This window comes from Aeromonas sp. 602200 (genome assembly GCF_049173895.1).
GTDB lineage: Bacteria > Pseudomonadota > Gammaproteobacteria > Enterobacterales > Aeromonadaceae > Aeromonas > Aeromonas veronii_A.
The window spans coordinates 1-114,853 of sequence record NZ_JAAKSL010000017.1 but is presented as its reverse complement, the minus strand read 5'-3'; the positions used below and the strand labels follow the sequence as shown (position 1 = coordinate 114,853).

Sequence of the window (114,853 nt, the reverse complement as noted above, 5' to 3'; positions counted from 1 at the left end):
GCCCGACTACAGCGACCCGCAGTTCCTCGCCAGTGCCGCCCGGCTGTTTCAGGCGCTGGGCGCCCATTACGATGGCAACCCGGCGCTGAGTCATGTCGACATCGGCATGATAGGTTCATGGGGAGAGTGGCACATGAGCAACTTCCCCGGTCCGACGCTGGAGCAGCGCTACAGCAGCGAGCAGCTCAAACCCTATGTTGACCTGCAGATGGCCGCTTTTCCGCGAACCCCCAAGCTGATGCTGATCAACAACCTGCCCATGTTCGAGTATGCCGTGGGCAAGGGAGCCGGCTGGCGGGCAGACTGCCTCGGCGACTGGCACCACTTCTCCCAAAACTGGAGCCACATGCGCAATGCCTACCCGGAACGACTGGCGAGCGCCCGCGCCGATGTGGCGAACTTCGATTCCAGCTGGCAGAGGGCTCCGGTCAGTTTCGAGGTGTGCGGCAAGCTGAGCGAGTGGCCAGGCCAGCAGCAGTACACCATGGAGGAGGTCAAGGCCACCTTTGACTGGGCGCTGGCCCAACACGCCTCCACCATCAATCTCAAGTCGGATCCGGTTCCGTCCCAATATCGACCCATCGTCGACAATGCCCTGCGCAAGATGGGCTATCGCATCGTGCTGGACCAGCTGACCCTCAAGGGAACCATGAAGCCGGGGGCTACCCTTACCCTCAACGGCGACTGGCACAACGACGGGGTAGCGCCGGCCTATCGCAACTGGCCGCTCACTTACCGGCTGGTCAACGAGGAAGGGCAGGTTGGCGCCATGCTGGTGACCCGCAACGACATGACCCGCTGGATCCCGGGCAGCAAGGCTACCACTCGCGACAGCCTGACCCTGCCGGGCCGGATGGCGCGCGGTCACTACTATCTCGAGCTGGCCTTCATCGGTCAGGACAAGCAGCCCGCTTTGCAGCTCGGCATTGCCGGTCTGGAAGAGAGTGGCTGGTATCGTCTGGCCGAGATCGACATCCAGTAACGCAAGAGGGCTCCCGCAGGAGCCCTCTTTCATCACATCAGCACGCTCTTTTTGAACAGGTCCCACACCCCGAACGAGAAGTGCTTGAAAATGTCGATGCCAAGGGCCGACTTCACCAGATAGAGCAGCAGCACCATGCCGCAGATCGCCAGCAGCAACAGCAGGGTGGTCAGCAGCACCTTGAGGTGAAAGCGAAAGCCGCTTTCCCGCCCGCGGTGACGGCGATCCCGTCCCATCAGCACCACCAGATAGCAGCGCCAGCGACCGATGCCGAAGGCGCTGTTGACATTGATGGCGTGCGACTTGCCATCACTCATCAGCCGCAGCGCCTGCTCGATACCGTCGCGCTGGGTTTCACTCAGGCTCTCGGCCACCTCGGGGGAGAGGGCACGGTAGAAGCGGTCTATCGCCCCCTGCGACTTCTGCTGTAGCGGGTTCATTGCTTCTCTCCTTGCGGCTGGCCCACGGCCTTGCGATAGACCGCCATGGTCTGGCCGGCGATCCGCTGCCAGTCATATCGCTGCAGATAGTCGCTGTAGTCGACCTTGCCGTGAGTCAACTGGGCGTTGAGTCGTTCTGCCAGCGCACTCACATCGCCGACCGGGAAATAGCACTCCTGTTGCAGCGCCACCGCCAGATTGGCGGGAATGTCACTCACCACCACCGGCAGGGAGAAGGAGAGCGCCTCCAGCAGGGCGATCGGCAACCCCTCGTGATAAGAGGGCATGGCAAACAGGGCCGCCTGTGAAAAGACGCTGATCAGCGCCTCGCCATTGAGGAAACCGGTACGGATCACCCCCGGTGTTTCATCCGCTATCCGCTGCAAGCGCTCACTGTAGGGAGTTGGGTGATCCGTATCCCCCACCAGCACCAGCGGCAGCTCGGTATCGAGCTGGCGATAGGCTGCGATGAGATCGTGCAGCCCCTTCTCTTCGACGAAGCGGCCCACCGCAACCAGATAGCTGCCAGCGGTCAGTCCGAAACGGGCCAGCGTCAGCTCCCTCTTGTCCGCTGCCGGTAGCTCGACCCGTTTCACCCCGTTGTAGATGAGGTGGGCATCCTGGCGATCGTACTGGCGGCGGATCGCCTCGTTAATCACTTCGGAGATGACGATCACCTCGCTGGCATAACGTACCGCCCAGCGCTCGCCAAGGCGTAATACCCACTTGGCCAGCGCCCCCCACTTCTGGCGATCATAGTCTGGGCCGTGATGGGTAAAAACCACCCGCTTGCCAAGCAACCTCAGCAGCGGTACCACCAGACCCGGGCCGATGGCATGGACATGCACCAGATCGCAGGCATGGCTGCGGCAGTAAAAAGCCGCGAGCAGAGAGTGGAGGATTGCCTCCAGCGACTTCTTTTTAGGGGCGGGCAACGCCTTGAGAGCCACCCCTTCAAACTCGCCGCTTCGGTAATTCACATAGGGGGCGCGAGCCAGCACGGTCGCCGCCACCTCGAACTGGCGGTGCAGCTCCGGGTAGAGGGACTGACAATGGGTTTCGACACCGCCCAGTACATGGGGGATCCCCCGGGTACCGAGCACGGTCACACTAATCTGCTTCATGATCTTCTCGAATGATTCTGGCGGGATTGCCCGCAACAACGGCGCGAGCCGGGACGGAACGAGTAACGACGGCGCCGGCACCGACACAGGCATGATCACCAATGGCGATGGCCCCGATAACGATGGCGCCGGTGCCGAACTCGACCCCGTCCCCCACGGTGGGCGAGAGGAGCTGGCCGCTCTGACGATCTGGCTTGTTACCCAGGGTGCAGTTGTGGCGCAGGGTGCAGTCACGCCCCATCTGCACACTGTCACCGATGACGATATTCTGCGGGTGATAGAGGCGCAGACCCCAACCCAGCCGGGCTCTTGGCGAGATATCGAGGCCACACAGCAGCTTGAATCCCTTGAGCAGCAACAAGCCGGGCAGCCTCATAAAGCGGCCTCCCTGTGCCAGCCGGTAGCAGAGCAGGAACAGGCGCGCCGTCTTGCTCGGATTGAGCGCCAGTTCGGCTTTCAACTCGTGCCAGAAACTCATCTCTGCTCCTCCAGCAACGACTGGTAGAGCGCCAGCAGGGCTTGCTGGTGGCTGGCGAGGGAGTAGCGGTCGATCAGCCGCTGACGGGCCGAACGCCCCATGGCCGCCGTCTGCTCCGGCTCGGCCACCAGCCTGTCCATGCAGCGGGCCAGCTCGTCGGCATTGCCCGCCTCGAACAGCAGGCCATCGAGACCGTCGCGGATCTGCTCCGGAATCCCGCCAATTCGAGCCCCGATCACCGGTTTGCCGTAGGCCATCGCCTCCAGTACCGACATGGAGCAGTTCTCATACCACTCGGACGGCACCACCACGGCCTTGGCGTGACGCAGCAGATCGAGCAACTCTTCACCCTGCTTGAACCCCAGCAGTTCAGCATTGGGATAATGCTGCCCGAGGTGCGCCTGCAGTGGGCCACCGCCCACAATTTTGAGACCCGCCGGCCGCGTCATGCGCTGATGGGCATGGGCAAGCGTCTCGACCCCTTTCTCGGCCATCAGGCGCCCGAGGAACAGAAAGTACCCCCGATCCTCTCCGCTTTCGCGGCTCGACTCGACATCGATACCATTGAGGATCACCTCGATGCGGGAAGCGGGCAGCCGGGTGCGAAGCATCCCGGCCATGAAGGCGCTCGGCGCCACCAATGCATCGACCTGCTCATAGTTGCGGCGCCACTGCTGCCAGGCCGCCTCGGCAGAGAGCAGCAGGCTCTTGCCCCATGAGCCCTCCTGCCACTGATGGCGAAACAGCTTGAGCCAGGAGCCCTCGAGCCGGGTCAGATCGAACGGCTCGCCATCGACCAGCATGCTGTAGTTGGGGCAGGCCACCTTGTAGTCGTGGGCTGTCAGCACCGTCTTGCAGCCCAGGGATTTGGCCACCCGGATGATCGCCGGGGTGAGCTGGTGATAGATGTTGTGAAAGTGAACGATATCGGGCCGCTCGGCACGAATAAGCTCCGCCAGCCGATCACAGGCCTCCTGATTGTGAATGAAGCGAGCGGCAATCTTCAGCCGATCGAAGAGCCCGTGCCGCTGGTGATAATCGACGTTGGCCGGAAAGTAGCCACTCTGGGGCGAGGGGAGGTTATCCGGATGCTGCATGGCAAAGTCGATCACCTGATGACCAGCCTGACGCACCATCTCCCGCTCCTGAAAGAGGACTGTCTCGGCACCGCCCTTCATGAAAAAGAACTTGTTGGCAAAGAGCACCTTCACGGCAATGACTCCTGGATCAGACGATGGGCGGGCGCCTCGCGCGGGGAGCGCTGGGGCAACAGCAGGCCGCGCACCAGCCCGGCTGCATAGATGGAGAGGTTCATGACACTGCGCAGGGCATCTTGCAGGGAGCGGTTCTTCAACCACTTGAGAGCGATGAAGCCACCCAGCGGTGCCAGCGCCAGCAGCGGCAACCAGAACGGCAGCCCGGCTACGAAAAGCAGCACGCAGAACAGGAGTGCCAGCAGGTAGAGTCCGAACAGCAGCTCGGAGCGGATCACCGACAGCACCTCGCGAAAATAGGGCTGCCCCCACGCCGAGCGCACCAGCTCGCCGCTGGCAAACAGATACCCCATGCGCCAGCGGTAACGGATCAGGGCAAGGGAGTCCATGGTGTGGGAGGTGTGAAAGAAGAAGGGGACATCGAGCCGTTCCAGCCGATAACCAGCCTGACGCAGCCGGATACCCAGCTCCGCCTCTTCGTAACCGTGCAGGTTGTGATTGGTGAGATAGCCGATCTGCTCGATGGCGCTGCGTCGAAACAGACCGCCACCACACAGCCAGCGCGACTCACCCAGCGGATAGATCTTGTTGATGCGCTGCTTGCGCGACTTGAACTCGTAGCTGTGGGCATCATCCATCTCGGCCCGCCCGGCCACGCCACCGCATTCGGGGTGGGAGTGCATGTGCGCAAGGGCGGCCGGCACAAACTCCGGCTCCAGCTTCATGTCGCCATCGAGCAGCAGCAGAAACTCCCCTTCGCTGAATAGGTAGCCAAGCTGTGGCCCCACGCCGCAACAGCGATCGGCCGGGTTGGTCAGACTGACCACAGTCACCCCCAGCTGGCAGGCGATCGCCTGGGTGCGGTCGATCGAGAGACTGTCCGCCACGATAATCTGGTGGGAATAGTCGGCCAGAGCGCTTCTGATGCTGGCTATGGTGTCGGCAATCCCTGCCTCCTCGTTGTAGGTCTTGATGATGACGGAGATAAGGGGGGATGGAGTCATGACACCTCACAGGAACAGGTGGCCTGCCGAACCGAAGAACGGATCACCAGGGCGGCACCCAGCACGAAATAGAAGAGAAACTGCTGCACCGGGATTAGCATCAGCAGCTGGCTGTAAGGCAAGCTCAGCAGGCAGGCGATCCCGAACGCGATGAAAGCGGGTTGATAGCTGAGCAGACGCACATCTGCCGCGCTCAGCAGCTGGCGATCCAGCAACGGACGGGGACGGCAGCACCAGAGCAGCAGAACGATCAGCACGATGAAGATCAGGGTGCCCATCAGTCCCACCTCCCACAACAACACGCTGAGGGATGTGGAGTCGAGCAGCACGTTGAACAGGGGGTTGAGAAAACCGGGCAGGGTGCTGCCATGGTTGGTGGTGTTGAGGCCATAACCAAACAGCAGATTGCTGAGACCGTGGTGATCACCGTTGCTGGCCCAGAAAAAGAGCGTCGTCACCCGCCCCAGCTCGCCGGTTTCCGGGTTGATGTGGTTGGGATCGAAGATATAGCCGAGGGAGTCGATAAACAGCGCAATGGCCCCCTGTTGTCCGGCCCCCTCGAACGCGGATGAGTAAGAGGCAGCCAGCACCAGAACGGCCACTGCCACCAGCGCAGTCATCGCCAGCGCAATCAGCAGCAGACGCTTGAGGTCATAGCTCTTCATCCCCCTGACATAGCTTGGCGAGAGCCAGACCCAGGCCAGCAGCAAGGGGGACAACAGGATGACGAACTTCACCTCGGCCAGCACACAGATGGCAAAGGCGGCAAGAATGTGAAAAGCGACCGAACGACGCGAAATGAGGCCGTGGCGAAACTCGGAGAGCTTGATCAGCATCACCAGCAGGCAGAAGAAGCCAAGTGCACCGGTATTGCCGCCCCCCATGGGATCCCCCCCGAAGGTGCCGACCACTGAGTCCCACTTCTCAAACTCGCCGCGCATTGCCACCCGTTTAGGTACCACCACCAACACCTGAAACAGCACCACCGGGATCTGCAGGTAGAAGACCCACTCCACCAGCTTCATGATGCGGTAAATCTGTGACTCGCGGCAAAAGCCGAGCAACAGGCAGGGAAGCAGTAGAGAGAGCGCCAGCTCGTTCTTGAAACCGATGATAGTCACCATGCCCCCCTGCTGAAGCAGGGTGCCCAGCAGCGCCAGCACCAGCAAGCCACAGTAGAGCAGCAGCAGCACCTTCTCCTGATAGTCGAGCCGCAGCGGGCTGTAACGCGTCTGCAGCGGCAGCAACACCAAGGTGGCAATCGCCAGCAGGAAGGGCAGCCAGAGGAAGGCAGTAATACCGGTAACGTACTGGGCCAGGCCGCAGATCACCAGCGACAGCAGCAGATTGGCCTGCATGATGAGGGCACTGTTCACGAGGCCAGCTCCATCCGCCCCTGCAACTCGGCAGCCCGGCGGTTGACCCGCAAAAAGACGAAGCCGTAGCGCACCGCAGTCAGCAGAGAGAAGGCCAGCACGCAGAGCTCGTACTCCTGATGCAACCAGGGCAACAGCACGAAGGCAATCACCACGACCAGCAGCTGCTCAAGCTGGATCCGCAAAAAGTAGCGGGGCGAGCCGAACACCAGCTCGATTACGGTCAGCGGGCAGATGGCCACCGCAGTAAACACATAGGGCAACATGTAGCGGGAGGTATCGATGGAGGCGATCCACTCCGCATTGAAGAACCACTTCATCACCAGCGGATAGCAGATGAGGATCCCGAGGGTGGCCGCACTGCCCATCGCCAGCAGCAGCCGCTTCACCTTGCGAAACTCCTCCCCGTTGAAACGGCGCAGGCGAAAATCCTCCGACCATCGCGAGAAGATGGAGTGGCGGATGGCGTTGCCGACAATCACCACGGGCGCCAGACAGAAGCGGTTGACCACGGCAAAGTAGCCCGCCACCAGAGGGGAAAACCAGAAGTTGATCAGCACGGTCGGCAGATTGGCCGTCACCATCGCCAGCACCTCGGCACTGCCAACCCCAGCCAGATGCGCTTTATGGCGGGAGAAGAAGTGCAGCAGGCGGCGCGGGGCCGCCTCTCTCAGCATGGCACTGTGCCAGGCAAAGGCAGACCACAACCAGCCCCCAATCACCAGCAGCAGCAGACAGGCCCATAACTGATAGAAGTGCGCCATGTCAGGGGCCAGCAGCAGGCAGAGCAGCACCACGGCAGAGGCCGAGATACGCTGCAGACCGAGCCGCTGGTAGTGGCCGGCCCGCAGAGCCAGATTCTCGGCGATGAGGATCAGTCCGTGGGTCACGGTCAGCAGGTAGAGCGGCCAGAGCGGCAGCGAGAAAAAGCAGACCACCACCAGCACATAGGGGATGGGGAGCAGCCAGACCTGCAACAGGGAAAAGATCAGGTTGCCGGGCAGCTCGGCCTCCTCCAGCTTGGGCAACAGCAGTTGCGAGGCAAAGGTGGCAAGCTGGGCACCGATCAGCACCAGACTGTAGCTGAGGGCATAGAGCCCGACCGCAGCCATGTCGAACTTGTGCGACAGTGACCAGACCGAGAACGCCCCGATCAGCTGGGATAGCACGGAAGCACCCCCTATGGTGGTGATGCTGCGTAGCAGTTTCATAGCGCGCCCCGGGTGGGTGCACCACAGAATCTCAGGTTCTCCGCCCCTTCCAGATCGCGCTCGGCGACCTGGGTCAGCACTGTCCCCAACACCGCCACTCTGGCATCCCGCAGCTGTGCCAGCACGCTCAGCACCCGACTGGCCGGCAGCTGGCCGGACTGGATCACATGAATGGCACCATCCAGCGGCTGTCCCAGCAGCAGGGCATCCTTGCCGACTTCCAGCGCAGGGGTGTCCACTATGATGCGGTCAAACTGCCCGGCCAGAGTTGCCAGCAGTTCGCTCCAGCGTGGCGAGCCAAGCAGTGCCAGCGGGGAGGAGACCGGCTGGCCAGCCGGCAGCAGGGTCAATCCCTCTTTTGGCACCAGACAGGCAGTCAAATCGGCTTCGCCTGCGAGCAGCTCGGCCAACCCCGGTCTGGCTGCCTGCCCCAGCAACTGGCGACCAAGGGAGCCCCGGCGCAGATCCCCATCCACCAGCAGCACTCGCTCATGGCGGGCAAAGCTGGCGGCACAGAGAGCCGCCAGCGTCGACTTGCCCTCACCAGCACGGGTCGAGGTGATCATGATGCGCTGCAGCTTACCCGGCTCCAGCCGCATGATGGCGTAGAGGTCATCGGCACTGGCACCTACTCTGGGATTGACCGCCCCCACCCGCAGCAGAGCACTCTGATCCTGCAGGGCCGCCAGCCGCGGGATTTCACCAAGCACCCGACCACCGAGCTGGGAGACCAGCTGGCTCAGACGATCCAGGGTATTGCGCAGCGCTCCGGCAGTGATGACGGCCAGCACGGCAACCATGCCCGCCATGATCACCACCATCAGCAGAAACAGCATCTTGTTTGGCTTGGCTGGCAACAAGGGCACCGATGCCGCATCGTAGAGAATGGCATTCGACTCGTGCAGCTGAGCGTTCAGGCGGGTCTCTTCCTGACGGCGGAACAGCTCGTTATAGAGCTGACGGGTCTTGTCGATATTGTTCTTCAGGTTGTTGTACTCATCCTTCTTGACTGCCAGCGAGGAGAACTCCCGCTTCTTCTCGTCAAGCTGGGCGAGGTACTCCTGCTCCTTGCGCTGGCTGCTCTGGTAGCGATCCTCGATACCGTCGGCAATCTCCCGCATCAGCTGGTTTGACTGGGTATTGAGCGCCTTGATGCGCGCTTCGGCCTGCAGAATACGGTCATGCTTGGGGCCATAACGCTTGGCCAGCTCGGAGAGCTCCTGCTGGGCCTTGATGAGGGCGATGCGCAGATCCTGCATCTGGGGGTGGTTGGAGACCTCGGGCAGGGAAGCCAGCGCCGCCGGATTGCGGCCGTACTCCTGAATGGACTGGAATTCGGCCTGCGCCGCCAGCCGCCGCTCGCGTGCATCCGCGTACTTGTTGGTGATGATACCGAGCTCTTCGGTTTGCAGACCATCTACGCCGCGAAACGTCAGCAGATCATTGCGGGCAAGAAAATCGCCGAGCTGCTTCTCCTGCTTCTCCAGACTGGCCTTTATCTCCACCAGCCGGCTCTGGTTCCAGTGCGATGCCGTGGTGTTGGCATCGACCCGCTCCTCCACATTGAGAGCGATGTAAGTCTGGGCCACCTCATTGGCGACGCTGGCGGCCAGCTCGGGAGAGCGGGATTCGAACCCTATGCTGACCAGCTGGGTATCGCGCACCGGCGAGACGGTCAGGTGTCTGGCCAGATACTCCAGCGCATGCTGGTGGCGTGAGGAGGCATCCTCCTGATGTGCGGCACTCCAGAGCCCCTTGATGCGGCTCAGCCAGCTGTCGGGATTGGGCTGTCCGTTGAATTCCGGCAACTCGGCCAAACCCAGATGAGTAACCACCTTCTCGGCTACCCGGCGTGACTTGAGCAGCTCGAACTGGGTGTTGTAGTACTCGCGGCGGCTGGTATCGACCCGGTAGACGGGCTCGATAGGGGAAGCGCTGTTGGCATCTGCCTTCAGCAGCAGGGTCGCACTGGATTGATAATAGGGCGGCATGCTGAGGATAAAGGGGGCTGCCGCCAGGGTCACCACAGCGGCAAACAATACCACCTTCCACCAGTTTGCCTTGAGCACCCGCCAGGGGCCGCTGAAATCGAGGCGGCTCTCTAGCGCACGGCCATTTTCAACCAACAATGAAGTCATGAAGAGCGTCCTGGATTAGAAGAAACTTTGTTCGATGGTGATGATGTCGCCGGGATTGAGTTGCCGTTGCAGGCTCACCTCTTCCAGCAACTGATCGCTGCCATTGAGGCGCAGGCTGATATCCCGTCTGGCGGCGCGATCGGTGAAACCACCCGCCAGCGCGACGGCCTTCTCCACCGTCAGGCCGGGCTGGTATTCGTAGCCACCCGGGTGAGCCACCTCGCCAGCAACAAACACCTGGCGGAAAGTGGTCACGTTGACCGTCACCATGGGGTCGAGCAGCACACCGTGTTTGAGCCCTCTGGTCAGCAGCTCGGCCACCTCAGCGGTGGTATGGCCCATCAGCAGCACCTGACCCAGATAGGGGTAATTGACATGACCACTGGTATCGACCTTGAACTTCATCGACAGATCCGGCTCGCCATACACCCGGATTTCGACCTCGTCCCCCGGTGCCAGCCGGTAGGCGGAATCGTTGCCTTGCGGGCTCTGGCCAGCCCAGACCGACAGGCTGAACAACCAGCCAAGCAGAAGCACCATCACGCTTTTGTTCATGTTAAATGGCTACCTTGAGTGAAAGAGAAAGCTGTTGTTTGTCGTAACCGAGGGCACGGCCATAGCAATTGCCGCCGATGTCGATGGGCTGCCCGGCAAAGCTGGAACCTGAGTCGGCCTGCTGGTAGTGGAGCCCCAGATTGACGGAGGGACGAATGTCGTAGCTGATGCCCATGCCCCAGCGATGGGTATCGTCCTGACGGTGGCGGTTGTCGTTACCACAGACCACCGACTGGTGATAATCATCCCGGATATCGTGATAAGAGAGCGTGGTCGCCACTCCGGGTGACCAGTGGTGCTGCCACTCGGCGCCATATAGCTGGCTGCTGACATAGCCGCCGTCACCACCCGGATCACGAATGGTCCGGCTGGAGAGCAGCGCGAGCTTGCTGTAATCGAGCGGCTGCCACTCCAGGCGCAGATCCCAGTTCAGCCCTTTGAAACTCTCTGCCTGCGGATCGTTGACGAAACGCTTGTAGATCCCGCCGATATTGGCATCGATCCGGGTCTTGCCGGTCAGCTGGCTCATCACCCCTGTGATGAGAAAAAACTCGTCGGAATCCTTGCGTGGATTGGCTGGGTAGCGTCGCAGATTGGTCTGCAGGGTGTAACGAAAACGGCTGACATGGCTCACCTGATCGAACAGCTCGACAATGGCGGTGTGCTCCTGCCACTCCTGCTCGGCTATATAGCGCTCAAAGTCACGCTGGTAGAGGTGCTTGTCGAGATAGCCCAGATCCTTGTGGGAGAGCGCCAGCTCCAGCTTGCCTCTGGCATCGGGTGCACCGTAACTGTAGCGGCCACCCACTTCGCTGCGTTTGAAGCGCAACGGCTCGGCAATATTGAACCAGCCGAAAGTGGCATCACCGCCAGCCTTCTCATCCCCCTGCAACATAAAGCCTTCGGTCAGCCCCTCGCCACGCGCCTCATGGCCCAGCCGATACTGGTACATCAGCTGGAAGGCGTTGCGCAGGGAGAAACGCCAGCTGCCGTCAAACTGGAACTGGTGATCGGCATAGTCATCCGCATGGCTGCTGCCATAGCGACGATAATCACCCAGATAGCTGAACTGATAACGATCCAGGCCACGTTCACCCACCATGCGAAATTCCGGGGTGATCCCGACGAAATCGGAGCCAATCGCCTGACCACTGTCACGCTGCCACAGCAGGTTGCTATCGTGACCATAACGGCTCTCCACCTCGGTCTGGATCTCCAGACCAAACGGCCCCTGATGGGATACGGGGGTGACCTCGGCGCGGACTGAAAGAGAGGGGGAGAGCAGCAGTCCGGCGCAAACGAGGCTAGTAAGCGGATGCACCGACAAACCCCTTGAATACTGTCAGGAAAATGATTTTTAAATCCAGCCAGAGTGACCAGTACTGGATGTACTTGAGATCGAACTTGACCCGCATCTCCATCTTGTCGAGGGTGTCGGTTTCGCCACGAAATCCATTTATCTGGGCCAATCCCGTAATCCCCGGTTTTACCTTGTGGCGAAGCATGTAGCGATCAACCAGAGAACGATACTGCTCATTGTGCGCCACGGCATGGGGCCGCGGTCCCACGATCGACATGGAGCCCTGAATTACATTGAAAAATTGTGGCAACTCATCCAGCGAGGTGCGACGCAAGAATGCACCGAATGGCGTCACTCTGGGATCGCCTCTGGTAGCCTGAGTCACCACGGCATCATTCTCCATGACGCGCATGGAGCGGAATTTCCATACCTGTATCCGTTTTCCCCCCAAACCGTAGCGATCCTGCTTGAAGAGCACGGGTCCAGGGGAAGAGAGACGCACCCCGAGTGCCACCAGCGCCATGACCGGAGAGATGAGCAGCAAAATAAGTGAGCCCAGAACCAGATCTTCAATGCGTTTGAGCAGGGCTGCTCCCCCTTCAAACGGGGAATCGAAAAAGCTGAAGGTATAGATATCGCCCACCCGATCGATGTGAGATACGGTCAGGCCATACTCGTAGAAATCAGGTACCAGATAGGTATCGACCGTGGTATCGGAGAGTTCGTAGAGGTAGTGATTGATACGCTCCCGGGCGGTCAGAGGCAGCGCTAGATAGATTTCGTCGACCAGCCCTTTGCGTGCCAGCTCGAGCAGCTCATCGACATCACCCAACAGAGGACTGCGAGTCGGGTAACCGAAGCGCTCTTCGCTACGGGCATCGAAAAATCCGAGCATCTGAATATCGTGACGCGGGCTCTCCCACAGGGATTTTTCCAGCGCCAGTCCGGCCGGAGTCACGCCAATGATGGCCACACGCCGACAGCAGGAGGCATCGCTGAACCAGAGGGTCACCAGTCGGTACAACACCCGATAGCCGGTGGAAATGAGGCAGGCCATGGCAAGCCAGAGCACCGCCAGCTCCAGCGGGAAGGGGTGGTAGGGTTTAAAGATGGGAACCAGATAGACCAGCAGGTAGAGCAGGGTAGCAGTTACCAACCAGGAGAAGATGAGGCGCAGCAGAGACTGCGCCAGATGTTTACGAACCCGGCTGCAATAGAGCCCGGTATTCTGGGAGACCAGAAAGAAGACCACCATGCCCAGCGTGACCAGGGACATCTCGTCCACCCCATGAAACAAGCCAAAGTGCCGTGCGAGCAGCACCATTGAGACTGAAATTCCCACCAGATCGACAAAGCGGGAAAACAGACGGTGGCTCGCGTCTGCGAGCTTGATGATTCGCTTGTTCATGGGTCGCCTTCATACTGATATCACTTATCAGTTTTCTTGACCGGACGAGCCCAGTTCTTGATGTGACGCTGGGGTACCCGGGTAATCACGAGTTCATTTTCACCCACGTCCTTGGTAATAGTAGAGCCGGCACCCAGGGTGGCCCCCTTGCCGATGCGAACAGGCGCTACCAGTTGGGTATCAGAACCGACGAACACATCGTCCTCGATGATGGTCTGGAATTTGTTGACCCCGTCGTAGTTGCAGGTGATGGTACCAGCACCGATATTCACCCCGGCTCCGATCTCGGCATCACCCAGATAGGTCAAATGACCGCACTTGGAACCGACACCAAGACGTGCCTTCTTCATCTCGACGAAGTTGCCAACGTGCGCATCCTGCTCCAGAACCGCCCCCGGACGCAAGCGGGTAAATGGACCCACTGAGCACTGTTCTGCCACCTGTGCACCCTCGATGACCGAGTAGGGTTTCACCTCGGTGTGATCGCCAATGACACAATCTTTCAGTACGCAACCGGCTCCGATACGAACGTGATTGCCGAGAGTCACCTTGCCCTCAATGATGACGTTTGCATCAATAACAACCTCTTCACCAATTTCCAAAACCCCACGCAAGTCAAAGCGTGCGGGGTCGATCATGGTTGCACCAGCAATCATCAGTTTCTCGGCCTGCATCTGCTGATAGCTGCGCTCAAGTTGGGCCAATTGCACCCGATTGTTGGCCCCTTCAACTTCAGCGGCACGCTCTGGATGCACAGCGGCAATCGGGCAATTATCGCCGTGAGCCATGGCGATCACATCCGTCAGATAGAACTCCCCCTGGGCATTCTTGTTGTCGAGACGAGACAACCATTGACGCAACTGGCCCCCATTGGCCACCAGCACGCCGGTGTTCACCTCACGAATGGCCAGCTGTTCGGCATTGGCATCCTTCTGCTCGACGATACCGACTACCTGACCATTTTCACGGACGATGCGGCCATAGCCGGTGGGGTTGTCCAGCACCACGGTCAGCAGTGCCATCCCGTTTTCAGCCTTGGCGGCGAGCAAGCGCTGCAGGGTCTCGGGCTGGATCAGCGGGGTATCGCCGTAGAGCACCAGCACATCGTCTTCATCCTTCCAGAACGGGATGGCCTGGGCGACGGCATGACCAGTTCCCAGCTGCTGAGCTTGCAGCACCCAGTTCACATCAGCCGCCACGATCCGCTCTTTCAGCAGCTCGGCACCGTGGCCATAGACCAGATGCAGCTGCTCGGCACCGACATGACGAGCGGTATCGATCACATGGGAAACCATGGGTTTGTTGGCTACCGGGTGCAGTACCTTGGGCAGGGAAGAGCGCATACGGGTACCTTTACCCGCAGCCAGGATCACGACGTTGAGGGACATAAATTGGCCTTTGGAACATGAAAAATACTCGGCGGAGTCTATCCAACGGGTAAAAAAAAAGCGACCCGAAGGTCGCTTTTTACATCACCGTTATTAGCGGTAATTCTTTTTGACGATATCGATGACTCGCAGTTGAGCCATCGCCTTGGCCAGCTCGGTGGCGGCCTGGGCGTAGTCGATATCACCATGGGAGCTGTGGATCCGCTCTTCGGCTGCGCGCTTGGCTTCCTGGGCTTTCGCCTCATCCAAGTCGTCAGCACGAATCGCGGTGTCCGCCAGCACGGTCACGGATTCAGGTTGTACTTCCAGCATACCGCCGGAGATGTACAGCACCTCTTCAGTTCCATTCTGCTTCACCAAGCGGACCAGGCCCGGCTTGATGGCAGTCAGCAACGGAGCATGACCGTGGCGGAGACCCAACTCACCTTCGGAGCCTGATACCTGAGCGGATTGCACGCGACCGGAAAACAGTTTTCCTTCGGCGCTCACCACGTCCAGGTGAAAGGAGATCATCTCTGCCATGGGCCCTCCTGTCGAGGCTTACAGTTTCTTGGATTTCTCGACGACTTCGTCGATACCGCCAACCATGTAGAACGCCTGCTCGGGCAGATCGTCATACTCGCCTTTCAGGATGCCCTGGAAACCACGGATGGTCTCTTTCAGCGGCACGTATTTACCCGGAGAACCGGTAAACACTTCTGCAACGAAGAACGGCTGGGACAGGAAACGCTCGATCTTACGGGCACGGGCTACGGTCAGTTTGTCTTCTTCTGACAGTTCATCCATACCCAGGATGGCGATGATGTCCTTCAGCTCTTTATAGCGCTGCAGTACGGTCTGAACGCCACGAGCGGTCTCGTAGTGCTCCTTGCCAACCACCAGCGGATCCAGCTGACGAGAGGTAGAGTCCAGCGGGTCAACGGCCGGGTAGATACCCAGTGCCGCGATTTGACGGGACAGTACGACGGTCGCATCCAGGTGGGCGAAGGTGGTCGCTGGAGACGGGTCAGTCAAGTCATCCGCAGGAACGTAAACTGCCTGTACGGAGGTGATGGAACCGGTCTTGGTGGAGGTGATACGTTCTTGCAGAACACCCATCTCCTCGGCCAGGGTCGGCTGGTAACCTACTGCGGAAGGCATACGGCCCAGCAGTGCGGATACTTCGGTACCGGCCAGGGTGTAACGGTAGATGTTGTCCACGAAGAACAGCACGTCACGACCTTCGTCACGGAACTTCTCGGCCATGGTCAGGCCGGTCAGCGCTACGCGCAGACGGTTTCCGGGCGGCTCGTTCATCTGACCGTAAACCAGAGATACTTTGTCCAGTACGTTGGACTCCATCATCTCGTGGTAGAAGTCGTTACCCTCACGGGTACGCTCACCTACACCGGCGAATACAGAGTAACCACTGTGTTCGATCGCGATGTTACGGATCAGCTCCATCATGTTTACGGTTTTGCCTACACCGGCACCACCGAATAGACCAACCTTACCACCCTTGGCGAACGGACATACCAGGTCGATAACCTTGATGCCGGTCTCCAGCAGCTCGGTGCTGTTGGACTGATCTTCGTAGCTGGGGGCTTCACGGTGGATTGACCAGCTCTCTTCTTCACCGATCGGGCCTTTCTCGTCGATTGGCTCGCCCAGTACGTTCATGATCCGACCCAGTGTCGCAGTACCGACCGGAACCTGGATGGATTTACCGCTATTCATTACTTCCAACCCACGACGCAGACCGTCGGAGGAACCCATGGTGATGCAACGAACGACGCCGCCACCGATCTGTTGCTGAACTTCCAGCACCAGACCCTGGCCTTGACCTTCGCTAACGACCTTCAGTGCATCGTACACCTGGGGCACGGCATTCTGCGGGAACTCGATGTCCACTACAGCGCCGATGATTTGGACGATGAAACCGTTACTCATGTCAAATCCTCTAAACCTTTGATAACCCTTGCCTTACACCGCAGCAGCACCGGATACGATCTCTGTCAGCTCCTGGGTAATACTGGCCTGACGGGCCTTGTTGTATACCAGTTGCAGATCGTTAATCAGGTTACCGGCGTTGTCAGTCGCGGCTTGCATGGCAACCATTCGGGCTGCCTGTTCACTGGCCAAGTTTTCCACTACACCCTGGTAGACCTGAGATTCGACATAGCGAACCAGCAGGGTATCCAGCAGCTTCTTGGGATCCGGCTCATAGAGGTAATCCCAGTGGTGTTTCTTGGCGAGCTTGCTGTCTTCAGTTACGGGCAAAGGCAGCAGTTGATCGACCCGTGGTTGCTGCACCATGGTGTTGACGAACTTGTTGTACACCAGATACAGCTTGTCAATCTCACCGTTGTCGTAAGCCTTCAGCATGACCTTGACTGAACCAATCAGGTCATTGACGCTCGGGTTATCGCCCAGTCCTGCGACGTGAGCTTTCACCTTGGCGCCGTGCCGTTCAAAGAAGTTGGAGGCTTTGTTGCCGATCAGAGCCAGGTCAACCTTGGCACCTTTCGCGCTCCATTGCTTCATATCATTGAGGGCAGCCTTGAACAGGTTGATGTTCAGACCACCACACAGGCCACGGTCGGTGGAGACGACGATGTAACCCACTCGCTTGACCTCACGTTCGATGAGGTAGGGGTGTTTGTATTCCAGGTTCCCCTGAGCGATATGGCCGATCACCTTGCGCATGGTTTCAGCGTACGGACGGCTGGCAGACATGCGATCCTGCGCACGGCGCATCTTGCTTGCTGCCACCATTTCCATAGCGCTGGTGATCTTTTGAGTGTTTTTAACACTCCCGATCTTGTTACGTATCTCTTTTGCGCCGGCCATCTCTTCTCTCCATCAGGTGGCAGCTTGCGCTGCCACACTCGCTTACCAGGTCTGGGTTGCCTTGAAGTCATCCAGCAACGCAGTCAGCTTGCCAACGATCGCGTCGTTGTAGTCAGCCTTGGCATTGATTTCAGCCATCAGCTCAGCATGCTGGGTATCGGCGAAAGAGAGCAGAGCGGCTTCGAAGTCGAGGATCTTGCTCAACTCGACATCAGAGAGATAGCCTTTTTCCGCGGCGAACAGCACCAGAGACTGGTGAGCCACGCTCATCGGAGAGTACTGCTTCTGTTTCATCAGCTCGGTCACTTTCTGACCGTGGTCCAGCTGCTTGCGAGTTGCATCGTCCAGGTCGGAAGAGAACTGGGCAAAGGCAGCAAGTTCGCGATACTGGGCCAGCGCGGTACGGATACCACCGGACAGCTTCTTGACGATCTTGGTCTGGGCGGCACCACCCACACGGGATACGGAGATACCCGGATCAACCGCAGGACGAATACCGGCGTTGAAAGACTGGGAAGTCAGGAAGATCTGACCATCGGTGATGGAGATCACGTTGGTCGGAACGAACGCGGATACGTCGCCCGCCTGGGTTTCGATGATCGGCAGCGCGGTCAGAGAACCGGTTTTGCCCTTCACTTCACCCTTGGTGAACTTCTCTACGTACTCGTCGTTGACGCGAGCTGCACGCTCCAGCAGACGGGAGTGCAGATAGAATACGTCGCCCGGGAATGCTTCACGTCCTGGCGGACGGCGCAGCAGCAGGGAGATCTGACGATATGCAACGGCCTGCTTGGACAGGTCATCATAAATGATCAGGGCATCTTCACCGCGGTCACGGAAGTACTCACCCATGGAGCAACCTGAATACGGAGCCAGGTATTGCAGGGCAGCCGCTTCGGAAGCAGAGGCAACAACCACGATGGTGTTGGCCAGAGCACCGTGCTCTTCCAGCTTGCGCACCACGTTGGCGATGGTGGAGGCCTTCTGGCCAATCGCAACGTAGACACACTTAATGCCGGAGTCTTTCTGGTTGATGATGGTGTCGATCGCAATGGCAGTTTTACCTACCTGGCGGTCACCGATGATCAGCTCACGCTGGCCACGACCGATAGGGATCATGGAGTCGATGGCTTTCAGACCGGTCTGGACCGGCTGGTCAACAGACTTACGCTCGATAACGCCCGGGGCAATCACTTCTACCGGAGAGAAGCCATCGTGCTCGACCGGACCTTTACCGTCGATAGGCTGACCCAGGGTGTTGACCACCCGGCCCAGCAGACCACGACCGACCGGCACTTCCAGAATGCGGCCAGTACCTTTTACTTTCATCCCTTCGGCCAGATCGGCATAGGGACCCATCACTACGGCACCAACGGAGTCACGCTCCAGGTTCAATGCCAGAGCGTAGCGGTTGCCCGGCAGCTCGATCATCTCACCCTGCATGGCATCGGCCAGGCCGTGGATACGAATGATACCGTCACTCACGGAGACGATGGTACCTTCGTTACGCGCTTCGCTCTTTACATCAAACTGCGCAATGCGCTGCTTGATCAGCTCGGCGATTTCAGTGGAATTCAGTTGCATGCTCTAATACCCCAATCAAGATTGCAGCGCGTCAGCCATGCGATCCAGCTTGCCGCGGACAGTTCCGTCGATAACCAGATCACCGGCCTTGATGAGCACCCCGGCCATCAAGGACGCGTCGATGCTGCAATTCAGCTTCACTTTGCGCGCGAGACGTTGTTCCAGAGAAGCCTGAATATTGGCTTTCTGCTGGTCGGTCAGTGCAATCGCCGAAATCACGTCAGCCTGAACTTCTTTGTCCAGTTCAGACTTGAACACCACAAATTCGGCAACGACCGCCGGCAGCACACCCAAGCGACCATTCTCTGCCATTACCCGGATCAGGTTCTGGCCATGCTCGTCGAGTTGCTCCCCGCAGATGCTGACAAACAGTTTTGCCAGCTCGTCGGCAGCCACAGAGCCGTTAACCAGGGAGTGGATGGTCTCGTTCTTCACTACTTCCGCAGCGAAGCTGAGCATCCCCAGCCACTGATCAACCGCCTTGTGCTCAACGGCAAACTCGAAAGCAGCCTTGGCGTAGGGGCGAGCGATTGTAGTCAGTTCAGACATAGCCCCGTTCCCGTTACAGTTCAGCTACCAGTTTGTCGACGATGTCGCTGTTGGCAGCCTGGTCGATTTGGCGCGCCAGGATCTTCTCTGCACCCGCAATGGCAAGAGCAGCAACCTGCTTGCGCAGTTCCTCTTTGGCACGATGACGTTCAGCTTCAATCTCGGCACGGCCTTGAGCCAGGATTTTTTCCCGCTCAGCCTGAGCACCGACAGTTGCCTCATCAATGATCTGGGCCTTGCGTTTGTTGGCCTGTTCAATGATTTCAGCAGCCTGCAGCTTGGCTTCTTTCAGCTGATCGACGGCGTTGGCCTTGGCCAAATCCAGATCTTTCTTGGCTCGTTCGGCAGAAGAGAGACCGTCAGCAATAGCTTTCTGACGGGCTTCGATGGCAGCAATCAGCGGCGGCCATACGTACTTCATGCAAAACACTACGAAGAAGAAAAAAGCAATTGCTTGGCCGAGGAGGGTGGCATTGATATTCACAGCCGATGTCCTCTTAAGTTAGTTAATGGGTTATGTCTGGAGAGTCGTAACGACTTAGCCAGCAACCGCAAACATCACGTACAGACCCAGACCAACGGCGATCATCGGGATCGCATCCACCAGACCCATTACGATGAAGAACTGGGTACGCAGAACAGGGATCAGATCCGGTTGACGAGCAGCACCTTCCAGGAACTTGCCACCCAGGATACCGATACCGATGGAAGCGCCGATAGCAGCCAGACCCATCATCATTGCAGCAGCGATGTACAGCAGGTCCATGTTCAAGTTTTCCATGAGGATCTCCAGTTATTTAGATGTAATTGATTGTATAAAAAAGGATTATTTGAGTTGCATCAACCATGGTCTTCCTGCGCCATCGACAGATAGACGATGGTCAGAACCATGAAAATGAATGCCTGCAAAGTGATGATCAGGATGTGGAAAATTGCCCAAGGCACGGACAGGATCCACTGTGACCACCAGGGTAACAAACCAGCAATCAGGATAAAGATCAGTTCGCCAGCATACATGTTGCCGAACAGTCGAAGACCCAGAGAAACAGGTTTGGAAATCAGCGTAACAGTTTCCAGGATGAGGTTAACCGGGATGGCCGCCGGGTGATTGAAAGGCTGAAGCGTCAGCTCCTTCACAAACCCGCCGATACCCTTGACCTTGATGCTGTAATACAGGATCAAGAAGAACACGCCCAAAGCCATGGACATGGTGATGTTAACGTCAGCAGAGGGAACCACACGCAGATAGGGAATACCCATCAATTGTGCAGCGTGAGGGATAAAGTCAACGGGGATCAGATCCATGAAGTTCATCAGGAAGATCCACACAAACACCGTCAGCCCCAAAGGTGCGATGACCTTGTTGCGACCGTGAAAGATGTCTTTGACGTTACCATTCACAAACTCGACCAGCATCTCCACAAAGCACTGCAGCTTACCCGGCACCCCGCTGGTAGCGTTAACGGCTACTTTGCGGAACAGCAGGATAAACAGGGCGCCTAGCACGACGGAAAATACCATTGAGTCGATATTGACCGTCCAGAACCCGGACCCGACTTGAAGGTGGGTCAGGTGGTGGGAGATATATCCCTGAGGAGTCAGGACTTCTCCGGTTGCAGACATGAGTTTTCCTAATAGTGGTTGTTAAGCGTGAATGAAACCATCCACTGTACAACGAGGGCGAGGATATAAGTGGCGAAAAACGAGACGGTAACGACCTCGACTCCCGCACCAAACATCAGGGCGAATAGACCTGTTGTAGAAATGAGCTTAATCCCTGCCCCACCATAAAAGTCCCGCAAAACCAGGCCCACACTCTCGGTTGTCACCTTGCGGCGCAGCACCCAGACAGTAAACAAGGCTTGAGGAACCCAGTACATCCCCCCTCCGTAGAGGGCGGAATAACCGGCGCTGGCACCAGTCAGGTAAAACCAGACGGCACTCATCGCCAGGATCAGGATGAGCTGACAAACGAGCATAACCAAGGCCAGTGTCAAACCTTCCAAGGCTATTTTCTGCTTCACCAACCTACCCCTGAACATTACAGAACTGTAAAAAATCGGGATCCGAAGACCCCATGTTAACAGCTCTTAAAGCCGGTCAAATTATACCCTTGAGGGCAGCTATTGCAATATGACAAAAATCCTTAATTTTTGCGGCTTTCCGCGGCAAATCAGGGTTATGGTCATATCAAAAGGAATGGATGTTTTATTACTACAAAAAGCGTAAAAATCACGATTCCGACACGCCAAAATAGCCCAATATACGGTCCAAATCGGACAAATTCTCGTAACTTATTACTAACTTCCCGCTATCCCGCTTGCCAGGCTGAAGTTGCACCTGATTGCCAATTTTTTCTGCCAGTTGGCGCTCCAGGTAGCCGATCTGCGGATCACGGGCCGGTTCGACCCTGGCTTTTGCCGGTTCGAGCGCTTTTTGCACCAGCTTCTCGGTATCGCGTACGGTCAGCCCCTTCTGGGCAACCAGCTTGGCCAGTTCAGACTGGGCCTGGCCGCTCAGTGCCAGCAGGGCACGGGCATGGCCCATATCGAGGTCACCATGCTCGACGAAACGCTTCACGTCATCGTTGAGCTGGTTGAGGCGCAGCAGGTTGGTCACCGTGGTGCGGGACTTGCCCACCGCCTCGGCCACCTGCTGGTGGGTGAGTTCAAATTCGGTCAGCAGTCGCTGCAGGGCGACAGCCTCTTCGATGGCGTTGAGATCTTCACGCTGGATGTTCTCAATCAGCGCGATGGCCACCGCAGCCTCGTCGGGTACATCCTTGACGATGCAGGGCACCACCTCAAGCCGCGCCAGCTGGGACGCGCGCCAGCGCCGTTCACCGGCGATGATTTCGAAGGATTGTTCGCCGAGAGGGCGTACCACGATGGGCTGGATCACCCCCTGGGCGCGGATGGAGTTGGCAAGCTCTTCCAGTGCATCCTGGGACATGTCTTTGCGGGGCTGGTACTTGCCGGACTGCAACCACTCCACCGGCAGCTTGCGCAGCTCTCCCTGATTGGTGGGGGCCATGGCCTCTTCAGTACGTTGATCGCTCATCACCTGTTTCTGGCGGGCAGCCGTGCTGGTACTGAGCAGGGCATCCAGCCCCTTGCCCAGTCCACGTTTTTTCGGAGTCATATGCTCTCTCGGTCTGCGATGGTCGCCTGACGTTCCTGCTCCTGGCGGCGCAGGATCTCGCCAGCCAGAGCCAGGTAGGCCTTGGCGCCCACCGATGATTTGTCATAGTGCATGGCCGGCGCACCGAAACTCGGCGCCTCCGCCAGTCTGACGTTGCGGGGAATGATGGTGCGGTAGACCTTGTCGCCGAAATGCTGTTTTAGCTGATCGGACACATCATTGGCCAGCCGGTTGCGGTGATCGTACATGGTACGCAGCACACCTTCGATCTTGAGATCGGGATTGACCACGGCGGCCAGCTTGCTGATGGTGTCGACCAAGGCGGTGAGCCCCTCCAGCGCATAGTATTCGCACTGCATGGGCACCAGCACGGAGTCGGCGGCGGCCATGGCATTCACGGTCAGCATGTTGAGGGAAGGTGGGCAGTCGATGAAGACGTAGTCGTACTTGTCCCGCACCGAGGCCAGCGCATTACGCAGACGGATCTCGCGGGCGAAAAACTCCATCAGGCGGATTTCGGCTGCGGTCACGTCGGCGTTGGCGGCGATCAGGTGATAACCACCGGAAGTTTCGGGTATGATCACCTCGCTGATGGGAGCATCTTCGATCAGCAGCTCATAGGCGGTGCGCTCGACTTCGTACTTGTCGACGCCGCTGCCCATGGTGGCATTGCCCTGCGGATCCAGATCGATCACCAGCACCTTGCGCCGGGTGGCGGCCATGGAGGCGGCCAGGTTCACACAGGTGGTGGTTTTACCCACTCCACCCTTCTGGTTGGCTATGGCAATGACTTTTCCCACACTATCCCCTAAATGAAACTGCGACCCTATTCGGGCTGGATATGTTTGAATTCCAGCAGATGACGTTCGCCTTCCAGCTCCGGCACCCGCAGCTCATGACAGGCTACCAGACGGATATTGGCAGGCAACTGGGCCAGCTCCTCTGCGGGATATTGTCCCTTGAGCGCGAGGAAGCTGCCCTGTTCTGACGGCAGGTGGTGACACCAGCTCAGCATGTCCTCTAGCGAAGCGAACGCTCTGCTGAGTACACCATCAAACCCGACTTCGGGTTGATACTCTTCCACCCGGGATTTGATCGGCGTCACATTGGTCAACCCCAGCTCCAGAATGACCTGGCGGATGAAGTTGATCCGTTTGCCCAGACTGTCTAGCAGAACGAACTGCTTGTCCGGATTGATGATCGCCAGCGGCAATCCCGGCAGGCCGGGACCTGTCCCCACGTCGATGAAGCGCTCACCGTGCAAGTGGGGGCTTACCACCAGGCTATCGAGGATATGCTTGACCAGCATGGCGTCCGGATCTCGCACCGAGGTGAGATTGTAAGCCTTGTTCCACTTGTGCAGCAACTCGACCAACTGCACCAGTTGGCTCTTTTGGGTATCGGTGATAACAATTCCGGCCTGCATGAGCAGGCCGTTCAATCTTTCCAGCATATTTTCCAACGGTAAGAATCCTCAGGCGGTTTTACGCAGCAGGCCGTGTTTTTTCAGGTGAACCAGCAGGATGGATATGGCCGCCGGGGTGATACCGGAGATGCGGGAAGCCTGACCAATGGTCTGCGGCTTGGCATCGTTCAGCTTGGCTTTCACCTCGTTGGAGAGGCCGTTCACCTCGCGATAGTCCAGATCCAGCGGCAGCAGGGTGTTCTCGTTGCGCAGCTGCTTCTCCACTTCATCGTGCTGACGCTCGATGTAACCGGCGTACTTGATCTGGATCTCAACCTGTTCGGCCGCAGCAGGATCGGTCACGGAAGGGCCGACACCCTCGATGGCCATCAGCGCATCATAGGTCACCTCGGGACGACGCAGCAGCTCTTCCAGACTCTGTTCGCGGGTCAGCGGGGTGTTGACCAGGGCGTTGACCGCTTCCAGTGACGGATGTTGCGGGTGGATCCAGGTTGAACGCATGCGCTGACGCTCCAGCTCGACCTGTTCCATCTTGGCGTTGAATTTGCCCCAGCGCTCGTCATCTACCAGACCCAGCTCGCGACCGATGGCGGTCAGACGGATATCGGCGTTGTCTTCCCGCAGCAGCAGGCGGTATTCGGCGCGGCTGGTGAACATGCGGTAAGGCTCGCGGGTCCCCAGGGTGGAGAGATCGTCCATCATCACGCCCATGTAGGCCTGATCCCGACGCGGGTTCCAGGGATCCTTGTCCTGGGCACGCAGCGCGGCGTTCAGACCGGCCATCAGGCCTTGCGCCGCCGCCTCTTCATAACCGGTCGTACCGTTGATCTGGCCAGCAAAGAACAAGTTTGGAATGCACTTGCTCTCCATGTTGGCCTTGAGATCCCGCGGATCGAAGAAATCATATTCGATGGCATAGCCGGGGCGGGTGATGTGAGCGTTCTCGAAGCCACGCACGGAACGGACGATCTGCACCTGCACGTCAAACGGCAGGCTGGTGGAGATCCCGTTCGGATAGAGTTCGTGGGTGGTCAGGCCTTCCGGCTCGACGAAGATCTGGTGCGCCGTCTTGTCGGCGAAACGGGTGATCTTGTCTTCGATCGACGGGCAGTAACGCGGGCCGATCCCCTCGATCACCCCGGCGTACATGGGGCTGCGATCCAGGTTATTGCGGATCACATCGTGGGTGCGCTCGTTGGTATGGGTAACGTAGCAGGGCACCTGACGGGGATGCTGGCTGGCATCACCGATGAAAGAGAATACCGGACGCGGATCGTCACCGTGCTGTTCCTGCATGACGGAGAAATCGACGCTGCGGGCATCGATGCGCGGAGGGGTGCCCGTCTTGAGACGATCGATGCGCAGCGGCAGTTCACGCAGGCGCTGGGCCAGAGCGATCGAGGGAGGATCCCCGGCACGACCGCCCTTGTAGTTTTCCATCCCGATGTGGATCAAACCATTCAGGAAGGTACCGACCGTCAGCACCACAGTCTTGCCGCTGATGCGGATCCCGCTTTGGGTGACCACACCGGCAACACGATCCCCATCCATGATCAGATCGTCACAAGCCTGCTGGAAGATCTTCAGGTTCGGGTAGTTTTCCAGCATCTGGCGAACGACGGCCTTGTAGAGCAGGCGATCCGCCTGGGCACGAGTGGCTCGCACTGCCGGGCCCTTGGAGGAGTTGAGGGTGCGGAACTGGATCCCGCCAAGATCGATGGCACGCGCCATGATCCCGCCGAGTGCGTCAACTTCCTTGACCAGGTGTCCCTTGCCGATCCCGCCGATCGCCGGATTACAGGACATGTGTCCCAGCGTATCGATATTGTGGGTCAGCAACAGGGTGTTCATGCCCATACGGGCTGCCGCTGTTGCTGCTTCGGTTCCGGCATGACCGCCACCGACGACGATCACATCAAATTGTTCATGGTATTGCATTGGGATCACCTTGATCTGCACGCCTGAAGATCTTTATTTGCCTGGGCTAAAGGGCGGAACATTCTATCTGTTTCGCGTCCTGAGGGGAACGTCTACTTAACGTTCAGTATGAAGGGAGGATCCACTAATTAGATCTTAAGGATCTTTAGATCGATCTTTTACTGGATCTCTTATTAGGATCCGCCCTTTCTGTTGATAAGCACTTTTTGATCATAAAGATCATTAATTTAAGGACGATCCTAGCTTGTGGAAAAGCTTGGATCCTGGCCCGGTGAACGAGGGGATAACCAGGACTTTTATACACAGATGTCTGTCGGTCTGGATCTAATACATGGATAACTATAGGTTTTACAGAGCTTTACACCGTAGTTATGCACATTACCCCTGGGCGTTGTGGGTAACCTTGTAGAACAACTCCCCCGGATCAATCTGTTAATAACATGGTGGATAGTCGATCTGGGGATAAGTGGGGAGATCAAGCTTTTTTTCAGGATCTCCCGCACGCCGATCAGGCGATCATCGTCATCCAGTCGCGGATCCACACTTCTGCGGCATCTTCGGGGATCTCGTGTTGGGTCACATCGATGTCGAGTCGCTCGCCAATCCGGCTGGCTCCGCACTCGGCCAGCAGGCGATCCAGCGTCTTGCCGCCCTGGCAAAAGGTGTCATAACTGCTGTCACCAAGGGCGATCACGCCATATTTCAATGAATTAAGATCCGGATGCTGCTCGGCAAGATCCTTGGCGAAGGGTTGCAGGTTGTCGGGCACATCCCCGGCACCATGGGTGGAAGTGACCACCAGCAGGATGGATCCCGCATCATCCAGTACCTCTGCCAGCTTGGCCGGGTTGTGGATCCGGGTCTGGTGGCCAGCCTGTTCCAGCAGGTTGGCGACGTGGTCTGCGACATATTCGGCGGCGCCCAGCATGGAGCCGACGACGAGATTGAGTTTGGCCATGGAATGGATCCTGATTTCAGACAAAGAAACGGAAAGCCGGATTCTACCGCCAAAGGGTGTGGATAAATATGGATAAAGCTTGGGGATAATGGATCCAGTCAGATAATGCCATCGGATCCATCCTGCCGATCTTTTTTCTGCTTCTTTATATTCCTCTCCATTTTCTTCTCCGCTCATAGCTCTCCTGATGGCTCCCATCTCCCGCGAAATCCTGCCAACGATGCAGCCAGATAACAATGTAGATGCAAATGATTAGCAATTATTGAATCGATTCGATCACGGCTCCTGTAGTAGGATTGCGCTGCTTTATTCGCCCATGGAACAGGGTGATGTCGTGACAAACGACCACAAATAACAATTAAAACAACATAACTCATTGATAAACGAGACTTTAATATGATTGCGCAAAAATACACAACAGGACCCGGCAAGAAGGGCGCCTTCGGCGTGCTTTCGCTCTCCGGTTTGCTCGTCTCTCTGCCGCTGATGGCTGAACAAACCACCGCTGAGCTGCCCAAAGCCAGCGAAACCATGGTGGTGACCGGTACGGCCATGAAGGTGGAAGTGCCGATGGCCGAGACCCCTCGCGCCGTCTCCGTGGTTAATCGCGAGGAACTGGATCAGCACGCCGTGTTGCAGCTGGATGAAGCGATTCGCTACCGTTCCGGCGTATTGACCGGCCTCTATGGCTCAGACAACAACACCGACTGGTTCAAGGTACGTGGCTTCGATGCCGCCTCTTATCTGGATGGCAACCGGTTGTTTGGCACCGGCTACTACGTCTGGACGCCGGAACCGTTTGGTCTGGAGAGTGTGGAAGTGCTGAAGGGGCCAGCCTCGATCCTTTACGGTGAGGCGCCTCCGGGCGGGGTGATCAATGCCATCAGCAAGCGACCGACCGCCACGCCGCAAGGGCAGGTGGATCTGCAGCTTGGCAGCCGGGATCATCGTCAAGTCGGGGTGGACGTCTCTGACGCGCTCTCCGAGAACAGCCGCTACCGCATGGTTGCTCTTTATAAAGAGCGTGATGGGGTGCTTACCGGCACTTACAACGATCGGGTTTATCTGGCTCCCAGCGTCACCTTCGATCTTTCGGATCGTACCAGCCTGACCCTGCTGGCCAGTTTTCTGCACGACGAAGGGGTCCCGACCAACGGCTTCTTCCCGGTCTATGGCACCCTGAATACGTCAGGTGGCCAGATTGATCCCTCCACCAACCTGAGCCAGCCGGATTACGATCGCAACCGCAATACCCAGCTCTCCACCGGTTACGAGCTGGCCCACCAGCTCAACCAGACCTGGGAGTTCAAGCAGAACGTCCGCTTCAACTACAACGATCTGCTGCTGCGCCAGACCTATATCTTCCCGACCTATGAAGGCACAACCGCCAGTCGTGGCCTGGTTTACCGCGATGGCAATACCAAGAGTGCCACCATGGACAACCAGATGGTGGGCTACTGGAACACCGACAGCACCGAGCAGACCTTGTTGCTGGGGGTTGATCTGCAGCGTCATGTCAATGAAGGGGTCGAGGCCGACAACTACGGTATGGGCTCCATCAATACCATGAACCCGGATTACAGCGGCTTCCCCGGTTTTGACGAGTCGACCGCCACTCACCAGAAGAGCAGCAAGGGCCAGAGCGGTCTCTATGCCCAGCACCAGATCCGCTGGGACGATCGCTGGTTGCTGACTGCCGGTGGCCGTTTCGACTATGTGGAGACCCACAACACCAATACCAGCAAGGACGAGCGCCAGTACGATCACGAGCTATCCCTCTCGGGCAGCCTGATGTATCTGGCTGACAACGGCCTCTCTCCCTACTTTGCCTATGCCGAGTCGTTCGAGGTGCTGCCGGGGATCGATCCTAACACCCGAAACTCCTACAAGCCGCTCAAGGGCAAGCTCTACGAGACCGGCGTTAAGTATGCGCCTGCCTTCCTCGACGGTTACATCAATCTGGCGCTGTTCGATCTGGCCCAGACCAACTCGCTGGTCTCTACCGGTTCCGGCCAGCAGACCCAGGCGGGTGAAGTGACCTCTCAGGGGATTGAGCTGGAAGGGAGCGTGCAGGTGACAGATGCGCTGCGTCTGACCGCTGCTTATACCTACACCGATGCCAAAACCAACGACACAGGCAGTGGCGATCGCCGTGCCAGCCTGATCCCGCGCCACCAGGCCTCCTTCTGGGGTAACTACAAGGTGCAGCAAGGGGTGGCTTCGGGTCTGGAGCTGGGTACCGGTGTACGTTATATCGGTTCCAGCGTGGGTATTGGCGCCGTGAATGCGGATTTCACCCCCATCTACGGCTCTGCCGAGGTGCCGGCCCATACCGTCTGGGATGCGATGATCGGGTATGACTTTGCCAAGAACTGGCGCGCCCAGCTCAACGTCAACAACCTGCTGGGTGAAACCTACGTGGCCAGTTGTGACTATTACTGCTACTACGGCGAGCCGCGCAGCGTAGTGGGCAGCATCAACTACCGCTGGTAATCGAAGTCGGGCGGGAACCGGATTCCCGCCCTTCTTTTCACCCGCAGTTGTTCTGATCTCTCTGGAATACCGGTCCTTTATGGAACTCTTGTCTCTGGTTTATCGCCAATATCGTTGGCCTTTTATCGCCATCACCCTGCTCAGTCTGCTCAGTGCCGTCAGCGGGATTGGCGTCATTGCTTTTATCAATCAGTCTCTTATCGAATCTATAGGTGATCCGCTGCCGATCCTCGGTCAGCTGGTCGGTCTGATTGTGCTGCTGCTGGTGATCACACTCGGATCTCAGCTGGCCCTGACCACTCTCGGTCACCATTTTGTCTACCGGTTGCGCGGCCGTCTGCTCAAGCAACTGCTGGATACCGATGTCGCCCGCATCCGCCAGATTGGTCAGGGGCCGCTGCTGGCCTCCCTCTCCAGCGATATCGGCCAGATCACCATCGCCTTCGTGCGCCTGCCTGAGCTGGTGCAGGGGCTGGTGCTCACGCTGGGTTCTGCCCTCTATCTCGGCTGGCTCTCTCCTGCGTTGCTCGGGGTGACCGCGCTCTGGGTCACCGTCACCATGGTGGTGGGCTGGTTGCTGGTGAACCGTGTTTATCGCCATCTCTCCCACATGCGTCAGGCCGAAGATCGGCTCTATCAGAACTATCAGGCCATCATCGCCGGCAGCAAGGAGCTGGCGCTCAACCGCGAGCGGGCTCACTTCGTCTATCACCAGCTCTATGAGCAAAATGCCCGTGACTACCGCCAGCAGATCATCCGCGCCGACACCTATCACCTGAGCGCGGTGAACTGGTCGAATATCATGATGCTGGGGGCGATCGGTCTGGTCTTCTTTCTGGCCAACGGCCTTGGCTGGGCCAACACCAATGTGGCTGCTACCTTTGCGCTGACCCTGCTGTTCCTGCGCACCCCGCTGTTGCAGGGGATTGGCGCCCTGCCGACCCTGCTTGCCGCTCAGGTGGCGTTCGACAAGATCGCCGCCCTCAATCTGGCCGAGCCGGATGCGGACTTCCCGCTGCCGCCCGCCATCCGCCCCTGGCAGCGTATCGAGCTGGAGCAGGTGAGCTTTCACTATCAGGGGGAGGGCGGCTTTGCCGTTGGCCCCATCGATCTGGTCATCGAAAAGGGGGAGCAGATCTTCATCATCGGTGGCAATGGATCCGGCAAGTCGACCCTGGCCATGCTGTTGACCGGCCTCTACCAGCCTGTATCGGGCCGCATCCTGCTGGATGGTGAGCCGATCACCGATCGCAACGGCTATCTGGCGCTCTTCTCTGCCATCTTCACCGACTATCACCTGTTCCAGCACCTGCTGGGGCCGGAACCCAAGGATGAGCTGGTGGCCGAGTGGCTGGAGCGGTTGCAGATGGGCAGCAAGCTCACCATCGAGGATGGCTTTATAGCCGATATCGCTCTCTCCCAAGGGCAGCGCAAGCGGGTCGCTCTGCTGCTGGCGCTGGCCGAGCAGCGCGAGGTGATGCTGTTTGACGAGTGGGCCGCAGATCAGGATCCCCAGTTCCGCCGCATCTTCTATCAGGTGCTGCTGCCGCGCCTCAAGGAGATGGGCAAGACGGTGATTGCCATCAGTCACGATGATCACTATTTCCCGCTGGCCGATCGCCTGCTGGAGATGCGGCAGGGAAAACTCACCGAACTGACCGGGGCGCGCCGCGCCGAAGTGAGCCGCGATGCGATCGCCCATCTGGATTGCGAGGTACCGGCTTGATGCCGGCACCGATGAGACTGGCGACAAGCCAGCACAGGAATTGCTTATGTTCGAGATGAAATCAGCCAGCTTCACGGTCAATGACCGCACGCTGCTGCACCCCACCGACCTGCGTTTCGAGCAGGGACAGGTCTATGGCCTCATCGGCCACAATGGGTCGGGCAAATCGACCCTGCTCAAGCTGCTGGCCCGCCAGCAACCCTTGAGTGATGGCGAGATCCTGTTCGATGGCAAGCCGCTGCTCGACTGGGGCAACCGGGAGTTTGCCCGTCAGGTGGCCTATTTGCCCCAGCATCTGCCGAGCGCCGAGAACCTGCTCGGGCGGGAGCTGGTGGAGATGGGCCGTTACCCCTGGCGCGGCCTGCTGGGCCGGATGGGGGCGGAGGATCACCGTCAGGTCGAGCGGGCCATCGCCCTTACCCATACCGAACGCTTTGCCGATCGGCTGGTGGATACCCTCTCCGGCGGCGAGCGGGGCCGGGTCTGGCTGGCGATGCTGCTGGCCCAGGAGAGCCGCTTCATCCTGCTGGACGAGCCGCTGGCCGCGCTGGATGTGGCCCATCAGGTGGAGGTGCTGACGCTGGTCAAGCAGTTGAGCCGTCAGCTAAACCTTGGGGTCATCATCGTCATTCACGACATCAATATGGTCTCCCGCTTCTGTGATCGGCTGGTGGCGCTCCACTCCGGCCGCCTGCTTACCCACGGCGAACCTGAGGGGATCATGACCAGCGAGACCCTGCACGCTATCTATGGCATTCCGATGGAGGTCATTCGCCACCCGGCCCATGCTCATCCCATCGCCATCGTCTGACCGGGGGGCTCTCTTGAACCGTTTATTGAAGAAGATGGCACCCTGCCTTATCAGCCTGCTGCTGCCACTAGCGGCGCAGGCCGACACATCCCCGATCGCCTCTGCGCCGCTACCCCGTATCGCCACCGTCGACTGGACCATCGCCGAGACCCTGCTGGCGCTCGGGGTGACGCCGCTGGCCGTTGGGGATGCAGGCCCCTATCAGGCATGGGTCGGCGAGCCACGGCTACCTGCCGGAGTGGTGGATATCGGCCTGCGCACCCAGCCCAACCGTGAGCTGCTGGCGGAGCTCAAACCCGATCGCATCCTCATCTCGCCGCTGGCGGCCCCGCTGGCGCCAACTCTTTCCCGCATCGCGCCGGTGAGCACCATCGCCCTCTATGATGGGCAAACCGATCTGTGGCAGAGACTGCACGAGGTGACCCTGACCCTCGCCCGCATGGTGGGCAAAACCGCCGAGGGCGAACGGCTGCTGGCCGGGCTGGATCGTGATCTCGCCAGCATGCAGGCCAGATTGCCTGCGGATCTGCCGCCCCTGCTGGTGGTGCAGTTTATCGATGAGCGCCATGTGCGGGTGTTTGGTCGCCACAGCCTGTTCGATGCGGTGATGACGCGGCTCGGGCTGCGTAATGGCTGGCAGGAGCAGACCAATGACTGGGGTTTCTCGGTGGTCAGCATCGAGCAGTTTATGACCTTGCCAACCGCGCGGCTGGTGGTGGTCGATCCCATCCCGGTCGGAGTGAGCGAACGGCTGCAGGAGCCTGGGCTGTGGCAGCATCTGCCGCTGGTACGGCAGGCGCCCGTGCTGCATCTGCCTGCGGTCTGGAGTTTTGGCGGCGTATTGGCCGCCCGCCGTTTCGCCGGTCTGCTCAGCGATGCATTGCTGCAAGATGTCGAGCGTATGGAGGCTAGCCGATGAAGCGACTGCTCACATCGCCGCTGCTGCGGCCGGTCTCGATCCTGCTGGGGTTGACCCTCTTGCTCGCGTATTGGGAGCTGGCTCGCCAGCTGCCCGGTGCGCTCTGGTGGCAGAGCCTGTTCGCCCCCAATCTGAATGACGTCAGCCAAGCGGTGGTGCATTTCAGCTGGCTACCCCGCCTGGTTGTCACCCTGCTGGCCGGGGCGGCGCTCGGGCTGGCAGGCACCCTGATGCAGCAGGTGCTGCGCAACCCGCTCGCGTCACCGACCACCTTGGGGGTGGCCTCCGGTGCCCAACTGGCGTTGATGATGGTGACCCTGTTTGCCCCCTCCTGGCTGCTGCTGGGGCGGGAGTGGATCGCCATGGCCGGCGGTAGCCTTGCGATGGCACTGGTGTTTGCCCTGGCCTGGCGTCGCCAGCTCAATCCGGTGGTCATCGTCTTTGCCGGGCTGGTGATCAACCTCTATCTGGCGGCCATCAGCATGGGGCTCTTGCTGTTCTTTCAGGAGGAGCTGAAAGGCTTGCTGGTGTGGGGCAGTGGCTCGCTAGTGCAGAACAGCTGGAGCGGGGTGAGTTACCTATTGCCCCGCCTGCTGGCAGCTGCTGCGCTGGCTTCGGTACTGGTACGCCCGCTGGCGGTGCTGGAGCTGGATGATGCCAGCGCCCGCAGTCTGGGGGTATCCCTGCAGCATCTGCGTTTTGCCGGACTGGGGCTGGCGGTGTTTGTCACCGCTTGCGTGGTGAGCGTGGTGGGGCTGATCGGCTTTATCGGGCTGGCGGCACCCGCCATGGTGCGGCTGCTCGGGATCCGCCAGCTCGGCCAGCGACTGCTGTGGGCTCCGATCCTCGGCGCCCTGCTGCTGGCGGCGACCGATCTGCTGCTGCAGAGTCTGAGCCGCTTCTGGCCGGTCTTGATCCCCACCGGCGCCATGACCGCCCTGCTGGGCGCGCCGCTGCTGCTCTGGCTGATCCCGCGCCTTGGCATCAAGTCGGGTACGCCAAAGGCAAACGCCGGCCTGCTGGTGGCCCGCCATCCGGCGCCGGCTCGCCTTATTGGCCTGTTGCTGGTCGGGCTGCTGCTGGCCGTGGTCGCCTCCCTGCTGGTTGGGCAGGGAATGACGGGCTGGTGCTGGCCAAGCTGGCTCCGCTGGCAGGCCCAGCTGGAGTGGCGGTTGCCGCGCACTCTGGCTGCGGGGGCGGCTGGTGTGCTGCTGGCGCTGGCGGGCACCCTGTTGCAGCGGGTCAGCAACAATCCTATGGCGAGCCCGGAGCTGCTGGGGGTGAGCGGCGGCACTTTTATGGGGGTGATAGCGACGGCGTTGTTGCTGCCTGCATTGCCCCTGCCGCTGATGCTGGTCGGTGGCCTGCTCGGTGCCTTCGCTTGTCTCTTGCTGCTAGTGGTGGTCAATCGCAAGCACGGCTTCCAGCCGGAGCGGATCCTGCTCTCAGGTATCGCCATCACAGCGTTGTTTGAGCCGCTGCAGGCCATCGCGCTAGCCAACGGCGACATGCGGGTGCAGCAACTGCTCTCCTGGATGTCCGGCTCCACCTATTACGTCACCCTGCCGGTGGCCTATGGGCTGGTGGGGCTGGCGCTGTTGATGCTTGCCGCCAGCCTGCTGGTGAGCCGCTGGCTCGATCTGCTGCCGATGGGGGCGGCGGTAGCCACTGCACTCGGTATTCGCCTCAACCGTGCCCAGCTTGCCATCCTGCTGCTGGTGGCTATGCTCACCGCCAGTGCCACCCTGGTGGTGGGGCCGCTCTCCTTCGTCGGCCTGCTGGCGCCGCATATGGCCAAGCTGATGGGGCTGGTGCGGGCACGCTGGCACCTGCTTGGGGCCGCCGCTTCCGGCGCCCTGTTGATGGTATCGGCGGACTGGGTCGGTCAGCAGATCCTCTTCCCGCAGGAGGTGCCGGTCGGGCTGGTATCCACCTTGTTAGGGGGCGCTTACTTCATGTGGTGCCTGCGTCGCCTCTAGGTTCGCGGACAAAAAACGCACAATAAAAAGCCCGGGATTAGCCCGGGCTTTTTATTGTTTGCCGAACCGGCTTACTTGCCGATGCAGAAGCTGGAGAAGATGCGGCCCAGCAGATCGTCGGAGCTGAATTCGCCGGTGATCTCGGAGAGGGACTCCTGCGCCAGGCGCAACTCTTCGGCCACCAGCTCGCCAGCCACGAACACTTCCAGCTGATCTTTGGCTACCAGCAGGCGCTCGGCGGCGCGCTCCAGTGCATCCAGATGGCGGCGGCGGGCCATAAAGCCCCCTTCGGTGTTGCCCTGGAAGCCCATGCAGGCTTTCAGGTGCTCGCGCAGGGCGGGCAGCCCCAGCTCGGTTTTGGCGGAGATGCGGTAGACGGCGTGGCCCAGCTCCTGGCTCGGTGCCAGATCCTCGCCGGTCAGGTCGGCCTTGTTGCGAATCACGGTGAGGCCGATGTTTTTTGGCAACCGATCAACAAATTCCGGCCAGATCTCTCGCGGGTCAACCGCGTCCGTGGTGGTGCCATCCACCATAAACAGCACCCGATCGGCCTGTTCGATCTCGGCCCAGGCGCGCTCGATACCGATCTGCTCCACCTTGTCCTGAGTGTCGCGCAGACCGGCGGTGTCGATGATGTGCAGCGGCATGCCATCGAGATGGATATGTTCGCGCAGCACGTCGCGGGTGGTACCGGCAATCTCGGTGACGATGGCCGACTCACGGCCCGCCAGGGCATTTAGCAGGCTCGATTTGCCGGCGTTGGGGCGACCGGCGATCACCACCTTCATCCCTTCCCGCAGCAGGGCGCCCTGTTTGGCTTCCCCGCGCACGTCGTCCAGCTCGGACATGATGGCGTAGAGGTCGCCCGCCACCTTGCCGTCGGAGAGGAAGTCGATCTCCTCGTCCGGGAAGTCGATGGCCGCTTCCACGTAGATGCGCAGCCGGATCAGGCTCTCCACCAGTTGCTGGATTTTGCTGGAGAACTGCCCCTGCAGGGAGTGCATGGCGCTGCGGGCGGCCTGTTCGCTGGAGGCTTCAATCAGGTCAGCGATAGCTTCGGCCTGGGCCAGATCCAGCTTGTCGTTGATGAAGGCGCGCTCGCTGAACTCGCCGGGGCGGGCAGGGCGGATGCCATCGATTTTCAGAATGCGGCGGATCAGCATGTCCATGATGACGGGGCCGCCGTGGCCCTGCAGCTCCAGCACATCCTCGCCGGTAAAGCTGTTGGGTGCTTTGAACAGCAGGGCGATGCCCTGATCCAGTACCTGGCCTTGCTCATCCTTGAACGGCAGATATTCGGCGTAGCGCACCCGCGGGAGCTTGCCGAGCACTATCCCGGCGACCTGTTCGGCGGCGGGGCCGGAGACCCGGACTATGCCGACGCCACCACGGCCTGGCGCGGTGGCCTGGGCCACGATCGTATCTGTTGTCATCTTGCTTGGCTCGTTTGTTCGCTGATAGGAAAACGTAGTGGGGACATTGTAATAAAAAAGGCGACCCGAAGGCCGCCTCTTTTGTCATCACGGGAAGATTAGCTGCGTGAATGCAGTCCTTTCTTCTCCAGCTGACGATAGATGATGGTCTGCTGGATGATGGAGATGACGTTGCTCACCAGCCAGTAGAGAGTCAGGCCAGCCGGGAACCAGAGGAACATGAAAGTGAAGATGATCGGCATGAACTGCATCACTTTCTGCTGCATCGGGTCGGTTACGGTGGTCGGGCTCATCTTCTGCAGATACCACATGGAGGCACCCATGAGGATTGGCAGCACGAAGAAGGGGTCCTTCACTGACAGGTCAGTGATCCACAGGGCAAACGGCGCGTGACGCAGTTCGACGGACTCCATCAGTGCCCAGTAAAGGGCGATGAAGATCGGCATCTGAACCAGGATCGGCAGGCAGCCACCCAGCGGGTTGACCTTCTCCTTCTTGTACAGCTCCATCATGCCCTGAGACATCTTCTGGCGGTCATCGCCGAAGCGCTCGCGCAGGGCCGCAATCTTGGGTTGCAGCATGCGCATCTTGGCCATGGAGGTGTACTGGGCCTTGGTCAGCGGGAACATGATGCCGCGCACCAGCAGGGTCAGCATGATGATGGCCAGACCCCAGTTCTGGACGAAACCGTGGAACACGGTCAGCAGCCAGTGCAGCGGTTGGGCGATGAACCACAGCCAGCCGTAGTCGACGGTCAGGTCGAGGTGGTTAGCCACCTTGGCCATCTGGTCTTGCAGCTTGGGACCGACCCACAGCTTGCTGGTTACTTCAGCCTGTTGGCCGGCAGCCACGTCAACCAGCGGCGCCTTGTAACCGATGATGGCCTGGCCTTTACCAGGGATCACACGGCTGTAGAAGCTGTTGGTATCGTCGGCATTTGGTGCCCAGGCAGAGACGAAGTAGTGTTGCAGCATGGCGACCCAACCACCCTTGGTGGTCTTGTTCAGGTCGGCATCCTTCATCTCGTCGAAGGTGTACTTCTTGTAGCGGGTATCTTCAGTGGAGAAGGCACCACCACGGTAAGCGCTGGCTACCATGGCATGACCTTCCTGATCCTTCGGTGTGGCTACGGTCTGCTTCAGCTGACCATAGAACTGCACCTGAACCGGCTCGGCAGATTTGTTGTCGATCTTGTAATCAACGCCAACGGCATAGTCGCCACGCTTGAGGATGAACTCCTTGGTGAAGACCACGCCCTTGCTGTCGGTCCAGGTCATCGGAACGACGACTTGATCCTGACCATCGGCCAGCTGATAGCTGGTCTGGGCGGCTTCATAGGTAGGACGACCTTCGGCCTGACTGTCCGGACCGTTGCGACCTACCAGACCGCTCTGGGCGATATAGAGGTGCTCAGGCTTGCTGGTCAGCAGTACGAACGGTTGATCCTTGCCTTCTTCCAGCTTGTGGGCCAGCAGTTCAGCAGAGACGATGTCGCCACCCTGGGTATCCAGAGTCAGCTTGAGCACGTCGGAGGAGACGGTGATCAGCTTGCGTGCGGCAGTCGCATTGGCTTGCTCGGAAACCTGAGGAATATCACCGGATTGACCGGCTTCAGGTACGAAATGTTCGGTTTGGGCCACGGTAGTCGGGGCCGGCTTGGGAGCCTTGTCGGACTCCCACTGTTGCCAGAGCAAAAAGCTCACGAACAGCAAACCGATCAGGAGTAGATTGCGTTGTGATTCCATAGTCTTCAGTTTCTTCGCTTTGGTTGCGGAACCGGGTCATAACCACCCTCGGATAAGGGATGGCATTTTAATAGACGTTTGCTGGCTAACCAAACGCCTTTTATGAAACCGTGAAGTCGGATTGCTTCTATCGCAAATTGGGAACAAGTCGGGGTAAAACGGCAGCGCGGCCCCAGCAGGGGACTAATGATTAGCTGATACAGACGTATCAGTTTGATAGCTACCCATTGCAACGGCGTGACAGAGTGCGCCATAGCTTTTCCAGTAACTTGAACAGTTCCTCGTTATCCATCTCTTTCACACCGGCCTTGGCGATCACCACGATGTCGATAGCGGGCAGCTGATGTTGTTTGAGGCGGAAACTTTCCCGGACCACCCGTTTGACACGGTTACGCCAGACGGCACGCTTGAGTGCTTTTTTGGGCACAGCGAGACCAAGACGAGGGTGTTCGAGCGAATTGGGAGAGGCGAGAAGAGTAATCTGCGGAGAGGCGGCCCGGACAGGCTCGGCGAAAACGCGTTTGAAGTGTTCGGGAGTTAACAGACGTAACTCCCGAGAGAAGGTGTGCTGGGTAGGCATTAGACTACCAGGCGGGCACGACCCTTGGCACGACGAGCGGCCAGAACTTTACGACCGTTGGCAGTTGCCATGCGGGCGCGGAAACCGTGAGAGCGCTTGCGCTTCAGGTTGGACGGTTGAAAAGTACGTTTCATGATTCGATTCCGTATTTCTGTACAGTTTTGATTGTCACACTTAGCCGACGCGCCAGCTATAGCGTGTGACGACTAGCAAAAGAGGCCGAATTCTAAACAGAGTTCGGCTTTTAGTCAATCCGCCGTTCCCTCTCATCCTGCCATGGTCTTGAAAAGGCCACTGCCGAGCGTGAGGATCCAGAGGATCAAGGGCTCCGGATTATACTGGCAACCCGGGGTTAAACAAGGGATCCCTCAATAAAAAAGGCGGCCAGGCCGCCAAAGAGAGAGCTATTTAAGGACTTTCCGCAAGAACTCCCGGGTACGGGGATCCTTGGGATCGACCAATATCTGATCCGGCGGGCCCTGCTCGACGATCCGCCCCCCTTCCATGAAGATCACCCGATCGGCAACATCACGAGCAAATTCAATCTCATGGGTCACCACCACCATGGTCTGGTGCTGGCGGGCCAACTCTTTCATTAGTCCCAAAACCTCGTCGACCCACTCGGGATCGAGGGCCGAGGTGGGCTCGTCAAACAGGATCACCTTGGAGTGTGCCGCCATGGCGCGACCAATGCCGACCCGTTGCTGCTGGCCGCCGGAGAGGGAGGCCGGATAGGCATCCTGCTTGTCGGCGAGACCAATGTCCTTGAGGATGCCGAGCGCTGTGGCGCGGGCCTCCGCTTTTGGCTGCTTCCAGACGGTGATCAGCCCTTCGGCGATGTTGTCGAGCGCTGTTTTGTTGGCAAAAAGGGCGTAGTTCTGGAACACGAAGGAGGCCCGCTTGCGCAGCTCGATCGCCTGCTGTTCGCTGGCCTTGGCCAGATTAAGCTTGAGATCGTCGATGGCAAGGGTGCCCGCATCCGGGGTCTCCAGCAGGTTCAGGCAGCGCAACAGGGTCGACTTGCCGGTGCCGGAGGGGCCGATGATGACGACAATTTCCCCCTTTTTGACCTCCAGATCGATGCCGTTGAGCACCTGATTGCCGTGATATGCCTTGGAGAGGCCGGTTAGCTTGATCATGAGAGCCCTCCTTTAATAGGCACGGTTAAGACGAATTTCCAGCAGATGCTGCAAGCGGGTAAAGAAGATCACCACTACCCAGTAGATCAGCGCCACCGCCATAAAGCTCTCGAAGAACTTGAAGGAGGAGGAGGCTTCCATTTGCGCCTTGCCCATGATCTCGGCCACCCCCAGGGTGAAGGCCAGCGAGGTGCTCTTGATCATGTCGATGAAGTAGTTCATCAGCGACGGGGTGGCGATACGGGTCGCCTGCGGCAGGATGATCCGCTGCATCGCCTGATAACGGCTCATGCCGATACTGAGCGCCGCTTCCATCTGGCTTTTGTGAATGCCGAGGATGGCTGCGCGGATCGACTCGGCCATGTAGGCGGCGAAGTGCAGGGTCAGACCGACGATGGCGGCGGTAAAGGCATCCATCCCCACGAAGATCGGGAACAGTTGCGGCAGTCCGTAGTAGAGCAGGAACAGCTGAACGAGCAGCGGTGTACCCCGAAAGAACGAGATATAGAGCATCGCCAGCCAGTGAATCGCGGGGACGCGAAACACCCGTACTATCGCCAGGGCCAGCGAGAGTACGAGTGCCAGCACGAATCCCCACAGGGCCATCTCCATCGTGGTGCCCAGGTATTTGAGCAGGATGGGAAACAGCCCCAGCGTGTATTCGAGGTCAAATTCCATCATTTATTTGTCGGTGATGTCGGAAGCGAACCATTTCTCGGAGATCTGACGCAGGGAGCCATCCTTGCGCATGGCAGTCAGGGCCTCGTCGACCTTCTTCAGCAGCGCCTGTTTCTCCGGGGTCTTCAGGAAGGGCAGGGCGTTCTCGATAGTCTCGAACGGTGCGCCAGCCTGTTGCAGCGGCAGCTTGGACTCCTTGATCAGCTGGGCGGTGGAGACGCGGTCCATCACGAAGGCGTCGATGCGACCCAGGGCGACATCCTGCTCGAAGGCGGAGTCATAGGTGCGGATATCGATCTTCTTGTTCGGGTCGTTCTTGCGCAGCAGCTCTTCGAAGTTGGAACCCAGGTTCACGGCCACCTTCTTGCCTTCCAGATCCTTGATGCCATGAATGGTGCTGTTGCCCTTGCGTACTACGATCTGGGCGCCGTCATAGACGTAAGGCTGGGAGAAGTCGTACTTAGCCTTGCGCTCGTCGGTGATGGTGATCTGGTTGGAGATGGTGTCGATGCGGCCGGTTTCCAGCATGCCGAACAGGCCGGAGAAGCTGGCAGTCACGAATTCGACCTTGTAGCCGGTACGCTCGCCGATCTGGTTCCACATATCCACTTCAAAGCCCTGCAGCTTGTCCTGCTTGACGAAGGTGAACGGGAAATATTTGCCAGACATGCCGACCTTGATGGTCTCCTGGGCGATGGCCTGACCGGACAGGGTGGCGAGCAGGATGGCTGCGCCGGAAATCAGTTTGATGGATGTTTTCATGGTGTTTCTCTCTCTCAATGTCTTGTATTTGTAGTTGTAATAACTGGTTTGGCCCTGATGTTATTGGAATAAAATTTAAAAAATAAATGACATTTGGTTATATGAAATAACAGGAGAGAAGCACGGGATCGACTAATCCGGACGGTGGATCAAGCTGTGGGTAACTTTGGGGATGAAATCCGATCCAAAGGCGCTGGATCCTTGAAAGTCAAGGATCTTATTTGCTGGATCCACCGGGCGATGGCTGGAGATCCGGCGGCTAAAAACGTAGAATAGCCGGTCTTTAGTTAATCAATCGACAGGAGTTTAGAGTGACTGCTTCGCTATGGCAGCAGTGCCTTAACCGGCTGCAAGATGAGTTGCCCTCGGCAGAATTCAGCATGTGGATCCGGCCGCTTCAAGCGGAGTTGAGTGACAATACTCTGACCCTGTATGCACCGAATCGCTTTGTTCTGGACTGGGTACGAGACAAGTATCTCATCCGGGTTAACGGCATCATCAACGAACTCTGCGGGGTCGACGGCCCCGCCCTGCGTTTTGATATAGGCAATCGTCCCCATCCTATTGCTGTCGCCAGAGCGCCGGTACAGGGTGCCGCGCCTGTGAATAACTTGCAGAAGAGCTGGGAAAGCAAGGCTGAAGCCAAGCCCGAGCCGAACCACAAGAGCAACACCAACGTGAACTATACCTTCGAGAATTTCGTCGAGGGTAAGTCCAACCAGTTGGCGCGTGCGGCTGCCCGTCAGGTAGCGGACAATCCGGGGGGTGCTTACAACCCGCTGTTCCTCTATGGCGGCACCGGCCTGGGTAAAACCCACCTGCTGCACGCCGTTGGCAATGCCATCAAGGAGAGTAAAAAAGATGCCAAAGTCATCTATATGCACTCCGAGCGGTTTGTTCAGGACATGGTGAAAGCGCTGCAAAACAACGCCATTGAAGAGTTCAAGCGTTACTACCGCAGCGTCGATGCCCTGCTCATCGATGACATCCAGTTTTTCGCCAACAAGGAGCGCTCCCAGGAGGAGTTCTTCCATACCTTCAATGCCTTGCTGGAAGGTAACCAGCAGATCATCCTGACCTCGGATCGCTATCCGAAGGAGATCAACGGTGTCGAGGATCGCCTCAAGTCCCGCTTCGGCTGGGGCCTGACCGTGGCGATCGAGCCGCCGGAGCTGGAGACCCGCGTCGCGATCCTGATGCGCAAGGCAGACGAGAACCAGATCCATCTGCCGGATGAAGTGGCCTTCTTCATTGCCAAACGTCTGCGATCCAACGTCCGTGAACTGGAAGGTGCCCTCAACCGGGTTATCGCCAACGCCAACTTCACCGGCCGTGCCATCAACATCGATTTTGTGCGCGAAGCGCTGCGCGACCTGTTGGCACTGCAGGAGAAGCTGGTCACCATCGACAATATCCAGAAGACGGTGGCGGAGTACTACAAGATCAAGCTGGCGGATCTGCTCTCCAAGCGTCGTTCCCGCTCTGTTGCTCGTCCGCGCCAACTGGCGATGGCACTGGCCAAGGAGCTGACCAACCACAGTTTGCCGGAGATAGGTGATGCCTTTGGTGGCCGTGACCACACTACCGTTCTTCATGCCTGCCGCAAGATCGAGCAGCTGAAGGAGGAGAGTCACGACATCAAGGAGGACTATTCCAACCTGATCCGTACCCTTTCTTCCTGATAACGGAATCGAGTGGACAGATGCAGCGCGAATATTCCAACCTGATCCGAATCTTTTCCTCCTAATCACAACGGAGAGCACAGATGCAGCTCGAAATTAGCCGTGAGGCCCTGTTACGTCCTCTGCAACTGGTGTCCGGCGCCCTCGGCGGCCGACCGACCCTGCCGATCCTCGGCAACGTGCTGCTTGATGTCAGCAACGGTCTGCTGTCACTGACCGGCACCGATCTCGAAGTAGAGATGATCGGTCAGGTCTATCTGAACGGGGCCAGAGAAGATGGCCGCACCACAGTACCGGCGCGCAAGCTGCTGGATATCTGCCGTGGTCTGCCGGAAAGCGCCGAGATCCGTCTCAATACCGAAGGCGAGCGCCTGATCATCCGGTCCGGTCGTTCCCGCTTCAACCTATCGACCCTGCCGGCGACCGAGTATCCGAACATCGAGGATTGGGAATCCGTGCTCGAGTTCGATATCAGCCAGCTGGAGCTGAAGAAGCTGATCGATGCGACCCAGTTCTCCATGGCCAGCCAGGATGTGCGTTACTACCTGAACGGCATGCTGTTCGAGAGTGAAGGTCACGGTCTGCGTACCGTGGCGACCGACGGTCACCGTCTGGCCACCTGCCGCCGCGAGGTAGTAGGGGAATCGCTGCCCGATCATCAGGTTATTCTGCCGCGCAAAGGGGTATTGGAGCTGGTGCGTCTGCTGGAAGCAGAAGACAAGCCGGTGCGGCTGCAGATCGGCCGCAGCAACCTGCGTGCCGCCCTCGATGGCTTCATCTTCACCTCCAAGCTGGTGGATGGCCGCTTCCCGGACTGGCGTCGCGTCATTCCGCGCAACAGCGACAAGGCCCTCATCGCCGGCCGTGAGGATCTGCGTCAGGCGTTTGCCCGCGCCGCCATCCTCTCCAACGAGAAATTCCGTGGGGTGCGTCTCAATCTGCAGGAAAACCTGCTGCGCATCACCGCCAACAACCCGGAACAGGAAGAAGCCGAAGAGCTGCTTGACGTACAATATGCCGCTGGCGAGATGGAGATCGGCTTTAACGTCTCTTATGTGCTCGACGTGCTGAATACGTTAAAATGTGACCAAATTCGGATTAGCCTGAGCGATTCCATCAGCAGTGCCATTATTGAGGATTTTGAACATCAGGATGCTCAGTACGTGGTGATGCCGATGCGGATCTAGTCGTGTCCCTGGTCAAACTCCAGCTCAGCGACTTTCGCAATATCCAGCAAGCCAGTCTCAAGCTGTCGCCCGGCCTCAACATTCTGGTCGGGTGCAATGGCAGCGGCAAGACCAGCGTGCTGGAAGCCATTCACTACCTTGGTCTGGGGCGCTCCTTTCGCACTCATTTGACCGGGCGGGTCATCCGCCAGGGGGAGAGGGCCTTTACCCTGTTTGCCCAGTGTGAACTGGAAGGGCGTCAGGTACCGATCGGTCTTGCCAAAGACAAGAGTGGCGAGACCCAGCTCAAGATTGCCGGGGCGCAGGCCCAGCGGCTGGCAGATTTGGCGGAGCTGTTGCCGGTGCAGTTGATCCATCCCGATGGCTTCAACCTGCTGACGGGCGGGCCTCAGGCTCGCCGCGCCTGGCTCGATTGGGGTGTTTTCCATCAGGAGCCGACCTTCTTTGCCCTCTGGGGACGAGTGCGGCGGCTGCTGAAACAGCGCAATGCGCTACTGCGCCAGAGCACCCAGTACCGCCAGCTGGCGTTCTGGGATCAGGAGCTGGTGCGACTGGGTGGTGAGCTGGCCGAGTTTCGCGCCAGTTATTGTCAGGCCATTACGCCCCTGATCAAGGAGATGACGGCGGATTTTCTGCCGGAATTCGATATCAGTCTCGGCTTTTACCGGGGCTGGGAGAAAGATACTCCCCTCGGCGATCTGCTGGAGGCGGGGTTTGAGCGGGATCGGGCGCTGGGCTATACCGGTGTCGGTCCACAGAAAGCCGATGTTCGCCTCAAGGCTAACGGGGTACCCGCTCAGGATATTTTGTCCCGGGGTCAGCTGAAGTTGCTGGTCTGCGCCATGCGACTGGCCCAAGGGCTCTATTTGAATCAACATAGCAGCCGTGGCTGTATTTTTTTAATTGACGATTTTGCCTCTGAACTGGATGTCGACAAGCGCCGCTTGCTGGCCGCAAGGCTGAAGCAGTGTGCGTCCCAGGTGTTTATCACCGCCATCGACACCGGTCAGCTCGCAGACATGATGGATGCGAATGACTGCAAGTTGTTCCACGTGGAACAGGGTAAAATCTCCGAAACGTTAGAGAAGGCAGAGAGTAAGCTATGAGTGAAAATACTTACGACTCCTCGAATATCAAGGTGCTGAAGGGCCTGGATGCGGTCCGCAAGCGCCCGGGGATGTATATCGGCGATACGGATGATGGCTCGGGTCTGCACCACATGGTGTTCGAGGTCGTCGATAACTCCATTGACGAGGCGCTCGCTGGCTACTGCTCCGATATTCAGGTCAAGATCCATTCCGATGGCTCCGTCTCCGTGCGTGATAACGGCCGTGGTATTCCGGTCGATATTCACCCGGAAGAGGGCCGCTCCGCTGCCGAAGTCATCATGACCGTGCTGCACGCTGGCGGTAAGTTCGATGACAACTCCTACAAGGTTTCCGGTGGTCTGCACGGCGTCGGCGTCTCCGTCGTTAACGCCCTCTCTGACAAGCTGTTGCTGACCATTCGTCGTAACGGCCACGTCTACGAACAGACCTATCATCTGGGTGAGCCGCAAGCTCCGCTCAAGCAGATTGGCGACAGCACCGGCACCGGTACTGAAGTTCGCTTCTGGCCAAGCCCGACCATCTTCAGCGACACCCTGTTCCACTACGAGATTCTGGCCAAGCGCCTGCGCGAGCTCTCCTTCCTCAACTCCGGTGTTTCCATCCGTCTGATGGATGAGCGTGACGGCCGTGAGGCGCATTTCTGCTACGAGGGTGGCATCAAGGCGTTCGTTGAGTACCTGAACCAGAACAAGACCCCGATCCACCCGAAGGTGTTCCATTTCACCACCGAGCAGGATGGTATCGGCGTTGAAGTGGCGATGCAGTGGAATGACGCCTATCAGGAAGGGGTCTACTGCTTCACCAACAACATCCCGCAGCGGGATGGTGGTACTCACCTCGTTGGCTTCCGTACCGCGCTGACCCGTACTCTGAACTCCTATATGGACAAAGAGGATTACAGCAAGAAGGCCAAGTCTGCCGCCAGTGGCGACGACGTGCGTGAAGGTCTGATTGCCGTTATCTCCGTCAAGGTGCCGGATCCCAAGTTCTCCTCCCAGACCAAGGACAAGCTGGTCTCTTCCGAAGTGAAGACCGCAGTTGAGCAGGCGATGGGTGAGAAGCTGGCGGACTTCCTGCTGGAAAACCCGGGCGATGCCAAGATCGTGGTCAACAAGATCATCGATGCGGCCCGTGCCCGTGAAGCGGCCCGCAAAGCCCGCGAACTGACCCGCCGCAAAGGCGCGCTGGATATCGCCGGTCTGCCCGGCAAGCTGGCTGACTGTCAGGAAAAAGACCCGGCTCTCTCCGAACTCTACATAGTGGAAGGGGACTCTGCTGGCGGTTCCGCCAAGCAGGGTCGCAACCGTAAGAACCAGGCCATCCTGCCGCTCAAGGGTAAAATCCTGAACGTTGAGAAGGCCCGTTTCGACAAGATGATCTCCTCGCAAGAGGTGGGCACCCTGATCACTGCACTGGGTTGCGGTATCGGTCGCGACGAGTACAACCCGGACAAGCTGCGTTATCACAACATCATCATCATGACCGATGCGGACGTCGATGGTGCGCACATCCGAACCCTGCTGCTGACCTTCTTCTATCGTCAGATGCCGGAAATCATCGAACGTGGCTATGTCTACATTGCCCAGCCGCCGCTCTACAAGGTGAAGAAGGGCAAGCAGGAGCAGTATCTGAAAGACGAAGACGCGCTGCTGCAGTACCAGACCGCCATGGCGCTGGACGGTGCTACCCTGCACGTCAACGAGTCTGCTCCGGCCATCGGTGGCGAGGCGCTGGAGCGTCTGGTCAACCAGCATCGCTCGGTGACTCACCTGATCACCCGCATGTCTCGTCGTGCGCCCGAAGCCGTGCTGACCCAGCTGATCTATCAGCCGGAGCTGAACGAAGCGCTGCTGAACAGCGAGAGCGATCTGCTGGCCTGGTGTCAGGGTATGGAAGCCGTGCTCAACGAGAGCAACCACGGTATCCAGTACCAGATCCAGGTTCGTCGTGATGAAGAGCGCAGCCTGTACGTGCCGCACGCCGTGGTACGTCAGCACGGTGTCGACCGCGAATATCCGCTCAGCTACGACTTCCTGCAGTCCGGTGAGTACCGTCAACTGGTCTCGCTGGGCAAGGAGATCGCCAACCTGATCGAGGAAGGTGGTTTCATCAAGCGTGGCGAGAAGGTCAAACCGGTTGCCAACTTCGTCGAAGCCGTCGAGTGGCTGATGGGTGAAGGCAAACGCGGCATCTACATCCAGCGCTATAAAGGGCTGGGTGAGATGAACCCTGACCAGCTGTGGGAAACCACCATGGATCCGGAAGCTCGTCGCATGCTGCGCGTCACCATCGACGACGCCGTCGGTGCTGACCAGCTCTTCTCCACCCTGATGGGTGATGCCGTTGAGCCCCGTCGTGACTTTATCGAGACCAATGCCCTGCGCGTAGCCAACCTCGACGTCTAATCGACGCTGTCAGCTCGATATAAAAAAAGCCGCTCCCTGTGAGCGGCTTTTTGTTTTTGGGCGAAAGAAGTTGCACGTTCCACGTGAAACATCGTGCTTTGGTATCAGGGGTTTTGGCCACGAAAAGATCGTCGCCACTCGCTGGGGGAGATGGCAAAGCGGCCGCGGAAGTGGTTGCGCAAAGAGGTGGCACTCTTGAAGCCAACCAGCTCGGCAATGCGATCGATTGAATGGCCGCTTACCTCCAGCAGCTCCTGACTGCGCCTGAGCCGCTCCGCCAGCAGCCATTCACCCACCGAGAGGCCGGTAGCCTGATGAAAACGGCGGGTAAAGGTGCGGCGGCTCATCAGGGTGTGGGCCGCCAGAGAATCCAGGGTGTGGGGTTCGGCCAGATGGGCACGCAGGTGATCGAGCAACTGGTTCATCCTGACATCGCGGGTGGAGGCGGGCACCGGCTGTTCGATAAACTGGGCTTGGCCCCCTTCCCGGTGAGGCGGGATCACCAGCCGCCGCGCCACCTTGTTGGCGATGGCCGAGCCGTGGTACTGGCGTACCAGATAGAGGCAGCAGTCCAGTCCGGCGGCGGTACCTGCCGAGGTGACCAGCCCCTCGTCATCCACATAGAGGGCGTTGGTATCGAGCTGCACGCAAGGAAAGCGGCGACAGAAATCCTGTTCGTACTCCCAGTGGGTCGATGCTTTGCGACCATTAAGTAGTCCGGCGTAGGCGAGCACATAGGTGCCAAGACAGAGCCCGACCAGCCTGGCACCTCTGGCTCTGGCGGCAATCAGGGCATCGAGCAGCGCTGCGGGTGGCCGTGCTGCCGGGTCGTGCCAGAAGGGGATGACGATGATCTCCGCCTCGGCCAGCACCTCCAGCCCATAGGAGGCCTGAATGGTGAAGCCTTGTGCCGAGTGTGCGTGGCGGTTGCCATCGCCGCAGCAGATCTTGAGCTCGAACAGCGGCTGGCCCGGCAGAATATCGCCGAAGATGAGGCAGGGGACGGCGCAGTGAAAAAGGCTGAAGTGATCGAAGGTCACCACGGCAACGATCGGGGTGGTCATGGTGTTGGCTCCTCTCTACGCGCAGACCTCTCATCATAAGCGTTTGGCTGTGAAAGCCGAAGGGCCATGCGCGCTGTTCGGCATGGCCCAGTCAGTTACAGCGAGAGAGCCTCGCCATCCGCCGGTATCCACACCCGATCCATCATGCCTCGCTCGGTCAGATAGGTATGAAGTTCCTGACGTGACAGCACGGCGTGGTTGACCGCCTCCATATGGCTGGCGATCAGCGTGGCTTGCGGTGCGGCCTGATAAACGGCGGCGACATCCTCCTTGCCCATGATGATGGAACCGAGTCCGGGCACCTGTGCATCGCCACAGTTGAGGATGATGACCTCGGGTTGATGCTGTTGCAGGGCTTGTTTGACCGAGGGATGCAAGATGGTATCACCGGCCAGATAGAGGCTCTGTTCATCGGGGTGGGAGAAGACCACACCGCACACTTCTCCCATTCGCTCGCCCAGTACCGCCATCAACTGGTCGCTGCCGTGCTGGCCACCGGTCTGCTGCAGGCGAATGCCGGCAAACTCGGGCTGGTCGCTCAGCAGGCGCACATCCTCAAAGCCACTGGCACGAATGGCATCAGCATCTTTCTGATGTTGTACCAAGAGCGGCAGATGTTTGGGGATCAGGGCTCTGGCGGCATCATCCCAGTGGTCGGGATGGTCGTGGGTGACGATAACGGCGTCCACATCGACCAGCTCATTGATCGGCAGCGGCAGCTCGACCAGCGGATTGCGCAGCTGGCTGTTGGCGGTGCCCTCAAAGCCGGGGAAGGCCCCCTTGGCCGAGAGCATGGGGTCGATCAGAAAGCGGGTGCCGGCATAGTCGAGCAGCAAGGTGGCGTTGCGAACCTGAGTAATCTTCATGGGATGGCTCCATGTTGGCTGGTGGATATGCAACCAATTATGGGAGACGGAGCGAGTTGTCATCAGTGGCCCACGGGTCGATTATCATCACTATCGGGCCAACAGGTTGATGTTCTACAGGTCGGCGCGGCCATTTATAAATTTGAAAAAATCCCCTTGAAAGGAAAAAGTGAGCCCCTATATAGGTAACAAGGCCGGAACGCTCGACAGAGGTTTCGACCAGGCGCCCGTCCATAAGGAGGGCAAAACATCCGTTATCGCTCACAAGAGGGTAATACTATGCGTTCTATCGACTTTTCTCCGCTCTATCGTTCTGCCATCGGTTTCGATCGTCTGGCCAATCTCATCGAATCTGCGGCCAGCAATGGCAATGCCGGTTATCCCCCCTACAACATCGAGCAGCTGGGTGACAACGACTACCGCATCAGCATGGCGGTGGCGGGCTTTACCCAGGAAGAGCTGGAGCTGAGCTTCCAGGAAAATCTGCTGACGGTGAAGGGCAACAAGCAGGCCGACACCGGGCGCAACTATCTCTATCAGGGGATCGCCGAACGTGGTTTCGAGCGCCGCTTCCAGCTGGCCGACTATGTGCGGGTGAAAGGGGCCGACCTGAAAAACGGCTTGCTGCACATCGAACTGGTGCGTGAAGTGCCCGAGGCGATGAAGCCGCGCAAGATCGAGATCAACGGCTGATAGCCTGAATTCACTGAAATTTTAAAATTTCCCGGGTGCCGATGACGGGCCTGTGGAGAGTTGAACCTGTTGCTTATTAGAAGGATAGGATTATGCGTAACCTCGATTTTTCTCATCTCTATTCCAACGCTGTCGGCTTCGAGCGGATGGCCCGTGAGCTGGAAGGTCTGTTTGATCAGAAGACCGCAGCTTACCCCCCGTACAACATTGAAAAGCGTGATCAGGATGGCTATCGCATCACGGTCGCCGTGGCTGGCTTCGAGCGCGAAGAGCTGGAGCTGGAGACCGAAAACGGCACCCTCAAGGTGAAGGGGCGCAAAGGGGCTGCGGCCGGTGAGCGTCAGTTCCTCCATCAGGGGATTGCCGAGCGCGACTTCGAGCTCGCCTTCAAGCTGAGCCAACACGTGGAAGTGCAGGGTGCCAAGCTGGAGCATGGTCTGCTAACCATCGATCTGGCTCGCGAGCTGCCGGAGGCGCTCAAGCCTCGGGCCATCCCCATCGGCAAACCCGAGCAGCTGGCGTTGCCCGGTTAAGCAAACCGGATCGCGATAAACAACAAAGGCCTGCATCTGCAGGCCTTTGTTGTTTTTGTATCGCTGGGTTGGATTAACCAGCGTAGAGGGTGTTGATCTCGTCCGCCAGAATGGCGATGCCGCGGCGAACCAGCTCCTCGCTTTGGGAGTAGTTGAGGCGGATGCACTCCTGGCTGTGGCGCCACTCTGGGTCGTCGATGCCGGGGAAGAAGTAGTGACCCGGCACGATCAGCAGGTTTTTCGCCTTCAGTCGCTCATAGAGCTCCTGACAGTGGATCGGCAAGCCTTCAAACCAGAGCCAGAGGAAGAGGGCCCCTTCCGGTTTATGAATGTGGAAGCGCGGGTCGGGGATCGCTTCGCGCAGCAGCTGCACCGCCAGCTCCGCCTTTTGCTGATAGAAGGGCTTCACCACCTGTTCGCTGAGGGCGATGATATCGCCGCTCTCGATCATCGGGATGGTGATGGCGGGCCCCAGACTGCCCGGCGCCAGATTGATGATGCCGCTCAGGTTGGTGATGGCCTGGATGATCTTCTCGTCGGCGATGACGATGCCGCAGCGGGTGCCTGGCAGGCCGAGCTTGGAGAGGCTCATGCAGAGGATGGTGTTGGCGTTCCAGAATGGCTTGGCTTCGCTGAAGATGATGCCCGGGAAGGGGACGCCGTAGGCGTTGTCGATCAGCAGCGGAATCCCCTTGTCGCGGGCAATCTGATCGAGGTGTTCGATCTCTTCGTCGGTCAGCACATTGCCGGTGGGGTTGGTTGGGCGGGAGACGCAGATCACCCCGATGTCGTCACCTACCTGCAGGCTCTCGAAATCCACGTGGTATTTGAACTGGCCATCGGGCAGCTTCTCGATGGTGGGCTTGTAGGCCACGAAGTAGTCGTCGGCCAGCGCCGAGTCGGCATAGCCGATGTATTCGGGGGCAAGCGGGAACAGCACCTTCTTCTTGCGGCCATCGGCAAATTCGCCGGCCAGCAGGTTAAACAGGTAGAAGAAGGCATTCTGGCTGCCGTTGGTCAGGGCGATATTGCGGGCCGAGATATCCCATCCCAGCTCCTTGCTGAGCAGGGCGGCCAGCGCTTTGGTGAACCTGTCTTTGCCTTGCGGGCCGTCGTAGTTGGCCATCGCTTTGACCAGCTCGCCGTTGTCGAGCAGGCTCTTGGCCTCGGCCTGAAAGCGCTCCAGCATGGCGGGGATCGGGGCTGGATTGCCGCCACCCAGCATGATTGCGTCCGGATTGGTCAGCCCCTGATTGAGGTCATCCATGAGTTGGGTAATACCGGCGTGGCGAGTGAACTTCTCGCCGAACAAGGAAAATTCCATTCAGTGACAGATCCAGATTTGAGTTACGGGGATGTAGCACCATAGCTCAGTTTAAAAGCGGGTGTCGATCAAAAAGATGGGACGTTCCACGTGGAACATGGTGCAAAAATCAAGCGTGGTTAAAAGCACCAACTGTTGGTTTAAAAATGACCGAGCGGGATGCATTTTGCGACTCAATTTGGTATCGATATATAGTTAATTTAAACAAAATCATCATGTTATGAATTGCGTGAGGATTGGCACAACTATTGGAATAGCTATCTGGTCATCTCAACCATACCGGAGCAAACCAGATGAAAAGCCTGATCGCTACCCTGATTGTGAGTGCCCTGAGCCTGAACGTGATGGCCAACGAAAACCCGCGGCCCGAGCTGGAGAGTGCCCAGCTGGAGCAGGATGTGCAGAGCGAGTTGCAACAGGCATCCCATGCCGTGGTGCAGGATGCGCTGCACAATCTCAAGCCGCTGGCGCTGGATACCCTGGTGGTGGAGGCGAGCCAGGCTGTGGCGACTCACCCCGAGAGCTGAGGTAGCGCAGGGGGGTCTGTCCCGTATGTTGTTTGAAGAAGCTGATAAAGGCGCTGTCGCTGGAGAACTCCAGCGTAGCGGCAATCCGGCTGATGGACTCGCTTTCTGCCAGCAGCTCCATGGCGCGCAACAGCCGCCACTGCTGGCGCCACGCCTGATAGCTCATGCCGGTCTCCCGCATGAAGATGCGGCCAATGGTCTTGTCACTGGCACCCACCCGTTCGGCCAGCCGGTTGAGCCGATCGGGCAGGGCATCTCCCCGTTTCAACTGCTGTAGCCAGCCGCCCAGTCTGGGATCCGTCGGCAGCGGCAACTGCCACGACTCCCGCGGCGCCTGCCCCAACTCCTCCATAAACAGTGCCACCGTCCGTTGTTGCTGCTCTTGCGGTTTGTCCCACGGCCAGAGCGCCATCCGTTCGATCAGTTCGTGCAGCAGCGGATTGACCGCCAGCACTTCGACCGTGCCGGGCAACTCGGGGTGCGGCTGGAAGTAGAGAGAGCGGTAGGCCACCACACCGCGCATCAAGATCCGGTGTTCGGTGCCAGCAGGCAGCCAGGCGGCGCGGGTGGGCGGCAGCAGGCAGACCCGACCTTCCAGTTCCATAGTCATGCAGCCGGATTGGGCGAACAGCAGCTGATGACGCTGATGTTGATGCAGGCCCGAGTCGTGCCAGCCAAGGGCGGAGGCAATGCCGATCACGCAGCCGGTCAGCTGGTCGGGGTCAAAAGGGTGATCGGGAAGAATAAAGGCCATATGTCCGATTTTTGATGTTTATAGTCCTGCTTATTGTAATCAGACAGTCGGCGTCTCTCTAGAATGGCGACCTCTTGTGAAGGAGGTTTGTCATGAACAACAAGTTGCCACCGCTCTGGCTGGTGGTGGGATTGATGATGTTTCCCCAGATTGTGGAGACCATCTACAGCCCGGTCCTGACCCACATCGCTACCCAGTTTCAGGTGAGCGAAGGGCTGGCATCCCAGACCCTGTCGGTCTATTTTCTGGCGTTTGCGGTGGGCGTGGTCTGCTGGGGGCGGCTTTGCGATCTGATCGGGCGGCGTCCCGCCATGCTGGCGGGTCTGCTCACCTATGGCGTCGGCACCCTGCTGGCGCTGCTGGCCAACCAGTTTGAAACCCTGCTGCTGGCCCGGATCATTTCGGCCTTTGGCGCTGCGGTGGGATCTGTGGTGACCCAGACCATGCTGCGCGATAGCTATCAGGGTAGCGATCTGGCGCGGGTCTTCTCGGTGATGGGCATAGCGCTCTCACTCAGCCCGGTGCTGGGGCTGCTCAGTGGCGGGCAGCTGGCGAGCGGGTTCGGCTATCTCGGAGTGTTCAGCGGTCTGCTGGTACTGGCGGTAGGTTTGCTGCTGGTGACCTGCTGGCAGTTGCCGGAAACCCGTCCGGCCACCACCCGGCAAGTCGAACTCTGGCTGCTGGCGTGCCGGATGATGAAGGATGGCGGACTCTGGCGCAGTGCCATGCTGGTCGCCCTGTTCAACACCATGCTGTTTGGTTACTACAGTCTGGCCCCGTTCCTGTTTGCTGGGTTGGGGTTGAGCACCGGCGAGTTTGGCTATTCGGGGATCTTGCTGGCGCTGGCGACTCTGCTCGGCAGCTTGCTCAACAAGCATCTGCTGGGGAGGGGGTGGCTGCCGTCATCTCTGGTCAGGTTGGCTTGCGCTCTGGCGCTGGTTACCGGGCTGCTGGTATGGGCGACTCAGGCCAGCCTCTGGTTCCTGTTGCCCATGATGGGTGTCGTCGTCGCTTTCGGGCTGGCTATTCCCAATGTGCTGAGTCAGGCGCTGCTGGCCTATCGCGAGGTGGCGGGTAGTGCAGGCGCCCTGTTCGGGCTTGGTTACTACCTGCTGCTCAGTCTGGGATTGGCGGTGGCGGCCGGATTGCAGGATCTCGGCCTGTTGCTGAGTGGCTGTGGCTTGCTGGCACTGCTTTGCTGCGGGCGTCGTTCCACGTGAAACGTCAGTTGCCGATAAAACGGTAGCCGATACCGGATTCGGTCTCGATAAGCGTCGGTTGCTGGGGGTTATCCCCCAGCTTTTTGCGCAGACTGGCGATGACGATGCGCAGGTAGTGGGTATCCTCCTTGTGGCTCGGCCCCCAGATGTCGTTGAGCAGCTGGGTCTGCATCACCAGCTTGCCGGGGTGGCACACCAGCGCCTGCAATAGGGCGAACTCCTTACGGGAGAGAGGGATCTCCTCCTCCTTCATGGTCACCTTGTGGCTGCTGACATCAAGCGTCAGGCCGCATTGGGGGAAGTGGCGCCGCTCGCCGCTGCTGACGCCAGCCCGCTGGCGCAACAGCACGCGAATGCGAGCCATCATCTCGCCGATGCCGAACGGCTTGCTCATGTAGTCGTTGGCACCGGCATCCAGCAAGCGCACCTTCTCCTGCTCCGAATCGCGGGCCGACAACACCAGCACCGGATTGGGGTGGTGCTCGCGAATGGCCTGCAACACCTGAATGCCATCGCCATCCGGCAGACCGAGATCGAGGATCACCAGATCGGGGTTGAGGTGGCGATACTGCTCCAGCCCTTCATTGACCCCCACCGCTTCGCTCACCTGATGCCCCTCGGCAATCAGGCTGATCCGCAGAAAGCGACGGATCGCCGCTTCATCATCTATGACCAGAATGTGCGCCATCAAACCTCCGGTGAATTGAGTGCGAGCGGCAGGGAGATGCGCATGCAGGTGCCGTTGCCATTGGGGCCGGAGAAGGCCCAAATCTTGCCGCCGTGGGCCTCTATCATAGCGCGGGAAATGGCGAGGCCAAGCCCGGTGCCGCGGCTGCCGCAATCGCCAACCGGCTGGGTGTAGAAGAGGTTGAAGATCTTCTCCCGATCCGATTCGGCGATACCGACCCCGATATCGATGATGTCGATGATGAGGTCGGGTTCGGCCACCATCACCTTGAACTCGATGGGGGTGCCAGCCGGCGAGTAGCGAGAGGCGTTGTCGAGAATGTTGACCAGCACCTGCTCGATCAGGGCGCCGTGCACATAAAGCTGGGGCACATGCTGATCGAAATGGACCAGCAGCTTGTGCTGGCGCCAGGAGGAGTCGAGCCGCTTGCGGGCGCTCTCCACCAGATCCGCCAGATCGACCCAGTCCCGTTTCAGCTGGAAGTCGGGGGAGCCGATGCGGGTCATATCCAGCAGATTCTGCACATAGCTGTGGAGGCGGCGCGCCTCCTCCTGCACCGAGTGGAGCAGTTCGTCGCGGTCTTCGGCGGGGATCCGGTCACCATATTCCAGCAGGGTGCTGCCGGCACCCATGATGGTGGCCAGCGGCGTCTTCAAGTCGTGGGAGACCGAGGAGAGCAGGGCGGCCCGCATCCGGTCTGTTTCCGCCTGCAGCTGGCTGTCGGCCAGCCGCTCGTTGAGGTCGATCCGCGCCAGCGCGGCGCGAATGTCGGTGAGCAGCGCCTGCAGCTGATGTTCGGCAGAGGAGGAGAGCGGATTGGCCAGCGTTATACCGATCACCAGGTCATCGCTGAGGTGGTGATACTGCGCCTCGGCGGCATTGAGGGTGGCGGTGTGGGCACCGGCGCTCTGCTTCTGGGCCAGACACCAGTCGATGGCCGCCTTGTCGGTCTGCCCGGGCCTGTGCTTCTCGTTGCCGAGCCGATCGTTGAACTCCTTGTCGATCACCACGGTCGGCTGGCCGAGCGCCAGCGAAATGGCCTGGGCACCTTGTCTCAAAACCTCCTCCGGGCTGCTGGCAGTGGCCAGCCCCTGACTGAGGGAGAGCAGGGCATTGCCCAGCTGCTGGGTCTCTCGCAGACCGATCAACTGCTGGCGCTGACGGGAGGCGAGCCGCCCCGCCGTCATGCCGACGATAAGCAGCACAAACAGGGTGAGCAGATCGCTGTGGTTGGCGACGCTCAGGGAGAAGTAGGGGGCGGTGAAGAGCAGATTGTGGGCGATAAAGCCCAGCACCGCCGCCAGCGTGGCGGGTACCAGGCTGGTGGTGAGGGCCGTCGCCAGCACCCCCAGCACGAAGATGAGTGGCAACGCTGCGGGTGGTAGCCAGTAGGAGAGCCCCCAGGCGGCAGCCGAGGTGATCCCCATGATGGTCACCGCCAGCAGGCTGTGGTGAATATCCTTCGGGGTCGGGACGCGCATCCCCACTTCGGGCTTCTGCTTCTCGGTATCGACCAGCGTGATTTCGAGCCCCTGCGCCTGCTTGAGCAGGTGCTGCACCAGCGAGCGGCGCCATGGCGCCTTGTGAGGTTTGCCGAGCAGCAGCTGGGAGACCTGTTGCTGTTCGGCGGTCTCCAGCAGGGTGTTGGCGACCGCCGGACTGGAGAGCGTCAGCACCTTGGCTCCGAGGTGAGAGGCGAGCGCCAGCGCCTGCTCCACATCGGCAGAGCGGCGGCCATTGCTGTCGACATGCACCACCAGCCACGGGAGCTGGCGGCGCTGGGCAAAGCGGTGGCCGTAGCGCACCAGCGCCGAGCCGTGCAGGTCGCCGAGGCAAACCATCAGCTTGCCCCGCAGCGGCAAGGTGCTCTTGCCTGCTGCCTGCCACTGTAGTTGCAGATCGCCCTCCACATGGCTGGCGGCGGTCTGCATCGCCAGCTCCCGCAATGCGGTGAGGTTGTTGAGGGAGAAGAAGGATTGCAGCGCCGCCTTGGCCTGATGGGGCACATAGACCTTGCCCTCCTTGAGGCGGCCGAGCAGCTCCTTGGGGGGGAGGTCGATCAGCACCAGACTGTCGGCCTCCAGCAGCACCTGATCGGGCAGGGTCTCTTTCACCCTGACCCCGGTGAGCTGCCACACCAGATCGTTGAGGCTCTCCAGATGCTGCACGTTGAGGGTGGTGTAGACGTCGATCCCGGCGTTGAGCAGCTCCTCCACATCCTGCCAGCGCTTCTCGTGGCGGCTGCCGGGGGCGTTGCTGTGGGCCAGCTCGTCCACCACGGCGATGGCCGGTTTGCGGGCGAGCAGGCCGTCGAGATCCATCTCCTCCAGTCGCTGCTGGCGGTGCATGTGGATCTTGCGCGGCATGATGGCGAGCTTGTCGAGCAGAGCCAGGGTCTCCTGCCGGCCGTGGGTCTCCACCACGCCGATCAGGATGTCGACCCCCTCCTTGGCCTGTTCCCGCACCGCCTGCAGCATGGCGTAGGTCTTGCCCACGCCGGGAGCGGCCCCGAGAAACACCTTCAGCTTGCCCTTGTGCTCCTGTTCCAGGCTCGCCAGCAGGGCGTCGGCCCTTACCTCATCACGCATCCCCATGCTCCTGCATCAGACTCGTCAGCAGGGCGTCGGCGCTTGCTACATCAGCCATTGTTATCCCTATCGAGCCAACCGCCCGTTTCGAAAATCGAGGTCATCACCAAACCGGAATGGGCTCCATCAGGCGCCCTTTTTATGATCCAGTTGCAGATTCAGCTGGAGAATGTTGACCACCTGCGGGCCAAGGATACCAGCTTGTGTGGCCGACTTGACCTGCTCCGTCAGTTGGGCGGGATCCAGTCCACGTTCTTTGGCGACGCGGTTGACCTGAGCCATCACCGCATCCAGCGGCAGGTGGGGATCGAGGCCGGAGGCGGAGCGGGTCAGCATGGCGGGGGAGCGGGTTCCAGGCTGTGCCTTGGCCACCTGTTCGGCAAACTCTGCCCGCAGCGGCGAGCTCATCCCCAGATTGCTGGCGCTGCCGCCTGTGGTGTTGAAATCGCTGGCGGAGGGACGGGGATGGAAATAGTCAGCCCGCTCGAATTTCTGCCCCAGCAGGGCGCTACCGATGAGTTGCTGTTTACTGTCGGTCAGCTGGCTGCCGTTGGCCTGCCAGGGGAACAGCAGCTGTGCCAGTCCGGTGACCGCCAGCGGGTAGGCGACCCCCAGCAGCAGGGTCAGGGTCAACAGGGTTCTGATTGCTATCATGATTCGCTTGCTCCAAAGGATGGCTGGGGATGCGGGTCTGACCCGCATCCCGGTTATGTCGTTACACCAGACCCAGGCCGGTAATGACCAGATCGATCAGCTTGATGCCGATAAACGGCACTAGCAGGCCACCGACACCGTAGATCAGCAGGTTGCGGCGCAGCAGGCTGGCGGCCGAGCCTTTCAGGTCGACACCGCGCAGAGCCAGTGGCACCAGCGCCACAATGATCAGGGCGTTGAAGATGATGGCCGACAGGATGGCGCTCTGCGGGCTGCCCAGCTGCATCAGGTTCAGCGCCCCCAGTTGCGGGTAGGCGGCGATGAACAGGGCTGGCAGGATGGCGAAGTACTTGGCCACGTCGTTGGCGATGGAGAAGGTAGTCAGGGCGCCACGGGTCACCAGCAGCTGTTTGCCGACCAGCACCACATCCAGCAGCTTGGTGGGGTTGGAGTCGAGATCCACCAGATTGCCCGCCTCCTTGGCGGCCTGGGTACCCTCGTTCATGGCCAGCCCCACATCAGCCTGCGCCAGCGCGGGCGCATCGTTGGCACCGTCGCCGCACATGGCGACCAGACGACCATCGGCCTGCTCCTGCCGGATATAGGCGAGCTTCTTCTCCGGCGTCGCTTCGGCGATGAAGTCATCCACCCCGGCTTCGGCGGCGATGGCGGCGGCGGTTTTCGGGTTGTCGCCGGTGATCATCACGGTGCGGATCCCCATGTGGCGCAGGATCTGGAAGCGAGCCTTGATACCGGGCTTGATGATGTCCTTGAGGTAGACCACCCCCAGCAGTTTCTCCTGAGTGCAGACCAGCAGCGGAGTCCCACCCTGACGGGCGATGCTGTCGACTGACTTGAGCACCAGCTCAGGCACCGCCTTGCGGTCGAGGCTGAGGTAGTTCAACACGGCATCCACTGCCCCCTTGCGATATTGATGACCGTTGCGATCCAGTCCGCTCAGGCGAGTCTCGGCGCTGAAGGGGATCACCTTGTCGCTCTCCAGCTGGCTAGGCTTGGCCATGCTCTTGCTGGCCAGAGTCAGGATGGATTTGCCCTCCGGGGTGTTGTCACCCAGCGAGGCCAGCATGGCCGCTTGTGCCAGCAGGGCGGGGTCGACGCCGGGGGCCGGGATCAGCTCATCCGCCATCCGGTTACCGAAGGTGATGGTGCCGGTCTTGTCCAGCAGCAGGGTACGCACGTCACCGGCCGCTTCCACGGCACGGCCAGACTTGGCGATGACGTTCAGCTTCACCAATCGATCCATGCCGGCAATGCCGATGGCGGAGAGCAGGCCGCCGATGGTGGTCGGGATCAGGGTGATGAAGAGGGCAATCAGGTAGAGACGCGGGACCTGGGTGCCGTTGTAGTCGAGGAACCAGGGCAGGGTGGCGACCACCAACAGGAAGATCAGGGTCAGGCCCACCAGCAGGGCGTCGAGCGCCATCTCGTTGGGGGTCTTCTGGCGCTTGGCCCCTTCCACCAGTGCGATCATCCGATCCAGCGTACTTTCGCCCGGATTGTTGCTGACGCGCACCCAGATCTCGTCGGAGACGACCGTCGTGTTGCCGGTCACGCCGCTGCGGTCGGTGCCCGACTCGCGGATAACGGGGGCGGATTCGCCGGTGATGGCGGCCTCGTTGACCGAGGCGATGCCGGCGATCACTTCACCGTCGGCCGGGATCATCTCGCCGCTGCGTACCAGCACCAGGTCCCCCTTCATCAGGCTGGTGGCGGGTACCCACTCGCCCTGACCATCTTTGGCATTCGCCACCCGACGGGCCTTGAGCTGGCTCATGCCCGCCTTCAGGCTGTCGGCTCGGGCCTTGCCGCGCCCCTCGGCTAGGGTTTCCGCGAAGTTGGCAAACCAGAGGGTGAGCCAGAGCCAGGCGGTCAGCTGCCAGGCAAGCGAGGGGGCGACGCCGGAGAGAGGCTGCCCCAGCAGGGACTCCACGGTCGCCATGACTGCGGCCAGCCAGAGGGTGAACAGGATGGGGCTGCCAAACAGCGCCTTGGGATTGAAGCGATAGAGGGCTTCAACTATTGCCTGGATGATCTGTGATTTCTGTTTTTTGCCCTTCACCAACATGGTGTCAGTGCTCATTGCAGTGGACTTGCTCATTGGAAAGCTCCCAGCATCAGATAGTTGGCCATTGGCATCCGGATGGTGATCGACAGGGTCAGGTTCATCAGAGTGCCCCTCCGATCAGGCTCAGATGTTCGGCCACCGGACCCAGTGCCAGCACCGGCAGGAAGGAGAGGCCACCTATCAGAAGGACGGTGATGATCAGCAGGGTAACGAACAGCGGGCCGCTGATGGGGAAGTCCCCTTCGCTCGTCTCCTGACGGGGCGCACGGGCCAGCTGACCGGCGATGGCCAGTACCGGAATGATGTAGCCGAAGCGGCCGAGCAGCATGGCCAGACCGATGGCGATGCACTGCCAGTTGTCACCGGCGGCAAAACCGGCGAAGGCGGAGCCGTTGTTGCCGGCAGCCGAGGCGTAGGCATAGATGAGGCGTGACAGACCGTGCGGGCCATCATGGCCGATGATGGTGCTGGCATCCGGCATCAGCAGGGTGACACCACCGATCACCAAAACCCCCACCGGCATGACCAGCATGCTGGCGACCACCCACTTCATCTCGGTGATGCCGAGGCGTTTGCCCAGATAGGTCGGGGTACGTCCCACCATCAGGCCGCACAGGAACACGGTCAGAAGCACGAACAGCATCATGCCGTAGATACCGGAGCCGACCCCGCCGAAGATGACCTCACCCAGCAGCATGTTGATCATGCCCACCATGCCGCCGAGCGGAGTAAAGCTGTCGTGCATGGCGTTGACGGCACCGTTGGAGGCGGCAGTGGTCGCCACTTCCCAGATGCTGGAGAGCACAGGGCCGAAGCGGCTCTCCTTGCCTTCCCAGTTGCCAGTCATGTTGCTGGCGTCAGTGGTGAGCTGGGCGAGGGCGTGATCCGGTTTCAGCTCTTGGGAGAGGGAGACGAAGAGCCCCAGCACCAGCATGAGGGTCATGGCACCGAGAATGGCGCGGCTGTGGGCCATGTCTTTGACATAGCGGCCCAGAGTAAAGACCATGGCGGCGGCGATGGTGAGCAGGGCGACCATCTCCAGCCAGTTGGAGAGGGCTGTCGGGTTCTCGAACGGATGTGCCGAGTTGATGCCGAAGAAGCCGCCGCCGTTGGAGCCCAGCTGCTTGATGGCGATCTGCGAGGCCGCCGGGCCGAGGGGAAGCAGCTGCTCCTGACCTTCCATACCGTGGAACGGCAGATAGGCGGAGAGGCTTTGCGGCACCCCTTGCCATACCAGCACCAGCGCCATGATCAGCGCGATGGGCAGCAGCACATAGAGGCAGAAACGCACCAGATCCTGCCAGAAGTTGCCAAGGTTGATGGTCTGCTGACGGGCGATGCCGCGGAACAGGGCAATGGCGACGGCGGCGCCCGTCCCTGCGGAGACGAAGTTCTGGGTGGTCAGCCCCACCATCTGGCTGAAGTAGGAGAGGCTGGCCTCACCGGAATAGGCTTGCCAGTTGGTGTTGGTCATAAAGCTGACCGCGGTGTTGAAGGCGAGTTGCCAGCTCAGACCCGGCAGTTGTTGCGGGTTGAGGGGCAGCAACCCCTGCGCCATCAGGATCAGGAACAGCAGACCGAAACCGGCGCCGTTGAAGGCCAGCAGGCTGAGGGCGTAGGACTTCCAGTCCTGCTCCCGCCCATCGGTGCCACAGCAAGCCAGCGTGGCGCGCTCGACCGGTGCCAACCAGCGGATTTTGCCTTCAAATACCCGGTAGATGTAGTTACCCAGCAGCGGTGCCGGCAGCAGAACCAGCAGCACGAAGGCCACCGGATAGATTATTTCTTGCCACATGTTCTAGTTCCTCACTCGTGGTCACGGTGCGTCAGGGCACGCATTGGATTGCTCACGAGGCTCGGCAGTTTGCTGGCCACCGGGTAGATAATTTCTTGCTGCATATAGGTAGTCCCTCACTCGTGACTGCGCGTTAGTGCGCGCATCAGATAGGCCATCAAGGCGAGGACGAGCAGCAGATATAGCCAATTCATATCGACTCCATTGAGATAATTAGCTGCGAGAGCCGATGTAAGACCATATCGACTCTGTTGGTGTCATTGACGCTGAAAAGGGTATGTAAAACAGGCGTAAAGGCGCCATAAAGCGCCATGTGGCAGGCGTAAAATCGGCGTAAAGAACGACGGATTTGCGAGAGAAATGGCGAGGAGGGATCAAAAAACCCGGCCTGAGCCGGGTTTGGATGAAGGGGTTAGATGGTTGTCGAAGCTGGCTCCTCGTGAAAGGTCAACTTCAAACGTACCTATCGCATTGTCACGAACTCTTCTGCACTGGTCGGATGGATAGCCACGCAGTTGTCGAAGTCCGCCTTGGTGGCGCCCATCTTCATGGCGACGCCGAAGCCTTGCAGGATCTCGTCCATCGCAAAGCCGATACCATGCAGACCGACCACCTTCTCTTCCGGGCCGACACAGACCAGCTTCATCCGGGTGGGCTGGCGATGCTGGGTCAGCGCAGAGTACATGGCGGTGAACTGGCTGCGGTAGACCTTCACCTGGTCCTCGCCGTATTCGGCGATGGCTTCCGGTTCGGTCAGGCCGATGGTGCCGATGGGCGGGTGGCTGAACACCACGGTCGGCACCAGATCGTAGTTGAGGTGCTCGTTCGGCTTGTGGTTGAACAGCCGCTCGGAGAGGCGACGGCCCGCAGCGACGGCCACCGGGGTGAGCTGGATGCGCCCCGTGTTGTCACCCACCGCATAGATGTTGGCGACGGCGGTGTTCTGGAACTTGTCGGTCGGGATAAAGCCCTTCTCGTCCAGCGCGATGCCTGCGGCAGCCAGATTGAGGTTGTCGGTAGCCGGTACCCGGCCGATGGCCCAGATCAGGCAGTCGACGGTGAGGTGGCGACCATCTTCCAGTTGCAGGGTCAGGCTGTTGTCAGCGTTCTTGAGCACGGCTTTGGGAATGGCGTGGGTGTGCAGCTTGGGCCCTTCCTGCGCCATGATTTCGACCAGTGTCTCGTGGATCATGGGGTCGAAGTTGCGCAGCGGCGCGTGCTTGCGCACCACCAGATGGGTCTCGGAGCCGAGCGCCTGCATCACCCCGGCGATCTCGACTGCGATGTAGCCAGCACCCACTACGGCAACCCGCTTGGGTTGGCTTTGCAGGTCAAAGAAACCGTCGGAGTCGATACCCTGCTCGGCTCCCGGGATCGCCGGAATTTCCGGGCGGCCACCGGTGGCGATCAGAATGTGATCGGCCGTGTAGTGCTCGCCATTGACCTCGATGGTGTTGCTGCTGACGAAGCGGGCGAAGCCCTTGATGACGGTGATCTGGTTCTTGCCCAGCACGTTCTGATAGGACTGGTGAATGCGGCCGATGTAGGCCTGGCGGGACTCGACCAGCTTGGCCCAGTTGAAGTGGTTGAGGGTGGTGTCAAAGCCGTAGTCGGCGCCATATTTCAGGGCATCGGCGATCTGGCCGGCATACCACATGGCCTTCTTCGGTACGCAGCCTACGTTGACGCAGGTTCCACCCAACTCTTTGGCTTCAATCAGGGCAACTTTCTTACCGTACATGGCAGCCCGGTTGGCAGAAGCAATACCGCCGCTGCCGCCGCCGATGGCGATATAGTCAAAATGCTGTGCCATTGCGAGGTTCTCCGCTCATTAAGAATGCAATCACAGCATGATGGGGATAAAGCGGCTGGCTCACAAGAGCCAGCGCTCAGTTATGTTGGATCGGCAGGCGAATATGGAACTGGGTGCCCTGGCCCGGTTCGCTGGCACAGCTGATACGGCCTTTCAGCAGTTGCACCACCAGGTTGTAGATGATGTGGGTGCCCAGACCGCTGCCACCCTGACCCCGCTTGGAGGTGACGAAGGGATCGAAGATGCGCGGCAAGATTTCGGGCGGGATGCCGCGGCCGTTGTCCGAGTAGTCGATAAACAGCTCCTCTCCCTGCTGTTCCACCTTGATGGTGATCTTCTTCGGTTTATCCCAGTTGTCGAACCCGTGGTTGATGGAGTTGAGGATCAGGTTCGAGTAGATCTGGGTAAAGCTGCCCGGGAAGGAGAAGATCGACAGCTTGGGATCGCACTGGATATCCACTTCGCACTGGCTCTTCTTCAGTTTGTGGCCAAGCGAGACCACTACCTGATGGAGGTTGTCGGCGAGACTGAAGTTGTAGCGCGCTTCCGATGACTGGTCGACCGCTACCTGCTTGAAGCTGGCAATCAGCTCCGAGGCGCGCCGCAGGTTGCTCTGCAGCAGTTGCATCGACTCGTCGAGGTTGACGGTAAACTCGTTGAGATAGGAGCGAGACAGCTGCTTGGAGTCGATATGAGACTTGAAGTCGGCGACCCGCTCCTGCAGGTAGGAGGAGGCGGTCACGCTGATGCCAATCGGAGTGTTGATCTCGTGTGCCACCCCGGCCACCAGCGAGCCGAGGGAGGCCATCTTCTCCGACTCCACCAGGGTCTGCTGGGCCTGTTTCAGGTCGTCGTACGCCTTGCCGAGCTGGTTGTTGGCTTCACTCAGGCTGCGGGTACGTTCCACCACTTTTCCTTCCAGCTGCTCATTGAGCTGGATAATCTCCCGCTCGACCTTTTTCAGTTGGGTGATGTCGTAGCCGAACCCGATCTGGTACTTGAGGTTCGGCCCTTCATAGAAGGGTACGAAGGTCCACTGCAGCACCAGCTCGTGGGCCTGCTGGTCATGCATGATGACCTCTTTGTCTGCCAGTGACCCCTCTTCGTTCAGGATATTGTTCAGCTCTTCCCGCTGGGTCGGGCTGACGAAGAGATCCAGCCAGTTGTGCTGGAGCAGCTCCTGTTGGTGATAACCGGTCAGCAGGATGGCTGCCGGATTGATGCTGGCGATGGTGAGATCCGGCTCCATACAGCAGATGACCATGTTGGCCGAGTTGATCAGGGTGGCGGAGAAATCCCGCTCCTGTTGCAGTTGTTCCACCGCCTGATGACGAGCGACCAGCTCGTCACGTAGCCGGGTGCGCATCTGGTTGAGGGTGGAGACCAGGGTATCCAGTTCGTCGGGTTTCTTGCGTGGTTGCGGACGCCCCTCCAGCACCAGCTCCATGTCGAGCCGATCGAGGTTGAACTTCTGGGCGTAGTTGGCGATGCGGTTGATGTGTCTGACCACCAGATAGTAAATGATGATCAGGATACAAAATGAGACCACCAGGGTCTTGATGGTCTGGCTGACCATGATCAGCACTGACTTCTCAATCAGACGCTGGTAAATCTGCTCCAGCGACGCGGCGACAAACAGCTTGCCGACAATTTCCCCCTGATAGGTGAGATTGAACTCCTGGGAGATGTCATAGCTTTCCCGTTCCACTCCCTGGGTCAACAGTGGCACTTCGGAGTTGCCGAGCATCTCCTTGACCATCACAAACTGCATGTTGGGCAGGTTCATGATCCCTTCGATCTGCACCTTGACCTGCTCCTCATCGAGGTTCCACAAGCTGGCGGCAATAGGTTGCAAAAAGGAGGCTTCGATCTGGCCGATGCTGTCTTCGATGACGGCGACATCCTTGCGGTAATCCCAGGCGAGTTGCAGCACCGTAATGATCATCGCCAATACGGTACTACACACCAGAATATAGGAGAGCAGGCGGTATGAGAGTCCGTTGCGGCCTACGGCCTCGGCGGTCTTGGAGATGAGTCCTGACATGGCGTCCTTGCGGTCTGGATGTTGTGTTTTTTAGTTTAACTGCTTCATGGACTTATGTCGTCTTTCCTGCGAACCATAAAAAAGGCCCCGTATCGGGGCCTTGGCAAGTGATTGATGATCAGTGTCCGCCGTTTGCCTTGGGCGGAATGGTTTCATCGAATACCGGCAAGGGTTTGTGCTCGGAAGCCAGATAGGTGTAGATCACCGGCAGTACGAACAGGGTGAACAGGGTACCGATAGCAAGGCCTGCCACGATGACGATACCGATGCTGAACCGTTGTGCTGCACCGGCGCCTGCGGCGTAGAGCAGCGGGATCAGACCGGCAATCATGGCGGCGGTGGTCATCAGGATCGGACGCAGACGCACCTTGGCGGCTTGCATCACGGCTTCCATCCGGTTCATGCCGCGCAGCAGCTGCTCTTCCTTCGCTACTTCACAGATCAGGATGCCGTGCTTGGTAATCAGACCCACCAGGGTGATGAGGCCCACCTGGGAGTAGATGTTCATGGTCGCTAGTCCCCATGCCAGGGCAATCAATGCTCCACTGATGGCGAGCGGGACAGAGACCATGATGACCAAGGGGTCACGCACCGACTCGAACTGGATCGCCAGCACCAGGAAGATGATGGCCAGTGCCAGCGCGAAGGTGGCATAGAGCGCATTGCCTTCGGTGACGAACTGACGGGCTTCACCCATGAAGTCGTAACGATAGCCTTGCGGCAGCTTCTCGTCGGCGGTGGTCTGGAACCAGTTGATCGCATCACCCATGGCCACACCCGGAGCCGGAACGGCACCGATAGTGGCGGAGTTCAGCTGGTTGAAGTGGGGCAGGGCGCGGGGCTCGCCAACCACTTCAATGGTGATCAGGCTGCCGAGCGGGATCGACTTGCCATCTGCGGCCCGCACGTAGTAGCCCTTGATGGACTCCGGATTGAGACGGTATTTGCGCTCGACCTGCGGGATCACCTCGTAGGAGCGGCCATCCAGGTCGATACGGTTGACGTAACCGTCCGCCATCATGGTGCCCATGGTGATACCGATATCCTGCATGGTGATGCCGTAGGCACCCGCCTTGTCCTTGTCGATGCGGATCTTCATGGTGGCGGAGTCGTAGTTCAGATCGAGATCCGAATAGACGAACTGACCGTTACTCTGCGCCGCTGCCAGAATTTCACCGGCCACCAGGAACAGGCTTTCGAAGCTGTTCGGGGTGGTGATGACGAACTGGATCGGCAGACCACTCGATGCACCCGGCAGTTCCGGGAACTGGAAGGTGGTGATGGCCATACCCGGGATGTCTTTCACCAGATTGGCGACCCGGTCCAGCACCTCTTTCTGGCTCGCTTCACGTTGGCTCCAGGGCACCATGGAGGCGATACCGAACGCCTGGTTGGCGTTGAACACCCCTGAGAAGACCTGGGAGAAGGCGATCTCGGGCTGCTCGTCCAGGATCTTGTTCACATCCGCCATGGTGTTTTCGATGTAGTCTAGGTTGGCGTTGGACGGTGCGGTACCCAGCACGGCCATGACCCCCTTGTCCTCTGACGGTGCCAGTTCGCTCGGGATGAACTTGAACAGCAGCGGCAGGCTGGCGAAGACGATGACGGCGAACACTACGATGACGGGGCGCTTTTTCATCACGGCGTGCAGCATGCTGTCGTAGCGATCGGTCATCCGCTCCAGCAGGTGATGGACTGTGCTCTCGAACTTGCCTGGCTGCTCGTTGGCCTTGAGCATCTTGGAACACATCATCGGTGACAGAGTCAGGGCGATGATGCCCGAGACGAACACTGCGCCAGCCAGGGTCAGGGCAAACTCCTTGAACAGGGAGCCGGTGATACCCCCCATCAGGGCGATAGGCGCGTATACCGCCGCCAGGGTAACCGTCATGGCGATAACCGGTACCGCGATCTCGCGGGTACCGATAATGGCGGCCCGGAACGGTTCTTCCCCCTCCTTGATATGGCGGTCGACGTTCTCCAGCACCACGATGGCGTCATCCACTACCAGACCGATCGCCAGCACCATCGCCAGCAGGGTCATCAGGTTTATCGAGAAGCCGAACATATCCATCATCATCACTACGCCGATAAGACTGAGCGGAATGGTGATGATCGGGATGATGACCGCGCGGAACGAACCGAGGAACAGGGTGATGACCACCAGAACGATGGCGGCTGCCTCCAGGATGGTCTTGATAACCTCGTGGATGGACTCGTTGATCGCCACGGTGGAGTCATACATCACGTTGAGACGCATGGTGCTCGGCATATTGCGCTCAAGGCTCGGCAGCAGTGCCAGCACATCGCGGGCGATGTTGATGGGGTTGGCTGTCGGGGCGGCGTTGACCGCCATGACCACGGCTTCGCGACCATTGGCGCTGGCACGATAGACATCGTGACTCTTCTCGAGGGTTACCTTGGCGATGTCCGCCAGACGGATCACCTTGCCGTCGCGGGTAGCCACCACCAGTCGCTTCAGCTCGTCGACATCCTTGACCTGGGTCTCGGCATTGCCATTGAACAGGGTGAAGTAACCGGTCGCCTGACCTGTCGCGGACTGATAGTTGTTGCTGTTGAGCACCGTCATCACGTCGCTGGCAGTCAGGTTGAAGGCCGCCATCTTGGCCGGATCCAGCCATACCCGCAGGGCAAACTCGACACCGCCGTAGAGGTCAACCTTGGAGACCCCGCCGACAGTAAAGAGCTGCGGCTTGATAACCCGCTCCAGATAGTCGGTGATCTGGCTGGAGTTGAGCTCCGGGCTGGTAAAGCCGAGGTAGAGCACCGCCGTGGTTGAACCGGTGGAGGAGGTGACCGAGGGGTCTTCCGCCTCTTTCGGCAACTGAGAGCGCACCGAGTTCACCTTCGCCAGTATGTCGGACAGCGCGGCGTTGGGGTCGGTATTGAGCTTCATGTATGCAGTGATGGTGGAGCTACCCAGCTGGCTGGAGGAGGTCATGAAGTCGATGTTGTCGGCTTGCGCGACCGCCTGTTCCAGCGGCTGGGTGATGAACCCCTGGATCAGATCAGAACTGGCGCCATAGTAGCCAGTGCTGACGGTGATCACCGTGTTGGTCACCTCGGGGTATTCCCGTACCTGCATCTTGAAGATGGCCTGAAAGCCCAGCAAGGCGATCAGGAAGCTGAGCGAGATCGCCAGCACAGGCCGTTTTATAAATATGTCAGTAAATCGCATCGCAGATCTCCGCGCTTACAGCATCGGGGTTTGTGCCGGAACGGCCAGGGCATCGTTCTCGACCACATGCACCTTGGTGTCGTTGCTCAGGCGAACCTGACCCGACAGTACGATCTGGTCACCGGCCTGGATGCCGGAGAGCACATGCACATCGTTGCCACGGCGCTCACCGGCCTTGACCACAACCTGCTTGGCTCGCAGCACTTTCACCTTGTTACCCTCTTTGTCGGTCTCTTCGCCCTCTTTGAGCACGTAGACGTTCTGACCGTAAAGGGTGAAGGAGATAGCGCTCTGCGGGATCACGATCTGATCTTTCACCGTCGGCAGAATGATGCTGGCGCGGGCGAACATACCGGAACGGAGCTGACCGTCGTTGTTCGGAATGTCTGCCTGTACCTGGATCAGGCCGCTCTGAAAGTTGACCGCAGGCTCGATAGCGGTGATATGACCATCAAACTGGGTTTGCGGATAGGCATCCACATTGATCTTGATGGTCTGGCCCAGCTTGATTTTGGAGATATCGGTCTGGGGCACGGTGAAGCGCAGGCGCATCACGCTGGTATCCTCCAGGCGCACGATATCGGTGCCCGGTTGCAGATACTGACCGAGGAACACATTGCGCAGGCCGACCACGCCGCTAAAGGGCGCACGCACTTCACGACGGGCAATGGTCGCCTTCAGACTCTCGATATCCGCTTCCAGCGAGCGATAGGCCGCTTCAGCTTCATCCAGCTGCTCTTTGGAGATGGAGCTGGTCTTGTAGAGGTTCTGGAAACGATCGAACTTGGCTTTTGCCGCCGGCAGCTTGGCCTGGGAGGCGCGCAGATTGGCCCGCTCCACGGTAGAGTCCAGACTCAGCAGCAGCTGGTCAGCCTTGACCGGTTTGCCTGACTCGAAGGTGATGGCATCAATGGTGCCGGCCAGTTCGGTGGAGAGGGTCACCCCCTGATTCGGCTCGATGAAGCCGATCGCTTCGATGGTCGGTACCCAATCCTGCGCCTTGGTCACCATGGCAGTGACGGGGAACTCGGGTTCCGGCCGGTTGGCCATGTATTGGGCAATCATCTTCTGCTTGAACAAATTGAAGCCGATGACGCTGCCAAACAAGGCGATCGCTATCAGCAACATAATGGCCATCCACTTTTTCATGAACAGGCTCCTGAGGTGGAAAGATTGGGGGATAAAATGGCATTCCAGCTGGCCCGGATCGCGGTTTCCAACTGCGATTCGGTCAGCGTGATGTTGTGCACCCTGCACTGCAGGGCCAGATGCATGACACTGTCCAGACTCAACACCTGGAGTGCCCGTATCGGTAAATCAATAAACAATCCTTGTTCAACGCCCTGTTCAAAAAATCGGTCCAGAGGCTCCCAGGCAGCCAGAATGACAGGATTGGTCTCCAATTCTGCCCCTAGCGGAGAGCTCTCGTACTGCAATTTGCACCGGATAGCGTTGGGTTCGTTAACAAAAATGGCATGAATATTGAGCCATAATTGGCGAAATTGTTGAAATGAAACTTTATCGATTGCTACATCGGCCATGACCATGGGCACACACTGCAAGATAGTGTGCTGGTGCAGTTGCCGGATCAGATCATCCTTGTCGCCGAAGTAGCGATAGATGGTACCGGTGGCAACATTGGCCTTCTTGGCGACTTCCGCAATCGACAGACCATGAAAACCCCGTTCACCCAGCACCTCATGGGCCGCGTTGAAGATGCTCTCTTTTTTATCCAGAATCATCAGTGTGACTTTCGATTGAATGAACGTTCATTCATTCTAGATGGGCATCAAATCAAGTCAAGGCAGCAAGGCGATTTGCGACTGCGATCTGCCCCTTTTAGGCTGTCAGCTGGGGAATAGTGGAAGAAAAGTGCGCAATGTGCTTGAAAAAACAACGAACAGTGTTTCGGTGGCAGAAAAGTGTAGACAAACCAGCAACCATCATTAATAATGCGCCCCGTTCGACAGCGTAGCGCCCGTAGCTCAGCTGGATAGAGCGCTGCCCTCCGGAGGCAGAGGTCACAGGTTCGAATCCTGTCGGGCGCACCATAAAAAGTGCGTAGGTTAAACGGGCGTTGTTGTGGAACGAAAACAGCTGTGGTGGCTGTAGCTCAGTTGGTAGAGTCCCGGATTGTGATTCCGGTTGTCGTGGGTTCGAGCCCCATCAGCCACCCCATTTTACAGCTTGTCAGGTACGCGAAGGTGGCGGAATTGGTAGACGCGCTAGCTTCAGGTGTTAGTGCCCCCCGGGTGTGAGGGTTCGAGTCCCTCTCTTCGCACCATACTTGCTGTATGACGAGGATGACCATCAGGTCGTCTTTGTTTTTTTGAAGTAAACTATTTTGAAAGAAATAGCCTCGGTGATTAGCGCAGTCCGGTAGCGCATCTGGTTTGGGACCAGAGGGTCAAAGGTTCGAATCCTTTATCACCGACCACATTTAGAAAAACCTCGCTTCGGCGGGGTTTTTTGCTTTCTGGCCTCCGCTGGGCCAGTACTCTCTCCCTGTTACGTCTGTTTACACTCTATTTGGGCAGCGCGCCCTGCCTTTCGGTTATGCTTCAGCCTCGAGTCACTGACAACCGGATGTCATCGGCCCATTTCAGGCATTTTTCCATGAATAACAAAATTTCCTTTGCTTGCTCTCCCGCCCTGCTGGCTGCCTTGCTGCTGGGTGGCTGTACCATCAAGCCGCCATCCACCGATGTGATGATGGGCTCCATTGCATCACAACCGCAGGAGGAGCGTTCTCTCTCCCCCTTGCTGACCAGCGGTGATTTTTGCGTTGCGGTGTCCCAACAGAAGGTGTTGGCACAACCTTGCAGCGGAAAAGACGATCAACTATTCGAGTGGGATCTGGGTGAGTTGCGCCTGCAGGATCTCTGTTTGCAAGCCAAAAACGACAGCGAAGTGATGCTGGCACCCTGTGACGGTCAGGCGCAGTGGGAGTGGCAGAAAGACAGGCTGTTCAACAGCAAGGTCTCCCGCTGCCTCGATGTGGCCGGGCGACGCCATACCCCCGGCACGCCGCTGCGGCTGGCTGAATGCTACGGCGGCGCGAACCAGAGCTTCAGCTGGCAGCGGCCCAATCCCTGGCTGGAGACCCTGAAAAAACAAAGCCTCACATGGTGAGGCTTTGCTGAATCGGATGTCGGGATGAAGAGGATCAGGCAGCGCTGACGCTCTCCAGCTCGAACAGCTTCTCCAGATAGACGGCGACGCCATCTTCATCGGAGGTGAGGGTCTGCTCATACTCCGGCAGCGCCATTTTCAGACGGTCATGGGCGTTGCCCATCACGATGCCGCGTCCCACCATGGTCAGCATCTCGAAGTCGTTCATGCCATCGCCGAAGGCGATAGCCTCCGACATATCGAACCCGTTCTGCTCCAGCACGGCACGCACCGCATTGCCCTTGTGCACCCCGGCGTGCATCACTTCGAGGCAGTCCGGCAGGGAGAAGGTGACGTTGAGCTGGTCGCCGTAGCGCTGGTTGAGGTGCGCCTCGATCTTCAGCAGTTTCTCGTGGTCGCCGATGTAGAACACCTTGTTGATCTGCTCTTTCGGTTCCTGCTTCAGGTCATCGACCAGACGGTAGGTGAACCCTGACTCGTCGTGGAACTGCAGCAGCCAGGGCAGCTCCTCTTCCACCACCCAGTCATCACCCTGATAGACATTGAGGTGGATAGAGGGGTCGCGCTCCAGCGCAATCAGTTCGGCGGCGATCTCGGTCGGCAGCGGCTGGTTGAAAATCAGCTGGTCCTGTTTGTCATGGACCACGGCGCCATTGGAAGTAATGAGGTAGATGTCCATCCCCAGCGCATCGCGGAAGCTGCGAACGTCAACATGATGACGGCCGGTGGCGACCACGAATTTCACACCTTGTTCTACCAAGCGGTGCAGGGTATCCCGGGTACGGGGAGAGATCTGGTGCTGCTTGTTGAGCAGAGTGCCATCGAGATCGGATACAACTACCTTGAACATCATTACCTCGGCATCGATTGAAAACAGGGGCAGTTTACCTTAGCCCGCACTGTCACCCCATTTATTTAGGGTTACAAAAAATAGCCAGCTCAGAAGCGGGCGAAAAAGTCGACCATCGCGGTCAGGGCGGGCTGGCGCTTGTCATCGGATTCGATAAACAGCTCGTGCCAGGCCCCCTCGATGCGCAGTGGTTTGCCCCCTTCGCACTTGGCAATGGTGCAGAAGCGATCCTGCGCGGCATTGTCCACCACGCTGTCGTTGCCAGCTTGCAGCACCAGCAGCGGGGTTTTGATGGCGCCCGCATCGGCGATGGCAGCATCGGCACCTGTGATCCCCTGATAAATCCAGTGGGCGGTCGCACCACCCAGCTTGATCTGCGGGTGCTGTTCGTAGATTTGGCGGAACGCCTGATAGCGGGGCTGGCTGTGAGTCAGTTCGTTATCGGCAAAGCCGTGATCCTGATAGGCTCCCTGACCGGGGCCGTAGGGAGGCTCACCAATCCAACCGCCGACCGTGCCTATGGTGCTCGCCAATCCCTTGGCCAGCCACTTGGGCAGACCGCCGAGATTGATGCCCAGCATGGGGGAGGAGAGCACGGCCGCCTTGATATCATCGGGCCAGCGTTCCAGATAGCGGGCCGAGATGGCGCCGCCCATGGAGTGGGCCAGCAGGAACAGCTTGGCAGGCTGGTCCGCCATGATGATCTGGTCGTGAAACTGCTTGAGATCGACCACATAATCGTCGAACTGGTCGACATATCCCTTCTGAGGGTCATTCAGCATCCGGCCAGACATCCCCTGACCGCGATGGTCGATGAGATAGAGGCTGTAGCCCTGACGCCAGAGATCCCACGCCAGCTCCTGATACTTGAGGTAGCTCTCGACCCGGCCATTGACGATGAGGATGGCGCGATCGACCTTGGCTTGCCGTAGCGCGGCATAGCGGATGGTCACCCCATCCTTGCCCTTGAACTCCCCTTCAACCGCATGCTGGCGCCAGAAGTCGGGCAGGGTTTGCTGGTAGAGGCTGGGTACATCGGCTTCGCTGGTGAGCTGATGGGTATTGGTCACGGCAAGGGCTCCGGCAGAAAACAGGGTCAGGGCCAACAGGGAAAGAGAGAGGGGTTTCATCAGGCACACTCCTGTTGCCAATGGTGATAAAGGGCGGCGATATCCCCCGAGCAGAGTAGCGCCATGCTGGCTTGCAAGCGGGGCAGGGGCCAGTCCCACCACTGCATCTCTTGCAGCATGAGGATGTGCTCATCGCTGAAACGGCGGCGGATCTGTTGGGCCGGGTTGCCGCCGACTATGGTGTAAGGGGCCACATCCCTGGTCACCACGGCGCGGGTGGCGATGACGGCGCCGTCACCTATGGTGATGCCGGGCATGATCATCGCTTCCGAGCCGATCCAGACATCGTTGCCAATCCGGGTGTCCCCCTTGCGCAGAAAGCCGCTGCGGGCCCCTTCGCCAAAGGTGTCGGGGTTGAACGGGAAGGTGGAGACCCAATCCAGCCGGTGGCCCTGATTGCCCGCCAACATGAAGGTGGCGCCCGAGCCGATGGAGCAGAATTTGCCGATGATCAGCCGGTCCACCTCGCCCCAGAGGCCGCTCTCCCAGGTGTCGCGGGTCGAGCCATCGCCGAGCAGGTAGCGGACGCAGTGATCCTCGAACGGCTTGCCGTGGTAGTAGCCGGAGTAGTAGCTGTAGTCGCCGGCCTCTATGTTCGGGTTGGTCAGGTGATCCCGGATGATTTGCGATTCCAGCCAGCTGCCAAAAGGGTTATCCATCACTCCTCCTGCGGATCGTCCTGTTCGCTCTGCTGCGCCCACCCTTTGCGGGTCAGCTGCATCCGTTGCCACCACTCTTCGTCCGCCAGAATTTCACCGGCCGGGCCGAGCTGGGGGTAGGGCATCTCTTTCTCTTTGCAGAGCTGTGCATAGATAGGATAACCCCCCTCGAACAGGATGCTGTTCTGCTCCTCCAGCGTGAGCGGGCAGCCGCGTTGATAGCAACCGGCCAGCTCGCGTTGGCGCTGCGCCTCGTAGAGGATGGCGGCTGCGGCGACCGAGACGTTGAGGGACTGCACCATGCCCACCATGGGGATGACGATATGATGGTCGGCCAGCGCCAGCGCCTCTTCACCGATGCCGTGCTTCTCCTGGCCCACCAGAATGGCGGTCGGCTTGGTGTAGTCGATGGCGCGAAAATCGACCGAGCTGTCGGAGAGATGGGTTGCCAGGATCTGCATGCCGGAGGCTTTCAGCTCGGCTACCGCGCTGCCGATGTCCGGGTGCAGTTTCACGTCCACCCAGTTCTGGCTGCCGCGGGCAGTCCCCTTGCGCTTGTGGATCCAGGTTTTGGGCCAGACCGCGTGTACCCGATGGATGCCGATGGCATCGGCGGTACGCACGATGGCAGCCAGATTGTGAGGTTTATGGACCTCTTCCATGCAGACGGTCAAATCGAGCTGACGCTGGGCCAGCATATCGGTGATGCGCTTGAAGCGTTCGGGGGTCATGATTGTCTCTTAAAAAGCAGCAGGCGGCTTGCGCCGCCTGTGTGATCAGTTCTTCTGTCGGCTCACCTTGAGCACGTTTGGCATCACGCGGATCTTGCGCATGATGTTGGCCAGATGGATGCGGCTCTTGGTGGTGATGAGCAGGCTCACCTGATAGACCCGGCCATCCTTCTCTTCGGTGCTGATGGCGTGAATATTGGCGCCGGTGGCGGCAATCACGTTGGCCAGCTCGGCCAGCGCACCCTGATGGTTGACGATCTCGATGCTGATGCCTGTGCGGAACTCCTGTTCCTGCTCCTTGTCCACTTCCCACTGCACCGGCAGGTACTTGTCCGGCTCCTTGCTGTAGCCCTTGATGTTGCGACAGGTTTCCTGGTGGATCACCAGACCCTTGCCCGGGCTGATGTGAGCGATGATGGCATCCCCCGGGATGGGGCGGCAGCAGTTGGCGAAGGTGACCAGCATGCCGTCAGCACCCTTGATTGGCATCTTCTTGCTGCTGGATTTGGGTTGCTCCTCCGGCGGTAGTTCATCCCCCAGCATGCGGCGCGCCACCATGACGCTCATGGCGTTGCCGAGGCCTACATCGGCCAGCAGCCCCTGCAGGTTCTCGTGCTTGGTATCGGCCAGTACCTGCTTGATGCGTGGCTCGGGGATGTCTTCGATGTTCTTGGCGCCCAGCGCGTGGTTGAGCAGGCGGCGACCCAGCACCACCGACTCTTCGGTGCGCAGGTTCTTGAGGAACTGGCGGATCTTGGAGCGTGCCTTGGTGGTCACCACGAAGTTGAGCCAGGCTGCATTGGGGCGGGCGCCCGGCGCCGTGATGATCTCCACCGTCTGGCCCGAGTGCAGCGGACTGCTGAGCGGGTAGGGGTGGCGGTCGACCCGCGAACCGACACAGGCGTGGCCGATGTCGGTGTGCACCGTGTAGGCGAAGTCCACCGGCGTGGCGCCAGCGGGCAGTTCCATGATGCGCCCTTCTGGCGTGAACACGTAGATCTCGTCGGGGAAGAGGTCGGTTTTGACCCCTTCGATGAATTCAAACGAGCTGCCGGCGCTCTGCTGCAATTCCAGCAGGCTCTGCATCCAGCGCTGGGCGCGGATCTGGGCGGTAGTGCCCGAGCTGTCGCCATCCTGCTTGTAGGCCCAGTGGGCGGCAACCCCTTTGTCGGCCATCTGATCCATGAACTCGGTACGAATTTGCACCTCCACCGGTACCCCGTGCGGCCCCACCAGCGAGGTGTGCAGCGACTGGTAGCCGTTGGTTTTGGGGATGGCGATGTAATCCTTGAAGCGGCCGGGGCGCGGCTTGTAGAGGCTGTGCATCTGCCCCAGCACCCGGTAACAGGTATCTATGTCCTTCACCTTGACCCGAAAGGCGTAGATATCCATTACCTCATGAAATTGCAGCTCTTTTTTCTCCATCTTGTTGTAGATGGAGAAGAGATTCTTCTCGCGGCCACTGACCTGATGCTCGATCCCCGCCTCTTTCAGGCGACCGCTGATTTCGCTCTGGATGGAGTCGATGATCTCGCGGCGATTGCCACGGGCGCGGCGCACCGATTCGCGCAGCACGCGGGATCGCATCGGATAGAGCGCCTCGAAGCCCAGCTCTTCCAGCTCGTTCTTCATGGTGTGAATACCGAGGCGGTTGGCGATGGGTGCAAAGATTTCGAGGGTTTCCCGGGCGATGCGGCGGCGCTTGTCAGGGCGCAGGGAGCCCAGGGTGCGCATGTTGTGGGTGCGGTCGGCCAGCTTGATCAGAATGACCCGGATATCCTGGGTCATCGCCATCACCATCTTGCGGAAGTTCTCGGCCTGCGCCTCTTTGCGATCGCGAAACTTCAGCTTGTCGAGCTTGGAGACCCCGGCCACCAGTTCTGCAACCGCATTGCCAAACTGTTCGGCCAGATCGGCCTTGGTGACAGAGGTATCTTCGATGACGTCGTGCAGCACGGCGGCCATCAGGGTTTCATGATCGAGGCGCATGTCACCCAGGATCCGGGCAACGGCAACAGGGTGGGTGATGTAGGGTTCGCCACTGGAACGCATCTGGCCCTGGTGGGCATCACGGGCCACCACATAGGCTTGCTTAAGCTTCTCAACCTGCTCTGGTGGCAGGTAGGAACTGGCTATTTCTTTAAGGTTTTCAAATAAATACAAGACAGTCCCCGCAGCGGTGAAACGGCAATTCGTGGAATTGAGGGTATAGCCCTGAGTTTGCGAGGTTTTCGAGCGGTTGTAAATGGGGATGAACAGTCGGCACCCGGGCGGGTGCCAACCGGAGGAATAACTTAACCGCGGCCTTCGGCGATGGCAGCAACGGCAGCCAGCTCGGCGGCTTCCTGCTCTTGCTGTTCGTAGCGGTCCTGGGTGTCCATCACTTGATTGTTCACCAGACCCAGCTCGATCTCACGCAGGGCGATCACAGTCGGCTTGTCGTTCTCTTCGTCGACCAGGGGATCTTTGCCTTGTACCGCGATTTGACGAGCGCGGCGCGCGGCGACCAGCACCAGGTCAAAACGGTTACCTACCTGTTTTACAGCATCTTCTACAGTAACGCGTGCCATGCAGGACTCCAGTGTTTGGGCTTTCTGTATTTAGAAAAGCAGTGTTTAAAAATGACGCAAAAGTTTACTTGTTTTTGGCTTACTCTGCCAGTAGCTGTTGCAGCAAGTTTTTTTGAGCCTGTTGCTGGTGACGCATCTCCAGCCGTTGGCACTCAATAATGGACCTGAGCTGGAACAGCGCCTGCTCGAAGTCTTCGTTGATAATGACATAGTCATACTCGTCGTAGTGCACCATTTCGGCAATGGCTTTCGCCATCCGGCCGGCAATCACTTCGGCGCTGTCCTGACCGCGCCCAATCAGGCGGCGCTCCAGCTCTTCGCGGCTGGGGGGCAGGATGAAAATGGATTTGGTCGGCATCTGCTCGCGGATCTGGCGGGCACCTTGCCAGTCGATGTCGAGGAATACGTCGATCCCCTTGGCCAGACAGGCTTCGATGGCGGCGCGGGAGGTGCCGTAGTAGTTGCCGAACACTTCGGCCCACTCCAGAAAATCACCACGCTCGATCAGTGCCTTGAACTCTTCCACCTGAACGAAGTGGTAGTGGACGCCGTGCTCTTCGCCAGGGCGGGTGGCGCGAGTGGTGTGGGAAACCGATAGCTGCATCTTGCCAGCTTGATTGTGGTTGGTCAGCAAGGCATTGAGCAGACTGGATTTACCAGCGCCGCTCGGAGAAGAGATGATATAGAGAGTGCCTTGTTGCGCCATATTATTACCTTTAATCGAAACCGCTGTTTTGGTTGTAGCAGAGACCGCCGTCTTGTGCCCGAAAGGGAGACAGCCAAACGCAAAACGCGGAAAATTCTTGAGTCAGGAGGATGTAAAGGCGGCGAATTTTACCAGAATGCGGCGAATAAAAAAACGGCCGGAATCATATTCCAGCCGATCAAAGTATTCGTAGCTTGCTGCGGGAGCGTAACCCACATCAGCCTGCATTGTGCCTTTGGCTGGGGGCTGAGGCTATCGGGTTATCCCTGCCTGATGGCTCGGAATTCCCGAGTTACCCTGTCAGTTCGGCAGCTGACGATCTGCGCAGAGACGTTCGAAGGCGGCGATCACCTGCTCATGGGTGATCTTGGCCATGGCCTCCGGGTCCTTGAGGCGGGTGCGCCAGCTCAATTCGGCCAGCGGCTTGCCGGTCTCCTGCTCGACCAGCTCCTGATAGACGCTGACCACGTAGTCGCGGCACAGATAAGGGCCGGTGCGGGCCGGATTATGGTGGGCATAGAGGCCGATCACCGGCGTGCCGACCAGGGTCGCCATGTGGGTGGGGCCGGTATCGGGGGCCAGTACCAGACTCGCCTCGCCAATCAGCGCCAACAGCTGCTTGAGGTTGGTCTGGCCAACCAGATCGACCGGCTTGCTCTGGCTGAGTTGCCGGATCTCGGCAGCCAGATCCCGCTCCAGTTTGGCCGGCCCGCCACAGAGATAGACCTGAAAACCCTTGCTGGCAGCGTGATCCGCCAGTGCGGCATAACCCGCAGCCGTCCAGTTTTTGAACGCCTTGCTGGCGGCGGCGCAGATCAGCAGGGTCGGTTTGCCGCCAGTTTTCTCCTTTGCCCAGGCTTGGTGTTCGGCGCTGATGGGCAGTTGCCAATCCGGGGTCAGATCCTTGATGCCGAGCTCTTTGGCAAAGGCGAGGAAACCGTCCAGCACGTGGGGAGAGGCAGGGGATGGCACCTTGTGGTTGGTGAACAGCCACTGGCCGTCGTTGGCCCGCTCCCGATCAAACCCGAGTTTGACCTTGGCCTTGATGCCGAGGGTGGCGATGCTGGCCCGCATCGCCGCCTGCAGGTGGAGCAGGGCATCGAATTTGCGCCCCTTGAGGGTCTGCCAGAGATCGCGATAGCCGCGCCACCCCTTGCTCTTGTCGAAGGGGATCACCTCGACGCCGGGCAGATCGGCAAACAGGGTTGCCTCGATTTTGCCGGTGATCCAGGTGATACGGGTCTGTGGCCACTCCCGCTGGATGACGCGCACCAGCGCCAGTGCGTGGCAGCAATCCCCGATGGCGGAGAGCCGCAGGATGCAGATGGAGGAGGGGGGCGTTTGAAATAGCGGCATGTTGTGGCGCACGGCTGGCAAAAAGGGTGGATGGCATTATGCAAACTCCCCTCTGGATTGTAAAATTGCGCACAATCGTCAGCCAGGATAGGCCGGGCCCAGCGCCATGACCTGTCTCTGCACGTCGTTGATTAAAGGCCACTATTGCGGGCATGCCAGAGCGGCAGCCTCATCGCCAATTGAAAAATTGCGATCCATGACCCACCGAGCGGGATCTCCACGATGCGAGTACAGACCGAACACAACCAGATCTGCTGGTATGCCGAAGGGGCCTTTCGCGACCCCTCTCCCCAGTTATTCGATCCTGCCTGGTGGCAGAACAACCGTCAGGTGGTGGGAACCTCCATCGGGCGGGGGGTGACCTGGTTCGTCAAGGATGAGTCCCGCCATCTGGTGCTGCGCCACTACTATCGCGGCGGCATGGTGGGCAAGGTGGTGCGGGATCGCTTCTGGTTCGAAGGGGTCGAGTCGAGCCGCGCCATGGCCGAATACACCCTGCTGGCCAAGCTGTGCGAGCTGGGGCTGCCGGTGCCGCGTCCGTTTGGTGCCCGCATGGTCAAACAGGGACCCTTCTATCGTGCCGATATCCTGATCGAGCGAATTCGCGGTGCCAAGGATATGGTGGCGTTGCTCAAGCAGGGGCCGGTGGCGACCGAGGTGTGGCACAAGATAGGTCAGACAGTGCGTCAGCTGCACGATGCCGGGGTCTATCACGCCGATCTCAACAGCCACAACCTGCTGCTCGATAAAGAGGGCAAGGTGTGGGTGATCGATTTTGACAAGGGTGCGATCCGCTCCCCCGGCGAATGGCAGAAGGCCAATCTGGAACGCTTGCTCCGTTCATTCAATAAAGAGTCTCAACTGCATACCAGTTTCCACTTCGTACCGGAGAACTGGCAGACCTTGATGAACGGGTATCAGGGAAAAGCGATCTGACCCTGTTGCTCGGCGTGAACGCCAATGTTACTTATTGAGCAGGTATTCAGATCCTGTTTCGAGGCGCCCCATGGAAATGCTCAAGACACCTTTGGTCGATGTGACTGCCCGGCTTGATCCGGGTCTGCTGTCTGATGCCATGGCGCTGCTGGAGGCGGGGATCTGGAGCTGGTCAGCCCAACACGGACTGCAGCGTGATCCCTCCTGCCTGCGCCTGTTGGGATTGGGAGAGTGCTGGCCGGATGATCTCGGCTGGCTGGATCGGGTTCATCCCGACGATGTTGCCCGGCTGGAGGATGCCCTGCTCGCCTGCCAGAGCGGCCGCAGCAGCGGTCTGCGCCTCGAATACCGCATTCTGCATCATCACGGTCACTACATCCGGCTGGAAGAGCGGATGCGTCGCGATGAGCGGGGTTATCTGCTGGGGGTCGTCCGTCACCTCGATCCCGCTGCCGTGCTGGTGGAGGAGCGACATGGCACCGATCCGCTGACCGGTCTGGAGAGCCGTGGCCGTTTCGAGCAACTGCTGGAGGAGCGGCTGGCGACCGAGAGTGGCACTTTCAGTCTGCTGCAGTTTTCGGTCGATCACATGGCCAAAATCCAGCAACTGTTTGGCGAAGCGGCTTGCGACGCCATGCTGGCCAAGCTGGCGCGTATCGTACGCCACGAACTGCGGCGGGAAGATCCCTTTGCCCGCTGGGATGAGGACGGTTTTATCCTGATGCTCTCCCAGACCGAGCGGATGAGTGCGCTGGAGATCGCCGAGCGGCTGCGCCTCGAGATTGCCGATGCCAGCCTGCTGTCACAGCGGCCGGTCACCGTCAGCATCGGGTTGGTGCAGAGTCAGGCTGGCGAGCAGCTCGATCATCTGCTGGCCCGGCTGGCCAGCTGTCACAGTCAGGCCAGACGGGAGCACAACACCGTCGTCGGCTGAGTGAGGTCAGGGTTGGCCGCGCTTGTCACGCTGGCAGACCCAGAGCGAGGCCAGCATCAGCAGGCCGCCGATGGTTAGTCGGGTCAGGTCGGTATCCTTGCCCCAGAGCAGCAGATTGACCAGCAAGCCGGCCGGAATGAGCGCATTGTTCATGATGGCCAGCACCCCGCTGGTGACCAGTGTCGCCCCCTTGTTCCAGAGGAAGTAGCCTAGGCCGGAGGCACCCACCCCCAGCCAGAGCAGAATGCCCCACTGCAACCCTGACGTTGGGTATTGCGGCTTGCCCAGCAGCCACCAGGCGGGCAATGCGATCACCAGCGCTCCCAGATAGAAGCAGCCGAACACCGCCAGTTGCGGCGGTTGCTCCGCCTCCCGTGCCAGCAGTACCTTGTAGCCCACTTGACCCAGGGCGAAACAGAGGTTGGCCCCCTGCACCACCATAAATCCCAGCACATAGCTTTCGGTCAGGCCGTCGAAGCGGATGACGGCAGCCCCGAGCACCGCCAGCAGGGCGCCCCACAGATAGGTGGGCTTGAAGCGCCCTTCCAGCAGGTCGTGGAGCAGGGTGACGTAGATGGGGGTGAAGATGGTAAAGACCAGCACTTCCGGCACCGTCAGCAGCAGAAAGGAGTGGTAGTAGAAGAGATACATGATGCCGAGCTGGATGGCGCCCAGCGCCATCAGCTTGGCCGCCAGATCGGGGCGCAGCCAGCGGCGGCGCAGGAAGGGGAGAAACACCAGACTGGCGAGGGCGATGCGGGTCAGCACCGAGAAGTAGGCATCGACCTGACCAGCGAGGTAGACCCCGATCAGGCTGAAGGAGAATGACCAGAGCAGGGTGACCCCTATCAAGTAGTTCATGTGTTTGATTTATCGTCAGTTGTCAATTTTAAGGGGGCTATGATGGCCGAGATGGAAGCGGCAATCCAGCGTTTATGGGGGCGATTGCCACAGGTCGGAGCATTTTCCTTTACCGCCAGCAATGGCGAGGGGTCGGCGACCGACTGGAATGGTCGCGGCGAGGGGCGTGTGCAGGTGACCGATCATCAGGGTGGCTGGCTGTTTAATGAGCTGGGTCGCTACACCACGCCTCATGGCAGGGAGCTCGCCATGCATAACCGCTTCTGGTGGCAGCGCAGTGCGCGGGGGATCCGTCTCTCCCATCTGCGTTATCAAGCACCGGTCGAACTGTTCGAGCTGCTGCCGCAGGGGGATGGCCGCTGGCTGACCGCCGAGCCCCATCTGTGCGGGGCGGATCACTACAGTGCCGAGTTGACCGAGATCGACGGTGGTTTTCTGCTGAGCTGGCAGATCACCGGGCCGCGCAAGAACGAGCGACTCAGCTATCGCTATCTGATCTGATGTCGGCTGGCAGGCATAAAAAAACCGGCGCAGAGCGCCGGTAGCGGGGGACAAATCGGAGGTTTTTTAAAACAGTCCCAAAACAGGAGAGATAGACTCTCGTCACACATTCAGAGATGGACTTCAGGCATTCAGGGCATAGCTCAGCATGGCTTGCAGCTTGCTATCGAAGAACCAGGGCAGCAGTACCATCAGCAGGCCCAGGATCCCGGCCAGTCGCTGGCGATACTGCCAGCCGGCAATCAGTACCAGACCACCGCACAGTGTGGTCAGGATGCCTGACATAGGGAGACCTCGCGCTGCATGCGACGCTGTTGCGCCCACTGGTTCATGGCGACCGAGCCGAGGATCAGGGCCAGGGCCACGCCGGTGGTGGGGTGGATCTGCTCGCCGAGGAACAGGGCACCCAGCATCACGCCGAACAGCGGCACCAGATAGTTGCTGAAGGAGGCGAACGTCGGGCCGGCCTTCTGGATCAGGGCCATGTAGAGGAAGTAGACCAGACCGGTACAGAGGGTACCCAGCACGGTGATCGCGCTCAAGGCCTGGGTGCTCGGCAGGGTCAGGCTGCTGAGGTCAACCATGAAGGGGGCGACCAGCAGCAACTGGATTGCCGAGGAGATCAGGATATTGCGGGCGACCACGACCGGATGGTCCTTGGCGAAGCGCTTGATCATCAGCAGGCCGATGGCGAAGCAGCTGGCACCCAGCAGGATGGCCATGGCACCGAGCAGACCGGCGTTCATGCCCTGGGAGAGTTTCGGCCAGAACAGGGTGAGTACACCGGCAAAGCCGATGATCACGGAAAGCAGACCGGTTTTGGTGATTCTTTCACCAGAAATAAACAGCGGTGCAGCCAGAATGGTCACAAACGGGATACAACCCATGACTACGGCGGCGATGGCGCTATCCACATACTGTTGGCCCCAGGCGACCATGATGAAGGGGATGGTGGCATCCAGCAGGGCGATCAGCATATAGGTGCGCCACGGGGTGTGCTCACTCTTGAGCCGCATGAACAGGCAGAGCAGACCCAGGGTCAGGCTGCCGCACAAGGCACGACCGGCAGCCACCAGAATGGGGGGCAACTCGGCAACGGCCTGGTGCATGAAAATGAACTGGGAACCCCACAGCAGGCCAATGGCCAGCAGTAACAGATAGCTACGCATTTGAATCTCCGATGTATTAAGCCAGCGCATTCTAGGCAATCTGTTACTATGGTAAAAATGAATTGTTGGCATTTAACTATGGCTAATATCGATGGATAGCTCGCTCGCCCGTCTCGACCTCAACCTGCTCGCCGTATTCGACATGCTGATGCAGGAGCGCAACGTCACCCGTGCCGCCGAACGGCTGCATCTCTCCCAATCCACCGTCAGTCACGCCTTGGGGCGGCTGCGGGTGGCGCTGGATGACCCGCTGTTTGTGATGAGTCGGCGTGAGATGATGCCGACCGAGCGAGCCAAGGCGCTGGCCGGTCCGGTTCGCCAGGCGCTGGCGATGCTGGAGCAGGGATTGCGGCAGGCCAAGGGGTTTGATCCCGCCACTGCGCGGCGGATTTTCCGCATCGCCACCCCGGGTTCGGTAGAGCACGGGCTGGTGCCGGTGCTGGTGGAGAGGCTCCATCGGCAGGCCCCTCACTGTCGGCTGGAGGTGTGCGAGCTGGCCGACAGCAACTACGAGCGGGAGCTGGAGAAGGGGGAGCTGGATCTGGTGATCGGTTTCGCCGGGGCGAATCACCTCTCACCCCGCTTGTGGCGGGAGGAGTGGTTCAACAACCCGCTGGTCTGCCTGTCGCCACTCGGCAGCGAGTTGCCCGATGTACTGACGCCGGTTGAGCTGGTGAGCCGCCCCCACATCCACACCTCCAGCTGGGGTCACAGTCAGGCGATGGTGGAGCTCTGGCTGGCCCGTTTCGGGGTGGAGCGGGAGCTGGGCGTGCGGTTGCCGAGCTTTATGGCGGTGCCGCCGCTGATGGCGACCGGCCGCTATCTGGTGGTGGTGCCCGAGATGATCGGGCGCCACTTCTGCCGCTACTACCCGCTGCGGATGCACCAGCTCGACCCCGCCATCCCCATCGTCTACCTGATGGCGGGGCACCCGCTCACCGCCCACGACGAGGCGATAGGCTGGTTCAAGAGCCTGTTGCACCAGCTGGTGTTCGACCTCTACGGCGACGATGCGCTCGGGACTCCCGCTCAGCGGATGCTGGCGAAGTAGTCGAGCCCCATGGCGCTTTTCACCTCTGCCAAGACCTCATCGGTGATGATGCGAGCCTGCTCGGTGCCCTGATAGAGCAGCTCCAGCAGCATCTTCTTGTCGGCGATGGCCGCAGCACGGCGCTCCCGCATCGGGGCGAGCAGGGTTTGCAGGCAGTCATTGAGCACCTGTTTGCAGCGCATGTCCCCCAGTCCGCCTCGTCGGTAGTGGGCCTTCATCTCGGCGACCAGCGCCTTGTCGGGGTGGAAAGCATCGAGATAGGCGAACACCGTATTTCCCTCCACCTGACCCGGATCGCTCACCTTGAGGTGGTTGGGGTCGGTATACATGGCGAACACCGCCTGTTTGACCTCTTCCGCCGACATGCCCAGTTCTATGGTGTTGCCGAGGGATTTGGACATCTTGGCCTTGCCGTCGATGCCGGGCAGGCGGCCGGTGTCACTCAGGATCGGTTGGCACTCGGTCAGCACCTCTTTGCCTACCAGCGAGTTGAAGCGGCGGACGATTTCGTTGGTCTGCTCCAGCATCGGCAGCTGATCTTCCCCGACCGGCACGTGGCTGGCGCGAAAGCCGGTGATGTCGGCGGCCTGACTGACCGGATAGACCAGAAAACCGGCCGGCAGCGTGCGTTCGAACCCTTTCTGCTGGATCTCCGCCTTGACGGTGGGGTTGCGCTCCAGCCGGGCGACGCTGACCAGATTGAGGTAGTAGCATGTGAGCTCGGCGAGGGCGGGCAGGGCGCTTTGCAGACAGAAGGTGGTCTTGGCCGGGTCGAGGCCGACCGCCAGATAGTCGGCCATTACCTCCAGTACGTTGTCGGTCACCTTGGCCGGGTTGTGGCCGTTGTCGGTCAACGCCTGCAAGTCGGCGATCATCACGAATTGACGGTAGTGGTGCTGGGCTTCGACGCGCTGGCGCAGGGAGCCGACATAGTGGCCGATGTGCAGTTTGCCGGTGGGACGATCGCCAGTCAGGATAACGGGGTTGTGCATGTCACTCTCTCCAGTTGGGTGAGCCGGGAGGCGACAAAGGGATAAAAACAGTTGACCGCCTCTCGGCGGTCACGGTGTTTTCTTTGGGAAATTTACAATAGAAACGCGGTGCCGCCTGTTTAGGAGCAGCACCACCAGTAGTTGTGATTGAATGCGGTCATATTCATAGCAAATCAAACTACGCCGGTTTCATTACTTCTGCAAGGGGACGACCAGCAGATCGCAGGGCACCGTATTCATCAGCTGACGGGCGCTGGAGGTGAGCAGGCTCCAGAAGCTCTGGCGATGGCCGCACACCAGCAGGTCGATCTCGTACTCCTTGACCGCCTGATTGACCCGCTCGCTCAGATCGCCGCAGATCACCAGCTTCTTCTCGATGGGATAGTCCACCGAGGCCAGAAATGCCTCCAGCTTCTCTTTCGCTTCGGCGATCACCTGATCCTGCACGTTGTCGATATCGATATCGATCATCTCGGTGTAGAGATCCTTGAGGTCCACATCGACATGGATAACCGACAGCTTGGCGCCGTTGGAGCGGGCTCTGTCCACCGCCTTGTCGATCACCTTGCGGTTGTCTTCAGAGAGGTCGATCGCAGCCAGAATATGCTTGTAATAGGTTGTTCCACTCATGGGGGTTCTCCTTACCGATCCTTCAGCCCACTATACCAATCTCTGCTGAAACTAAAATGGTGCCTCAGGCACAGTTTTGGGATTTAAATGAGTTTAATGACGTGTGACACAGGGTCAGCCACTCAGTTATTAACCACTATTTGCCTATAAATTAAACAAGAGTTTGACGCCGGTCACACCCCTCGGCTTGCCGATCAGGGGGGAGAGGCATAGGATGGGCCCGTGCTTCGCAATGAACACAAAACAACAAAAAGCATCTGAATACCGCTTTGGGGAGCCACGTGCTCCCTTTTGTTTTTCTGCCTCAATTCCCGCTGATTTTCTGACTGATAGCGATCCGGCATCAAGTTAATCTCCTTCGATTTGGTTATGCTGTAGCCAGTTTCTTTGGAGGCCTTCCCATGATCATTCATCCCCAGATTCAAGGTTGTGTTGCCCGCAACTGTCACCCCATCGGCTGTCGCGCCGCCGTGCAGCAGCAGATCGAACGGATCAAGGCCGCTGGCCCGTTCAACGGCCCCAAGCGGGTGCTGGTGCTGGGGGCTTCCTCCGGGTTTGGACTGGCGTCGCGCATTGCACTCGCCTTCGGGGCTGGTGCCGACACCATCGGCATCTCCTTCGAGCGCGGCCCTTCCGACAAAGGATTGGGCAGCGCCGGTTGGTACAACAACATCTGGTTTCGCAAGGAGGCGGAGCAGGAGGGGCGTATCGCCATCAACCTGATTGGCGATGCCTTCTCCGATGGCATGCGCCAGCAGGCCATCGACACCATCCGCCAGCAGCTGGGGCAGGTGGATCTGGTGATCTATTCGCTCGCAAGCGGCATCCGGGTGCTGCCCGATGGCACGCAAGTGCGCTCGGTGCTCAAGACAACAGGCCAGCCATTTAGCGGCTGGGGGCTGGATCTGGAGCGCGATACCCTGGTGCAGCAGTCGCTGGCGCCAGCAACGCCGGAGGAGGTCCGCGATACCGTCACCGTGATGGGGGGCGAGGATTGGCAGCTCTGGATGCAGGCGTTGCAGCAGACCGATTGTCTTGCCCCCGGTGCGCAAACCGTCGCTTACTCCTATATCGGCCCGGAATCCACCTATCCCCTCTATCGGGATGGCACCATCGGTTATGCCAAGGAGCATCTGCACGCCACCGCCGAGACCATCAACCTGCAGCTGGCCGAGATTGGTGGTCACGCCTGGGTGTCGGTCTGCAAGGCGCTGGTGACCAAGGCGAGCGCCTATATCCCGGTGCTGCCGGTCTATCTCGGCCTGCTGATGGGGGTGATGAAGGAGCGTGGCGTCCATGAGGGCTGCATCGAGCAGATGCAGCGACTGTTCGCCGCCAAGATGTACGGGCCCAATGGGGTGGTGGCCGATGGTAACCGGCTGATCCGGATGGATGACCACGAGCTCGACCCGGCCATTCAGGCTGCCGTTTCGGCGCTCTGGCCCAAGGTGACGCCGGAGAATTTCCACGCGCTGGGGGACTTTGCAGGGCTGCGGCAGGATTTCATGCAGCTCAACGGCTTCGAGCTGCCGGGCGTCGATTATGCAGCGCCGGTGGATGTCGCCTCCCTTGGCGAGCTGACCCCCTGAGCTCAAAGAAACGGGATCTCCCTCTCGTTGGCGGGTTGATTCGCGGCGGGAGTGTGGCGACAATCGATACCAAATCACTGAGGAGAAACAAGATGCTGGCCCAAGCCATGATTGAGAAGTTGAACGAGCAGATTAACCTGGAGTTCTACTCCTCCAATCTCTATCTGCAGATGAGCGCCTGGTGCGAAGACAAGGGCTTTGAAGGGGCGGCGACCTTCCTGCGTCAGCACGCGGTCGAGGAGCGCCAGCACATGGAGCGTCTGTTCACCTACGTGAGCGAGACCGGCGCCATGCCCAAGCTGGGTGCCATCGATGCCCCTCCCCACGAGTTCAAGTCGCTGGGCGACGTGTTCCGTACCACCCTGGAGCACGAGTACCACATCACCAAGTGCATCAATGGTCTGGCCCACGTAGCCTTCACCACTCAGGACTACTCCACTTTCAACTTCCTGCAGTGGTATGTGGCCGAGCAGCATGAAGAGGAGAAGTTGTTCAAGAGCATCGTCGACCGTCTGGGTCTGGTGGGTGAAGATGGCAAAGGCCTCTACTTCATCGACAAGGAGCTGGCCGAACTGGCCAAGGGCGCCCCTGCCAGCATCATGGACAGCAACGCCTGATAGTCGTGGACACTTAGTGTTCAGCCAGTACAATAACGGCCCTTTTAAGGGCCGTTGTTTATTCTGGTGGGCAGCCACTATGGTTCTGTTCCGCCAGAGGCAATCTCGGTTCTGGCCAGGTGCCGTTTCTATTTTGATAAGTGAGTGATGATGAAGCAGGTCGATGTGGTGGTGATCGGGGCCGGTGCGGCCGGATTGATGTGTGCGGCGCAGGCGGGCTACCGTGGCCGCTCCGTGCTGGTGCTCGACAACGCCAAGAAGCCGGGCCGCAAAATCCTCATCAGTGGCGGTGGCCGCTGCAACTTCACCAACCATCAGGCGGGCGCTCACGCCTACCTGTCGGAGAATCCCCACTTCAGCAAGTCGGCGCTGGCCCGCTACACCCAGCAGGACTTTATCGATCTGGTGGATCGCCACGGGGTCAACTATCACGAACGCACCCTGGGGCAGCTGTTTTGTCTCGAGAGCGCCAAGGATATCGTCGATGTGTTGCTCACCGAGTGCGACTGGGCCGGGGTGACCCTGCAGTTCCAGACCGAAATCCTCACCGTCAGCAAGCAGGACGAAGGCTTTGTGTTGACCACCAGCAAGGGTGAGATCGGCTGCCACTCGCTGGTGGTGGCGACCGGCGGTCTCTCCATGCCCAAGCTGGGCGCGACTCCGTATGGCTTCAAGCTGGCGGAGCAGTTCGGTCTCAAGGTGCTGCCGACCCGCGCAGGTCTGGTGCCCTTTACCCTCCATCAGGCAGAGAAAGAGGCGTTCGCCGATCTGGCGGGCATCAGCCTGCCGGTGGCGGTGACCGCCGAGGATGGCACCTGCTTCAAGGAGGCGATGCTGTTCACCCATCGCGGCCTCTCCGGCCCCGTCATCCTGCAGATCTCCTCCTACTGGCATGCCGGCGAGAAGATCCACATCAACCTGCTGCCGGAGCTGGATATTCCGGCCGCCCTGCGCGAGTGGGCGCAGGCGCACCCCGCGCAGGAGCTGAAAACCGTGCTGGGGCGCGAGCTGCCCAAGCGTTTCGTCGACAAGCTGGTAGAGCTGGGCCAGCTGGTCAGCAAGCCGATGCGCCAGTACAACGAGCGGGAACTTGAAGCAGTGGCCAATCTTCTGGATGACTGGCAGATCCTGCCCAACGGTACCGAGGGGTATCGCACCGCCGAAGTGACCCTGGGCGGCGTCGATACCAACGAGCTCTCCTCCAAGACCATGGAAGCGCGCAAGGTACCGGGCCTCTACTTCATCGGCGAAGTTGTGGACGTGACCGGCTGGCTCGGAGGTTACAACTTCCAGTGGGCCTGGTCCTCCGGTTGGGTAGCTGGCCAGTACTGCTGAGCTGCCCTTGTTCTCATCCACTTCAGATGCGGCCTCTCAGGCCGCGTTTTTTATGGTCGGCATTCCTCGCGGGCGATCCACTAGCCAGCCCAGAAGGGCCGCCCCTATACCCCCATGCTGAAGGCGAAACCGAACAAGAGGCCAGAGATGGTGCTGACCTTGCCGGGGACCAGATCCTAGGCATAGACCAGGATGGAGATCCAGATCACCCGCTTGCGACCCTCTCCTCCTGAACCTTGAAGGGTGGCAGGACCCCGGGCACCCGGTGCCGGGCGCCTCTAGTCTGGCCAGCACTCCTTGCCAACCTGGATGAATCTGGATTGATAGACGATCAGCTTCTGATTGCCCGGCTGACCGATCCTGGAGTTGTGATAGGTCTCGCCGGGCAGCAGGTACTTGCTGTCGGCCTCGCTGTCCGCCTGCTGACAACCCTGTTTGACCATGAACTCGAAGTAGGTATTGCCGGTATTGGTGATGCTGCCCTTTGCCGGATCCAGCTGGTATTCAAAACGTGACTGACGCGGGCGCACGACCAAGATGGATTGCAGAGCCAGCTTCACCTCTACGGTTCCCCGGCGCTGCGCCTGACCGCCTTCATCCACCTGGGCTGCCGGCGACTCGGTGAAGGTTATGCGATAGTAACGCTCCTGGCTATCCGCCGGTCCCTTGTAGTAGAGCTTGACGTTCTGTGCCTGCCTGCCGTGCAGCGTGAAGCGCTTGGGGGCAAACAACAGCTCACCGGGTATGGTGGGCACCGCGCGCCCTCTGGCCGTGGGATCGCTGATCTTCTCCATCTGCACTTCGTACACCTTGGGTGCGCCACTGTTGTTGGTCACGGTACGCGTGGTGAACTCTTCCTTCTGGTCCATGGCAACCGTCATCGCCCCGATGTCGATGGCCGTGGCCTGTGAGGCAAAGAGGCTGGCCAGCAAGGGCCAAAGAAGACGATGCATGTTGTGCTCCATTCTCAGCGCCAGGTTCCCTTGATGTTAATGGTGCCGCTTTGCTCTACCGCACCCTCCCACATCTCATCGTTGACGGTGCGCTGTACCCTGGGATCGGTCAGGTCAAATTCCAGCGTCAGTTGATAGAACCGCGTAATGCCTTTGCCGTTGATCGGATCGTTCCATTCCTGCGGTGGCTGGCTGTCTTGTATGCCCAATGCGCGAATATCTACCGGGGTCCGATCACAGCGAATGGCATGTCGGGAGGCGGCACCATGCGTCGCCGAATCGAATACCAGCCTGGTCGGTATTGGTACGGCCTGTTCGGAGGTGAACGTTCCGGTAGGATAAAAAGTGCAATACCCCTGGTAAGGGGCACCCTTATCCTGTGATATGGAGATCTCAAGCAGATCGGCACTGATGGGGCCACTATCCGAAATATTGTATGGGAAGCTCAATACATCTTTACCGACGCTGCCTTCCCTGTAAGGATTGGTTACTCCATCCGAAGATAGGATCGAGACGCTGAAATCCCGTGGTTTGATATGAATCTCAGTTGTACCGCTGAACTCATAATATCCACTCTCTGGAGCATATCCGTTTTTCATATTGAAGTTGATCAGGCTGCGAGTGAGCTGCTCTTGTAAACCCAGTCTCACGACCTGCTTGAAAAAGTTGCTAGACAAGAAAAGGTAGACAGACTGTTGCCCCCTTAAGTAACTGATATTGTAACGAGAACCCTTATTTGCCCAGTTCTTTAGATCTGCGCTCATTTGCAGGTCGGCTGTGCCTATGGCGCTATTTAGCGAGCTGTTTTTAACATTGGTATACATATAAGGCTCGCTATAGCTCTGGCTACCATCTTCATTGAAATTGTAATCAAGAAATCGACACAAAATACCGTCTCGAGTACCCAGCCTGTAGTTCTCGCAACCCTGTGAACCCGGCAATACGTAAGGTGTTCCATTGCTGTCTACGATCACCTCGCTAATTGCGTTGGTTTGTATGAAGCGTAAATGTCCGGCCTTCTTGTGCTGCATGTTCCTCACATACCAATTACCGCTGTTCTGATCGACACAGCGTTCTCCCGCAGCAGCATCATATTTGAGCGTGGTCCTGCACAGATTCATTTCCCTGTTCAGAATAGCCCCAACGGGCATTACCCGCAGATAGTCGAAGAAGCCTGGACTCAGCTTGCCATGGCCCCATCCAGCGGATGCCCCCATGAGCCCGAAAAAGCCGAGATCATCGACAACGGCCGGCTTGTTGACTGCCTCTGCCGTGTCGGGATCGCAACGGGTATATGTCATGATGCACCGCTGGTTGACATAAGGTCGACGGATGGGGCCGTTCTCCCACATGTCGACGTTCCAGTTGTTGATATCGGTGTTGTACCCGTTATCAACGTACGCCAGACTCACCTGTCCATTTCCTTTGAGCGAGGTCCAGGCATTCGCACCGGTCAGTCGTGGATCCAGTGCATCGGTTGGCGCAACAAACAGGTTGTTGTCTTCCTGGTTTTCAATGAACAGGAAATTGCGAAGTGGTGCATTCGGCCAGACGGTTTTGGAGACAGCTGCACTGCCCTGCTGAGCCCAGCCAGTACCAAGCGCAATGACCAATAGCAGTCTGTGTGTGATTTTCATGATCAATATTTCCTCACCATGGCATAGGTGGGCAGTCCCTGGCAGGTTACGACTCCGACCCAGGCCGCGCCCGTGTGTCTTGCAAGATCCAGCTCGGCTTCACAGAAGTCACTCCCCTGGCGGAAGGTCAGCAAGGGATTGGCCTTGTCCACATCCAGAGAAAATTCGCCAGCGTCGTTAGTAACCGTGGTCCCGATATGGTTGTCAATGCGGGCGTTGGCCAGCAGTGAGCCATCCTCTGCCTTGAGTACGCCGAAGACAGTTACCATCTCCTTGACGCTATCGCTTGCATCCAGGGTGGCGACGTTGCCGGGGAACAGGGTGTAGCGCTGCTTGCCGGTATTGATGTCATAGCTGTCTTTCCCCGTCTTGCTGTTGAGCAGCTCAACCTCGTATTCCTGATATGGGGAGAGGGCGAGGAAGGTCTGTTCCCCTTGCAGGGGGTAGTCCTGCCCATTCACCTTGGCGATCATCTTCCCTTCACGGGCGATCCCGGTATTGATGATCAAGCCCGCACCCGAGGCACTCCGGCTCGATGCGGTCACGGCATTTTCCGTGGTGGCCAGGGCGCCCCGTGCAATGAGGTTGCCGTTGATGTCACCGCCATGGCCGCGGCCCAGCGTCATGGTGCCGCCCATGGCACTGTGCTCGAAACCCAGGGTGCCGGAGAGAGCCGTATTGTGCTCATCGCTGCCGTGCACCATGCGCGAGGCATTGAATGCCGCCAGATTGATGACGCCGTCCATGCGTTTCTGGTAGCTGAGGTTGGCCGTTGTCTGACCCTGTTCGTTGCTGCTCATGCCAAAGCTGAACAGGTTGTCGAACGGAATCGAATAATCCAGGGTGACACTCTTGTTACTGAAGCCATTGAGGGTGCCACTGTCACTCTGCAGGCTGGCGCGCAGCGACAGGTTGCCGTATCGACCCGCATAGAGGTGCTGGTAGTAGTCTGCATAGCTGCGATCGCTGTTCATCTGGCGATCGTGCTGGGTGTTGAAGGTCAGCTGACCCAGTCCGCTGATCCAGCCACCCAGGTTGAGCGTGATGCCGGCGGAGTAGAGCTCGGTATCGCCCACCATCAGGGTGCTGCCAGTCTTCAGCTTCTCCTGGCTGATCCACAAGGAGGCGTAGTCGTGGGCCTGCAGGGAGAGGCTGGAGGCCAATCGCCACGAACGATCCGAAGCCAGCATGCTTTGCAGCTGTGTGCCGAGGCGATCGGTGACCTGCCAGCTTGCGCGCGCCTCGCCTACCGCAGCTTCCTTGAAGGCATAGGTAGTGGTGGCTAGTTCAATGGTGCCCAGCGAACGCGCCAGCGATACGCCAAACAGGGGGGAATCGCCGCTGTTTTGGGTACCTTCCATCATGCCTCCCCACCATTGCCAGCCCCACTCCTTGGTAAAACCGAGGTTGCCGCCGAGCTTGGTGACACGCTGTGTCGTGGTGCTGGTCAGCCGTCCATCCACATGGACTTCGACCGTGACGTTGTAGACACCGTTGGGGAAAGCAGAGGTATCAAGGCTCTGGTTGCCGATAGCCAGGTTTTGCAGGCCGATCAGGCGTCCATCCCTATAGACTCTGGCCTCGCCATTGGCGGGCATGAAAACTTGTACCGGCGTGGTCGATTCGTTGGCCGTCTGTTTGCGAGACTGCGCCTGGTTGCCATAGGACGCCCCGTAGATGCGGCCCGTGGTCAGGCCCGTCACCACCCCCAGGGTCTGCAGGTCCCACGTTGACACCATGCCTGCCGCGATGCGGCGATCATCGAGATCCCGTTCGTACATGGCGCGGTAGATATCTCCGGTCTGCTCAGGCTTACCCAGATTGTAAAGGGAGGCGTCCATGGCGACATGATGGGCACCTAGCCCGACGGTGCTGTCCAGTTGCAGGAAATTGGAGTCGCTGTGACCGCTTTGCGGGTTGCTGATGAAGGAGTAGCCCAAGTTGTAGCGATGCACCCCCGTCAAGGTATCGACCGTCGGGGTCAATGCCACCCGGTTGTCTGGCTGCTTGGCCTGGCCAAATGCTTCTCGCGAGACCCTAATGGTCAACAGCATGGCTACGAGGTCCAGCTGCATGCTCGCATTGGCATCGAGCCGCAGGCTGCCATCTGCAGAAAAGGTGCGTTGCTGTTTGCTGGAGAGCATGGCAGTGAGGGCGTCGTTTAGCAGTCCTTGCTGCTGGCCGGCACTGAAATCAAGGTGCAGCAAATGCAGTTTGCCGTCCTGGAGCAAAAGGGTGGCGTTGCCGATGGAGCCATCGGTCAGGGTGTCGATCCGATTGTCCTCATCCGTGTATTGGAGGCGCACCGGCACCGCCAGCCCCTCTTCCAGTGCACTAGCAAAGCTGGCGGGAATGATGACGTTGGCGATCCTGAGGGGGGCTGTGGCGCTGGCCGGGGCTGACAGCACGATCAGCCATGAGAGTGGCAACAGCCAGGCTTTCTTCAACATATCGAGCACCATGGTTCCAGATGTCGGCAACGGGGCCTCGTCACCCTGCGAGGGGCGAGGACAGTACCGGTAAAAAGAGGTTATTTGACGATGACGAATTCCTGACCCAGCCACAGGCCCAAGTGGCTCTTTTTGTCATGCATGTCGACCTGCTTGAACCGGCGCTGCTTGCCCGGTAGGTCGTAGTAGGTCTCCTTGCACAACTCCTGGCTTTTCAGGCAGGGGCCGTACGCCACGGTGCGGTAGGAGGCATTGCCCTTGTTGGTCAGGGTGTCGCCCTTCAGGTCGTAGGAAAATCGCTGCTGGCGCGGCGTCACCACCAGGATTGTGCCTATCTGGGCCGAGGTGGTGGCGACCGCCTGCCGACGTTCGCTACGCTGATCGTCTGCGGAGAGGGCGGTGTCCAGCCAGCGGATGCGGTAGTAACGCTCCTTGTCATCTTGTGGGCCCTTGTAAAAGAACCTCACGTTATTTTTGGCATTGGCGGGCAGCATCATCCGGCTGGGCGACAGCATCAGTTCACCGCTCACCTCCATGGGGATCTCCCGTCCCCCCTCTTCCGGGGAGGAGATGCGCGTGACCGTGACCGTGACCAGCCTGGCCTGGTCGCTGCCATTTTCGATCTGCTTGGCGACTTCCTGGCTGTCTGCGTCGATGAAGGTGGTCACGGCGCCGACATTGATTGCCTGGCTGATGCCGGGAATGAGCAGCAACCATATGGCTATGATTTTCAGATTCATGGGATGTCTCGAGAGTAAAAAGGGCCCCGCAGGGCCCCGAATGGTATGCGGTGAATGACTCAGACCCAGTTCGCAACGAACTCGACGTTGACTTCGCCGCTCCACAGGCCATCCGGCAGGGCATCAAAGGTGGTGGTGCTGCCGTTGGCGGTGGCGCTCTCGATGTTGAAGGTGAAAGAACCCTGGGCCGTGGTGCGCTGCGCATCGTTCTGGAAGCCGTTGGCGATGGGGGAGAGGTTGCCACCAGTGATGCCGGCCGCCGTGTCGATCAGCGTGGTATAGGCGGTGGTGCTGACCGGTGCGCCGCCCCACAGCACGCCCACGTCGACAGTGGAATCGCCACCCAGGTGATTCAGAGTGCCGTTGAGCTTTTTCGCCTTCAGGGTGAAGGAGGTGGCGCTGGCATCCCCCTTGATGGCGACATCGAACAGGCCGTTGACGGTGTTGAACCCCTTGATCCCTTCTGCATATTGGAAGGAGAGGCTGGAGAGCGGGGTTACCACCAGCTCGGAGGTGGTGTCTTTCTTTGCGGTGGCCTGCCAGGTAGCTACGGCGGAGGCTTCCACGGCAGCTTGAGCGGTAGCGGCAAAGCCCAGTCCAGCGATGGTCAGTGCAATCAGAGTCTTCTTCATTACGATATTTCCTATATGTTTTCTGATAGGCGGCGCAGGCCACCTAGTTGATTGATTGCCCGCCATGGGCATCTCATTGCCCCCGGTGACGATTTGACCAAGGGAGGCAGCCGGCCTTGGAACATGTTGTTCCTCGGACCAGCTCGTTTTTTCTTCGACTAAGATAGCGATAGGACTTGCCTGGATCGATTGATTGCTGCGTAGGAAAAATCTTAAAGGGGTGGGGAGGTAGTGATGGGGAGCTAGGAATCCGCCGTAGTAAACTCGGCTGGCAGAGAGGGTAAACGAAGTACAGAATAAATAACCGATTGATAAATATATGAAAAATAATAAGGATATAATCAGCGCCAGCTTTAAAATTTGTGATTTATTAGTTTTTAACATCTTATGAACATCAAGGGGGCTGTATGGTATAGCTGCTTGATTTATAGTTAATATACTACTTGGGAAGGACTAAACAGCAGGTTTATATATGTCAAAGATATTGATTGTAGATGATCACCCAGCAATAAGAATGGCTGTGAAAATGCTGCTTGAACAGGATGGACATCATGTTTTAGCAGAGGTTGATAATGGTGTTGATGCTATTTCTGCAGCCAAGATAAACCGACCCGATATCGTGGTTCTTGATATTGGAATTCCCAAGCTGGATGGTATCGAAGTCATTAAAAGACTCAAGCTGCTGGATATAGGTACCCGGATCTTGGTGCTGTCTGCCCAATCGACCCACCATATTATGGTGCGTTGTCTGCAAGCCGGTGCTGAGGGTTTTTTGTCCAAGCTGGATGATTTGTCTTTATTGAAGGATGCGATAGCAAAAATAGAAAAGAAGCTGCTCTACTATCCTCGTGAGGTAATTGCCGGCGCCAGACATGCCCATACCGTCGATCGCGAGGATCTGCTCTCCAGCCTCTCTTCCCGGGAGATGAGCGTGCTGTTGCAGATTTGCCAGGGCCATGCCAACAAGCAGATTGCCCAGAGCATGCTGCTGAGCGAGAAAACCGTCAGCACTTACAAGACCCGGCTGATGAAGAAACTCAACATCACCAACATCGTCGATCTGATCAGTCTGGCCAGACGGCAGAAGCTGTTGTGAGCGCGATGAAACCACTGCTGTTACTGCTCGTTCTGATCTGTGCTTGGCCATTGTCGGCCAGGGCGCAAGCAGAGCCGCTGCTGCAAGTCTATTCGCGGGATGGCGGGGAGTACCTAGATGCCAGCCCCTTGCCGCTGCACGGGGAGGAGTGGCGTTGGCTGCAGGAGCGTGAGCGGCTGATCCTGGGGGTGCCAAGACCCGATAATCCCCCCATGGACATCACCCTTCGTGCCAATGCCTATGAGGGGGTGACGGCCGACATCGTCGGCATGCTCACCCATTTACTGCATATCCAGATCCTGGTGAAGGGATACCCCTCCAGAGCGGCCGCCATCGAGGCGCTCAAGCGCGGGGAGATCGACTTGCTGAGCGCCTCGAACACTTATGAGCAAGAGCAGCAACTCCTGTTGACCGATAAATATATTGCAGATGATCCCGCCATTTATAAAAATATCGCTATAAGGGAACGAGAAATAAAGTCGGTGGCAGTCCCCGAGTATTATTTGCCATATACGGACATCATGCGCTATTTGTCAGATTATAAAGTGAAAATATATCCCTCCCGTTATAGTGCGCTCTCCGCCGTGGCTTATGGCCAGGCGGATGCTGTCATGGTGGATATGATCTCTGGTAACTTTATCGTCAACAAATTTTATCAGAGCAGCATTCAATTATTGAAGCCGCTTTATATCAATACTAATGGTTTTGCCTTTGCGCTCAATCCCAAAGACCGGCGACTCAAGAGAATAATAGACATAGCGCTGGGGGAGATCCTAGAGAGCAAGCGGGCGGAAGTGGCCAAGCGCTGGAATGGGGGAGGCCTCTCCATCGGTGCCAGCAAGGTCGGGTTGAGCCGCGAGCAGTGGGAATGGCTGGGCAGGCGGGAAAATATCCGGATTGCCGTCAACAGCGGCGTGCCACCCCTCAGCTTTCTCGACGTCAATGGCACCATGCATGGAGTGGTCGCCGATCTGCTGCAGGTCATTCGCGCTAAGCTGGGGGTGGAGATCGAGGTCGTGCCCGTCAAGACGCCCGAGCAGATGACCCAGCTGCTGGATGGCGGTCTGGTGGACGTAGGCGTACTGAGTCCGTCGGCGGATCGCAGGAACCGCTATCTGTTCAGCAGGGCCTTTGTCCTCGAGCCCCTGTCCTACGTGGTGGGGCTGCGGCACAAGGGCATGTCGCCCGATACCTTGCTCAAGTCCGGTACCGTGGCTGAGATCAAGGGGTATATCACGACGCAAGTTGTCTCGGAGGCTTACGGCAGGCTGACGACACGGCAGTTCGACAGAATTGAAGATGCGTTGCGCTGCGTGGCAACGGAAGTGTGCGACGTGACCGTGCTGCCGCTGCGGGTGGCCAAGTACTACATCAACAGCAAATTCCCCGACAGCCTGATCATCACGGGGGAATTGTTCGAATCCATTCCTATCGGTGCCGCCTTTGCGGTGTCACCCGATCATCAGATATTGCGGGACATCTTAGACAAGATCATCGCCATCATTCCTCCTGATGAGCTGGAGGGGCTCTCCAACCGCTGGCGGGTCAGTGCCCAGCAGGAGTCCATCTCCTGGCAGGAGTTGGTGCGGGAGTTCGGGGGCTTCATCGCGCTGATCCTGCTGTTGACTCTTTGGGTCGGCCTGTGGGGATTGTCGCTGCGCAAGCAGGTGCGTGAGCGGCGGCAGGTGGAGGGGGCGCTGAGCACCCAGCTCAAGTTCATTGCCGACCTGGTGGACGGGACGCCCCACCCCATCTATGCGCGGGATCTGGAAGGGGGGCTGGTCCTGTGCAACAGCAGTTACGCGAGCTTCTTTGGGGAACCCAAGGTCAGTCTGCTTGGTACGGGGCTGGATGACGTGCGAACGCGCTGGCCTTTTCTTGTCCCCCTGCTCGCAGACCTGGCCCTCTCCCGGAAGACCGGGCTTCCACAGGAGGGAGACCATCGCCTGATCATGCCAACGGGCGCAGTGGATGTGTACCACTGGGTGCAGCCTTATTACGATCTCGAAGGCAAGGTGCAGGGGGGCGTGGGGGGCTGGATCGACGTCAGTGAACGGGTGCGCCTGCTGGATGAGCTGGCGGTGGCCAGCCAGGAGGCCCAGGAGGCCAACCGCGCCAAGAGCACCTTCCTAGCGACCATGAGCCATGAGATCCGCACCCCCATGAATGCCATCATCGGCTTGCTGGAGCTGGCCCTCAAGCGGGGTAGGTTGCACGAGGAGGATCAGGCGTCCCTCACCATTGCCCATGGCTCGGCAAAGGATCTGCTGAGCCTTATCGGCGACATCCTAGATATCTCCAAGATAGAGTCCGGCCGGTTCGAGCTGGCGCCTGAGCCCCACGACATCGTGGCCCTGACCGAGTCGGTCGTCACCGTCTTCACCGCACTGGCCAGGCAGAAAAACCTGCGGCTGGAGCTGGTGACGGGAGAGGCGCACTGGGTAGAGATAGATGGCCGTTGCTACAAGCAGATCGTCTCCAACCTTATCAGCAACGCCATCAAATACACCGAGCGGGGGTCGGTCAGGGTGATGTTGGGCTCCAGGGTCAGCGACGGCTGGTGTACTCTGCAGCTCGTCATCAGGGATACCGGCATAGGGATAGCACCCGCTGAGCAGGCTCGGCTGTTCCAGCCGTTCAGCCAGGCCAGCCAGCCAGAGCACATTCAGCAGTCCGGCACCGGTCTGGGCCTGATGATCTCGCGCTCCCTGTGCGAGTCCATGGGTGGCTCCCTGGTGCTGGAGAGCGAGCTCGGGCAGGGGACCCTGGTCTGCGTCGAGATGAAGTTGCCCATGGCCGCGGCCGTGGTGCCGCCCCCGTCTGCCGACCGGGGACAGGCCGTGGAGGAAGGGCGAAGGCTGAAGGTTATGGTGGTGGACGATCACCCCGCCAATCGCCTGCTGGTGACCCAGCAACTGGCCTATCTGGGGCATGAGGCCAAAGCCGTGGCCTCGGGGGAGGAGGCCCTGCAGGAGCTTGCCGATACCCGGGTGGATGTCGTCATCACCGACTTCAACATGCCAGGCATGAACGGCTTCGAACTGACGCGGCAATACCGGGCGCTGGAGCGGCGCCAAGGCTGGCCGCGCTGCGTGATCCTCGGGCTGACGGCCGATGCGCGTCAGGAGCAGATCAACGAGGGGCAGTCGGCGGGCATGGATGACTGCCTGTTCAAGCCGATCGGACTGGAGGCGCTCGCTCAGAGCCTGCGGCGACATATGCAACGTGAAGATCAGAGCCACATTGCCACCTGCATGCGGGAGATAAGGCAATACCTCGGGCCGCTGACGGCGCACCAGTCGACCCTGATGGTGCCTCTGCTGGCCGAGTTTGTCCGTGCCAGTGATGACGACCTGCTGGGTCTGCAGGAGGCGGCACAGGCGGGGGACGTCGGCCGCTTCATGGACAAGGTGCATAGGCTCAAGGGCGGCGCCAGGATCATGGGTACCCTGAAACTGGTCGCCACGTGCGGTGAGATAGAGTCCTGGACACTCGACGAAGAGACGCTGCCGGCAGCGCTGGCACGGCTGCGCCAGGACTACGAGGTGGTCAGGCTGGCCGCCACTCGGCTCCAGAACGTGGACGAGTAAACCTGAAGGCATGCGGGGCATGCCTTCAGACTGCTCAACCGAGCCAGTAGACCATCAGCTCATAGGCGGCCTCACCCACCTGGTCCGGCCTGGCTGAGGGGGCCTGATAACTCAGGTAGTAGCGGGTCGCCTGTGTCAGGGGCAGGGGATGGGTTTCGGAGAGCGGTTGTCCATTTAGGGTCAAATGGATTTTTTTGCCGTCTTGCTGTGGCAGGGTGCCATAGAGTTTGCGGGCTTGCAGTCGATAGGTGGTGTTGAAATCCGGGTGACTGAGGTCGGCAGCCAGGCTCTGGACGGGGGCCTGTACCGGGTCCGAGTTGATGGGCTGGAAGCCGGGGTGGGTGAGGGATACTTCCATGTTGGTCTCTTTGCTGGCGGTGGCTTGCCAGTTCAGCTGGCCCACCTGCGCATTGGCGTGAACGGCGGCGCTGCTGCAGCCAATCATCAATGCCAGCACCATGTTTTTCTGAAACATAGTTATCTCCTGTGTCGGACTGGGCTCCACTTGGCGGGAGCCTACTCTTATCGGCCACCATTCCAGAAAGCTGAACCCGTCAGCTGATATTCGGCAATGAGCCAGCAGGAGATAAGGGGTATGATCTTGCACCTCGATACATCTCTTTTCCATTGATACGGGATCTCACTCTTGCTTGAAAATCAGATGATGCTGCTGGCGGTGTTCGAACGGGCGGCGCTGATGCTGATGACCCTCTTCTTCCTGACCCGCACCCGGCCGTTCCAGCGGCTGTTCCAGAAGCGGGATCACACCCCGGCAGAGCTGGTGCTGGTGGCCTCCATCTTCGGCCTGTTTGCGGTGTTCAGTACCTACACCGGCATTCCGGTGGAGGGGGCGCTGATCAACGTGCGGATCATCGCCATCATCTCGGGCGGCATCCTGTTCGGCCCCTGGGTCGGCATTCCGGCCGGGGTTATCTCCGGCCTGCACCGCTACCTCATCGACATGGATGGCCACACTTCCATCCCGTGTCTTATCGCAAGTATTATCGCCGGTCTGCTCGCCACCTGGCTGCACCTGCGCTGCCGCAAGTCGCGGCTCTGGCTCTACGGCATTCTGGCGGGAATGCTCTGTGAAGGGCTCACCATGCTGCTGATCTGGCTGCTGACCGAGCCCCATGAAGTCGGGGTGGAGATCGTTAACCACATCGCCTATCCGATGATCGCCGGGGCGCTCTGCATCGGCCTTATCATCAAGCTGGTGCAGGATCTGGATGACGAGAAGGAGCTGATTGCTGCCAAGCAGGCCAAGCTGGCGCTCGATATCGCCAACAAGACGCTGCCTTTCTTCCAGAACATCGATCGCCACTCCCTCAGTCAGGTGTGCGATGTGATCCGGCGCGACATCAGCGCCGATGCGGTGGCCATCACAGATACCCATGACGTGCTGGCCTATGTCGGGGTGGGCAAGGACTATTACGAGCTGGAGGAGCACCACGCCATCAGCGGCATGACCCAGCAGGCGGTGCTGCTCGACCAGATCATCATCAACAACGATCTGCGCCAGTATCACCTCTCCGATTTCCACTCGGTCATCATTATTCCGCTGCGGGAAAACGGCTCGGTGAGCGGCACCCTCAAGATCTACTACCGCCGCACCCACAGCATCACCAGCTCCCTGCGGGAGATGGCGGTGGGCCTCTCCCAACTCATCTCCACCCAGATGGAGGTGTCGCGCATCGAGCAGTTGAAAGAGATGACCCGCAAGGCGGAGTTCACCGCCCTGCAGAGCAAGATCAACCCGCACTTCCTGTTTAATGCCCTCAACGCCATCTCGTCGCTGATCCGCATCCGGCCCCAACAGGCGCGCCAGCTGATCGCCAATCTGGCGGACTACCTGCGCTACAACCTCAACAAGGGGGATGAGCTTATCGACATTCAGGAGGAGCTGCAGCAGGTGCGCGACTACGTGGCCATCGAGCAGGCCCGCTTCGGCGACAAGCTGGAGGTGGTGTTCGAGGTGGACGATGTGCACATTCAGGTGCCGAGTCTGTTGTTGCAGCCGCTGGTGGAAAACGCCATCCTGCACGGCATCCAGCCCCGCAGCGCGCCGGGTCGGGTCACCATCGAGGTGAAGCAGCTGGCGGGCGGCATCCGGGTATCGGTACGAGACACCGGTTACGGCATCAGTCAGGCGGTGATCGACGGGGTCGCCGCCGGTCGGGTGGAGAGCCGCAGCATCGGCCTGATGAACGTGCATCAGCGGGTCAAGCTGCTCTATGGCGATGGCCTGCATCTCAAGCGGCTGGAACCGGGTACCGAGGTGAGTTTCTATCTGCCGGATCAGGAGTCGATGCCATGCTGAGTGCCATCATGGTTGAGGATAAGTGTGTGCCGCGAGAGGTGTTGTCATGCTGAAAGCGATCATTGTGGAAGACGAGTATCTGGCTCGCGAGGAGTTGATCTATCTGGTGAATCAGCACAGCACCATAGAGATAGTGGCGAGCTTCGAGGATGGGCTGGAGGCGTTCAAATACCTGCAGAATCACGAGGTGGATGTGGTGTTTCTGGATATCCAGATCCCCTCCATCGACGGCCTGCTGTTGGCCAAGAACCTGCACAAGTCGAGCCATCCGCCCCACATCGTCTTCGTCACCGCCTACAAGGAGTTTGCGGTGGAGGCGTTCGAGCTGGAGGCGTTCGACTATATCCTCAAACCCTACAACGAGCCGCGCATCATCAATTTGCTGCAAAAGCTCGAGCATGCGGGCAAGTCGCAGCCAGCCACCACGGGGGAGGCGAGCGGCGAGGGGAGCAGCCCCCACAATCGCACCGTCAATCTAGTGAAGGGGGAGCGTATCATCGTCACCCCCTGCGAGCAGATCTACTACGCGGAAGCCGACGAGAAGCTGACCCATGTCTACACCCGTGATGACCGCTACGTGATGACCATGACCATCAGCGAGTTTGTCAGCCGGCTGCCTGCCGAGGGGTTCTTCCGTTGCCACCGTTCCTACTGCGTCAACATCAACAAGATCCGCGAAATCGTCCCCTGGTTTAACAGCACCTATCTCATCCGGCTCCATGATCTGCCGTTCGAGGTGCCGGTCAGTCGCAGCAACATCAAGGCGTTCCGTCAGCTGATGCGGCTCTGATTGTCATTCATTCCCGCCGATCTGCATTTCATGCCTTAATCGATCGGCGCGAGCTGCGTCTTGCCTATAGTGGCCTCAATTTCCTTAAGGCCATCGACCGAGACGCATCATGACCAAAGAGATGAACCGCACCCGGTACCTGACACTGATCGGTACCATCATCACCCAGTTTGCACTGGGTTCTGTCTATACCTGGAGCCTGTTCAACGCCCAGCTCTCCGACAAGCTGGACGAGCCGGTGAGTCAGGTCGCTTTCGCCTTCGGCCTGCTCAGCCTCTCGCTGGCGGTCGCTTCCTCCATGGCGGGCAAGCTGCAGGAGCGGTTCGGGGTGCGCAACGTGACCCTGGGCGCCGGCGTGCTGCTCGGCATCGGCTTCTTCCTCACCGCCCATGCCAGCAATCTGGCGATGCTCTACCTCTGCGCGGGCATTCTGGTCGGTTTTGCCGACGGTACCGGCTACCTGATGACCCTCTCCAACTGCGTGAAATGGTTCCCGGAGCGCAAGGGGCTGATCTCTGCCTGTTCCATCGGTGCCTATGGCCTCGGTAGCCTCGGTTTCAAATACATCAACCTGCTGCTGCTCTCCAGCTCCGGCCTTGAGACCACCTTCCAGCTGTGGGGGCTGATCGCCATGTCCATGGTGCTGGCGGGCGGCATGCTGATGAAGGATGCGCCCAAACAGGCCGCTTCCGTGCAGCAGAGCGAGAGCCGTGACTTCACTCTGGCTGAGGCGATGCGCAAGCCGCAGTACTGGATGCTGGCGCTGATGTTCCTCACCGCCTGCATGAGTGGCCTCTATGTCATCGGCGTGGCCAAGGATATCGGCGAGAAGATGGTGGGTCTGCCTGCTGTAGTCGCCGCCAATGCCGTCGCCATCATCGCCATGGCCAACCTGGGTGGCCGTCTGGTGCTGGGTATCCTCTCCGACAAGATGTCCCGCATCCGGGTTATCACCATCGCTCAGCTGATTACCCTGGCGGGCATGGCACTGCTGCTCTTCGTGCCGCTCAATGCCAACCTGTTCTTCGTGGCGGTCGCCTGTGTGGCGTTCAGCTTCGGCGGCACCATCACCGTCTACCCCTCGCTGGTGAGCGACTTCTTCGGTCTCAACAACCTGACCAAGAACTACGGCGTCATCTATCTGGGCTTTGGTCTGGGCAGCATCATCGGCTCCATCGTGGCCTCCCTGTTTGGCGGCTTTATGGCGACCTTCCACCTGATCCTGGTGTTGCTGGTGGTGGCGCTGGTGCTCTCCCTCACCATTCGCCTGCCGGCACCGGTAGCGGTGGAGCGGGCCTGATAAGCCTCCCTGCCACAGCAAGCAAAAACAGAGACCCGGGCCATGCCCGGGTCTTTGCATTTCCGATGGTCGATCAGTGCGGTGCTAGCCCCAGCAGCTGGCGGGCCTTGCGGCAGCTTTCCTCCACCGTTGACCAGTCGTCACCGGTTACCGTGATATGACCCATCTTGCGGCCGGGGCGGGGTTCGCCCTTGCCATAGAGGTGCAGATGCAGGCCGGGCAGCGCCAGCAGGGCAGCCCAGTCGGGTGTGCCGTTCTGCCAGAGATCTCCCAGCAGGTTGATTAACAGGGCGGGCCGCACGGCGATCTGCTCCGGCAGCGGCATATCGCACAGGGCCCGCACCTGCAACTCGAACTGGCTGCATGCGGCGTTGTCGAGGCTGGGGTGACCCGAGTTGTGGGGGCGGGGCGCCAGCTCGTTGACCAGCAATTTGCCTTCCACCAGAAAGAACTCCACCGTCAGTACCCCCACGTAATCGAGGGCGGCAATCAGTCGCTCGGCTATTGCTTTGGCTTCGCTCTCCAGCACCGGCACGTTAGCCGGGGAGCGAGTCTGGTCGAGAATGCCGCCGCTGTGCCAGTTTTGCACCAGCGGCAGGGCGCTGATGGCACCGCTCGGACTGCGCGCCAGGGTAAGGGCAAATTCCCCCTCCAGCGCCAGCCGTTGTTCCAGCACGCAGGGGACGCCACTGGCTGCCAGCGCCGTCGCCAGCTCATCCAGATTGTTCACTTGCCACTGCCCCTTGCCGTCGTACCCTTCGCGGGCGGTCTTGAGGATGGCGGGCAAGAGTTCGCTGGCCTGTGCGGGGATGGGCTCTTCCGGCAGTAGCGCCAGATAGCGGGCGACCGGGATGTCAGCTCCGCGCAGAAAGGCTTTCTCCTCGCGGCGATCCTGACAGATGCGCACCGCGCTGGCGCCCGGGCGCACCGGCTTGTGTTTTTTGAGCAGCGCGAGGGTGGCTGCGGGCACGTTCTCGAACTCGCAGCTGATGGCCTCGCAGCGGCTGGCCAGCTCGTGCAGGGCGGTCTGGTCATCATAGGAAGCGACAATATGGTGATCGGCGGCGGCACCGGCGATGCTGGCTGGGTCGGGATCCAGCACCACCACCTTGTAGCCGAGGCGGTGAGCGGCCATCACGAAGTAGCGGCCAAGCTGGCCGCCCCCCAGCATGCCGAGGGTGGCGGGGGGCAGGATCATGTCGGCTCCTCCAGTTGCAGCGTCAGCACCCGATCTCGCTCGCGGGTGCGGAAGTCGTCGAGCTGCTGCCGGTAGCGGGGGGCGTCGTCATCCCGGGCGACCGAGAGCAGAGAGACCGCAAACAGGGCGGCGTTGGCGGCCCCCGCCTCGCCGATGGCGAAGGTGGCGACGGGTACCCCTTTGGGCATCTGCACGATGGAGAGTAGCGAGTCCATTCCCTTGAGATGGCGTGATGGGATGGGCACCCCCAGCACCGGAAGAGTGGTCTTGGCGGCGACCATGCCCGGCAGGTGGGCGGCGCCACCGGCTCCGGCGATGATGGCGCGCAGGCCGCGCTCGCAGGCGGTGGCGGCATACTCGAACAGCAGATCCGGGGTGCGATGGGCCGAGACCACCTTAGCCTCGTAGGGCACGCCGTGTTCCTTGAGGATGCGGGCGGCAGCCTGCAGCACTGGCCAGTCGGAGTCGGAGCCCATTACCAGGCCGATCAGGGGAGGGGTGTTCATTTTTTCTGAATCCTTGCTGTTAAACGTTTGCTTTTGGTAAACAAAAAGAGCCGGCAAGCCGGCTCAGAATTTCTCGGGTCGCACGATTTCGACCGGTTGCAGAAAGGCGATCATGGCGTAATCGGGGTAGTAGCGACTCTGCAGGTGGGCCAGCAGCCGCTCCGCCTGCTCCCGACTGCAGATCGCCTCCAGCCGGATGTTGCCGCTCTCGCTCCAGCTGGCGTTGCGCTCGCCATGATCCCCACGGCCGCGGGCATCTGTGATGGTGTAGCCGCGCAGCCCCTCGCGGGTGAGGGTGCGCAGCAGGGTAGGCTCCAGATTGGCTTCCGTAATGACGGTCAGCAGGGTGCGGGTCTCGGTCTGCATGTGGCTACTCCGTGAAGTGGCGGGCCCAGCTGTGGTAGAGCGGGATCCCCAGCATGATGTTGAACGGGAAGGTGACCCCCAGCACGGCGCTGAGGGACAGCCCCGGGTTGGCCTGGGGCACGGCGATGCGCATGGTGGCCGGCACGGCAATATAGGAGGCGCTGGCCGCTAGGGTGGCCAGCAGGGTCAGTCCGCCGAGGGAGAGGCCCATCAGCTGGCCAGCTGCCAATCCCAGTCCCGCCGAGGCGAGCGGCATCAACAGGGCGAAGCCGAGCAGGAAGAAGCCATGCTTGCGTAAGTCCTGACACTGACGGGCGACGATAAGGCCCATCTCCAGCAGGAACAGCGCCAGCGCCCCCTTGAACAGGTCGACAAACAGCGGCTTGAGCGGAGCAATTCCATCCGGCCCGGCCAGATAGCCGATGGCCATGCCTCCCAGCAGCAGGGTGACCCCTTTGCCGAGGAAGGTCTCGTGGGCCAGCATGCGCCAGCGGGTCTCGCGGCTGATGCCGCGGGCCAGCACTATGCCCACCAGAATGGCGGGGATCTCCATCACCGCGAGGAAGATCGAAAGCTGGGATTCAAAGCTGATGCCCCGTTCGGTGAGCCAGTTCACTCCGACTGCGAAGGTAGCGACGCTGACCGAGCCGTAGTGGGCGGCGGTGGCGGCGGCATCGACCCGGTTCATCTTGAGGCGCAGCACGGCAAAGCCGAGCAGGGTCTGCACCACGCCGAGCAGGATCACCAGCGCAAGTTGCGGCAGCAGGGGTTGCAGGGATTGCTGGGCCAGACCGACGCCGCCCTTGAGGCCGATGGCCAGTAGCAGAAAGAGAGAGAGGGTGTCGTAGAGGGCGGGCGGCAGCTTGAGCTCGGAGCGCGCCAAACCGGCCAGCAGACCAAACAGAAAGAAGAGTACAACAACGTCCAGCATGATGGTTCGCAGGGCAGTTCAGATAATGTTTGCATGCTAGAGCCCGCAATGTTTCGATAAAATCAGATTCTCGCTGATGGTTGTTCGGTAAAAACTGATAGGGAACGGCATGCTCAACTACAAACAGCTCTACTACTTCTGGCATGTGGCGCGCTGCGGCAGCGTGACGCAGGCCGCCGAACAGCTGCATCTCACGCCGCAGACCATCAGCGGTCAGGTGGCCGAGCTGGAGCAGTCCCTCGGGGTGGCGCTGTTCAACCGGGTGGGGCGGCGTCTGGTGCTGACCGCTGCGGGTCGGCAGGCGCAGGAGCAGGCGGGGGCGATTTTCTCGCTCGGCGCCGAGCTGGAGCACACCCTGCGCCACGCCAGTCAGGAGCTGACAATGCAGGTGGGGATCGCCGATTCGGTACCCCGCACCCTGGCGTTCGAGCTGCTGGCTCCGGCTATGGCGCTGGCAACGCCGCTGCGGCTGGTGTGTCACGAGGAGCGGGCCGAGCAGCTGTTCAGCGAGCTGGCCCGTCACAAGCTGGATATGGTGCTGATCGATCGCCCGCTTCCTCCCGACAGTGGTGTACGTGGCTACAACCACGAGCTGGGGCGCAGCCCGCTGGCGCTGTTTGCCAGCCCCGAGTTGGCGGCGCGGGCGCGGGACGGTTTTCCCGCCTCGCTGGAGGGCTTGCCGCTGCTGATCCCCGGAGAGAAGTCTGCCACTCACGATCGGCTGCTGGAGTGGTATCGCCAGCAGGGTATTCATCCCCATCTGGTGGGACAGTTTGATGATTCCACCCTGATGAAGTCGTTCGGCAAGGCGGGGATGGGGATCTTCCCGGCACCGCTGGCAATGGCTGACGAGATTGGCCGTCTCTACGGAGTGGAGCGGATTGCGACCCTCACCGACGTCACACTCTCTTACTATCTGGTCTCGGCAGGGCGCCATCTCTCCCATCCCGGGGTACAAGCGGTAATGGAGGGGGCCCAGCTGCGGCTGACGGTGCTGGCTGGCAAGAAATAGAAATCTGGATGGCTATACATCCAGCTTGGCTCTGCCTATAATCCTCCCGCTTTGGCGCATCATGCTTAATAGGGAATCCGGTGAAAATCCGGAGCTGGCGCGCAGCGGTAAGGGGGAACGAAGCGACATCAGGGCACTGCCGTCAGGCGGGAAGCCGTCGCCGTAGGCCATCAGCCCCCGAGCCCGAAGACCTGCCAGAGTTCGTATTTCGGGCCGAGAGAAACCGGCCACGAAGTAGATACTTACGCGAACTTAAGGATCTCTCATGTCGAAGAAATTTCTGGCGGCTGCCCTGTTGCCGACGGCGGCGTTTGCCCAGCAGCTGACCATTCCCGTCAATCCCACCATGGTGGTGACCGCTACCCGCGTCGCCCAACCTGCCTCCAGCGTGCTTGCCCCGGTCAATGTGGTGACCCGGGACGAGATCGATCGCCTGCAAGCCCAGACCGTGACCGATGTGGTCAAGACCCTGCCCGGTGTGGAAGTGGTCAGCAATGGTGGTCGAGGCCAGCTCAGCTCGCTGCGGGTGCGTGGTGGCACTTCTTCCCAGACGCTGGTGCTGGTGGATGGGGTGCGCAGTGCCTCTTTGACCGCCGGGATGACCGAACTGAACAATCTGCCACTCAATCAGGTCGAGCGGATCGAGTATATCCGCGGCCCGCGCGCCACCATCTACGGCTCCGACGCTATCGGTGGGGTGATCAACATCATTACCCGTCCCGACAAGGGGACAAATCAGCACAAGTTCAATATCGGTGCTGGTTCCCATCAACAGCGTCAGGCCGCTTTCAGTAGTGCCAGCCAGGTAGGTGAGGCGGGTCAGCTCAAGGTGGCTGGCGGTTTTGATGATGAAGAGGGTTACAACGTACACCCCTTGCCCGGCATCAACGATGGTGACCGTCACGGGCATCAGGGCTACAACGCCATGCTGGACTACCAGCAGGCGCTCGGCAGCAATTGGGATCTGTTCGGTACGACCCGCTGGTTCCGCAATGTGGCCCAGTATGCGGGGTCTGATACAAACTATGCGCCGCATCGAGCCGAAACGTGGACTGAAAACCAGAGCTATCAGCTGGGGTCGCGCTATCACGATGATCGCTATCTGAGCGAACTGCGCGGCGCCTTCTCCAGACAGGATGCCTACGACTATCTCGACAATAGCGGCCGTGATCAGGCCAATAACCGAACCTACACCCGCCAGTACAGCCTGAACTGGGTCAACAGCTTGAAATTGAACGAGAGCTGGACGCTGGGAGGCGGGGCCGATTGGCAGAGTGATCGACTGGATGATCGCTCCCGCTCCTCCGGCGCCACATATCCGGCCGACGCCAAAGAGCGGGACAATACCGGCCTCTATGCCCTTGCCCAGTTCGACAACCAGACCTGGCAGGCCGAGCTGAGCGGCCGCAGTGATGACAACGAGCAGTTTGGCCGCCACAACACCTGGCAGACCGGCGCAGGCTGGCGTTTTGTCGAGGATTACCGCCTGAGTGCCCGCTACGGCACCGGTTTCCGCGCCCCCTCCTTTAACGACCTCTACTATCCGGGGTCAGGCAATCCCAACCTGAAGCCGGAAGAGTCGAAGAGCAGCGAGCTGATGCTGGACGGTCAAACCGCTGGCGTGGAGTGGCGAGCCACCGGTTATCGCAACGACTTCGAACATATGATCCAGTGGGCACCCAACAGCCAAGGTATGTGGACACCACAGAACGTTGGCAAGGCGCGAATTGAAGGGATCGAGCTGGAAGGGGAGTTTGATACCGGCTGGGTGAGTCATAGGGTCTCTGCCGAATACAAGGATCCCAAAGACAAGGTAACCGACAAGCAGTTGCAGCTGATCTCCCGCAAAGGGGCCAAGTGGGTGACGCAGGCGCAGTGGCAGCAGTTTGATGGTTCATTGAGCTGGATCTATCAGGGTGAGCGCTATGGCGATGTGGCCAACACCACAACACTTGGTGGCTACAGCGTGTGGAATCTGGCGGTCGGCTACAAGGTTACGCCGGCACTCAAGGTATCGGGCAAGATCAATAACCTGCTGGACAAGCACTATCAGACGGCGGTGGGTTACCCTGCCGATGAGCGCGCTTACTACGTGACAATGGATTACTCACTCTAAGCCGGACCCGGCCAAGCGGAAAAATCAGGGGCCCTGCCATTGGCAGGGCCTTTTCTATTGGCGGCAGGCGGGAGTATGATCACCGCCTTGCACCAAAGGGGAGCTCAAGTGGCCAATATTCTCGTGTTTGATTCCGGTATGGGTGGCCTGACCATCTACCGGGAGATCCGCCGCGTTCTGCCGGCACACAACTATTTCTACTGCTTCGACAACGCCAACTTCCCCTATGGTGAATTGAGCGAGCCCGCCCTGATTGCTGCCTGCACCCGCTTGGTGACCACCATGGTGGCCCGTCATCATATCGATCTGGTGGTGATTGCCTGCAACACGGCCAGCACCATAGCGCTGCCGGCCCTGCGCGAGGCACTGGATATTCCCGTGGTGGGGGTGGTGCCAGCCATCAAGCCCGCCGCTGCACAGACTCGCAACGGTTGTATCGGTCTGCTGGCCACTCCAGGCACCGTCAGCCGCGACTATACCCATGAACTGATCGCCCAGTTTGCTCCCGGCAAGCGGGTGCTGCTCAAGGGCACCACCGAGCTGGTCATAGAAGCCGAACACAAGCTGGCGGGCCTACCGGTCAATATTGCGCTGCTGCGCGAGGTATTGGCCGACTGGCTGGAGGGGGAAGAGAAGCCGGACACGCTGGTGCTTGGTTGCACTCACTTCCCGCTACTCAATGAAGAGATTGGGCAACTGATGCCGCAATGCCAGCTTGTTGACTCGGGCAGTGCCGTTGCCAAACGGGTGGCCTGGTTGCTGAGCAATGGCGGGCATGCCACCGTGCAGCCTGTACATATAGAAGAGGTGATTGCCAGGGCTTACTGTACCCGGCTGGATGGGGAGGCCCAAAAACTGACAGCCCCCTTGCAAGCATGGGGGCTGTCATCATTGGAAGAGGTGAAGTACTGACGAGCGGTTAGGCGTCAGTTTCGCTACCTTCCCTTTCCTCTTTATCACGTTTGTCATTCGCTTCACGCACCTTGAGGGTGCGCTGCTGATACTCTTTGTCATTCAAAGCGGCAATCGCTTTGGCGGCATCGGCGGCGGGCATCTCCACGAAACCGAAACCTCTGCGCTTGCCGGTTGCCTTGTCCTTCATCAACCGCACGGAAATGACCTGGCCCTGCTCGGCAAACAATTCGCGCACTGCGATCTCATTGGCGCGATAGGGCAGGTTGCCTACATATAAGGTGCAAGTCTCCTGATTGGCGATCGACTCGGCGACATTAGCCGGGGTTCGCTTCAGGAACAGCGGTACCACGAAACCGCCGATGGCCAGACCTGCTGCAAAAATCACTTCCGCTTTCAAAGAGAACTGCAGGGCCTGGGCAACCAGGTAGCCAACCACTGCCAATACCAGAGCAAGGATTGCGGCCTGCATATATACGGGAAACTTGGATAAATTCATCTTAAAAGACCTTTTGTAAATGAAAGCAAAAAAGGTGCAACACTATATTCACCTCCATGGTAACCAGCTTTCCTGATTGGCGCTACCATGGACCACTCGGGAGAGGTTATCGGCTCCAGTATGGCATTCCCAAGGACACTAAAGGCGACATAAATGACGCTAAAATGGGAGTGAAATAACCGGATTGTGGATAACGTTGTATATATACACTGAATAAGCTGTTTCTAATTGAATAATTTGAAATTTTCGTGATTTTCTTCAAAAAAAGTCTTGTCATCGCAGCGTCGCTCCCTATAATGCGCCCCTACCAGCACGGCGGAACACGCCAACCTGATGAGTCAGCTTCCTTGCGAAGCAGGCGCCGAAAGAAAAGCGAAAACAATCGCTTGACTTTCGAAGTGAGAAGCGTAATATGCGCCTCCTCAACGCGATAAGCGTGACGCTCTTTAACAATTTGAATCAAGCAATCTGTGTGGGCACTCACAGCATCGAGCATCAAAAACAATTTTTGATTTTC

103 protein-coding genes, 4 tRNA genes, 1 pseudogene and 1 riboswitch (1 of these 109 cut by a window edge) are annotated in these 114,853 nt (G+C 59.4%); of the genes and pseudogenes, 34 read left to right on the top strand and 74 right to left on the bottom strand.

Annotation, left to right across the window (positions count from 1 at the left end; translation table 11 throughout):
• A protein-coding gene (locus tag G5221_RS17955; RefSeq protein ID WP_421263664.1) for a DUF4832 domain-containing protein crosses the window boundary here: on the top strand, positions 1–982 show its 3' portion. It extends 416 nt beyond the left edge of the window; only the last 982 of its 1,398 coding nucleotides appear in the window; its start codon lies off the left edge, out of view; it ends in the stop codon at positions 980–982.
• Between the two features lie 32 nt (positions 983–1,014).
• On the opposite strand, the gene G5221_RS17950 is transcribed toward G5221_RS17955, so the two are convergent.
• The 26 genes from G5221_RS17950 to mioC all read right to left on the bottom strand — a co-directional run bounded on the left by G5221_RS17950 (position 1,015) and on the right by mioC (position 27,043).
• Complete coding sequence (locus tag G5221_RS17950) at positions 1,015–1,422, bottom strand: hypothetical protein (protein ID WP_421263663.1); 408 nt, start codon at positions 1,420–1,422, stop codon at positions 1,015–1,017.
• Positions 1,419–2,546, bottom strand: a complete 1,128-nt coding sequence (locus G5221_RS17945; protein WP_421263662.1) for a glycosyltransferase family 4 protein — start codon at positions 2,544–2,546, stop codon at positions 1,419–1,421. The genes G5221_RS17950 and G5221_RS17945 overlap by 4 nt, the downstream gene beginning before the upstream one ends.
• A complete protein-coding gene (locus G5221_RS17940) occupies positions 2,533–3,024 on the bottom strand; it encodes a serine acetyltransferase (RefSeq protein WP_268016295.1) in 492 nt (163 codons plus the stop codon). The genes G5221_RS17945 and G5221_RS17940 overlap by 14 nt, the downstream gene beginning before the upstream one ends.
• Positions 3,021–4,235, bottom strand: a complete 1,215-nt coding sequence (locus G5221_RS17935; RefSeq protein ID WP_421263661.1) for a glycosyltransferase family 4 protein — start codon at positions 4,233–4,235, stop codon at positions 3,021–3,023. The genes G5221_RS17940 and G5221_RS17935 overlap by 4 nt, the downstream gene beginning before the upstream one ends.
• A complete protein-coding gene (locus tag G5221_RS17930) occupies positions 4,232–5,242 on the bottom strand; it encodes a glycosyltransferase family 2 protein (protein ID WP_338455841.1) in 1,011 nt (336 codons plus the stop codon). The genes G5221_RS17935 and G5221_RS17930 overlap by 4 nt, the downstream gene beginning before the upstream one ends.
• The gene (locus G5221_RS17925; RefSeq protein ID WP_338455839.1) at positions 5,239–6,618 is read right to left on the bottom strand and encodes a capsular biosynthesis protein; all 1,380 of its coding nucleotides are present in this window, start codon (positions 6,616–6,618) and stop codon (positions 5,239–5,241) included. Before G5221_RS17925 ends, G5221_RS17930 begins: the two co-directional genes overlap by 4 nt.
• Positions 6,615–7,829 (bottom strand): lipopolysaccharide biosynthesis protein, encoded by a 1,215-nt coding sequence (locus G5221_RS17920; protein ID WP_421263660.1) that lies wholly within the window; start codon positions 7,827–7,829, stop codon positions 6,615–6,617. Before G5221_RS17920 ends, G5221_RS17925 begins: the two co-directional genes overlap by 4 nt.
• Entirely contained in the window at positions 7,826–9,967 is a 2,142-nt protein-coding gene (locus G5221_RS17915) for a GumC family protein (protein WP_421263659.1), read from the bottom strand. The genes G5221_RS17920 and G5221_RS17915 overlap by 4 nt, the downstream gene beginning before the upstream one ends.
• Before the next feature lie 15 nt (positions 9,968–9,982).
• Complete coding sequence (locus G5221_RS17910; RefSeq protein WP_421231433.1) at positions 9,983–10,522, bottom strand: polysaccharide biosynthesis/export family protein; 540 nt, start codon at positions 10,520–10,522, stop codon at positions 9,983–9,985.
• Between the two features lies 1 nt (position 10,523).
• Positions 10,524–11,843: an outer membrane beta-barrel protein gene (locus G5221_RS17905; protein WP_421263658.1), complete on the bottom strand. Its 1,320-nt coding sequence runs from the start codon at positions 11,841–11,843 to the stop codon at positions 10,524–10,526.
• On the bottom strand, positions 11,827–13,230 hold the full coding sequence (locus G5221_RS17900) for an undecaprenyl-phosphate glucose phosphotransferase (RefSeq protein ID WP_421263657.1): 1,404 nt from the start codon (positions 13,228–13,230) through the stop codon (positions 11,827–11,829). The genes G5221_RS17905 and G5221_RS17900 overlap by 17 nt, the downstream gene beginning before the upstream one ends.
• Before the next feature lie 20 nt (positions 13,231–13,250).
• Positions 13,251–14,618: a bifunctional UDP-N-acetylglucosamine diphosphorylase/glucosamine-1-phosphate N-acetyltransferase GlmU gene (glmU, locus tag G5221_RS17895; protein WP_421263656.1), complete on the bottom strand. Its 1,368-nt coding sequence runs from the start codon at positions 14,616–14,618 to the stop codon at positions 13,251–13,253.
• Positions 14,619–14,711: 93 nt separating this feature from the next.
• Positions 14,712–15,140 carry a F0F1 ATP synthase subunit epsilon gene (locus G5221_RS17890; protein ID WP_005339345.1) on the bottom strand — a complete coding sequence of 143 codons (429 nt, stop codon included), beginning with the start codon at positions 15,138–15,140 and terminating at the stop codon, positions 14,712–14,714.
• An 18-nt stretch (positions 15,141–15,158) separates the two neighbouring features.
• Complete coding sequence (gene atpD, locus G5221_RS17885; protein ID WP_026455856.1) at positions 15,159–16,547, bottom strand: F0F1 ATP synthase subunit beta; 1,389 nt, start codon at positions 16,545–16,547, stop codon at positions 15,159–15,161.
• Between the two features lie 33 nt (positions 16,548–16,580).
• Positions 16,581–17,447, bottom strand: a complete 867-nt coding sequence (gene atpG / locus G5221_RS17880) for a F0F1 ATP synthase subunit gamma (RefSeq protein ID WP_041210471.1) — start codon at positions 17,445–17,447, stop codon at positions 16,581–16,583.
• A 42-nt stretch (positions 17,448–17,489) separates the two neighbouring features.
• The gene (atpA, locus tag G5221_RS17875) at positions 17,490–19,031 is read right to left on the bottom strand and encodes a F0F1 ATP synthase subunit alpha (protein ID WP_216952485.1); all 1,542 of its coding nucleotides are present in this window, start codon (positions 19,029–19,031) and stop codon (positions 17,490–17,492) included.
• A gap of 15 nt (positions 19,032–19,046) precedes the next feature.
• Positions 19,047–19,580 carry a F0F1 ATP synthase subunit delta gene (gene atpH / locus G5221_RS17870; RefSeq protein WP_204480539.1) on the bottom strand — a complete coding sequence of 178 codons (534 nt, stop codon included), beginning with the start codon at positions 19,578–19,580 and terminating at the stop codon, positions 19,047–19,049.
• Positions 19,581–19,593: 13 nt separating this feature from the next.
• Positions 19,594–20,064 carry a F0F1 ATP synthase subunit B gene (gene atpF, locus G5221_RS17865; RefSeq protein WP_421251609.1) on the bottom strand — a complete coding sequence of 157 codons (471 nt, stop codon included), beginning with the start codon at positions 20,062–20,064 and terminating at the stop codon, positions 19,594–19,596.
• Between the two features lie 54 nt (positions 20,065–20,118).
• A complete protein-coding gene (atpE, locus tag G5221_RS17860) occupies positions 20,119–20,361 on the bottom strand; it encodes a F0F1 ATP synthase subunit C (RefSeq protein ID WP_005307205.1) in 243 nt (80 codons plus the stop codon).
• A gap of 59 nt (positions 20,362–20,420) precedes the next feature.
• On the bottom strand, positions 20,421–21,203 hold the full coding sequence (gene atpB, locus G5221_RS17855) for a F0F1 ATP synthase subunit A (RefSeq protein ID WP_005339335.1): 783 nt from the start codon (positions 21,201–21,203) through the stop codon (positions 20,421–20,423).
• 8 nt (positions 21,204–21,211) lie between these two features.
• Entirely contained in the window at positions 21,212–21,622 is a 411-nt protein-coding gene (locus tag G5221_RS17850; protein ID WP_019445506.1) for an ATP synthase subunit I, read from the bottom strand.
• Between the two features lie 190 nt (positions 21,623–21,812).
• Positions 21,813–22,721, bottom strand: a complete 909-nt coding sequence (locus G5221_RS17845) for a ParB/RepB/Spo0J family partition protein (RefSeq protein WP_005342343.1) — start codon at positions 22,719–22,721, stop codon at positions 21,813–21,815.
• Entirely contained in the window at positions 22,718–23,521 is an 804-nt protein-coding gene (locus G5221_RS17840; protein ID WP_216952494.1) for a ParA family protein, read from the bottom strand. Before G5221_RS17840 ends, G5221_RS17845 begins: the two co-directional genes overlap by 4 nt.
• 26 nt (positions 23,522–23,547) lie before the next feature.
• Positions 23,548–24,174, bottom strand: a complete 627-nt coding sequence (gene rsmG, locus G5221_RS17835) for a 16S rRNA (guanine(527)-N(7))-methyltransferase RsmG (RefSeq protein ID WP_033115246.1) — start codon at positions 24,172–24,174, stop codon at positions 23,548–23,550.
• Between the two features lie 21 nt (positions 24,175–24,195).
• Positions 24,196–26,085, bottom strand: a complete 1,890-nt coding sequence (gene mnmG / locus G5221_RS17830) for a tRNA uridine-5-carboxymethylaminomethyl(34) synthesis enzyme MnmG (RefSeq protein ID WP_421263655.1) — start codon at positions 26,083–26,085, stop codon at positions 24,196–24,198.
• Between the two features lie 508 nt (positions 26,086–26,593).
• Complete coding sequence (mioC, locus tag G5221_RS17825; RefSeq protein WP_033138545.1) at positions 26,594–27,043, bottom strand: FMN-binding protein MioC; 450 nt, start codon at positions 27,041–27,043, stop codon at positions 26,594–26,596.
• 396 nt (positions 27,044–27,439) lie between these two features.
• Between mioC and G5221_RS17820 the strand changes: the two genes are divergently transcribed.
• The 5 genes from G5221_RS17820 (at position 27,440) to fhuB (ending at position 34,971) form a co-directional block, all read left to right on the top strand.
• On the top strand, positions 27,440–29,536 hold the full coding sequence (locus tag G5221_RS17820) for a TonB-dependent siderophore receptor (RefSeq protein ID WP_421263654.1): 2,097 nt from the start codon (positions 27,440–27,442) through the stop codon (positions 29,534–29,536).
• 79 nt (positions 29,537–29,615) lie between these two features.
• Complete coding sequence (locus G5221_RS17815) at positions 29,616–31,262, top strand: multidrug ABC transporter permease/ATP-binding protein (RefSeq protein WP_421223542.1); 1,647 nt, start codon at positions 29,616–29,618, stop codon at positions 31,260–31,262.
• A gap of 46 nt (positions 31,263–31,308) precedes the next feature.
• A complete protein-coding gene (locus G5221_RS17810) occupies positions 31,309–32,073 on the top strand; it encodes an ATP-binding cassette domain-containing protein (RefSeq protein ID WP_421263653.1) in 765 nt (254 codons plus the stop codon).
• Positions 32,074–32,107: 34 nt separating this feature from the next.
• Positions 32,108–32,992, top strand: coding sequence for an ABC transporter substrate-binding protein (locus G5221_RS17805; protein WP_216963988.1), 885 nt, complete (start codon positions 32,108–32,110; stop codon positions 32,990–32,992).
• The gene (fhuB, locus tag G5221_RS17800) at positions 32,989–34,971 is read left to right on the top strand and encodes a Fe(3+)-hydroxamate ABC transporter permease FhuB (protein ID WP_421263652.1); all 1,983 of its coding nucleotides are present in this window, start codon (positions 32,989–32,991) and stop codon (positions 34,969–34,971) included. Before G5221_RS17805 ends, fhuB begins: the two co-directional genes overlap by 4 nt.
• Positions 34,972–35,042: 71 nt before the next feature.
• On the opposite strand, the gene mnmE is transcribed toward fhuB, so the two are convergent.
• The 8 genes from mnmE to G5221_RS17760 form a co-directional block, all read right to left on the bottom strand.
• Entirely contained in the window at positions 35,043–36,404 is a 1,362-nt protein-coding gene (mnmE, locus tag G5221_RS17795) for a tRNA uridine-5-carboxymethylaminomethyl(34) synthesis GTPase MnmE (protein WP_421263651.1), read from the bottom strand.
• 98 nt (positions 36,405–36,502) lie between these two features.
• Positions 36,503–38,149, bottom strand: a complete 1,647-nt coding sequence (gene yidC, locus G5221_RS17790; protein ID WP_421263650.1) for a membrane protein insertase YidC — start codon at positions 38,147–38,149, stop codon at positions 36,503–36,505.
• A gap of 5 nt (positions 38,150–38,154) precedes the next feature.
• The gene (gene yidD, locus G5221_RS17785) at positions 38,155–38,403 is read right to left on the bottom strand and encodes a membrane protein insertion efficiency factor YidD (protein ID WP_010672280.1); all 249 of its coding nucleotides are present in this window, start codon (positions 38,401–38,403) and stop codon (positions 38,155–38,157) included.
• Entirely contained in the window at positions 38,370–38,729 is a 360-nt protein-coding gene (gene rnpA, locus G5221_RS17780) for a ribonuclease P protein component (RefSeq protein ID WP_005342318.1), read from the bottom strand. Before rnpA ends, yidD begins: the two co-directional genes overlap by 34 nt.
• On the bottom strand, positions 38,729–38,863 hold the full coding sequence (gene rpmH, locus G5221_RS17775; protein WP_005307156.1) for a 50S ribosomal protein L34: 135 nt from the start codon (positions 38,861–38,863) through the stop codon (positions 38,729–38,731). Before rpmH ends, rnpA begins: the two co-directional genes overlap by 1 nt.
• A gap of 270 nt (positions 38,864–39,133) precedes the next feature.
• On the bottom strand, positions 39,134–39,868 hold the full coding sequence (locus G5221_RS17770; protein WP_040068428.1) for an amino acid ABC transporter ATP-binding protein: 735 nt from the start codon (positions 39,866–39,868) through the stop codon (positions 39,134–39,136).
• Between the two features lie 12 nt (positions 39,869–39,880).
• Positions 39,881–40,549 carry an amino acid ABC transporter permease gene (locus G5221_RS17765; protein WP_265061851.1) on the bottom strand — a complete coding sequence of 223 codons (669 nt, stop codon included), beginning with the start codon at positions 40,547–40,549 and terminating at the stop codon, positions 39,881–39,883.
• On the bottom strand, positions 40,550–41,308 hold the full coding sequence (locus G5221_RS17760; protein ID WP_005339308.1) for an amino acid ABC transporter substrate-binding protein: 759 nt from the start codon (positions 41,306–41,308) through the stop codon (positions 40,550–40,552).
• A 311-nt stretch (positions 41,309–41,619) separates the two neighbouring features.
• Between G5221_RS17760 and dnaA the strand changes: the two genes are divergently transcribed.
• The 4 genes from dnaA to gyrB all read left to right on the top strand — a co-directional run bounded on the left by dnaA (position 41,620) and on the right by gyrB (position 47,691).
• Positions 41,620–42,990: a chromosomal replication initiator protein DnaA gene (dnaA, locus tag G5221_RS17755; RefSeq protein WP_421263649.1), complete on the top strand. Its 1,371-nt coding sequence runs from the start codon at positions 41,620–41,622 to the stop codon at positions 42,988–42,990.
• 83 nt (positions 42,991–43,073) lie between these two features.
• On the top strand, positions 43,074–44,177 hold the full coding sequence (gene dnaN, locus G5221_RS17750; protein WP_421263648.1) for a DNA polymerase III subunit beta: 1,104 nt from the start codon (positions 43,074–43,076) through the stop codon (positions 44,175–44,177).
• Between the two features lie 2 nt (positions 44,178–44,179).
• Entirely contained in the window at positions 44,180–45,283 is a 1,104-nt protein-coding gene (recF, locus tag G5221_RS17745) for a DNA replication/repair protein RecF (RefSeq protein WP_005339305.1), read from the top strand.
• Positions 45,280–47,691 (top strand): DNA topoisomerase (ATP-hydrolyzing) subunit B, encoded by a 2,412-nt coding sequence (gyrB, locus tag G5221_RS17740; protein ID WP_076494165.1) that lies wholly within the window; start codon positions 45,280–45,282, stop codon positions 47,689–47,691. The genes recF and gyrB overlap by 4 nt, the downstream gene beginning before the upstream one ends.
• A gap of 104 nt (positions 47,692–47,795) precedes the next feature.
• On the opposite strand, the gene G5221_RS17735 is transcribed toward gyrB, so the two are convergent.
• Together G5221_RS17735 and G5221_RS17730 are read right to left on the bottom strand one after the other, a co-directional pair.
• Positions 47,796–48,755 (bottom strand): helix-turn-helix domain-containing protein, encoded by a 960-nt coding sequence (locus tag G5221_RS17735; protein ID WP_042054354.1) that lies wholly within the window; start codon positions 48,753–48,755, stop codon positions 47,796–47,798.
• Between the two features lie 95 nt (positions 48,756–48,850).
• Positions 48,851–49,621 (bottom strand): MBL fold metallo-hydrolase, encoded by a 771-nt coding sequence (locus G5221_RS17730; protein ID WP_337073437.1) that lies wholly within the window; start codon positions 49,619–49,621, stop codon positions 48,851–48,853.
• Positions 49,622–49,900: 279 nt separating this feature from the next.
• Between G5221_RS17730 and G5221_RS17725 the strand changes: the two genes are divergently transcribed.
• Both G5221_RS17725 and G5221_RS17720 read left to right on the top strand, forming a co-directional pair.
• Positions 49,901–50,314: an Hsp20 family protein gene (locus G5221_RS17725; protein ID WP_005339298.1), complete on the top strand. Its 414-nt coding sequence runs from the start codon at positions 49,901–49,903 to the stop codon at positions 50,312–50,314.
• Positions 50,315–50,406: 92 nt separating this feature from the next.
• Positions 50,407–50,847, top strand: coding sequence for an Hsp20 family protein (locus G5221_RS17720; protein WP_005357182.1), 441 nt, complete (start codon positions 50,407–50,409; stop codon positions 50,845–50,847).
• A gap of 73 nt (positions 50,848–50,920) precedes the next feature.
• On the opposite strand, the gene G5221_RS17715 is transcribed toward G5221_RS17720, so the two are convergent.
• Entirely contained in the window at positions 50,921–52,171 is a 1,251-nt protein-coding gene (locus tag G5221_RS17715) for a valine--pyruvate transaminase (protein WP_058056554.1), read from the bottom strand.
• Positions 52,172–52,464: 293 nt separating this feature from the next.
• On the opposite strand from G5221_RS17715, the gene G5221_RS17710 reads away from it, so the two are divergent.
• Positions 52,465–52,698 carry a hypothetical protein gene (locus G5221_RS17710; protein WP_005342304.1) on the top strand — a complete coding sequence of 78 codons (234 nt, stop codon included), beginning with the start codon at positions 52,465–52,467 and terminating at the stop codon, positions 52,696–52,698.
• On the opposite strand, the gene G5221_RS17705 is transcribed toward G5221_RS17710, so the two are convergent.
• Positions 52,628–53,452: an AraC family transcriptional regulator gene (locus G5221_RS17705; protein ID WP_158111053.1), complete on the bottom strand. Its 825-nt coding sequence runs from the start codon at positions 53,450–53,452 to the stop codon at positions 52,628–52,630. The genes G5221_RS17710 and G5221_RS17705 overlap by 71 nt on opposite strands.
• 92 nt (positions 53,453–53,544) lie before the next feature.
• On the opposite strand from G5221_RS17705, the gene G5221_RS17700 reads away from it, so the two are divergent.
• On the top strand, positions 53,545–54,672 hold the full coding sequence (locus tag G5221_RS17700) for a multidrug effflux MFS transporter (RefSeq protein WP_421263647.1): 1,128 nt from the start codon (positions 53,545–53,547) through the stop codon (positions 54,670–54,672).
• 4 nt (positions 54,673–54,676) lie between these two features.
• Here G5221_RS17700 and G5221_RS17695 read toward each other — a convergent pair whose 3' ends face one another.
• From G5221_RS17695 to G5221_RS17650, 10 genes are all read right to left on the bottom strand, one after another.
• Positions 54,677–55,360, bottom strand: a complete 684-nt coding sequence (locus G5221_RS17695; protein ID WP_047439862.1) for a response regulator — start codon at positions 55,358–55,360, stop codon at positions 54,677–54,679.
• Positions 55,360–57,948, bottom strand: coding sequence for a sensor histidine kinase (locus G5221_RS17690; protein ID WP_005355773.1), 2,589 nt, complete (start codon positions 57,946–57,948; stop codon positions 55,360–55,362). The genes G5221_RS17695 and G5221_RS17690 overlap by 1 nt, the downstream gene beginning before the upstream one ends.
• Positions 57,949–58,074: 126 nt before the next feature.
• A complete protein-coding gene (locus G5221_RS17685; RefSeq protein ID WP_421263646.1) occupies positions 58,075–58,602 on the bottom strand; it encodes a potassium-transporting ATPase subunit C in 528 nt (175 codons plus the stop codon).
• A 61-nt stretch (positions 58,603–58,663) separates the two neighbouring features.
• Positions 58,664–60,721 (bottom strand): potassium-transporting ATPase subunit KdpB, encoded by a 2,058-nt coding sequence (gene kdpB / locus G5221_RS17680; protein ID WP_421263645.1) that lies wholly within the window; start codon positions 60,719–60,721, stop codon positions 58,664–58,666.
• Positions 60,722–60,788: 67 nt separating this feature from the next.
• Positions 60,789–62,483 (bottom strand): potassium-transporting ATPase subunit KdpA, encoded by a 1,695-nt coding sequence (kdpA, locus tag G5221_RS17675; protein WP_421263644.1) that lies wholly within the window; start codon positions 62,481–62,483, stop codon positions 60,789–60,791.
• 463 nt (positions 62,484–62,946) lie between these two features.
• On the bottom strand, positions 62,947–64,296 hold the full coding sequence (gorA, locus tag G5221_RS17670; RefSeq protein WP_421263643.1) for a glutathione-disulfide reductase: 1,350 nt from the start codon (positions 64,294–64,296) through the stop codon (positions 62,947–62,949).
• A gap of 76 nt (positions 64,297–64,372) precedes the next feature.
• A complete protein-coding gene (locus G5221_RS17665; protein WP_421263642.1) occupies positions 64,373–66,340 on the bottom strand; it encodes an ATP-binding protein in 1,968 nt (655 codons plus the stop codon).
• 118 nt (positions 66,341–66,458) lie between these two features.
• The gene (locus G5221_RS17660; protein WP_216952542.1) at positions 66,459–69,539 is read right to left on the bottom strand and encodes a multidrug efflux RND transporter permease subunit; all 3,081 of its coding nucleotides are present in this window, start codon (positions 69,537–69,539) and stop codon (positions 66,459–66,461) included.
• 15 nt (positions 69,540–69,554) lie between these two features.
• Entirely contained in the window at positions 69,555–70,688 is a 1,134-nt protein-coding gene (locus G5221_RS17655) for an efflux RND transporter periplasmic adaptor subunit (protein WP_005339268.1), read from the bottom strand.
• On the bottom strand, positions 70,685–71,281 hold the full coding sequence (locus tag G5221_RS17650) for a TetR/AcrR family transcriptional regulator (protein WP_005339267.1): 597 nt from the start codon (positions 71,279–71,281) through the stop codon (positions 70,685–70,687). Before G5221_RS17650 ends, G5221_RS17655 begins: the two co-directional genes overlap by 4 nt.
• A 232-nt stretch (positions 71,282–71,513) precedes the next feature.
• Between G5221_RS17650 and G5221_RS17645 the strand changes: the two genes are divergently transcribed.
• From G5221_RS17645 to G5221_RS17625, 5 genes are all read left to right on the top strand, one after another.
• Positions 71,514–71,590 (top strand) — tRNA-Arg (locus G5221_RS17645).
• A 51-nt stretch (positions 71,591–71,641) separates the two neighbouring features.
• Positions 71,642–71,717, top strand: a tRNA-His gene (locus tag G5221_RS17640).
• 20 nt (positions 71,718–71,737) lie between these two features.
• A tRNA-Leu gene (locus tag G5221_RS17635) sits at positions 71,738–71,823 on the top strand.
• A 76-nt stretch (positions 71,824–71,899) separates the two neighbouring features.
• A tRNA-Pro gene (locus G5221_RS17630) sits at positions 71,900–71,976 on the top strand.
• 179 nt (positions 71,977–72,155) lie between these two features.
• Positions 72,156–72,671, top strand: a complete 516-nt coding sequence (locus tag G5221_RS17625) for a ricin-type beta-trefoil lectin domain protein (protein WP_005339265.1) — start codon at positions 72,156–72,158, stop codon at positions 72,669–72,671.
• A 34-nt stretch (positions 72,672–72,705) separates the two neighbouring features.
• On the opposite strand, the gene G5221_RS17620 is transcribed toward G5221_RS17625, so the two are convergent.
• From G5221_RS17620 to G5221_RS17585, 8 genes are all read right to left on the bottom strand, one after another.
• The gene (locus G5221_RS17620; RefSeq protein ID WP_005339262.1) at positions 72,706–73,521 is read right to left on the bottom strand and encodes a Cof-type HAD-IIB family hydrolase; all 816 of its coding nucleotides are present in this window, start codon (positions 73,519–73,521) and stop codon (positions 72,706–72,708) included.
• A gap of 89 nt (positions 73,522–73,610) precedes the next feature.
• Positions 73,611–74,651: an alpha/beta fold hydrolase gene (locus G5221_RS17615; RefSeq protein WP_421263641.1), complete on the bottom strand. Its 1,041-nt coding sequence runs from the start codon at positions 74,649–74,651 to the stop codon at positions 73,611–73,613.
• Positions 74,651–75,310 carry a CatB-related O-acetyltransferase gene (locus G5221_RS17610; RefSeq protein WP_421263640.1) on the bottom strand — a complete coding sequence of 220 codons (660 nt, stop codon included), beginning with the start codon at positions 75,308–75,310 and terminating at the stop codon, positions 74,651–74,653. The genes G5221_RS17615 and G5221_RS17610 overlap by 1 nt, the downstream gene beginning before the upstream one ends.
• Positions 75,310–76,041, bottom strand: a complete 732-nt coding sequence (gene trmH / locus G5221_RS17605; protein WP_042063570.1) for a tRNA (guanosine(18)-2'-O)-methyltransferase TrmH — start codon at positions 76,039–76,041, stop codon at positions 75,310–75,312. The genes G5221_RS17610 and trmH overlap by 1 nt, the downstream gene beginning before the upstream one ends.
• Before the next feature lie 45 nt (positions 76,042–76,086).
• Positions 76,087–78,204 carry a bifunctional GTP diphosphokinase/guanosine-3',5'-bis pyrophosphate 3'-pyrophosphohydrolase gene (spoT, locus tag G5221_RS17600; protein ID WP_317103115.1) on the bottom strand — a complete coding sequence of 706 codons (2,118 nt, stop codon included), beginning with the start codon at positions 78,202–78,204 and terminating at the stop codon, positions 76,087–76,089.
• Between the two features lie 131 nt (positions 78,205–78,335).
• Positions 78,336–78,611, bottom strand: coding sequence for a DNA-directed RNA polymerase subunit omega (rpoZ, locus tag G5221_RS17595; protein WP_005307060.1), 276 nt, complete (start codon positions 78,609–78,611; stop codon positions 78,336–78,338).
• 79 nt (positions 78,612–78,690) lie between these two features.
• Positions 78,691–79,317 carry a guanylate kinase gene (gene gmk, locus G5221_RS17590; protein ID WP_005339253.1) on the bottom strand — a complete coding sequence of 209 codons (627 nt, stop codon included), beginning with the start codon at positions 79,315–79,317 and terminating at the stop codon, positions 78,691–78,693.
• 300 nt (positions 79,318–79,617) lie between these two features.
• Positions 79,618–80,673, bottom strand: coding sequence for a glycosyltransferase family 9 protein (locus G5221_RS17585; protein WP_421263639.1), 1,056 nt, complete (start codon positions 80,671–80,673; stop codon positions 79,618–79,620).
• 222 nt (positions 80,674–80,895) lie between these two features.
• On the opposite strand from G5221_RS17585, the gene G5221_RS17580 reads away from it, so the two are divergent.
• Together G5221_RS17580 and G5221_RS17575 are read left to right on the top strand one after the other, a co-directional pair.
• Positions 80,896–81,609: a 3-deoxy-D-manno-octulosonic acid kinase gene (locus G5221_RS17580; protein ID WP_005357122.1), complete on the top strand. Its 714-nt coding sequence runs from the start codon at positions 80,896–80,898 to the stop codon at positions 81,607–81,609.
• A gap of 70 nt (positions 81,610–81,679) precedes the next feature.
• Entirely contained in the window at positions 81,680–82,543 is an 864-nt protein-coding gene (locus G5221_RS17575; RefSeq protein WP_040069586.1) for a GGDEF domain-containing protein, read from the top strand.
• Between the two features lie 6 nt (positions 82,544–82,549).
• On the opposite strand, the gene G5221_RS17570 is transcribed toward G5221_RS17575, so the two are convergent.
• Entirely contained in the window at positions 82,550–83,404 is an 855-nt protein-coding gene (locus G5221_RS17570) for a carboxylate/amino acid/amine transporter (RefSeq protein WP_139741965.1), read from the bottom strand.
• Positions 83,405–83,443: 39 nt separating this feature from the next.
• Between G5221_RS17570 and G5221_RS17565 the strand changes: the two genes are divergently transcribed.
• Positions 83,444–83,905 (top strand): DUF6314 family protein, encoded by a 462-nt coding sequence (locus G5221_RS17565; RefSeq protein WP_416035001.1) that lies wholly within the window; start codon positions 83,444–83,446, stop codon positions 83,903–83,905.
• Between the two features lie 123 nt (positions 83,906–84,028).
• On the opposite strand, the gene G5221_RS17560 is transcribed toward G5221_RS17565, so the two are convergent.
• Together G5221_RS17560 and G5221_RS17555 are read right to left on the bottom strand one after the other, a co-directional pair.
• A complete protein-coding gene (locus G5221_RS17560) occupies positions 84,029–84,190 on the bottom strand; it encodes a hypothetical protein (protein WP_005339236.1) in 162 nt (53 codons plus the stop codon).
• Positions 84,175–85,074, bottom strand: a complete 900-nt coding sequence (locus G5221_RS17555) for a DMT family transporter (RefSeq protein ID WP_005355734.1) — start codon at positions 85,072–85,074, stop codon at positions 84,175–84,177. The genes G5221_RS17560 and G5221_RS17555 overlap by 16 nt, the downstream gene beginning before the upstream one ends.
• Positions 85,075–85,165: 91 nt before the next feature.
• Here G5221_RS17555 and G5221_RS17550 point away from each other — a divergent pair, with 91 nt between their 5' ends.
• On the top strand, positions 85,166–86,125 hold the full coding sequence (locus G5221_RS17550) for a LysR family transcriptional regulator (RefSeq protein ID WP_005339232.1): 960 nt from the start codon (positions 85,166–85,168) through the stop codon (positions 86,123–86,125).
• On the opposite strand, the gene trpS is transcribed toward G5221_RS17550, so the two are convergent.
• Positions 86,104–87,117: a tryptophan--tRNA ligase gene (gene trpS, locus G5221_RS17545; RefSeq protein WP_421263638.1), complete on the bottom strand. Its 1,014-nt coding sequence runs from the start codon at positions 87,115–87,117 to the stop codon at positions 86,104–86,106. The two genes, G5221_RS17550 and trpS, sit on opposite strands and share 22 nt — an antisense overlap.
• 192 nt (positions 87,118–87,309) lie before the next feature.
• Entirely contained in the window at positions 87,310–87,747 is a 438-nt protein-coding gene (locus G5221_RS17540; RefSeq protein ID WP_005339229.1) for a universal stress protein, read from the bottom strand.
• Positions 87,748–88,148: 401 nt separating this feature from the next.
• On the opposite strand from G5221_RS17540, the gene fabV reads away from it, so the two are divergent.
• From fabV to G5221_RS17525, 3 genes are all read left to right on the top strand, one after another.
• Positions 88,149–89,336: an enoyl-ACP reductase FabV gene (gene fabV, locus G5221_RS17535; protein WP_421263637.1), complete on the top strand. Its 1,188-nt coding sequence runs from the start codon at positions 88,149–88,151 to the stop codon at positions 89,334–89,336.
• Between the two features lie 92 nt (positions 89,337–89,428).
• Positions 89,429–89,953 (top strand): non-heme ferritin, encoded by a 525-nt coding sequence (gene ftnA / locus G5221_RS17530; RefSeq protein ID WP_005339225.1) that lies wholly within the window; start codon positions 89,429–89,431, stop codon positions 89,951–89,953.
• Positions 89,954–90,103: 150 nt separating this feature from the next.
• Positions 90,104–91,288 carry an NAD(P)/FAD-dependent oxidoreductase gene (locus G5221_RS17525; RefSeq protein WP_421263636.1) on the top strand — a complete coding sequence of 395 codons (1,185 nt, stop codon included), beginning with the start codon at positions 90,104–90,106 and terminating at the stop codon, positions 91,286–91,288.
• 75 nt (positions 91,289–91,363) lie between these two features.
• Here the strand turns inward: G5221_RS17525 and G5221_RS17520 are convergent.
• The 6 genes and pseudogenes from G5221_RS17520 to ecpA form a co-directional block, all read right to left on the bottom strand.
• Positions 91,364–91,485, bottom strand: a pseudogene (locus tag G5221_RS17520) (MFS transporter); the annotation flags it as partial.
• An 81-nt stretch (positions 91,486–91,566) separates the two neighbouring features.
• Positions 91,567–92,241, bottom strand: coding sequence for a fimbrial biogenesis chaperone (locus G5221_RS17515; protein ID WP_323911218.1), 675 nt, complete (start codon positions 92,239–92,241; stop codon positions 91,567–91,569).
• 14 nt (positions 92,242–92,255) lie between these two features.
• Positions 92,256–93,878 (bottom strand): hypothetical protein, encoded by a 1,623-nt coding sequence (locus G5221_RS17510; RefSeq protein ID WP_421209838.1) that lies wholly within the window; start codon positions 93,876–93,878, stop codon positions 92,256–92,258.
• A 2-nt stretch (positions 93,879–93,880) separates the two neighbouring features.
• Positions 93,881–96,328, bottom strand: a complete 2,448-nt coding sequence (locus tag G5221_RS17505; RefSeq protein ID WP_421263635.1) for a CS1-pili formation C-terminal domain-containing protein — start codon at positions 96,326–96,328, stop codon at positions 93,881–93,883.
• 80 nt (positions 96,329–96,408) lie between these two features.
• Positions 96,409–97,068, bottom strand: a complete 660-nt coding sequence (locus G5221_RS17500) for a fimbria/pilus periplasmic chaperone (protein ID WP_421209842.1) — start codon at positions 97,066–97,068, stop codon at positions 96,409–96,411.
• A 59-nt stretch (positions 97,069–97,127) separates the two neighbouring features.
• Entirely contained in the window at positions 97,128–97,700 is a 573-nt protein-coding gene (ecpA, locus tag G5221_RS17495) for a common pilus major fimbrillin subunit EcpA (protein ID WP_421209844.1), read from the bottom strand.
• 472 nt (positions 97,701–98,172) lie between these two features.
• Here ecpA and G5221_RS17490 point away from each other — a divergent pair, with 472 nt between their 5' ends.
• Together G5221_RS17490 and G5221_RS17485 are read left to right on the top strand one after the other, a co-directional pair.
• The gene (locus G5221_RS17490; protein ID WP_236302647.1) at positions 98,173–98,796 is read left to right on the top strand and encodes a response regulator transcription factor; all 624 of its coding nucleotides are present in this window, start codon (positions 98,173–98,175) and stop codon (positions 98,794–98,796) included.
• Positions 98,797–98,801: 5 nt separating this feature from the next.
• Positions 98,802–102,386, top strand: a complete 3,585-nt coding sequence (locus G5221_RS17485; protein ID WP_421209847.1) for an ATP-binding protein — start codon at positions 98,802–98,804, stop codon at positions 102,384–102,386.
• A gap of 34 nt (positions 102,387–102,420) precedes the next feature.
• Here G5221_RS17485 and G5221_RS17480 read toward each other — a convergent pair whose 3' ends face one another.
• Positions 102,421–102,861 carry a hypothetical protein gene (locus G5221_RS17480; RefSeq protein WP_252656574.1) on the bottom strand — a complete coding sequence of 147 codons (441 nt, stop codon included), beginning with the start codon at positions 102,859–102,861 and terminating at the stop codon, positions 102,421–102,423.
• A gap of 171 nt (positions 102,862–103,032) precedes the next feature.
• On the opposite strand from G5221_RS17480, the gene G5221_RS17475 reads away from it, so the two are divergent.
• The 3 genes from G5221_RS17475 (at position 103,033) to G5221_RS17465 (ending at position 106,796) form a co-directional block, all read left to right on the top strand.
• A complete protein-coding gene (locus G5221_RS17475) occupies positions 103,033–104,706 on the top strand; it encodes a LytS/YhcK type 5TM receptor domain-containing protein (protein WP_421263634.1) in 1,674 nt (557 codons plus the stop codon).
• 46 nt (positions 104,707–104,752) lie between these two features.
• Positions 104,753–105,496: a LytR/AlgR family response regulator transcription factor gene (locus G5221_RS17470; protein WP_421263633.1), complete on the top strand. Its 744-nt coding sequence runs from the start codon at positions 104,753–104,755 to the stop codon at positions 105,494–105,496.
• A gap of 109 nt (positions 105,497–105,605) precedes the next feature.
• Positions 105,606–106,796 (top strand): MFS transporter, encoded by a 1,191-nt coding sequence (locus tag G5221_RS17465; RefSeq protein WP_421263632.1) that lies wholly within the window; start codon positions 105,606–105,608, stop codon positions 106,794–106,796.
• Positions 106,797–106,869: 73 nt separating this feature from the next.
• On the opposite strand, the gene G5221_RS17460 is transcribed toward G5221_RS17465, so the two are convergent.
• From G5221_RS17460 to G5221_RS17445, 4 genes are all read right to left on the bottom strand, one after another.
• Entirely contained in the window at positions 106,870–107,994 is a 1,125-nt protein-coding gene (locus G5221_RS17460; protein WP_421263631.1) for a 5-(carboxyamino)imidazole ribonucleotide synthase, read from the bottom strand.
• Complete coding sequence (gene purE / locus G5221_RS17455; RefSeq protein WP_421172822.1) at positions 107,991–108,500, bottom strand: 5-(carboxyamino)imidazole ribonucleotide mutase; 510 nt, start codon at positions 108,498–108,500, stop codon at positions 107,991–107,993. The genes G5221_RS17460 and purE overlap by 4 nt, the downstream gene beginning before the upstream one ends.
• Before the next feature lie 63 nt (positions 108,501–108,563).
• Entirely contained in the window at positions 108,564–108,866 is a 303-nt protein-coding gene (locus G5221_RS17450; protein WP_005321666.1) for a P-II family nitrogen regulator, read from the bottom strand.
• Positions 108,867–108,870: 4 nt separating this feature from the next.
• Positions 108,871–109,797 carry a sodium-dependent bicarbonate transport family permease gene (locus tag G5221_RS17445; RefSeq protein ID WP_421263630.1) on the bottom strand — a complete coding sequence of 309 codons (927 nt, stop codon included), beginning with the start codon at positions 109,795–109,797 and terminating at the stop codon, positions 108,871–108,873.
• Positions 109,798–109,906: 109 nt separating this feature from the next.
• Between G5221_RS17445 and G5221_RS17440 the strand changes: the two genes are divergently transcribed.
• The 3 genes from G5221_RS17440 to murI all read left to right on the top strand — a co-directional run bounded on the left by G5221_RS17440 (position 109,907) and on the right by murI (position 113,837).
• Positions 109,907–110,809 (top strand): LysR family transcriptional regulator, encoded by a 903-nt coding sequence (locus G5221_RS17440; protein WP_421209856.1) that lies wholly within the window; start codon positions 109,907–109,909, stop codon positions 110,807–110,809.
• Positions 110,810–110,844: 35 nt separating this feature from the next.
• A riboswitch (cobalamin riboswitch) is annotated at positions 110,845–111,023 on the top strand.
• Positions 111,024–111,074: 51 nt separating this feature from the next.
• The gene (locus tag G5221_RS17435; protein WP_421263629.1) at positions 111,075–112,925 is read left to right on the top strand and encodes a TonB-dependent receptor domain-containing protein; all 1,851 of its coding nucleotides are present in this window, start codon (positions 111,075–111,077) and stop codon (positions 112,923–112,925) included.
• A 108-nt stretch (positions 112,926–113,033) separates the two neighbouring features.
• Positions 113,034–113,837, top strand: a complete 804-nt coding sequence (gene murI / locus G5221_RS17430) for a glutamate racemase (protein WP_421263628.1) — start codon at positions 113,034–113,036, stop codon at positions 113,835–113,837.
• A 7-nt stretch (positions 113,838–113,844) separates the two neighbouring features.
• On the opposite strand, the gene G5221_RS17425 is transcribed toward murI, so the two are convergent.
• Both G5221_RS17425 and G5221_RS17420 read right to left on the bottom strand, forming a co-directional pair.
• Positions 113,845–114,336 (bottom strand): RNA recognition motif domain-containing protein, encoded by a 492-nt coding sequence (locus G5221_RS17425; RefSeq protein WP_005339200.1) that lies wholly within the window; start codon positions 114,334–114,336, stop codon positions 113,845–113,847.
• A 304-nt stretch (positions 114,337–114,640) separates the two neighbouring features.
• Positions 114,641–114,853, bottom strand: a 213-nt coding sequence (locus G5221_RS17420) for a hypothetical protein (RefSeq protein WP_421263627.1), incomplete at its 5' end; no start/stop codon positions are given.

What these genes read in the sequence shown, in the direction of transcription:
- G5221_RS17950 (WP_421263663.1), bottom strand. Translation starts at nt 1,422, where the DNA reads ATGAACCCGCTACAGCAGAAGTCGCAGGGGGCGATAGACCGCTTCTAC.
- G5221_RS17945 (WP_421263662.1), bottom strand. Translation starts at nt 2,546, where the DNA reads ATGAAGCAGATTAGTGTGACCGTGCTCGGTACCCGGGGGATCCCCCAT.
- G5221_RS17940 (WP_268016295.1), bottom strand. Translation starts at nt 3,024, where the DNA reads ATGAGTTTCTGGCACGAGTTGAAAGCCGAACTGGCGCTCAATCCGAGC.
- G5221_RS17930 (WP_338455841.1), bottom strand. Translation starts at nt 5,242, where the DNA reads ATGACTCCATCCCCCCTTATCTCCGTCATCATCAAGACCTACAACGAG.
- G5221_RS17920 (WP_421263660.1), bottom strand. Translation starts at nt 7,829, where the DNA reads ATGAAACTGCTACGCAGCATCACCACCATAGGGGGTGCTTCCGTGCTA.
- G5221_RS17915 (WP_421263659.1), bottom strand. Translation starts at nt 9,967, where the DNA reads ATGACTTCATTGTTGGTTGAAAATGGCCGTGCGCTAGAGAGCCGCCTC.
- G5221_RS17910 (WP_421231433.1), bottom strand. Translation starts at nt 10,522, where the DNA reads ATGAACAAAAGCGTGATGGTGCTTCTGCTTGGCTGGTTGTTCAGCCTG.
- G5221_RS17900 (WP_421263657.1), bottom strand. Translation starts at nt 13,230, where the DNA reads ATGAACAAGCGAATCATCAAGCTCGCAGACGCGAGCCACCGTCTGTTT.
- glmU (WP_421263656.1), bottom strand. Translation starts at nt 14,618, where the DNA reads ATGTCCCTCAACGTCGTGATCCTGGCTGCGGGTAAAGGTACCCGTATG.
- G5221_RS17890 (WP_005339345.1), bottom strand. Translation starts at nt 15,140, where the DNA reads ATGGCAGAGATGATCTCCTTTCACCTGGACGTGGTGAGCGCCGAAGGA.
- atpD (WP_026455856.1), bottom strand. Translation starts at nt 16,547, where the DNA reads ATGAGTAACGGTTTCATCGTCCAAATCATCGGCGCTGTAGTGGACATC.
- atpG (WP_041210471.1), bottom strand. Translation starts at nt 17,447, where the DNA reads ATGGCCGGCGCAAAAGAGATACGTAACAAGATCGGGAGTGTTAAAAAC.
- atpA (WP_216952485.1), bottom strand. Translation starts at nt 19,031, where the DNA reads ATGCAACTGAATTCCACTGAAATCGCCGAGCTGATCAAGCAGCGCATT.
- atpH (WP_204480539.1), bottom strand. Translation starts at nt 19,580, where the DNA reads ATGTCTGAACTGACTACAATCGCTCGCCCCTACGCCAAGGCTGCTTTC.
- atpE (WP_005307205.1), bottom strand. Translation starts at nt 20,361, where the DNA reads ATGGAAAACTTGAACATGGACCTGCTGTACATCGCTGCTGCAATGATG.
- atpB (WP_005339335.1), bottom strand. Translation starts at nt 21,203, where the DNA reads ATGTCTGCAACCGGAGAAGTCCTGACTCCTCAGGGATATATCTCCCAC.
- G5221_RS17850 (WP_019445506.1), bottom strand. Translation starts at nt 21,622, where the DNA reads ATGTTCAGGGGTAGGTTGGTGAAGCAGAAAATAGCCTTGGAAGGTTTG.
- G5221_RS17845 (WP_005342343.1), bottom strand. Translation starts at nt 22,721, where the DNA reads ATGACTCCGAAAAAACGTGGACTGGGCAAGGGGCTGGATGCCCTGCTC.
- rsmG (WP_033115246.1), bottom strand. Translation starts at nt 24,174, where the DNA reads ATGCTGGAAAGATTGAACGGCCTGCTCATGCAGGCCGGAATTGTTATC.
- mnmG (WP_421263655.1), bottom strand. Translation starts at nt 26,085, where the DNA reads ATGCAATACCATGAACAATTTGATGTGATCGTCGTCGGTGGCGGTCAT.
- mioC (WP_033138545.1), bottom strand. Translation starts at nt 27,043, where the DNA reads ATGGCCAAACTCAATCTCGTCGTCGGCTCCATGCTGGGCGCCGCCGAA.
- G5221_RS17820 (WP_421263654.1), top strand. Translation starts at nt 27,440, where the DNA reads ATGATTGCGCAAAAATACACAACAGGACCCGGCAAGAAGGGCGCCTTC.
- G5221_RS17815 (WP_421223542.1), top strand. Translation starts at nt 29,616, where the DNA reads ATGGAACTCTTGTCTCTGGTTTATCGCCAATATCGTTGGCCTTTTATC.
- G5221_RS17810 (WP_421263653.1), top strand. Translation starts at nt 31,309, where the DNA reads ATGTTCGAGATGAAATCAGCCAGCTTCACGGTCAATGACCGCACGCTG.
- G5221_RS17805 (WP_216963988.1), top strand. Translation starts at nt 32,108, where the DNA reads ATGGCACCCTGCCTTATCAGCCTGCTGCTGCCACTAGCGGCGCAGGCC.
- fhuB (WP_421263652.1), top strand. Translation starts at nt 32,989, where the DNA reads ATGAAGCGACTGCTCACATCGCCGCTGCTGCGGCCGGTCTCGATCCTG.
- mnmE (WP_421263651.1), bottom strand. Translation starts at nt 36,404, where the DNA reads ATGACAACAGATACGATCGTGGCCCAGGCCACCGCGCCAGGCCGTGGT.
- yidC (WP_421263650.1), bottom strand. Translation starts at nt 38,149, where the DNA reads ATGGAATCACAACGCAATCTACTCCTGATCGGTTTGCTGTTCGTGAGC.
- yidD (WP_010672280.1), bottom strand. Translation starts at nt 38,403, where the DNA reads ATGGCGCACTCTGTCACGCCGTTGCAATGGGTAGCTATCAAACTGATA.
- rnpA (WP_005342318.1), bottom strand. Translation starts at nt 38,729, where the DNA reads ATGCCTACCCAGCACACCTTCTCTCGGGAGTTACGTCTGTTAACTCCC.
- rpmH (WP_005307156.1), bottom strand. Translation starts at nt 38,863, where the DNA reads ATGAAACGTACTTTTCAACCGTCCAACCTGAAGCGCAAGCGCTCTCAC.
- G5221_RS17770 (WP_040068428.1), bottom strand. Translation starts at nt 39,868, where the DNA reads ATGATCAAGCTAACCGGCCTCTCCAAGGCATATCACGGCAATCAGGTG.
- G5221_RS17765 (WP_265061851.1), bottom strand. Translation starts at nt 40,549, where the DNA reads ATGATGGAATTTGACCTCGAATACACGCTGGGGCTGTTTCCCATCCTG.
- G5221_RS17760 (WP_005339308.1), bottom strand. Translation starts at nt 41,308, where the DNA reads ATGAAAACATCCATCAAACTGATTTCCGGCGCAGCCATCCTGCTCGCC.
- dnaN (WP_421263648.1), top strand. Translation starts at nt 43,074, where the DNA reads ATGCAGCTCGAAATTAGCCGTGAGGCCCTGTTACGTCCTCTGCAACTG.
- gyrB (WP_076494165.1), top strand. Translation starts at nt 45,280, where the DNA reads ATGAGTGAAAATACTTACGACTCCTCGAATATCAAGGTGCTGAAGGGC.
- G5221_RS17735 (WP_042054354.1), bottom strand. Translation starts at nt 48,755, where the DNA reads ATGACCACCCCGATCGTTGCCGTGGTGACCTTCGATCACTTCAGCCTT.
- G5221_RS17730 (WP_337073437.1), bottom strand. Translation starts at nt 49,621, where the DNA reads ATGAAGATTACTCAGGTTCGCAACGCCACCTTGCTGCTCGACTATGCC.
- G5221_RS17725 (WP_005339298.1), top strand. Translation starts at nt 49,901, where the DNA reads ATGCGTTCTATCGACTTTTCTCCGCTCTATCGTTCTGCCATCGGTTTC.
- G5221_RS17720 (WP_005357182.1), top strand. Translation starts at nt 50,407, where the DNA reads ATGCGTAACCTCGATTTTTCTCATCTCTATTCCAACGCTGTCGGCTTC.
- G5221_RS17715 (WP_058056554.1), bottom strand. Translation starts at nt 52,171, where the DNA reads ATGGAATTTTCCTTGTTCGGCGAGAAGTTCACTCGCCACGCCGGTATT.
- G5221_RS17710 (WP_005342304.1), top strand. Translation starts at nt 52,465, where the DNA reads ATGAAAAGCCTGATCGCTACCCTGATTGTGAGTGCCCTGAGCCTGAAC.
- G5221_RS17705 (WP_158111053.1), bottom strand. Translation starts at nt 53,452, where the DNA reads ATGGCCTTTATTCTTCCCGATCACCCTTTTGACCCCGACCAGCTGACC.
- G5221_RS17700 (WP_421263647.1), top strand. Translation starts at nt 53,545, where the DNA reads ATGAACAACAAGTTGCCACCGCTCTGGCTGGTGGTGGGATTGATGATG.
- G5221_RS17695 (WP_047439862.1), bottom strand. Translation starts at nt 55,360, where the DNA reads ATGGCGCACATTCTGGTCATAGATGATGAAGCGGCGATCCGTCGCTTT.
- G5221_RS17690 (WP_005355773.1), bottom strand. Translation starts at nt 57,948, where the DNA reads ATGCGTGATGAGGTAAGGGCCGACGCCCTGCTGGCGAGCCTGGAACAG.
- G5221_RS17685 (WP_421263646.1), bottom strand. Translation starts at nt 58,602, where the DNA reads ATGATAGCAATCAGAACCCTGTTGACCCTGACCCTGCTGCTGGGGGTC.
- kdpB (WP_421263645.1), bottom strand. Translation starts at nt 60,721, where the DNA reads ATGAGCAAGTCCACTGCAATGAGCACTGACACCATGTTGGTGAAGGGC.
- kdpA (WP_421263644.1), bottom strand. Translation starts at nt 62,483, where the DNA reads ATGTGGCAAGAAATAATCTATCCGGTGGCCTTCGTGCTGCTGGTTCTG.
- gorA (WP_421263643.1), bottom strand. Translation starts at nt 64,296, where the DNA reads ATGGCACAGCATTTTGACTATATCGCCATCGGCGGCGGCAGCGGCGGT.
- G5221_RS17665 (WP_421263642.1), bottom strand. Translation starts at nt 66,340, where the DNA reads ATGTCAGGACTCATCTCCAAGACCGCCGAGGCCGTAGGCCGCAACGGA.
- G5221_RS17660 (WP_216952542.1), bottom strand. Translation starts at nt 69,539, where the DNA reads ATGCGATTTACTGACATATTTATAAAACGGCCTGTGCTGGCGATCTCG.
- G5221_RS17655 (WP_005339268.1), bottom strand. Translation starts at nt 70,688, where the DNA reads ATGAAAAAGTGGATGGCCATTATGTTGCTGATAGCGATCGCCTTGTTT.
- G5221_RS17650 (WP_005339267.1), bottom strand. Translation starts at nt 71,281, where the DNA reads ATGATTCTGGATAAAAAAGAGAGCATCTTCAACGCGGCCCATGAGGTG.
- G5221_RS17625 (WP_005339265.1), top strand. Translation starts at nt 72,156, where the DNA reads ATGAATAACAAAATTTCCTTTGCTTGCTCTCCCGCCCTGCTGGCTGCC.
- G5221_RS17620 (WP_005339262.1), bottom strand. Translation starts at nt 73,521, where the DNA reads ATGTTCAAGGTAGTTGTATCCGATCTCGATGGCACTCTGCTCAACAAG.
- G5221_RS17615 (WP_421263641.1), bottom strand. Translation starts at nt 74,651, where the DNA reads ATGAAACCCCTCTCTCTTTCCCTGTTGGCCCTGACCCTGTTTTCTGCC.
- G5221_RS17610 (WP_421263640.1), bottom strand. Translation starts at nt 75,310, where the DNA reads ATGGATAACCCTTTTGGCAGCTGGCTGGAATCGCAAATCATCCGGGAT.
- trmH (WP_042063570.1), bottom strand. Translation starts at nt 76,041, where the DNA reads ATGACCCCCGAACGCTTCAAGCGCATCACCGATATGCTGGCCCAGCGT.
- rpoZ (WP_005307060.1), bottom strand. Translation starts at nt 78,611, where the DNA reads ATGGCACGCGTTACTGTAGAAGATGCTGTAAAACAGGTAGGTAACCGT.
- gmk (WP_005339253.1), bottom strand. Translation starts at nt 79,317, where the DNA reads ATGGCGCAACAAGGCACTCTCTATATCATCTCTTCTCCGAGCGGCGCT.
- G5221_RS17585 (WP_421263639.1), bottom strand. Translation starts at nt 80,673, where the DNA reads ATGCCGCTATTTCAAACGCCCCCCTCCTCCATCTGCATCCTGCGGCTC.
- G5221_RS17580 (WP_005357122.1), top strand. Translation starts at nt 80,896, where the DNA reads ATGCGAGTACAGACCGAACACAACCAGATCTGCTGGTATGCCGAAGGG.
- G5221_RS17575 (WP_040069586.1), top strand. Translation starts at nt 81,680, where the DNA reads ATGGAAATGCTCAAGACACCTTTGGTCGATGTGACTGCCCGGCTTGAT.
- G5221_RS17570 (WP_139741965.1), bottom strand. Translation starts at nt 83,404, where the DNA reads ATGAACTACTTGATAGGGGTCACCCTGCTCTGGTCATTCTCCTTCAGC.
- G5221_RS17565 (WP_416035001.1), top strand. Translation starts at nt 83,444, where the DNA reads ATGATGGCCGAGATGGAAGCGGCAATCCAGCGTTTATGGGGGCGATTG.
- G5221_RS17560 (WP_005339236.1), bottom strand. Translation starts at nt 84,190, where the DNA reads ATGTCAGGCATCCTGACCACACTGTGCGGTGGTCTGGTACTGATTGCC.
- G5221_RS17555 (WP_005355734.1), bottom strand. Translation starts at nt 85,074, where the DNA reads ATGCGTAGCTATCTGTTACTGCTGGCCATTGGCCTGCTGTGGGGTTCC.
- G5221_RS17550 (WP_005339232.1), top strand. Translation starts at nt 85,166, where the DNA reads ATGGATAGCTCGCTCGCCCGTCTCGACCTCAACCTGCTCGCCGTATTC.
- trpS (WP_421263638.1), bottom strand. Translation starts at nt 87,117, where the DNA reads ATGCACAACCCCGTTATCCTGACTGGCGATCGTCCCACCGGCAAACTG.
- G5221_RS17540 (WP_005339229.1), bottom strand. Translation starts at nt 87,747, where the DNA reads ATGAGTGGAACAACCTATTACAAGCATATTCTGGCTGCGATCGACCTC.
- fabV (WP_421263637.1), top strand. Translation starts at nt 88,149, where the DNA reads ATGATCATTCATCCCCAGATTCAAGGTTGTGTTGCCCGCAACTGTCAC.
- ftnA (WP_005339225.1), top strand. Translation starts at nt 89,429, where the DNA reads ATGCTGGCCCAAGCCATGATTGAGAAGTTGAACGAGCAGATTAACCTG.
- G5221_RS17525 (WP_421263636.1), top strand. Translation starts at nt 90,104, where the DNA reads ATGAAGCAGGTCGATGTGGTGGTGATCGGGGCCGGTGCGGCCGGATTG.
- G5221_RS17515 (WP_323911218.1), bottom strand. Translation starts at nt 92,241, where the DNA reads ATGCATCGTCTTCTTTGGCCCTTGCTGGCCAGCCTCTTTGCCTCACAG.
- G5221_RS17510 (WP_421209838.1), bottom strand. Translation starts at nt 93,878, where the DNA reads ATGAAAATCACACACAGACTGCTATTGGTCATTGCGCTTGGTACTGGC.
- G5221_RS17505 (WP_421263635.1), bottom strand. Translation starts at nt 96,328, where the DNA reads ATGTTGAAGAAAGCCTGGCTGTTGCCACTCTCATGGCTGATCGTGCTG.
- G5221_RS17500 (WP_421209842.1), bottom strand. Translation starts at nt 97,068, where the DNA reads ATGAATCTGAAAATCATAGCCATATGGTTGCTGCTCATTCCCGGCATC.
- ecpA (WP_421209844.1), bottom strand. Translation starts at nt 97,700, where the DNA reads ATGAAGAAGACTCTGATTGCACTGACCATCGCTGGACTGGGCTTTGCC.
- G5221_RS17490 (WP_236302647.1), top strand. Translation starts at nt 98,173, where the DNA reads ATGTCAAAGATATTGATTGTAGATGATCACCCAGCAATAAGAATGGCT.
- G5221_RS17485 (WP_421209847.1), top strand. Translation starts at nt 98,802, where the DNA reads ATGAAACCACTGCTGTTACTGCTCGTTCTGATCTGTGCTTGGCCATTG.
- G5221_RS17480 (WP_252656574.1), bottom strand. Translation starts at nt 102,861, where the DNA reads ATGTTTCAGAAAAACATGGTGCTGGCATTGATGATTGGCTGCAGCAGC.
- G5221_RS17470 (WP_421263633.1), top strand. Translation starts at nt 104,753, where the DNA reads ATGCTGAAAGCGATCATTGTGGAAGACGAGTATCTGGCTCGCGAGGAG.
- G5221_RS17465 (WP_421263632.1), top strand. Translation starts at nt 105,606, where the DNA reads ATGACCAAAGAGATGAACCGCACCCGGTACCTGACACTGATCGGTACC.
- G5221_RS17460 (WP_421263631.1), bottom strand. Translation starts at nt 107,994, where the DNA reads ATGATCCTGCCCCCCGCCACCCTCGGCATGCTGGGGGGCGGCCAGCTT.
- purE (WP_421172822.1), bottom strand. Translation starts at nt 108,500, where the DNA reads ATGAACACCCCTCCCCTGATCGGCCTGGTAATGGGCTCCGACTCCGAC.
- G5221_RS17450 (WP_005321666.1), bottom strand. Translation starts at nt 108,866, where the DNA reads ATGCAGACCGAGACCCGCACCCTGCTGACCGTCATTACGGAAGCCAAT.
- G5221_RS17445 (WP_421263630.1), bottom strand. Translation starts at nt 109,797, where the DNA reads ATGCTGGACGTTGTTGTACTCTTCTTTCTGTTTGGTCTGCTGGCCGGT.
- G5221_RS17440 (WP_421209856.1), top strand. Translation starts at nt 109,907, where the DNA reads ATGCTCAACTACAAACAGCTCTACTACTTCTGGCATGTGGCGCGCTGC.
- G5221_RS17435 (WP_421263629.1), top strand. Translation starts at nt 111,075, where the DNA reads ATGTCGAAGAAATTTCTGGCGGCTGCCCTGTTGCCGACGGCGGCGTTT.
- G5221_RS17425 (WP_005339200.1), bottom strand. Translation starts at nt 114,336, where the DNA reads ATGAATTTATCCAAGTTTCCCGTATATATGCAGGCCGCAATCCTTGCT.